Genomic DNA, 115,343 nt, shown 5'->3' with positions numbered 1-115,343 from the left:
CTAAGTTTTTTTGAAAAATATCTCACCGTTTGGGTATTTTTGTGTATCTTTGTCGGAATTGCACTAGGTAGATTGTTTCCAGGAATAGCGGTAGCTCTTGATGCAATGAGTGTGTATCAAGTGTCTATTCCCATCGCAATATGTTTGTTTTTCATGATGTATCCCATCATGGTGAAGATTGACTTCACACAAGCAGCAAATGCTATCCGCGCCCCAAAACCTGTCATTCTCACCTTGGTAGTGAACTGGTTAATTAAACCATTCACGATGGTAATATTTGCTCAATTTTTCTTAGGATGGTTATTTCGTCCTTTAATTACCGGAACTGAGATCATTGGCGGTAGCGAAGTAGCACTAGCAAATTCTTATATTGCTGGTACTATTTTACTAGGAATTGCACCTTGTACAGCAATGGTACTGTTATGGGGATATCTTTCCTACGGCAACCAGGGACACACCTTAATAATGGTGGCAGTAAATTCTCTGGCGATGCTATTCTTATACGCACCATTGGGTAGATGGTTATTAGCAGCAAATGATTTAACCGTACCCTGGCAAACTATTGTTTTATCAGTAGTGATTTATGTTGGGTTTCCCCTAGTGGCGGGGATGTACAGCCGTTACTGGATTTTTAAATATAAAGGTACAGAGTGGTTTGAAAGACGATTCTTAAAGTATCTGACTCCAGTTTCAATTACTGCTCTATTGCTAACATTGGTACTGCTATTTGCATTCAAGGGTGAACTAATTGTTAAAAATCCCTTGCATATATTGTTAATTGCCGTACCACTATTTATCCAAACTAATTTCATTTTCTTGATTAGTTATGTAGCAGCATTGAAGATGAATTTATCCTACGAAGATGCCGCACCCGCAGCATTAATTGGAGCAAGTAATCATTTTGAAGTTGCTATTGCCACTGCTGTGATGCTATTTGGTTTAAATTCAGGTGCAGCACTGGCTACAGTGGTAGGGGTTTTAATTGAAGTGCCAGTAATGTTGATGCTGGTTGAGTTTTGTAAACGCACAGCAGCTTGGTTTCCACGGGAACCGGAAAAAGCAACATTGCAAGATCCGCGCTGTTTTGGTGTTTTAAAATGATCGCAATCTTTAGCAATCTAAGGCTTGAAGCAATGGAGCAAGAAACAATTCAACCGATTTCAGAAAATCTATGGTGGGTGATTCCAAGGAAACTAGCAGGTGTTCGTAAGCCCATAGCAGAGGAGTTGACAGAATTACAGACAGCAGGTGTACAAGCAATTGTTTCTGTTATGGATGACCCCTCTAACTTAGATTTGTATCAACGAGCAAACATTCCTTATCTTTGGTTGCCAATTAAAGGTGGCACGACACCCAGCCAGGAGCAACTTCAGGATTTACAAAATTTCGTTGAGAGTCAAAATAACCTTGGCAATGGTGTTGCAATTCATTGCACCAATGGCAGACGGCGAACAGGGACAATGCTAGCTTCTTACTTGATTTGTAGTGGCTCATCTTATAACGATGCAATCAAGACAATTGAGGGTGCAAACCCCGAAATAGAACTGCGAGAAACCCAACATAACTTCCTACAAGAATTAGAGCGAGTTAAACAAATAACATAGCTCACCTGCCAATTCTTAGTGGTAACAACACAAGTAGAGAGCAAACCTGAAGAGACAAAATTATTAAGTTTTAAAAAGTAGTTTTAATGCAATTTCTAGAGTATTGAACTAAACAATCACATTTTGTTAATTAGCGGTAGGAAAATTGATGAAAATTCGGATTGGGATTAATGGATTCGGTAGGATTGGACGGCTTGCTCTACGTGCTGCATGGGGTTGGCCAGAATTAGAATTCGTTCATATTAACGAAATCAAAGGTGGGGCAGTAACAGCTGCTCATTTGCTCAAATTTGATTCTGTCCACGGGCGTTGGACACCAGAAGTAGAAGCACAGGGCGATCGCATTCTTATTGATGGCACACCCCTCAGCTTTAGCGAACATTCCCAACCTGGAGATGTGCCTTGGGAAGAGTTAGGTGTTGATATCGTGCTGGAATGCTCCGGCAAGTTTAGAACTCCCGCTACCCTTGACCCTTATTTTAAGCGAGGGGTACGGAAAGTAATTGTGGCTGCTCCAGTCAAGGAAGAAGCCCTGAATATTGTCATGGGGGTTAACGATCAACTTTATGAGCCAGAAAAGCATCATTTGCTAACTGCTGCCTCTTGTACAACTAACTGTTTGGCTCCAGTAGTGAAGGTGATCCATGAAGGTTTGGGGATTAAACATGGAATTATTACTACAATTCATGACAACACCAATACTCAGACTATCGTAGATGCTCCTCATAAGGATCTGCGTCGGGCAAGAGCTACAAGTCTATCTCTGATTCCTACCACTACTGGATCGGCAACTGCGATCGGGTTGATTTATCCCGAACTCAACGGCAAGCTCAATGGTTTGGCAGTACGAGTACCATTGCTCAACGCTTCTTTGACAGACTGTGTATTTGAAGTTGTGCGACCCACAACCGTAGAAGAAATTAACAGCTTGCTAAAAACGGCTTCTGAGCAAGCACCGCTTAAAGGAATTCTGGGATATGAAGAGCGTCCTTTAGTCTCTATCGACTACAAAGACGATCCTCGGTCTTCCATCATTGATGCCCTCTCCACAATGGTTGTAGACGAGACGCAAGTGAAAATACTTGCTTGGTATGACAACGAATGGGGCTACGCTAACCGGATGGTTGAACTAGCCCGTAAAGTGGCTTTGAATCTGAAGGCGTGAAATATTCTCATTTAGAAATACTCTGCGTGCCTTTGCGCTGACTCTGCGTTCCTCTGCGTTTAAATCTCTCTTCCCTCATGGCTTCTACTACAGCTAATAGTGCCAATTTCAAAAACTATATTCTAGTCACCCTCGCCTACTGGGGTTTCACCCTCACCGATGGTGCCTTGCGAATGCTAGTGTTGCTATATTTCAACCAAATTGGCTATACACCGATACAAATTGCCTTTCTATTCCTGTTCTACGAAGTCTTCGGAGTCGTCACAAACTTTTTAGGCGGTTGGATTGGTTCTCAGTTTGGATTGAAGGTAACGCTTTATAGTGGCATTGGATTACAGATTTTTTCTCTAGTTATGCTGTCCTTCCTCAATCCCAATTGGGTACAGTGGATTGCTGTCGTTTATGTGATGGTGGCACAGGCATTTTCTGGGATTGCGAAAGACTTGACCAAAATGAGTTCTAAAAGTGCCATTCGGTTGGTTGTACCTCAGGATGCCCAATCATCTTTGTTTAAATGGGTAGCAGTGCTGACGGGTTCTAAGAATGCGCTCAAAGGAGTTGGCTTCTTTATTGGTAGCGCTCTTTTGGCTGCGGTTGGCTTCATCAATTCCCTGTGGATTATGGCAGGAGGACTTTTCTTGATTATGTTTTCTGGATTAATGCTTCCCAAAGGGATGGGCAAAATCAAGAAGAAAGTCAAGTTTAGTCAACTGTTTTCTAAGAGTGAAGAGATTAATATTCTTTCTGCTGCTCGATTTTTTCTCTTTGGCTCTAGAGATGTGTGGTTTGTTGTGGGATTGCCAGTATTTTTGCGCGAGATTTTGGGTTGGTCGTTCTATCAGGTCGGTGGATTCTTGGCTTGTTGGGTAATTGGCTATGGCGTTATTCAGTTCTTAGCACCAACATTAATCCAGCGATTTGGTTCTGGTCGTCCGCCACAATCAAAGACCATCCAATTCTGGACATTTACTTTAACAGCAGTTCCAGCAGCGATCGCTCTTGCTCTCCAACTAAATATACCTGCAAATATTGCGATCGTTGGCGGACTCCTGATTTTTGGCGTAGTATTTGCCTTCAACTCAGCAGTTCACTCTTATTTAGTGTTGGCCTTTACTGATGATGACAAGGTAGCGCTGAACGTTGGTTTTTACTACATGGCAAACTCAGGCGGTCGATTAGCTGGAACTGTTTTATCAGGTTTGATATATCAGTTTTTCGGGTTAGTGGGCTGTTTGTGGACATCCATGTTCTTTGTACTAGCAGCAGCATTGATTACTCTGAAGCTACCCGATCCCGAACCGAGCAAAGCGATCGCTTGGAAAGCAGGCGATGGAGACTAAAACAAAGGAGAAATATCATGTCCCGTGTTCAACTTGCCCTTAATGTTAGTGATATTGATGCTGCGGTTGATTTCTATAGCAAGCTTTTTGGTACTGAGCCTGCAAAACGCCGCCCTGGTTATGCCAACTTTGCGATCGCCGAGCCTCCTCTCAAGTTAGTACTAATTGAGAATACAGAGGCAGCTGGTACTTTAAATCATTTAGGTGTGGAAGTTGAGACAACAAATGAAGTAGTCACTACAAGCGATCGCCTACAACAACTTGGACTCTTAACTCGACCAGAGGAGCAAGTGACCTGTTGCTATGCCCTTCAAGATAAAGTCTGGGTAAATGACCCAGATGGCGCACCTTGGGAGATTTATAAAGTTTTGGGTGATTCGCAGGTGCGTGATATCAAATCTGTTGAAGTCAGCAAGGAGTCATGCTGTCAATAATCTAATCTATCCGTCCCAGCTATTAATTTGTATCCTGACATCTCCATGACGACATTTGACCATCCCCCCAGAATTTTGTTTTTGTATGGTTCTCTGCGTGAGCGTTCCTATAGCCGCCTCTTGGCAGAAGAAGCCGCACTCATCATTGAAGAATTTGGCGCAGAGGTAAAGTTTTTCGATCCCCGTGAACTGCCGATTTACGGCAGCGTACCTGACACTCACCCAAAGGTGCAGGAGTTGCGTCAATTAAGCCTGTGGTCAGAAGGGCAGGTTTGGTCTAGCCCAGAACTGCACGGTCAGATTTCTGGCATTATGAAAAATCAAATCGATTGGATTCCGCTTAGTATTGGAGCCGTTCGCCCGACTCAAGGGAGAACTTTAGCTGTCATGCAAGTAAGTGGTGGATCTCAGTCTTTTAACGCCGTCAACACATTAAGAATTCTTGGGCGCTGGATGCGGATGTTCACTATCCCGAATCAATCTTCAGTGGCTAAAGCATACGAGGAGTTTAACGAAGACGGCACTATGAAGGATTCGCCCTACCGCGATCGCGTTGTCGATGTTATGGAAGAACTTTACAAATTTACCTTGCTATTGCGCGATAAAGTTGATTATCTCACAGACCGCTACAGTGAACGTAAAGAAAAAGCTACTAAGGAGACAATCAAGATAGCTTCTCAAGCTCTTGAAGTTAACTCTAATATACCCCAACACACTGGCTCTCCTTAACAGCGTTTTTTCCTAATCGGATGAGATTTATTGTGGGGTGGGCGACACGAGCGCCCATAGTCAAAGGCGGGCAAGATGCCCACCCCACAAGATTGGATAATTTATTTCTTGGAAGTCCCTTTGCTGATCAAGCGAGGCTTTGAAAAAGATTTAAAATCAGCATGTTATTTTTCTCTCTTCAAAGATATAAAAAAGAGCTATTTACATAAGCCAAATTTGTCCGGTCAATCACTATATAAATTATTTTCCAGATATAAAAGTAGATAGTTTGGTGATATTTTTCTAAAAAAGAATGGTATTATCTGGCATAGCGTACCACAACGCTAAAGGACTTCCAAATAAAAAATACTTAACTACTTCTTGTGCGGGCTGATTTTTCACGTAATCTGGAAAATCCCACAAAAAACCTAACCCCCTAACCCCCAACTCGTCGCGGGAAGGGGGAAAATTCAAAGTCTCTCTCCTTTTAGGAGAGAGATTTAGAGAGAGGTTTTCCAGATACCGTAAAAAGTCAGCTTGTGGGGTGGGCGTCTCGCCCGCCCGCCTTTTGGTGTGTGCAAAATGCCCACCCCATAAGATTGGATAATTTATTTTTTGGAAATCCTTAATAACATCTTAAGTGAAGATAAATTCACACCAAACATTTAATCAGGAGAGAAAGTTTTATGGCTGATGTCGTGCTATTTCAAGGTGGCAGGTACATTGAGGGTACTACTCCTCTTGCCCAATTCTATGGGGCGCAAACTGGTACCAATTTTGAAGTACTCTATAGCAGTGGCGTTCTTTTTTATAGTGCTATAGGTGTCAATTTCACCTATGCTTCAACCGGATTCTTTAATTCTGGAACCATCACTTCTCAATTTTTCTTCGGAACTAACGGCCAAATCACAGCGCAGGAAACAAATCTGAATATTGACGTTGCCACAAGAAATAGCCTTTTAACTGTTGGCACGTCATCATACGAATATGGTCAATATGTCTATCGAGGTAATGACAGTTTCCTCGGATCTGCTGAGGATGATAGCTTTGACGGCTCCAGAGGTAACGACACCATCAATGGTGGGGCGGGTAGTGATGTCATAACCTTCCAAAAATTTAGTGAGGGAGTAATTGTTAATCTCTCAACAGGGCTGGCAATTACTTCTTTTGGCACATCGGTTATTTCCAACGTCGAAGATATTGAGGGATCAGCATTCGGCGATATACTAACTGGGAACTCTGGAAATAACCAGATCCAGGGGTTTGGCGGCGCTGATAGAATTAATGGCGGTGCAGGATTTGATACTGCTGTCTATTTCGACGCTAGCTCAGGAGTCGGTGTTGATTTGTCCACCGGAGTTGTTGTTGGTGGTAGCGGTGGTGATACCTTAGTTTCCATTGAGCGGGTGTTGGGATCTCGTTTTAGTGACGTGCTGATTGGTTCTAATGCCAATGAATCTTTCTTAGGGGGATTTGGTGACGATTCTATCGATGGTGCAGGTGGCATTGATACCGTTGAGTACGGTTTTGTCGGTTCCGGGGTTACGGTAAGTCTTGATGCTGGATTCGCTATTGGTGGTGCAGGAACTGATTCTATTTTCAACGTTGAAAACGTGAAAGGCTCGATTTTTAATGACTTCCTCTTCGGTAACTCTGGAGCCAATGTTATTAATGGCGAGAATGGAGATGATGGTTTGAATGGTGGTGCTGGTGCTGATACTCTAACTGGCGGTCAAGGCGCAGATTTATTTGTCTTCCAGTTTGGACAATCAACAGTATCAGGAAGCGATCGCATTACTGATTTCACCATTGGCACAGATGCAATTGGTTTATTCAGTTCAGACGGATCAACCGTGATTACACCTAGCACTTTTACCCGTGCTGCCGATAGCACTGCCACCACTTTAGTAAACTTAGTCAATCAGGTATTTACCGACGCTAATGGAGCCTTAGCTGGAAATCAAGCTTTAGGGGTAAGTGGTGCAGCCTTAGTTAGAGTTGGAAGTGGTGCGATCGCTGGAACTTACCTGGCTATCAATAATAGCACTGCTGGTTTTCAGGCGAATAGTGATTTATTAGTCAATTTAACAGGATTAACGGGTACTTTACCCGCGTTGGGAAATATTACAGTGAGCAGTTTCTTTGTTTAGAGAAAACACCCTGATTTTCAAGCTAACCTGCCGAATGTGGTTGATAAGCTGAAAAACATCTAATTTGCATAACTGAATCAAACATAAGTCTTGTGGGGTGGGCATCTTGCCCGCCCTAATGGGAGCAAGTTAAATGTGATATCAGGCTTAAGTATCGAAAATCCAAAATAGAATAACCTCCTGGCAGATTTAACCAGGAGAGTTCAAAAAAATTGATTCATTTTTACAAGCGTTGTAGCAGGCTTAAACCGTGGGTATCAGTACCACAGGTATTGAGAAGAAAGTATTCATCAGCCAACTTTTGTACTTGTTCTGATTCCAATACGCTGGGTTGCCAGGGGTTAGGGTTATTGTAGGCGTAGAAAGTTTCCACGCCATCAATGCCCTTTTCGGACGCAGCTGGAATTAAGTCAAAAAGCGATCGCTTGTAACGAGCCGGATGAGCCAGAACTGCCAATCCCCCAGCTTCATGAATAGCAGCAATTACGTTACTTGCCTGATATTCTTGCCCTATAGTCGGCCTTCTTTGAAGATAAGGCTTCATGCTAAGGTGTTCTGGTGTAAAAGCGTAAGCCAAAATGTGAACTTCTATATCCAAAAGGCTGGCATTAATTTCCACACCACTCCACAGGTAAGGAGTGCTTGCACCAGGATTATTCCACTTCCAGTCTTCTAACCAAGCAAGTGCCGCTTGATAACCCATAATACCATGATGATCGGTGATGGCTAACCCTTTTAGTCCAATTGCGATCGCCTGTTCCATCAATGCATTAGGCTGCAACCTACCATCCGAGTAGACAGTGTGCATGTGAAAGTTGAATAACCTTGGACAACTTTGTGCATCAATGTTTTGGAATACTTGCTTCAAAAGTTCTGCAGAAGCAGTAGTTCGGGCAAAATTTACAACCATAACCCCCTCTGAACAAAAATATATCTTTTTAACACACTAAAACGGTACATCTAGAGATGAGAAAGACCCAACAATAAGAATTAGTGTCGGTTGTTACTTTCTCAGCTTTCTCAGCAAATTTTTCAATATGTTAAGACTACGTTAGCAAATCTTAACCTCCGTAGTCATGGGTGTTTCGGACTACTTCATGTTTAAGTAGTAATAAATATTGCATCCATAATTTTGTCAATAGGCTTATCGGATCTCTGGGAAATGACTTAGATAGTAAAGGCTTAGTAGAGCAATTATCTCTGATAAGCCGGAAAAGCAACTCTACTTTAGGTGTAAAAACCGTCATCTATCTCAGTAATTATTGCTTGAAACTAACTAGTAAAGACTTCAGCGTAGGCGTAGCCCGCCGCAGGCATCGCCAAAGTAAGAAAATTCTTTGATTGAAACGGATAATTATCTACAATAGCTTCAAGAAAACTAGCGATGTCTACGACGGGCTATGCCTACGCTCCTGAATCACTATACCCCTCGCGCAATTCCAAAAGAATCTCCCTTCAAGGTGACTGCAAGCGGTTCTACCACAACCTCGCGGCTAAGAGACGCTTCAACCCTTCCGGCAATCACAGCTGTAAGCTGATGTTCTCTTGCAAGCATAACGATCCTCTCTGCATCCTGCTCCGACTCAGTATAGAATGCAAATCCTGCACCGTAATTAAACACAGAAAGCATCGTCTGGGCCCCGCCCTCAAGATGACCCTCAACAAACGTAAATATCTCCGGCACTGGGAGCATCGTTTCAATGATATACCGGAGCGGCTTCACCGACCGCATCAGCTTTTGCCATCCATGTCCAGTGATATTCTCCATCGCGGTGGGACAAATCCCCTCGCCAAGCACCGCCTGCACAAGTGGCGTGTAAAGATACGAAGCAGCATTAATCGCTTCCCAGAATTCCTGCCCACTTGGAAGTTTTGTTCTGTAGCCATCAGGGAGCGACTCGGCAAGCTTTCGCAGTGGGGTAAAGCCGTTCTCATGGGGGCCCGAACTCTCGACTAGAACAATGGTATTTCCGGCATCCAGACGCGAGCTATCAATGGGAGCGACACCAGCCGGCATAACCCCAAAAACCGAGCCTGCGATGTCGAGCCGACCTGGAATCATCTTCGTTTTTAGTTGAGGAGTTTCCCCTGAGAGATAGACACATCCAACTCGTTTGCATCCCTCAACTACTCCATCCAGAAACCCATCAAGGAACGCAGGAGTAAAGATCGTTTCAGGAGTACTTGACGGCAGATATAAACCGAGAAGTATAGTCTGCATACCTGAAGTTGCGGCATCGTTCGTAAGACACGAGATGATCTTGATACCAATATTCCACCAAAATCGTCGAAGTTCTTCTTCGGAAAGATCGTCAGGGCGGGTATCGTCTGCGGTGCCCAGTCCTTCCGGGACAAGTGTCATCGAAAGTTCTCTAGCCCCCGCCTCTAGAAACGGAGCGAGATTGAAGCTGAAAGCGTTAGCACTTGCTCCCAGACCCGACGCAGGCACGATGCCATAGGCGCTTGCAAAGCCAAGTGTGCGTTTTGCGGCATCGATGAAGCGTCGTTTTGCGGCATCGAGAGTATCGTAATCGACTTGATCGAGAGCTTGAGCCATCAGGTTGCGTTAAAAGTTAAAAGTTAGGAGTGAGGAGTTAGGAGTTAAAAGTGAGGAAAACTCATAACTTCTAACTCATAACTCCTCACTTTAAAATACCTCATCTTCAATACCGTGCCACCATTCCCCCAAATTCATCATGTCTTGGTAAATATCTTTTAATTCTTTGTTGTAGGTATCGTCTGTCAGCGTAGCTCGACGCTCTTGGAGTTTCTTGAGACGCAATTGTACCAATAGCCAAGGTTTAGTGATGCTATCAGTTGCTTCGATATATTGGGCTAGTTCTTTGCTATCCATATATTTTGATTTTCATCTTACTATTTTTAAGATACAGGAGGCAGGAGAAATAGTGTCCTCAGCAAGAACTACTGCGACTCAAACAAGCAAGACTATAAAATCTCAGATTTGCTAGCTTGCAATTGATGAGGGTTGAAGCCTCTATCAGAATGGCGTCCTTCTCCTTCCAATAAAAACTGCCTCCTGTATCGTAAAGGAGGCAGTCTAGAAAAACCAAAGGGGATCAGGGAGAGTAATTATCAACTAAGAGGCTGTTTACGGAGTCGCAAGGAAGTTGGAAGGCGGAGTGCTGCGACCATTACGACCAACAGATGGGATCTCAAGAAGCTCATCTGTTGCTTTTCCGGTGCCATCGTTGGTAACGGAGGTTTCGTTTCCTGGATGTCCATTATGGATGAACAGCTGCGGATGGTCGAAGGGCGCTTTCTCATAACGAACTCGCTCGTCAGTGAGCGCCTTCATAAAAGCTACCAGGTCATCTTTATCCTGATCGCTCAGGTTAAGGTTCTCGATATCCGCATCTAGATTGGCAATGTTCTGCTCGTGAAAGTCACCACCACGATTGTAAAACTCAACTACTTCCTTGAGGGTCAACTTCCCACCATTGTGGAAGTAGGGGGCAGTTAGTTCCACGTTGCGGAGTGTGGGCGTCTTGAAGGCTCCATCTGCGGCTATTCTCTGGTTGGGGCTGACTGTGATATTGGGTGCTGCACCGAGAAGCTGCTGGAATTTCCCTAGTTGAGCTACTCGTGACTCCGAGAGCGGATTACCAAAGGGGTCTTTACCACCCACGCCTAAGTCGTCTGTAGTGGGTCTGACACCAATGTTGTAAAAGCCGTTGTCATAGACGGCTTGTTGTCCATCCCCCATTATCATGTATTCCAGTCGTTGATCCTGCACGTTTTTCACGGAAGCATTGGTAAATTCTGCCCCACCGTGACAGTTGATACATTTAGCAGCTCCCTCGAAAAGCTGTTTACCCCTCACTTGCTGAGGAGTTAAGGCATTTTGGTTGCCATCAAAGTACTGATCGATAGGCGCATTGTCAGATATCAGTGTGGACTCGTACAGTTGAATCGCTAGCCCGAAGAAAAGCGAAAAGTTGTACTCCATTAAGGTGTATGTCTTCTTGTTTGGATCGATAATACTTCCCAAACCCAAGAGGACAGGTTTCCGACTACCGTCACTTTTATCAACCTGAATTGACCATGTGGAATTCCACCACTCTGGCTGGAAGGCAGCTTGAATTAACTGCTTGTAGCTCTGATTCAGACCTTTTCCATCAGACGCTCTATAAATACCCAAAACACTGTCGTCAACAGCCACGTTCTGTTGTGCGAGTGGTTTCAAATTCGGGGAAAGTAATTTTTGACCAAGGTCTCTCGGAAGCTTTAAGCCTGTGGAAAGGCTTTTGAAGATATCTATGATCCCACCCAGTAGGCTTGTTGTGCCAACCGTCTTGTTACTGACATCCTCAAAGGTGCGTCCGTCAGCAGACATCTCAAATGAGCTAAGTGGTGGCCCGACTGCTTGGGAAGCGAGAGATGAATTCTTGAGCTGAACGCTGACTTGTTGTGGTGGAAATAGAGGAATTGGTACTTTGTAAAGTTTAGCGTTGGGATCTCTTTTCCCAAAGGGATTAACCCCATTGAAGTAGTTCTGAGCTCGTCCATCCCAGAAGTTGCGGAAGTTGTACACCGCATTGACCGTGGTTGGTGTATTGCGCGGCTCGACTCGACGGGTTTTGACGCCTCCCACGTTGAAGATTGGATCGTTGAGTTGAGTCACATTGTCTTGAGGATTACCAGAAGTGGTACTCAAGAACTTGGTATTGAAGACTCCTTCGGAGGAGGCGATATCGTTAATGTCAGAAATAACAGCAGAGTTACGGTTGTTTACATCTGCCAGTTTGTGGAATGGAAAATCTGTGGGCTTGAGCGTGTAGTTTGGCCCTCCGAGACTGAAAGTATTATCAGGATTGGCATTACCACTTGCATCCACACGCAAAATCCCTGGATTGAGCTGGTTTTTAATTCTGCTGTCTACTCCGGCTTTAAAGTGACAAGTAGCACACGATGTCCTACCATCGCTGCCAATCTGCATATCCCAGAAAAGAGCCTTTCCTAGAGCGATCGCTTTGCTCTTATCTTTGACATAGCCTGTATAGTCTGGCCCCGGAATCGGTACGCTTTTTAGCGAAGCTAGGGGCTGAGAGGGCGGCGTTATCTGTGCCGATACAGTGTGTCCTGCTAACACTGCGATCGCAACTAGTGCTGCGATCGTCACACCGCTTTTCATTCTCCTTGACAACCTTGATGCCAGATCAGTAAGTCTGGCTAACGCAGCAACCACAAAGGTGGTGCCAATTTGCATTTTTCTCATGTGTTCACATCAGCATTGTTATTCGTTGTCAAGGGTTAAAGCATTAATGCTCCACCTACTACTCGGAATTTTTTTTGTATTTCATGACAGATCATTAATTATCAAATTTTTAGGCTTCAATAAGTTCTCTTTTACCAACTCTTTATTCAGTACCTCACTATAACTTTATATCCTGTCTAGAAAGCCTCTGCTCTATATGCCTAGCCAATCAAAAACAGCCATGATGCTAATGATAGCTGCTGAGAATATTTTCTATTAACTAATTATTTTGAATTTATCGAAAAAGTAAGGGTTCAAAACCTCGCCCGAAGTCAAGCGAAAAAATCCTTGTATTCTCTTGGTAGGTTGAAACCCCACCCCTACGGGCTTAGTTTAATTGCGAATAGCTCTCTTCGTAGCGGGGCGAAGCAAGAGTGCGAATTGCGAATTGATTTCATATATTTAGTAAAACCTATTGTCACAACTAGTTTTAATCAACAGTTTTTTAGCTATGATTAAAAAAATAATTATCAATTATTACTAATAACTGATAATTATTTTAAAACTTTTAGTTGATTAAGCTTCAATATGCTTGGGTAACACGAATGTTCAACCCAACCTACGATTATCCTTAACCCAAGCGTATTGGATTAAGCTTGAGCCAAGTTTTCAGCAGCAAAGTCCCAGTTAACCAAGTTGTCTAGGAAATTCTTGATGAACGCCGGACGGGCGTTTCTATAGTCAATGTAGTAGGCGTGTTCCCAAACATCCAAAGTTAAGAGTGCCTTCTTACCATGAGCTAAAGGGTTTTCTGCATTTGGTGTTTTGATCACCTTCAGCGTACCACCATCATCAATGAGCCAAGACCAGCCACTACCGAATTGAGTTGCGGCCGCATTAGAGAACTCTTCCTTGAATTTGTCAAAGCTACCAAAATCTTTATCAATTTTGGCTGCGAGATCGCCAGTGGGTGTACCGCCACCTTTTGGTTTCAAGGAATTCCAGAAGAAGGTATGGTTCCAAACTTGGGCAGCGTTGTTGAAGATTCCCGCTTTCGAGGAGTCGTTGAAGGAAGTTTTGATCACCTCTTCTAGAGACTTATTAGCAAGTTCTGTACCTTCAGTGAGCTTGTTGAGGTTGTCTACATAAGCTTTGTGATGTTTGCCATAGTGATACTCGAAAGTTTCAGCTTTCATGCCATAAGGCTCTAAAGCATTAATATCGAAGGGTAGTGGGTCTTGTACAAATGCCATTGTGTCAAATCCTCTCTTTACCAGTTTCCAGTTTTAAGCTATTGCAGAAGCTTAGGAAATTAACAGCTTTTATTTTTAAGGTTTTATGTCTTTAATAATGAAACATAAAACTTAACATCGTCATTTTACTACCAAAGTGAAGATAAAAACAAAGTACTTGTCTAATAAGTAAAATAAGTCAAATCACTAGGAAATAATGACTATAAATAAAAATGGCTAATATTTCCTAACTAAAGACCACAGAACTTACGCAAAAGGCAGTGAAAGCCTTGATTTACCGTAGGGGCAATTCATGAATTGCCCCGAAATTTCGTACCTGATGGGTAAGTCCTATTAGCGTTTAGCAATTAAAGCTTTCAGGCTTCTATCTGTAGCGGGATTAATTATGATGTGAGGGATCTGTCGAAAGCGTGATGATTTAGTGATTTAAATAATATAAAATTTATAAAATAAATCTTAGATATAAGATAAACCAATAGTAAAATTATTTAATTTTTTGCTTCTGGCTGTTTCTCGGTGCAGTTTTAAGAGGATATTTGTAAAGTATCAAGTTGTATAAAGATCCCCCCTAACCCCCTTTTCAAGGGGGGAAGCGGAATCCAAGTCCCCTAATTTATCGGGGGATTTAGGGGGATCTAAAACTTTTGATATTGATAATAGGACTTTTCAAACATCCTCTAAGGATGGTAAATGAATCATCACTCACCCACCACCCTTTTGAACTAAAAAACTAGCAGCAAATAGTGGTACATTACTACTGAGATAAACGCTGCTGGTAATAGTTCACAATTTGTGCTGTGACTTCAGAAATATTCAGACCATCGGTTTGAACTTCGATCGCATCGGCTGCTTTTTGCAAAGGGGAAACTTTGCGTGTGCTATCTTTCCAATCGCGTTCAGCAATATCCCGTTCCAACTGCTTTAAACTCACTTCGGGTTGACCTTGTTTGTTAAAGTCTTCCTGGCGGCGACGGGCGCGTTCACCCACAGAAGCGGTTAGGAAGATTTTCACTTCAGCATCGGGGAATACGTGAGTACCGATGTCTCGACCTTCAGCTACTAAACCGCCTTTCTTTCCCCAGTTTTGCTGTTGTTTAACCAGTGCTTGACGGACAGCGCTTTGTGCAGCGATCGCAGATACAATAGAAGTTACCTGAACCGTCCGAATTGCCTGGGTAACATCAGTACCGTCAATCCAAACCCGCACCGACGATTGTAAATCCTGGTTAGGAGTAAGTTCAATTTTACACTGGTTAGTTAATTCAGCGATCGCACACTCATCATCAATGGCAATCCCCTTTTGCAGTACTAACCAAGTCACAGCCCGGTACATTGCTCCTGTATCTAAATACACTAGATTTAGATTTGCTGCCACTTGACGCGCCACTGTAGATTTTCCAGCCCCGGCTGGGCCATCAATGGCGATAATGGGTTGACGATCGCGCAATATAATATTGTCAATCAAACGTGTAGACCCAAGACGAGCTGCGATCGCCAACATTCCTTCCTCCTGAACTTTTTCTAAAGACATTAACGTAGTCGGTTCAACCAATTCAATATATTCCACTAAAATCGTCTTGACTATAGCCACTTCTTGCTGTACCAGTGCTATCAACTTGTTACTATTGCGATCGCCTGCAATGAAAGCAGCTTCAGCGCGTCCCAAGCCGCGATATAATGCCGCCGCTTGCTCTTTTGCCGTTGCAGTCAAATATTGATTACGAGAACTGAAGGCAAGACCCGAAGCTTCCCGCACTGTTGGACAACCAACAATTTCTACTGGCAAATTTAAGTCAGCTACTAAGCGTTTAATAATTGCCAGTTGCTGACCATCCTTTTGACCAAAGTAGGCACGGTCAGGCTGTACCAAGTTGAAAAGTTTGGTCACAATCGTAGCGACACCCTGAAAGTGACCTTGCCGAGAACGACCACACAAGCCTGTTATCATAGCAGATGGGGGGATAACTTGTGTAACCTTTGATTCTTGTATACTCTTCTGGGGAACTGCCATTTCTTCTGGAGTCGGCGCAAAAATTGCATCTACCCCAGCTTGTTCGCAAAATTCTTGGTCTTGCTCTAAAGTGCGGGGATAACGTTGATAATCCTCATTGGGAGCAAATTGCAGGGGATTGACGAAAATACTTACAATCACCGTAGAATTTTCTTGCCGCGCCCGTTGAATTAAGCTTAAATGACCTTGATGCAAATTTCCCATCGTTGGCACCAGACCGACTGCCGTCTGATACGAGCTAGTCATCTCATCTAGTTTTAGATCCTCAGTAACTGCAATTAGCTTGTTTTCTGAGCAGCGTTTAGTTAAATAGCAGCGTAAAGCTGCGACTGTTGTCAGCAGGCGCACAAAAATACCCCTAGTTCTTATCGATCCCTCCCCCGTTAGTTTATATCTGAAATCGAGGGAAGAGATGATTCAACTAGGGGAATTGTTATGAAGGGTGGGGAATGGGGGATGTGGTTCGACTTCGCTCACCAACCGGGGGATGAGGGGGATGAGGGGGATGAGGGGGATGGATAACTCATAACTCCTAACTCCTAACTCCTAACTCCTAACTCCTAACTCCTAACTCCTAACTCCTAACTCCTAACTCCCCACTCTCTAATAATTATTTCCCCAAAACCTCAACACGTACTGGTGCTACGCCACTGCCCATCATTCCCAAAACCCTAGCCGCGCCAGTAGACACGTCAATGATTCGACCCCGAATGAATGGGCCTCGGTCATTAATTCGCAGTACTACAGAACGACCATTGCGGGTGTTGGTTACACGGACTTTTGTACCAAAGGGTAAGCTACGATGAGCGGCAGTCATGCCTTCAGGGTTGAATCTCTGGCCGCTAGCAGTACGATTACCAGAAAAGTCATAACCGTAAAAAGAAGCTATGCCTCTCAAGGTGGTTTGCACTACTCCGACGGCAATCTGTTGAGGCTGCTTTGGCATTGCTATTGGCGATCGCACAGGTAAATTAGCAATTTCTTTTAAGGGGGATGCATTGCCTAGTAGCCTCCGCAGGCGATTCGTTGCTTGCAATGCATCTTGCGCCAGATTGTTGGTGCTATCTGCTAGTCGCGTACCTTCGTTGATTTCGACTAATTCTTCGCCATTAATTTTGATTACATAGCGATCGCCATTTTGTTGGAGAGGGGCGCTTTTGCGTTGCGCTTGATTATCAGCCGATTTTTCCCCTGCTTTCCAACTTACGGTAATCTTACTCCCGTCCACATTTTCCCGGTTCAACTGGTTGATCTTAGCTGCTATTACACCAGCTATCTGAACTGGGTCATTGTTGGCGGAGCTAATCTGGTTACTCACACCTGTTACGCTCCCAGTATCCAGTCCATTTGATGAATTGCTAGCAATAAGGGCGTACCTTTGTACGCCCCCAGTATTTCCAATTGCACCAACTTTTTTACTTTCAAGATTCGTATTTGATACAGAACTCAAAAAGGTGAGAACAGGTATATTTCGGATAAAAAGGGTTGCCGCCTTACGTCCTCTAATGTTGTGAGGATGAATTTCTGTAATCACAGCATCCAAGGTTTGTTTCCCTGCTCTGGATTGATACTCTCCCACCTTCACCACATCAGGGGCGGGTGATTTCTGGGAAGCTAGCGCATTTCCCTTGGTGGTTTGAGTGCAACCAACTGAGGGTATGCCCAAAGTAGCCATAGACAGGGCAACAATAATCCACAAATGTCTTTGATTCATGCGTCCGTTTTTTAAAGCGACTGTAGAATTTAAGTTTCATAATTCGCGGGATTTTTCACTTTGTAAAAATGACTTCCCTGCTGAAAAACTCGAATTCGTTCCGTTTCCACTTTGTTATTTATAACTGCAACAGACTAGCACGAACCTTTTGGCTTGGGGATCAGGGTTTTAGCGTAATTCTTGGCAGCCTTCTCAATTTAAATTCCAATTTTAAGGGCGAAACCTTTCTCAAATGCGGACTTTGGCTATGTAACGCTTTTTTTGACAAGTCCTAAATTTCTTAAAAAAACTTTACGCTTATTGCACGCTAAACTGACGATACCCTATTCACATCGGTTCTAAAGGCTCGTCGCTACCCGTGTATTCTATATTACATTTATTTGGGCTATTTAGAATTAGAACATAATATAACTTTAATTGAATAGCATCGGCATAAATACTTTAAATAACTTATTTTATGAAATCTTTAGATTTCTCTACGAATAAGTCATGATATGAGTTACATCTTAAATAATTATGTAAATTAATTTGGGTTTAATATCTGTTTTCAAAGTTTTTTCCACTTAGATTAATCATGACTTTTATTTTCCATGACTAGGCTGGAAATAGTGATATATGTAACTTAGTATCACAGTAATACTGAGTATAAAAAAAAGGGAGATACTCAACCTAATATTTTTCAGGATGAATGATAAAAAAATTAAGAAATCTTTGCGATCGCTTGGAAATCAAACTTCAAAAGTATCATAAAGCACAATAGACTTTTTCTTGCCTAAGTAGTTGCTCAAATATGATTTTTTAGAGCAAGCTATCGGTTCAAAAATCTTTGCGGCTGTAGGGATGTACAGCTGCACCCCTACTATATATAGTTAGTATTTTGGGGAATGCTATCAGTGTGATGATAAACCAAGCACATCAAGGAGATTTAGAAATAGATCCATCGCCATTAAAAGCTTTTCTTAAGGATTTGCATTCTCAGTACAAGTCAGTACGAGAGGGTGCAGTAGCGAAATACATTCCAGAACTGGCAAAGGTAAACCCGGATTTGTTTAGCATTTGCATTGTGACAGTAGATGGTCAAGTTTACAAGGTTGGGGATTACGACCAACTCTTTACCATTCAGTCAATTTCCAAGGTGTTTGCTTATGGACTTGCCTTAGAAGATCATGGACTAGATTACGTTTTGACTAGAGTTGGCGTAGAACCGACGGGGGATGCATTCAACGCGATTGTTTTGGATGAGCAATCGAAGCGACCTTATAATCCAATGGTAAATGCAGGTGCGATCGCAACCACCAGCTTAATTAAAGGTTCCGGCCCCACCGAACGCCTCAACCGAATGCTGGATATGTTTCGGCGATATATTGGCCGGGATGTGTTCGTTGACATTTCAGTTTTTACCTCAGAACGGAGTACAGGGCATCGCAACCGCGCAATGGCGCATCTGATGCTCAACTTTGGCATGATTGACCGGAATATAGAAGAGTCGCTGGATCTTTATTTCCAGCAGTGTGCTGTGATGGTGAATTGCCAAGACTTAGCAGTGATGGCGGCTACCCTTGCTAACAGAGGTATTAACCCGATTACCAAAGAACAGGCGGTAGATAAACGTTACATCAAAGATATTTTGAGTGTGATGTATACCTGCGGGATGTACAACTTTGCAGGTGAGTGGGCTTATAAAATTGGGATTCCGGCCAAAAGCGGTATTTGTGGCGGGATTATGGCCGTTGTACCCAATAAGATGGGCATTGGAGTTTTTTCACCGTTGTTAGATGTGCGTGGTAATAGTGTACGGGGGGTTAAGGTGTGTGAAGAACTTTCCCAACGCTTAGGTTTACATCTATTTGATTGTTCAGGTTAAGAGTGAATCGGGAATTGGGAATTGGGTTATTCCCCTAGTGGTCTGTCCCATTAATTTTGCGGGGTTGTAGAGACGCGAAATTTCGCGTCTCTACAGGGTTTTGGTAACAAACTAATCAATCAGAATTAATGAGACAGAGCACTAGTTTACAATTCTTCTGCTTGGGGAAGCGGGAAGATTTCACCAGCTAAGTAAGCTTGAAAATGCTTTTGGAAATATAACCAGGAAGTCATATCTTCCCCATCTATCAATGCTTTTGGGGCTTGTTTATATAAAGGAATCCGGTTATTAATTTCGTCTTGCAGCAGTGGAGGCAGTTCTGTTAAACCATTGACTTTGCTACCAACAGCACTGTAGATTAGTTGACCGGGGCGATCGCCCATTTTCATCCAGGGAAGCCATTGACCAATCCTATCCCAGGTTAGTTTGAGTTGAGAAACTGAAGAGAGGGCTGGGTTGAATAAATCTGCGGTTGGCACTGTTAATTTAAACAATTCTGCTGCCTGATAAATTGGATTTGGGCTATATTCGGCAAATTTGCGATCGTCTGCTAAGGGATTGGGGTAATAAGGAAATATATCAAAAACAAAGGTTGTACTGTCACCATCTACTTGTGCGGGGAAATTTCCCTTAAACGTGCCCTGGACTGGATTATTAGCAACGTGAATCACTGAAACTGTCTCGCCTGTCCAAGGATTCTCCCATTTGGGTAAGACTTCATCTGTTTGTGGGTTGAGGTAGTAAGTTAATTCCCTGGAAGTAAAATCCCAGCTACCCTCTGCTGTGGGAATACATCTGCTAACACTCAATCCCAGCATCTTAAACAGCAGTTGTCTTTTCTCACCGGGGATAAAAGCGTAAATTTTACCTTTCCAAGTCAGGAAAGTGGATTCGCTAGGGTCGAGGGATGAACGAGTTTTAACCCAGTGCTGCGCTTCAAGTTCTTGGATTTGGGCAACCATCTAAAACATCCTTTGTATTTGGATAACAAAAGAATAAGCTATCACCATTCAAGTTGCATCTTTAGAAGTGGGGAGGCACGGGAGGGTAAGCTGATTGATATGCGTCTAAATTATATAAACATTCTTTATAATCGTTGACGGTTGACGGTTGACGGTCAACAGTCAACAGTCATCAGGTAAATGCGTAACTTCTAGTTTCTATGCCGCCTCGGAATAAATTTCGAGTCTCATAGCTAAAGTCCACGCTTGCTGGACTAAATGATTAATTCAGTCCACTTGAGTGGACTTGGGCTATCAGCCCAGAACTTCAGTTCTGGGCGGGATGTCAGTAAGTGTGACAGTTTCACTCTGACAAAAATGTGGGTAGAGAATTTTTCGACTTATATGTACACCGTAGGGAACGGGGCAGAGGGTAGAATAACTCTCAATACTGCTCGGATAAGCAGGGGAGGCAGGGGAAGCTCTTGAGGCAGGGGAGGCAAAAACTCAACGCCAGCCTCCATTTCTCCCCCAGCTATTGAACAGCTTGCCTCAACCAAGAAATTCCTTAACCGAGCAGTATTGGAATAACTCTTAACTCCTAACTCAGCACTCAAAACTGTTTTGCCCAATGCCCCGATCAATTAAACTGGTTCAGAAAGTCGCTCATCTAGACGGCGAAACAAAAACAGCCAAAGCGGTAGAGAACTATTAATTGCAATTAGTCGCACTAAATGACCAGTTGTAACAATTTCAACATTATGATTCAATGTTAGGGAAACCAGGATCATTTCTGCTGATCCTCCTGGTGCTGTGACTAAAAGACAGGTTAACCAGTCCCAAGAGGTTAATTGCATTGCAAGTATAGCAGCGATCGCTCCCGCTATTAAGGTCATTCCCACAGACAGTAAAGCATAAACGACAGTCCGCTTTCTAAAGTTGGGTTTGTCTCCCCAATACTCACCAATAGTAATTCCTAAGAGCATTTGACCCAATAAGTTAATTATTGGCGGCGGACTAAAGCTAATATCACCTACAAAAGGTAGCCAATGTAGCAAAGGATTAAACCCGATACCAATTAATAATGCACCAAAGAAATCGCCAGCCGGAATTTTAAATAATATAGCTGGATAAACTACTAATCCAGTAATTACCAGTACTAACAAGAGTAATTCTAATTGAAATGGATCGAAATTGAGCCAAGCAGCATTGATTGGGAGTGTTTGTGCATAGTAATTACCAGTTGATGTCTTAGCGATGAAAGGAATTAGAATAACTACTGAGGTGACGCGAATCGCTTGAACTAAGGCAACCAAACTAACATTTTTGTTGTAATCGGCGGCGATCGCTGCCATAATTCCTACACCACCAGGAACTGTTGCCAGCATTGCTGTTAACAGGTTGGTTTTGCTAAGGCGCGAGTAAATATAACCAATACAGGTTCCACTCAGCAGCATAAACAAGGTAAGAAAAATAAATATGGGAATACCAGAAGCAACACTAGCTAGATTCCCGTGGGTATTGGAAGCACCGACAGTTAAGCCTACAAGTGCCATTCCGACTTTTCTAGCAGTGCGGTTAGGTTGGGGAGAATATTGATAAAAAATTCGACACCCTTGAAGAACCAGTGTACCAGCAGCAATCCCGCCAAATATCCAAGCAATCCTACCAATTTGGAATTTTGCCAGAAGTAAACCCAGAGGTAATGCCAGAAGCATTTCCAAGACAAGGACAATTAATTGCTTTGTAAATAGCTGTTGTTTAGTAACAACGGGATTTTCATTTTGGTGTTCTTCTAGGTTAGGAGCAACACTTAGGCTTTGATTCATCTATAATAGGTTTTTTTATTAATTTAACTTATCTACTTAAGCTAGGGCGATCGCACAAGATAACTAGAGTCTGTCAAGTCAAGTTTACTAAGTTCGTAGTGAGCGCTAAAGCGCTCAAATCTAAGACTTTAGCCCTAGATTTTTAAGCACTGAAGTGCTTACTACAAACTTAATGAGACACTAAATTATATAAACATTCTTTATAATCGTTGACTGTTGACGGTTGACGGTTGACGGTTGACTGTTGACGGTTGACGGTTGACTGATGACCGTCAACAGTCATCAGGTAAATGTACAATATTATTTGCGTAACAGCTTACTAGGTCTAAATTTAGCGCGTGTTGTATTCAAACAAAAATACTTATAGAGAGAGGATAGGGGCACAATGATCGTTGTGCCCCTACGAATAATTTGTATTCCTTTCAATGGTTCAGCCGTTTAATCTTCGTCAAGGGCTGGGAAAGCTTCTTCAAGTTGCCACAATCTATCTTTATTTTCAACGAACCAAATACGAGTTTCTGGACTTAATTTACTCCAAATGTCTTCAACAGGGATGTGAGGAGATGCATATTGGTACTGCTGACCAAGTGATTTGAGATTTTCTGCCACATCACGGGGAATTCCGAATTGTTCCCAGTCAACTGTTATGTGTCTTCCCGAAACTCCGGCTGTGGGGTCGAAAACTAATTGTGCTGATCTGACTAAATCAGCAAAATGTTTCGGTTTGAGTTTGGTGATCTCCTGAATTTGGAGTGATTCGTTATGCTCTTGAGACATTATCGCCGCAGTGGTAAAGATTAGTGATTCAGTTGAACTTACTGCCAGAGATTTTTATCCCAATATTTTTACTTTAACGCAGAGCCACTAATTTGAGCATAACTTAACCATACAAGGGGTTTAAGGAAATTGTTTAAGTAGACTACTAGTAGTCCACCACACTCAATACTGCATAGGTTTTGAAGATTTGTAGGTTGGGTTGAACTTTAGTGAAACCCAACAAAGCCCTGGAAATGTTGGGTTTCGTTCCTCAACCCAACCTACACATTTTTATTTTTTAGCCAAAACCTACGCAGTATTGCCACCACACTAACAATGATTGGGTGAATAATTTCGTAGTAAGGACTTTAGTCTTTGATTTGAGCGCCCAAGCGCTCACTACAAACCAAGCATTGTTGACTTGGCGGACTACTAGGGTAAAACTTTAAAAATTAACAATGAGCAAGCATTTTGAGTAAGTCAAAGCTGCTTTTGCTTACGGAAAAAACCAGAATGAGAAAGCAAACTGGGGTTTGAGTAAGTAAAAGCTACTTTTGCTTGCGGAAAACACCAAAATGAGAAAGCAAATACAGCTTTTGAGAAAGCAAACCGGGGTTTGAGTAAGTCAAAGCTGCTTTTGCTTGCGGAAAACACTGAAATGAGAAAGCAAACTGAGGTTTGAGTAAGCCAAAGCTGCTTTTGCTTGCGGAAAACACTAAAATGAGAAAGCAAACTGGGGTTTGAGTAAGTCAAACTTCATTTTGAGAAAGCAATTTAAGTATTTTGATAAGGGAACTCCAAAAAATAAATTATTTCACATTCAAGTCCGTTGACTGTTGACTGTTGACTGTTGACTGTTGACTGTTGACTGTTGACTGAAAACTCGTGAACCGTCAACGGTCAACAGTGAACAATAGCAATGGAATATTTTTTTACTTGGAAGTTCCTAAATTAAATAGGTATTTTTATAAAGCAATGAGGCTTTTTGATAAAGTAATCGGCAAATATACTTGACAATTAAAAATCGTGTCTGCAAAAATGAAGTAGGCAATCAAATCACTTAATAAGTTTTTTATAACTTTCAATTAGTGATTTTTTTATAGAAAAATTACCTCAGCTACTCACTTTCGATTAAAACTGTAACCGCAGCGATCGCAATTAACATTTCATCATTTTTATCGTTGAGTTCGGGAATCGCCCGCCCTTGAACTACCATCCCGCCAGCTTCTACGGTAAGGGTTTTTCTACCAAATGGTAGTACAGCGAGTACTTCTTCTTCCCTAACTTGTTCGGGGTATGGTACTGCTACCTGAACCTCTATAATCATTTCATTGGGGTGACTTAAACCTGCAACTTCCCAAACACCAGGTAAAGCATTGTGAGCGATCGCATTTCGTACTGCCCTAGATGCTGCTACTGTAGGTTCTTGTCCATGCTGATCTATTCCCATCCCCATCTCAATAATCAACCGTTTACGCGCCATTACTACCTCCGGTAAATCTTTCATGTTTCACCAAAAAAGGCAGAATTTGAGTACCACACAGGTTATTGCACCCTTCTGCCTCCTGCCTTCTGAGGTACTTTAGACAATATGCTGCAAGCGACTCAGACGTTCTGAGTAACTTTTCATCACCTGTAGGGCAAACATGGGTGTTTCCTGAACAGCAAAGAGAAATTTTTGTTCATTAAGGAAACCCAGTTTGCTATCCACCTTGGCGATCGCTGTGTAAGTTCTATTTTTTACTCCTACAAGTACCCCAACACCAAAAACGTCGCCTGTGTCAATGGTTTCTACAACCTTGCCATTGACTAATACATCCACCTCTCCTTCCAGAATTCCGTACATATTATCACCAGGCTGTCCTTCTTCAAAGATGACTTGCCCTGCTGAAAATGCTTGAGGGTCGGGTTGTTTTTGAAAGATACTGATTGTTACTACAGGACTTAACATTTAGAGCAACCCCAAAATTATTGGTTTTTAGACGAAACTTTTTAGATAGCTTTACGCGAACCTAGAAAAGTATACTACTATTTGCATCGTTTATTTGAAGAATTTACTTTATTTACGTTTGGTAATTAGCCAACCTAAAGCAATAAATATCAAGGTAGCAATGATGCTTAAAGTTAACGATGCGTAAAGGGGATGTTTTTGGATTAAGGGGAGATTAATTTTATCAATATGTGTTGTGAATACACCAGAGGCGATCGCACCACCGCCAAAGCCGATACCTAATATCTGGATTGTACTTTCTAAGGAGCGATCGCGCTCGGCTTGTTCTATTTCTACTATGCCGCGAATTGAGTCTACTGCTCTACCCAATAATTCTGAACCGTGACGAAAATAACCTAAATCGGCGTTTATTTGTTGTTGGAAGTAAGGGCAATTCTTTTGGCTAAATGTTTCTAAAAAGTTGATATCTTCGCCTGTTATAGCATGAATTTTCTGTAATCTTTCATCATAGTTATAGGCATTAATGGCGATTGTATTTTGGTATTCTTCTAAGTTTCGCAACAGGCGGGTATATGTTAATGCTAGCTGGGGTAAAGCTTTTAATTGATTTTTTAAGCCAGTTAAATTAGCTATATCAATAGATTTTTGCTCACCTACTTTAGGAACTTTATCAATCTCTGCTTCTATTTGCAGATAAGCTGCATCTAGTTGCTTATAAATTTCTCGGCTATCTTTATAAGCTTTGACAACTTTGGTGTGGAAGAAAAATAAATCTAATAATTCTTGATAGCATTGGTTAAATTTAATATCAGGTTGTTCATCTGCAAATAACCAAATCAGCACATGCTGATAGTTAGATATTTGGCTAAATAAACCATATTCAAAAATCGGACTACCAAATAATTCACCTTGGCGATTGAATGGCAATTGTTTCTGGCTATCTGGAAAAATTGCTGTTAAACATTCGTCGGCTATTTGCTTGATAACTTTTTTGTCCTTTGCACCTGTTAGCCAAGCTGTAATCAGCAGAGTTTGTCCGAGAAAAAGTGGATGTTCTTTAAAGGTGAGACAGTTATTTTGATTGAACCGACTTAAAAAAGTAATATCTACATCTGACGTTGGCTGATCATTTTCTTGTTCGGGACGACGCAAATTCAACCACAGACTGTAGCTGTCATAAATCCGCAATGGATGAGCAAAACCTTTAATTAGTACATCTTGAGTTTGGTTTAGCGGAACTTTACCCGCAAATGATATTGCATAATTATCATTAATAACTTCTGTATCTTTGAGCAAATCTACACGGGGATTATCAGGTTCCTTGTTTACGTCTATACGTTGGTACAGATGCAAGTCTTGATGTAAGGTTTTATCAACTATTTCATCACCAGTTTGCCAGATAAAGTTTTTATCAACCGATGGATTGTTTGAGTTTTTGTACAGTTGAAAAGCAAATAGATGGACGTTAGGTGCATATACTTTCATGGTTGGTTTGGCTGGGGTGGTATTGTCTTTTTATCTTGCAACTTTTGTAGTTCATCTTGCAAAACTCGGTAGCGATTTACTTGGGTGTTTTCTTGAGCTTCTGGCTTCGTTTTACTAACTTTATCAATTTCTCTTTCTTCAAGTAATACAGCATCTCTGACATCTTCGTGATTGATATACCAGTTGCGAATTGCTTCTGCTACTTCCTGCGGCGATTGGGTTTCAAATTCGGCAATAGTTTTTTGCAGTCCAGGTATAGTGGCTATGGCTTCAGGTGAGAACACATAATCTTGATTTCTCACAACTTCGGTAAATGCTTGGATGAGTTTATCGGCTTCCATCTGTTTATTTTTGTGTTGGTTGAATATTATTTTACCCCACCCTAACCCTCCCCTTGTAAAGGGGAGGGAACAAGAATCTCTTGTTTCCGCCCTTGTAAAGGGGAGGGAACAAGAATCTCTTGTTTCCCCCCTTTACAAGGGGGGATTAAGGGGGGTAATTCGACTTGTATATACACGGGTTAGCCCGCAACCGAGGAGCTTGCTCTGATGTAACTTGTATGTTTAGGAAACGCTATAAACAGGAGATATAGCACAAAAAGCTGCCCAGAATTCTGGTCTTTTAAATGGTTGCTCCTCTGGTTTATAGTTTGATAAATAATCTATAATTTTTTGCTTCTGTTCTCCTTCTATTTCTGTTTTATTTTGAATCCATGTAATTATTTGTGTTTGCGTTGCTTGGCGTAACCATTGCTGGGCTGTGTTGAGAGCTAGCACTACATTATTTGGGTTAGTTTTTAGTATCTCATAAAGTTTAATCATTAATAAAGATGTGTGAAAGTCGCTCACTGCCCATAAACTACTAATAATGTTGGCTGCACCCGCACGGATAAATCCACTGGCTAAACCAATATATTCATCGCTATTGTTGTTGATGTCAATTAAGCCTGTTTCGCAAGCTGAAAGACAAACTAGACGACAGTTGCGTAAGTTTAATAAAAAGATATCTTCTAGGGTGAGGCATTGATTTAAATCAATGGATGTTTCATTATCAACTCGCACATAGCGCGATGATGCAGTCTTAGCGAGAATTTTAGCGTCTGCTAACTGTAACCCAGATTTCAGAGGTGAGTTGAAAGCGAAATATCCATGACAAGAAAAGTGCAGCCATTGAGCATTTTGGAAATTATCATTGGTTGATGATTCTGCTAAAGCTGCTTTGGTGGCTTGGCTATGTTTGAGGATTTGGTGAGGTTGAAAGTCTGCTGCTATTGTTTCGACTTCGATATCTGTAAATTCTAAGTCGTTTGTGGGGTTTTGAATAGCAAATAGGTGGCCCAGTTGTAAATTTAACCCCACCCCAACCCTCCCCGCAAGCGAGGAGGGAGCAGGATTTACAGGTGTTTTAGGCGATGAGTCTAAGTTTTGCGTTTTGAGTTGAGCGAAACGCAAAAGTTGACAACTAGGTGCATAACTTATACCTTCTGGAAATTTATCAATGAGATACTCTGGTGTTGAAGAGTCGCTAGCAGATAGGGGTACGGCATGGAGAGGTAACAGGTGCAGGTAAAGATGGGGAATTAAAATCAGTTTTTGGCAATGAGATGGGACTAGCGAAACTATTTCATTGAGGTGGAGAATTTGCGCTAGTTGAGTAAGTTGATTATTAAGCTCATATCGCCATTGTTTTTTATCTTCGCGGTAAAGCTGGAGATATTCATTAGTCCAATTTCTCAAGTTGTCTAAGTCTTGTTTGTGAGAATGCCAGATTGCTGGTTGATCGTTGTGGCTGGTGATGATGAAAGCGCGAAAACAATCATTAAAAATGTACCACTGGATAATTGCAGTTTTGTTGTCTAGAAGGTTTTGAATTTGTGCAAAGTGGATGGTGCTATCAATTGAAGGGAGATTTGCTTCACCGCCTACTGGTGCTTTAGCTATTTGGGCAAGTTGTTGATTTTTGGCTAGCAGTTCTACTAAGTTGCGGGTTTTGCTCTGCTCGATATATTCTATTGCTTCCGTGTCTCTTTTTAATTGTAGGCAAACTTGCACCATCCTTTGATAAAGCTTATTCCATTCTTCTGCTTGTTTATGCTTTGCTTCATCGCCAGAAACAATTTCTCCCCACAATGATTTGACTGTAGCAATGGCAGAGGCAAAGGTAGTGTAAGCTAAGTCAAATTGTTCTGTGTCTTGGTAGAGAATACCAAGATTGAATAAAGTTTCTGCATGGTTTTGAGGAAAGGCGCTGCGGGTTCTAACTTCGAGTGCTTGATTATAAGCAGCGATCGCTAATTCAATATTCTCGGCTCGTTCTCCGAATATTCTGTCACCGTAAGCAGCCCCCAGATTATTTTGCGTGGTTGCCCAATTTACAGGAAAGGCGCTGCGGGTTCTAACTTCGAGTGCTTGATTATAAGCAGCGATCGCTAATTCAATATTCTCGGCTCGTTCTCCGAATATTCTGTTACGGTAAGCATTCCCCAGATTATTTTGCGTCATTGCCCAATCTACAGGAAAGGCGCTGCGGGTGTAAACTTCGAGTGCTTGATTAAAAGCAGCGATCGCTAATTCAATATTCTCGGCTCGTTCTCCGAATATTCTGTCACCGTAAGCAATCCCCAGATTATTTTGGGTCATTGCCCAATCTACAGGAAAGGCGCTGCGGGTTCTAACTTCGAGTGCTTGATTATAAGCAGCGATCGCTAATTCAATATTCTCGGCTCGTTCTCCGAATATTCTGTCACCGTAAGCAGCCCCCAGATTATTTTGCGTACCTGCCCAATCTACAGGAAAGGCGCTGCGGGTGTAAACTTGGAGTGCTTGATTATAAGCAGCGATCGCTAATTCAATATTCTCGGCTCGTTCTCCGAATATTCTGTCACCGTAAGCAATCCCCAGATTATTTTGGGTCATTGCCCAATCTACAGGAAAGGCGCTGCGGGTGTAAACTTCGAGTGCTTGATTAAAAGCAGCGATCGCTAATTCAATATTCTCGGCTCGTTCTCCGAATATTCTGTCACCGTAAGCAATCCCCAGATTATTTTGCGTCATTGCCCAATCTACAGGAAAGGCGCTGCGGGTTCTAACTTCGAGTGCTTGATTATAAGCAGCGATCGCTAATTCAATATTCTCGGCTCGTTCTCCGAATATTCTGTCACCGTAAGCAATCCCCAGATTATTTTGCGTCATTGCCCAATCTACAGGAAAGGCGCTGCGGGTGTAAACTTCGAGTGTTTGATTATAAGCAGCGATCGCTAATTCAATATTCTCGGCTCGTTCTCCTAATATTCTGTCACCGTAAGCATTCCCCAGATTATTTTGCGTCGTTGCCCAATTTTCAGGAAAGGCGCTGCGGGTGTAAACAGTTAGGGCGATTTCATAGCCAGCGATGCTAATTTCTATGTTGTTGGCTTTACTACCCAAGGGGAACTGCTGAATCAGATTACTAAAATTAAAAATTACTCCGGCGATGGATGTTGCTGTATCTGGTTCCGCTTCTGCTAGGGTATTTGTTGCCCAACGGCGCAATAATTCAGCAAAAATATGATTAAGTTTATCGGTATTTGCAGCCAGCAATGGGTAAATTACTTGAGCATCGCCGTTGCTTTTTGCTGTTGCTTGCAGTATTTCTAGTAAAAATTGCCCGTAAGTCTCTATATCTTCTTGGGTGATGGGGGAAGTTTCCGGGGTGAGTTGTGTTGCTAGGTTTCTCAACGAGTTTGCAGTATTTTCATCACCCTGCTGGGCAAAATGCTCTGCTGCTGCTACAACAACCTGCACAAAATCAGCGTCAAGCAATTCAGTATTAGCTGCTAATATCTCTGGTTCTTCCCCGCTAGGGCAATCTAGCAGGGTTTGAATTAGCTGATTATAAGCCTGTAAACGCTGTTCGTTCATGAGCAGGTGTGAGTTAGACGCATTTTGATGAAGCTTCAACAATATTATGCTCAATTTCGGAAAGATGAGGGGTAAAAAGTTTTAGATTCTCCTTAAAAAGGCTGCGGTGTACGCGCAAGTCGAATTACCCCACCCTAACCCTCCCCTTGTAAAGGGGAGGGAACTAGATACATTTCTTTTTCCCCCCTTTCTAAGGGGGGATTAAGGGGGGTAATTCGACTTGTGTGTACACCGTAGCTCTTTATAAGGGGAGTAATCCTGGGAATAATAAGCACAGCCCAGGAATATGAAAACGCTGATGACAAAACTGTATAACCAAAGCTCAGAAAAGCAAAAACGGCAAGCTCTCAGAAACAATATGCCCCCATCTGAAAAAATAGTTTGGGCAAAACTTAGAAATCAACAAATTGAAAGCTGTAAATTTCGCAGACAATACAGTATTGACAGATTTGTAGTAGATTTTTATTCTTCGGAATTGAGACTTGCCATAGAAATTGATGGTGATAGTCACTATCAAGATGGAGTTGCAGAATATGACCGCGATCGCCAAGCATTTTTGGAATCAAAAGGTACGAGGTTTTTGAGATTTACGAATCAAGAAGTTTATCAAGATATTGATGGTGTGGTGGAGAAGATTAGGGAAGTTATTTGTAGGTTGAGGGAAGTTACCCCACCCTAACCCTCCCCTTATAAAGGGGAGGGAACTAGATAGATTTCCTATTTCCCCCCTTTACAAGGGGGGATTAAGGGGGGTAATTCGACTTGTGTATACGATGAAATTTCTTTTTTCCCCTTTCTAATGTTGATTTGGCGTTCGCATTTGTTGATTTGGCGATCGCATTTGTTGATATAGCGATCGCATTTGTTGATATAGCGATCGCATTTGTTGATTTGGCGTTCGCATTTGTTGATTTGGCGTTCGCATTTGTTGATTTGGCGTTCGCATTTGCTGATATAGCGATCGCATTTGTTGATTTGGCGTTCGCATTTGTTGATATGGCGATCGCATTTGTTACTTCGGCGATCGCATTTGCTGATTTGGCGATCGCATTTGTTGATATGGCGTTCGCATTTGTTGATTGCACTTATTCTCAAACAACAAATCGATATAAAAATGAGTAAAAACACAGACAAACTCGTAATTATTTCATTAAAAGTTCAACCAAATAAATCCACAAAACTACCCATCTCAGGCAAAAGGATACTCCACTATGTTGAAAAAGGAATTCTTAAAAAAAAGGATATGTCATGTCTTTAAGAACTCGTGGTTCTGCTGCTGTTGACAAAGCTCAACTTCGTCTCGCCTTGCTTAAATCCATTGATGAAAATCTGGATTTAGGACATGGATTAACCATTGAAGCCTACAACCACCTTGTTAATACTACCCGTGCGACATTAGAAGCTCATAACACGCTTGTGTCCAATCTTGAAGAATCGCGTAAGACAGTAATCCAGATGGATAAAACCCTCTCCGAAATGTCTGAACGAATGCTAAGTGGAGTTGCAACTATCTATGGCAGAAACAGTGTAGAGTATTCCAAAGCTGGCGGCTCTAATGGAAAAAGAAATAAAAAATATACTTCAAAAGTTGCTCCAGTTGTAGCGGTTCTTCCCACTCAATCGGCTCAAGCTGCAATTGCGAATGCTTCAACTAACGGTAAAAGCACAACTCCTTTACTGCAATAATCCGCTTGATTGCATAAATTTAGTGCCGTGTCAAGCTTAAATTTGTGCATAAAATGTAAGTTGGGTTGACATAACGAAACCCAACCAGACGGGTTTCGACTGCGCTCAACCCTCGATGGCTGAGAGTTGAGCGCACTTGTACTGAGCAAAGTCGAAGTAGTCGAAACTCGGTTTACTAGTACTTTATTTTCACGCAAGTCCCTTAACGAAAATTCAAGGTAGAGAGAGGTTTATCAAACTCGCCCTCAAATAGCAAATTTTGGTTTTCAGGCTATCTCCTATAATTAATAAAACCTGCACACCTAATTCTAGGCATGAGACTGTGACCGAATCAGGAAGTTACAAAGATACTGTAAACCTACCCAAGACTAATTTTGATATGCGGGCAAACGCCATCAAGCGTGAGCCGGAAATCCAAAAATTTTGGGAAGATAATAAAATTTACGATCGCCTTTCCGAAAATAACCCCGGCGAATTATTTATACTGCACGATGGGCCTCCCTACGCTAATGGCTCACTTCATATTGGTCATGCCTTAAATAAAATTCTCAAAGATATTATTAACCGCTACCAACTACTACAAGGGCGTAAAGTTCGCTACGTACCTGGTTGGGATTGTCACGGATTACCAATTGAGTTAAAAGTTTTGCAGAACATGAAGTCAGCAGAACGGCAAAATTTAACGCCTTTACAACTGCGGCAGAAAGCGAAAGAATTTGGACTAGCTACGGTAAATGACCAGCGCCAAAATTTTCAACGCTACGGTATTTGGGGTGATTGGAACCACCCTTATTTAACTCTGAAGCCGGAATATGAAGCGGCTCAAATTGGCGTGTTTGGTCAGATGTTCTTAAAAGGCTACATCTATCGCGGTTTAAAGCCGGTTCACTGGAGTCCCAGTTCTCAAACCGCTTTGGCTGAAGCTGAGTTGGAATATCCTGAAGGTCACGTTTCCCGCAGTATCTATGCAGCTTTTGCAGTTATAAGTTTGTCCGAAGCTGTAAAACCACTGTTGGCGGAATATTTGTCTGATTTGGGTGTGGCTATTTGGACGACTACACCTTGGACAATTCCGGGGAATTTGGCTGTGGCGGTGAATGCAGATTTGAATTATGCAGTGGTGGAAGTTTCACCTTCAGAGGCGCAGAGTAATTTTAAATATCTCATCGTTGCTGCTGATTTAATAGAACGTTTATCTTCAAGGTTGGGAGTTGAGTTAACTGTAAAAGCCACATTCAAAGGGAATGATTTAGAACATACTACTTACCGTCATCCTCTATATGACCGGGAAAGTCCGATTGTTGTCGGCGGTGATTACATTACTACTGAGTCGGGTACTGGGTTGGTACATACTGCACCCGGTCATGGTCAAGAAGATTACATTGTTGGTCAACGCTACGGTTTACCCATCCTTGCACCAGTGGATGACAATGGCAATTTTACCGAAGAAGCGGGAGAATTTGCTGGGTTAAATGTGCTGGGTGATGGGAACCAAGCGGTGATTGATGCATTAAGTGCGGCTGGTTCTTTGTTGAAGGAAGAAGCATATCCCCACAAGTACCCCTATGATTGGCGGACGAAGAAGCCAACGATTTTCCGCGCTACTGAACAATGGTTTGCTTCCGTGGAAGGATTTAGAGAAGAAGCATTAAAGGCGATCGCCACGGTAAAATGGATTCCAGCCCAAGGTGAAAATCGCATCACGCCAATGGTGGCGGAACGTTCCGATTGGTGTATCTCTCGTCAACGTGTTTGGGGTGTACCCATTCCCGTTTTCTACGATGAAGCCACGGGGGAAGTACTGCTGAATGAAGAAATTATCAACCACGTTCAAGGAATCATTGCTGAAAAAGGTTCTGATGCTTGGTGGGAATTATCAGTTGAGGAGTTATTACCCGAATCTTATCGCCAAAATGGTAAGTCTTACCGCAGAGGTACAGACACAATGGATGTATGGTTTGATTCTGGTTCATCTTGGGCGGCTGTCGTCCAACAACGTCCAGAGTTACGCTACCCTGCTGATATATATTTGGAAGGTTCTGACCAACATCGCGGTTGGTTCCAGTCAAGTTTGCTTACCAGTGTAGCGGTAAATGACATTGCACCTTACAAAACTGTGCTAACTCACGGCTTCGCTTTGGATGAACAAGGCCGAAAGATGAGTAAGTCAGAAGGAAATGTGGTTGACCCCAATATAATCATTGAAGGTGGGAAAAATCAAAAAGTAGAACCGGCTTACGGTGCAGATATATTGCGATTGTGGGTATCATCGGTTGATTACTCCGGCGATGTCCGCATTGGGAAAAACATCATTAAGCAGATGAATGATGTTAGAGGCAAAATTCGCAATACAGCGCGGTTTTTGTTGGGTAGCTTAGATGATTTTGACCCGGAAAAAGATGCAGTTCCCTTCGAGGAATTGCCAGAACTTGACCGTTATATGCTGCACCGCATCAGCGAGGTATTTGAGGAAGTAACCGAAGCCTTTGAGAGTTTCCAATTCTTCCGCTTTTTCCAAACAGTGCAGAATTTCTGCGTGGTGGATTTATCCAACTTTTATTTAGATGTGGCCAAAGATAGGCTGTACATCAGTGCAAATAATGCTTTCCGCCGTCGCAGTTGTCAAACGGTGCTGAAGATAGCAATAGATAATTTAGCACGAGCGATCGCACCAGTATTATCCCACACCGCCGAAGATATCTGGCAATATCTCCCTTACAAAACACCTTACAAATCAGTATTTGAAGCCGGTTGGGTGCAGATTGAAGAAAAATGGCGTAATCCAGATTTAGCGGAATTTTGGTCAGCGCTGCGACAACTCCGTACTGATGTGAATAAGGTGTTGGAACAAGCCAGGATAGAAAAACTCATTGGTTCTTCCTTGGAAGCCAAAGCTTTGATTCATATCCCTCACAAACAATTAGCCGATGCTATCAAAGCCTTTAACCCGGTTAAGGGTAACGGTATCGATGAACTGCGGTATTTATTGCTGACTTCCCAGGTGGAATTATTAGATTCTGCACAAGGGTTGGAAGGATTAGAATATACAGCGCAGACGGAAGATTGGGGAATTGGGGTAGTGAAAGCAGAGGGGGAAAAGTGCGATCGCTGTTGGAACTACTCTACTCATGTGGGAGAATCAGCAGAACATCCCTTAATTTGCGAACGATGCGTTGCAGCCTTAGCTGGAGAGTTCTAGTAAATAAGTAGTCAGACAGAATTAATTACACAATGTCATTGCGAATGGAGCGAAGCGGAATGAAGCAATCGCAAGGGCTGGGATTGCTTCGCTTCTCTACGAGACGCTGCGCGAACGCTCGCAATGACTGTAAATATTTTTGTCCGACTACTTATACGTTAGTTCAACAAACCTCTCCCTGCGTTGAAATTTAGTTCAAGTTTTTCCCTCTCCGAGTCCGAGAGGGAATTTTTTGCCTAGTAAAATCTCTTAGCGGTCTTTTCATTCAGCTAATTAGATAGACACTACATCATCCGTGGAATTCACATTAAATCAGGTTCCAGTCACCGCCTGAAATAGATATTTTGCGTAATACACATTATGGTTATTTCCTATAGTGCGTAAGTTCTAAGTGTAATATCCATTTCCGCAAAAAATTCTAATATTATTACTGATATTTGCTCAGTGTTTTCACTAGATTATCTTCAATAAAATAGCCAATTCAGGCATTATTAAGAAATTATAAAGGTATGGATTAATACGTATAATTTAGATTAAAACATTCATTAAGCGAATCAAAATTTAACAGATACAAAGATATGTCAAATAAAGTTACTAAAGAGTTGGCAGATTTTTTGGTGCAAATAGAACAGCGATCGCAGTTTCATGCAGGTTATCCATATAATTTAAGTTGTGATTATAGTGCGATCGCAAAATTTTTTAATCATCTTTTAAATAATGCTGGAGATCCTTATGTGGAGCCAGATTTTGGTCTTCATTCTCGTAAGTTTGAGCAAGAAGTATTATCTTTTTTTGCTAACCTCTATAAGATTCCAGAAGATCAGTTTTGGGGTTATGTTACTGCTGGTGGAACTGAAGGTAATTTATATGGAATATTCTTAGCAAGAGAAATCTACCCGAATGGGATTCTTTACTCATCACAAGACTCTCATTACTCAATTCCCAAAGCAGCTAAATTATTCCGCATTCAGCATAATATTGTTAATTCGCAAATTAATGGAGAAATGGATTATGACCATTTTGAACAACTACTTAGGGAAAATCGTAGTTATCCAGCCATCATAAATTTAAATATTGGGACTACTGTCAAAGGTGCAATTGATAACTTAGACAAAGTTCTAGAAATTTTAGAGCGCAATCAGATTAAAGATTACTACATTCATTGTGATGCTGCACTTTCAGGATTAATATTACCGTTTTTAGATGGCGCTCCCCAAGTTAACTTTCAAAAACCCATAGATAGTATAGCTATTTCTGCTAAATTCATTGGTTCTCCGTTACCTTGCGGTGTAGTTTTAACTAAAAAGAAATGGGTAGAAAAAGTTGAAACAGAAATTGAATATATTGGTTCAACAGATACAACAATTCTAGGATCTAGAAACGGTCACACTCCCCTAATTCTCTGGTATGCATTGCAAACAAGAGGTTATGATGGATTAGCTAGAGAAGCAAATACTTGTATTGATAATGCTCAATATCTTTTCCAACAACTTCAAATAAGAGAATATCCATGCATGTTAAATAAATTTTCTAATACAGTAGTCTTTCAAAAACCTTCTCAAAGGTTAATTAAAAAGTGGCAGTTAGCAGTTCTTGAAGATTGGGCACACCTGATAGTCATGCAGAATATTAATCGCAAGAAAATCGATATTTTTATTAATGAACTTTTGCAAGAAGAAGGATTACTTGATAACGCCGAGGATTTCCAGCTACAGCGAGTTCTACACTAATGTAATACAAATTGGAAAAAAGAATGCGACAAATACACCATTTGTAGAGACGCGATTCATCGCATCTTGACTTAAATCAAGGACTAAAGTCCTTACTACGAACTTTTATCTCATTAAAAAGTTTTTGTCACACAAGTTAGCAGCAAGGAGTGTTTCTACTTCTGCACCTTCCATAGGTGGTAAGAAAAAATACCCTTGCCCATAATCACATTGTAAAGCCTTCAGTTGTGCTAATTGCTCTACAGTTTCTATCCCTTCTGCTGTTACAGACATATCTAAATTATGAGCTAATGTCACAATAGCTCGAACAATTTCTAAATTTTCTCCTCGACTACCTATATTGCTGACAAAAGAACGGTCAATCTTAAGGGTTTTGATTGGTAGGCGGTGCAGATAATTCAAAGATGAATAGCCAGTACCAAAATCATCCATGTGCAACTCGACATTCAGCGCTGTTAACTGGGCAAGTACGGTGGTAGCTAATTCAAAATTATCGATCAACAAGGTTTCAGTAATCTCCAATTTCAAACTACCTGGGTTCAGTCCAGTTTCTTGCAAAATCTCTTTAACTTGTTTAAACACATCAGGTTGACTGATTTGTTTACCAGAAAAATTAACGCTCATTGTCAGAGGTAATGAGTTAGGAAATCGTTGATGCCATTTGTGCATTTGATGACAGGCTTCATAAAGCACCCATTGCCCGATACTAACAATCATTCCAGTTTCTTCCGCCAGGGGAATAAAATCTTCAGGGCAAACAAGCCCTCGTTCTGGATGATGCCAACGTATGAGTGCCTCAAATCCAATAATTTTGCCAGTTACTAGTGAAATAATTGGCTGGTAATCAAGGCGAAATTCTTCTTGTTTGAGCAGTGCATTTCGCAGAGCAGTTTCTAACTCCAAGAGTAAAGATGCGCCCTCGTGCATTTTTCCGTCAAAGACCTCATAGCGTGCCTTACCAAGTGATTTGGCGCAGTACATTGCCACATCGGCATCGCGGAGAATCTGTGCTGCTTGCTCATAATCTGCTTTACTTAAAGCGATGCCAATACTAGCATTAGTAAACACCAGATGCTCATTTAATTGAAATGGTAAAGCTAGCACTTTTTTAATTCGCTCGGCTACCTGTATGGCGGTGCTGATATCCTCAATTTCCTCCATTAAGATTGTGAATTCATCTCCACCAAAACGGGCAACTATGTCTCCAACTCGCAGAACTGATTTTAGCCGATGAGAAATTTCAATTAAAAGTTGATTTCCCAGTAGATGTCCAAGGCTATCATTAACAACTTTAAAACGGTCTAAGTCTAAGAAGAGTACGGCAAATAAATATTTATTTTGCTGTTTAGTACGTTCTATTGCCCCCTGCACTCGCTCCAAAAATAATCGTTGATTAGGTAATCCGGTTAGCCCGTCATGAAGACTATTGTGCAGTAATTGCTCTTGTGCTTGCTGACGCTTGATAATGTCTTGCTCAAGTTGTTGATTTACTCTAATAAGTTCAATGGTGCGTTCTAGAACCATCTGCTCAAGCTGATGACGATACTGAACTAATTCTTTTTCTACTAACTTACGTTTAGTGATGTCACGGATAATAACAACATACTCTCGTAGCTGGGAATTAAATGGCTGTGAAATAGTCGATTCAACAATTAGTAGACCTTGGTTAATTTTTAACGTTTGCTCACTTCTAATAGACCATTGCTCCGGTTTACCGCGATAGCATATTAATAGTTGATTCAACTTTTTGCCAAGTAGCTGCTGAACACTTGTTTGAAATAATTCTTCAGCAGCAGCATTTGTCTGGCAAATTTTACCGTTTTCATCTAAGACTAAAACAGTATCGGGGACAGTATCGAGAGTAGTAATAAATAGGCTTTTTGCTTGTTTGCGTGCATTATCAATAGCAACGATTTGTGGTAGAGTTGTCCAGCAAGCGATCGCAACCCCTGCAAAAGAAAATGTCACTAACATAATAGCTAGCAAAGAGTTATGAATATTATGATAGTTTTTGTCTAATAAATCGCGGATAAACCAACTGCTTGTGGCAGTCATACAAATTAATGATACTAGGACAATTACCTGTAGTACGACAAAATCTTGGTTGTTTCTACTAGACTTAACGTTGTAATGCTGTGTCCACCATTTTACCTGTAATGGTGTTAAATTTAAGCGACGTAGCGCTAAATCTCCTATCATCAGAAGAATGGGTAATAATAAACCCACTAAAAAATTTTTCCAATTCCAAGCTAAACCTCCTACTATTAGAACTACTGCTTCTACACAGAAAAAACCAAGTGACCACCAAGGCCATAACACCTGCGGTTTGCCCCGACACAGCCATAATCCCAGATGTAGACCCATAATCGACACGAGATAACAGGTACCTGCTACCGTCACAAGTTGAGGTACATTTCCCAAATTCAGACAAAGCAGGCTGAGTAGAAAGGTAACAAAGATAGCGGGCCCAAGGACACCTTGGGGTGAAACGAATGTAAATATAGGAGAAAGCTGACCGTCTAAAGCAAGTTGGTATAATATCCGAGGCGAGTTGGAAACTGCCGTAGCAGCACTTAAAAGGCAGGATACAGTAATGAGAAGTGTGACTATAAAAGAGGCAGATTCACCCCAAAAAGGCTTAGAAGCTGCCACCAGATTTAAGAACACATCGTCACCTATTGCTGGATTTGGAGACGAACACATTAATACCCAAGAAGCACCTAAAAACACCGCAGGGATTAGCCAAGCAGCGACAGTTAAGAACCCCAAACTTTTATGTGGGTGGCGGCTATCAGCAACAAAAGAAGAAGTGGTTTCACAAGCATAAATTGAATAGCTAGCCAGAAAAAACCACTTTGCCCATTCTCCAAAGCTCAGGCTATTTGTGCTAGTTAGGATAAGTTTAAAACTAGTGGTTGAGAAGGCTGACCATACTACGCCTTGAATACAAAACAAAAGTAGTAATAAAATGGCTGGGAAGACAAAAAATAAATGCAGGAGCGCTAAAGCACGAGTACCACTGAAAGCCAAAATAAAAGGAATTGCTGTAAAAAGAACTTTTAAAAAAGTTTCTGGACAAGAAATATTTAATGTTTCAAAATTAACTTTAACTAGGTCTGTGAGAATAATCGCATATAGTGCTGGTGCTGCTGCCCAGCTAAAAAAGTATCCCAAGGCTACGTAACGGCCTAAGCCAGGAAAGTTCTTTAGTAGCCTTGTGGTATAGTTTGGTGTTCCCCCAGCGACATCTGGCCAGTGTCTACCTAGACTTTGTACCTGCAAGTTGAGTAAAAAGGAAATGATCGTGCCAAACAACCAAACAAAGATAGCTTTAGACCCTAACGCTGCATGAATAATGGGGGCAGTACCGATCCATCCCACATGACCCGTTAAGCCAAAGCCCCAGGTTTCGAGATAACTCAGAGTTCGTGGTAGGGGCATTACCAAGCTTTGATTTTTCTCTTTCTCTGCCTGTACAGAATTGTTAGTAAGCATTGTTTCTTAGCGAGATTTACTGGCCTTTTCACTCAATAGCCGAATAGTGCTGTACATAGCTTCAGTATAAATGCTGGACTTATCGGAAAAATTACTTAATTATTACCACTTTTTATCGAGGAATGCAGGAGGCAGAGTGCAGGTTTTGATAGGGTCATTCCCCCTGCCTCTTCATTAGACATCTCCAGAAATTAAATATGCGTTACCCATAACCCTTGTAGAGACGTAGCACTGCTACGTCAAAACAATTATTTTTCGGAGATGTCTATTGAACTCAGCAGTTCTGGAGCTATAGCTATAGCTTTTGCAACAACTCTTGAGTTAACTGACAGAACGCTTTTGAACCAGCTGATTGGGGAGCATTTAAAACAGCTGGCATAAAACTATCGACAGCCTTAGCAACATTGACATCAACTGGTATTTGTACCTTACAAATTTTTTCTACACCGAAATCTTCAACAACGCGGTGCATCACTTGTTTATAGTATCTGCCAGTGAGAAGGTTAGCGCTAGACATGCTGAATACAATTCCCAGCATTTTTATATTTATTTGGGTTTCATGTCCGTGACTGTCTTTTAATTGGGCAATGCGTCTTTCTAGCAGTTGAATACCCACTACAGATAATGGTTCTGGTTTAGCAGGAAGTATGTAAAAATCACTGGCAGCTAAAGCGCTACGAGTCAATAAATTATATCCAGGCGCACAATCTAAGAGGATAAAATCATATTCTTGACGCACAGGTTTTAAAATATTATTTATCAAGACTCTTTCAAAGCGATTCCAAATTGTTTCAAAGTCCTGTTCACCTAAAGCAGTTGCTTGCTGATGCAGCATTTCTGAAACAACAAATTCATCATATAAGTCGATATCTCCTGGTAATAAATCCAATCCTGGAAGATTACAAACCGGGGATTGAATGATGTCTTTAATTGTCAATTTTGCTTCTGGTTCGGGATTGATAACTTGGTCTATCAGATACCTAAATGTCTTACTTTGTTTACGACGCTTGGCAAAATCTAAAGGCGACATCAAACTAAGTGTGGCGCTAATTTGGCTGTCTAAATCAAGGACAAGCACCCGCTTACCATGATTTTTAGCTAAACAGGTAGCTAAGTTGACGGTGAGGGTGGTTTTACCAACGCCACCTTTCATATTTGCAGTAGCAATTACATATCCCATTGGTTGAGTCCTCTGTTGACGCATTTCCATGTAGGTAGCGTACACCTGTCTCGATCTATTAAATCTTTCATTAAATTTAATATTTTCGCAAACTCATTTCAGTGAAATTGTCTAAATTGTAGGCGTTGAGTAAAGGCGCACAGATGTCATTGGTGTCAACTTAAGCCTAGAAATAGCAAAACTTTCGGCTTGACTCGCCCGCCTGGAACTAAAGTTCCAGGCGGGACATGGCTTTTACGTTAAGTTGACACGTATGCACATCTGTGCGCTCCTACGATAGGATATTTTTTTACTGGAAGTCTCTAATCTCAGCCGTGGTAATGTTTTTTGATGAGATGAGCTAGTAAAATTGCTGTCACTTTGGTTGAAAGCTAGATACCATTAGATTCGGCGTGTTTATTGTTCGGGAGTGCCAAAATGTCTAAACAGCTGGGTCAAAAAATCGCACCTACACTTATATCAAATGATATCAGTGTGGTGGATTTGATCGATCAATACTTTACCGCTTACAACTCAGCGCGGTTGCGGGAAATCTGCCAACTACTGAGTCGTGATGTGCTAACAGAAGGTGTCACGGTGGGAGTTAGCCTTTCCGGTGCGATGACGCCAGCAGGATTCGGGGTTTCAGCGCTTGCACCCTTAATTCGCAACGGCTTTATTGACTGGATGATTAGCACTGGTGCAAATCTTTACCACGATATGCACTACGGTTTGGGTTTTGAACTTTTTGCTGGTAATCCGTTTTTGGATGATGTGAAACTGCGCCAGGAAGGCACTATTCGCATTTATGACATTATCTTTGGTTACGATGTACTGTTAGAAACTGATGCATTCATCCGCAAGATTCTGCAAGGGGAAGCGTTTCAGAAGCGGATGGGAACTGCTGAGTTTCACTATTTACTGGGTAAGTATGTTCGAGAAGTAGAAAAGCAACTGGGTGTACAACATTCTTGCTTGCTTGCTACAGCTTATGAGTATGGTGTGCCTATATATACGTCTTCTCCAGGAGATAGCTCAATTGGGATGAACGTGGCGGCTTTGGCTTTGGAAGGTTCGCAGTTGGTAATAGATCCATCAATTGACGTAAATGAAACGGCTGCGATCGCATATAATGCCCGTGAATCTGGAGGTAAAAGTGCGGCTGTAATTCTTGGTGGCGGTAGTCCCAAAAACTTTTTGCTCCAAACCCAACCGCAACTTCACGAAGTATTGGGACTAGAAGAACGAGGACACGATTACTTTGTGCAGTTTACCGATGCGCGTCCAGATACAGGCGGTTTGTCTGGAGCAACCCCATCGGAAGCTGTCAGTTGGGGTAAGATTGACCCGGAAGAGTTACCTAACGCTATTGTTTGTTATACCGATAGCACGATCGCTCTACCATTGGTGACAGCATACGTCTTGAACAAGTGCCAGCCTCGTCCCCTGAAGCGTGTGTACGACAGGCGAGAAGCTATTTTGGATAAACTGCAAAAAGACTATCTAGCAGCCAAAACCCAGTCATCGGATCAAATTCCCGCAGCAGTGGCTGAAAGTGCCCAAAAGCAAACAGCGACTTATCCCTGTGGACGGTTGATTCCGAATACGTAGGAAATGGGGAGGCAGGGGGGGAGAATAAAAAATTACCAAGCCCTTCGGGCAGGGAACTCTTAAGAGGGAACAGGGAACAGCTTTGAAAACCTGCCCGAATTTTGGGTCTAAAGCCCCTAAATTTATTTATGAAAAAAAATAAAAACATTTTTTAAGGGGACGCGCAGCGCAAGAAAAAATACGTCCTTGTACAAATCCCCTAATTTTAATTATGGGGATTTCCCTGTTCCCTCTTGCCTGTTCCCTGTTCCCTTTTAACTCTTTCCAATGCCCTAGTACTTATGCATTGACAAGAAATACCAAATATGGATAAAGGTTAAAAACCATATCTTTCGTAAGGGCACAGCATTGCTGTGCCCCTACAGCATGGTCTGTTTACGTAGTTTACCGCACTTCGACAGGCTCAGTGACCACCGTAGGCATCGCACGATAATTAACGAAAGCCTAAAACAACCTATTAATCGTTCATTCACGTCACGATGCATTTGTAAACCTATGCCCTTCATCCCTTGCGCCCAATCAACAAATAGGTGGTTATTTTCCCTTTGCCTTGAACTTCGATTTCGCCCCGCTTTTCAAATAGAAATTCATCACACAAAAACTTATAAGTATCTTCTGTAACTTGGATTTTACCAACAATACCTTGGGATTCCATGCAACTAGCGATGTTTACTGTGTTTCCCCAGAGATTATACGTAAATTTTTTGAAGTCAATTAATCTCGCAAATACTGAACCGCTATGGATGCCGATACGGATGCTAAAGTTTTGGTTATTCTCAGTATTAAATAGAGCGATCGCAGTTTGCATCTGGAGTGCCATAAGAGCGATCGCTTGAGCATGATCCCGGCGGCGTGGGGGCAAACCACCAACTACTATATAAGCATCGTCAATGGTTTTAATTCTCTGTAAACCATGTTCTTTGGTGAGGCGATCGAAAGTTGAGAAAATCGAGTTGAGTAAGTTTACCAGTTGAATTGCACTCATAGAAGCAGCAATTTCGGTAAAGCCGACAATATCTGCAAATAGAACTGTGACATCAGCAACGTCTTCGACAATGTTAGCTGGTTCTTTCAAGGGTTTGGAGATGACTGCTGGCAAACTATTTAGCAATAAACGTTCGGTTTCTTCCTGCTGATGGCGCAGCGCTTTTTCTGTTGCTAATCGCTGGGTGATATTGCGAAAAATGCCGCGAATCGCAACTGGATAACCTTCGACAAATTTACAGTTAATATTACCTTCTAGAAAGATTGTTTGACCGTCTTTAGTAACGAATGCGGCTTTTACTTGCTCGATGTTTTCTCCTGATAGCACCTGATAAAATCTTTGCAAACAGTCTTGTTTAAATTCTGGATGTATAATATCAAAAACATTCATATTCGCAAGTTCTGCTTCGCTATATCCCAAAGCTTCTCGCCATGCACGATTGACATACAAAAAATGACCAGATGCATTGACACATTGAATCAAATCATTAGCATTTTCAAATAAATCTCGATATCGTTCTTCACTTTCTACAAGTGCATCTTCTGCTTGTTTGCGTTTGATAAACTGGGCGATTTGGCTACCAATAGAAGCCACCATTTGTAATAAGTCTTTATCTTTTGGTTGTACATCCCGGCTAAAGAAAACCATCACTCCTAAGATTTCACTATCGTCTAAGATGGGGAAGCCAAAAGCTGCGTGCAATCCCGCCTCAGCAGCAGGTTGCGATCGCCGAGTATCTCCATCTTCTGTGATATCGTGAATCCACAAAGGCAAACGTCTGATCCAAATTCGACCAGGTAAGCCAACACCTGGTGTATAAGTAGTTTGCCAGGTGATTGCTTTAAACTCTCGCACAGAAATTACTCGACTTGACCAAATTTCCACGCACCTTAGTACTGCATTGAGGCTATGTTCTTGTACGGAAGTGCCAATATATTGACTTGGTGTCCAAAGTTCGCCTAAATCCCATCCCAAGTTTTGACAAATCGACTGCAAAATTTGCGGAATTACCTGTTTTACAGTTTGGGATTCTGATAATATACGAGTGATAGCATATTGGGCACTTGTCCGTTGTTCCCGTTGCTGCCGAGCAGTAATATCCCGACCAATGTAGACAATCTCTTCTAATCCTTTTATTTTTTTCGGAATTACTGAACAAGAAAAAGCAATCAACCGCTTTTCTCTAGTTTTGGTTCGGCAAACTACCTCTAAATTCTGAAGATTTTTCTGAAAAAAAGAATGCTGTTGAATGGCTTCTATTAAGACTTGCTCATCATCAATTATCAGTGATATTGGTTTATTAATTAATTCTTCTTCACTAAAACCAAATAATTGTTGAGCAGCACGATTTACTTTTTTTATTCTCCCTAAATTACTGGTTATAAACAAAGCATCTGCCATTGCAGTAATTACTTGTTCCATGTAGTTTTTGTATTAAATTAAAGAAGATAAATTTACCAGGTATAGTAATAGCAAAGTTCAAGTCTTCGCCAGATGAGGCAATCATTACACTGAAAATTAACAACTTAGTAATTAGAAATAACGTAAGAATTCAGGAGTCAGAATAGTGGAAAAAATTTCTGTCTTTTGGAGGATTGACAATTGAACTTTTTCTACTAAGGTTGGGGAGTAAGATGTATATAAGCCAAAAGCGCTATATTCTAATCTACTTTATTAAAGTATAAGATATTACAAAGCTTTGTTAGTTAAAAGTAAACTTTTATTAAATGAAAGATTGCACAGCGATCGCCTAAAATTTAATCTGGAGAAAGTCGGATCTATAAAGTTAGTCAAAACCCAATGAATCACCAGCGTGCTAATACTCTCAAAGCTGCTTTTCAAGTTTGTAATGTTGAACCGCTAGAGGGTGGAGATATAAAGCGGTACTATGTTGATTTATCAGCAGTCCGCAAAACTTAAGCTATGAGCCAAGAACTTTAGTTCTGGGCGGTTTATGTTTAGCAGGACTTACGCAATAACTCTCTGAAACTCTTATTTCTTTGTGTCCTTTGTGTCCTTTACGGTTCGTTTTTTCATTATTTTGCGTAAGTCCTGTTTAGAACGAAATAGCCCTGTGCATATCCTGCATAGTTATTTAAATAAACGCGATCGCACTTACCAACAATGCAGATTACCCAAAGTCTCCATACAGCAATTCTCGTGACTGACTTAGAACGCTCTGAACACTTTTATGGCAAAGTATTAGGATTATCCAAAATAGATCGTTCCCTGAAATACGCTGGTGCATGGTATCAAGTCGGCAACTATCAAATTCACCTAATAGTTGCACCTACTGTCCCCACCGAAAACCCAAACGAAAAATGGGGACGCAACCCCCACTTCGCCTTCTCAGTAGATAACTTAGATGCTGCCAAACAAGAGTTGCTCAATCATAATTATCCTATTCAACCCAGCGCTTCCGGTCGCCCTGCCTTATTCACTCAAGATCCTGATGGAAATATTGTCGAGCTAAGTCAGCAATGAGGAGGAGAAGGGCAATCCACAAAAACCTAACCCCCTAACCCCCTTCCCGACACTCTAAGGGGGAAAATTCAAAGTCTCTCTCCTTAAAGGATGAGAGAAATAGAAGAGAGGTTTTTCAGATACCGCTGAATTGTCAGATCCTCAATGCCCAATACTTCTCTTACGAGAGGCTGCGCCAACGACTTCGCTCAGTACAAATGCCCAATGACTAATGAAAATAATTGCCTATTCTTACACCAATCCTCTACTAGAATCTTCTCCCGATCAAGGTGATTGGGGATGGGAGGTGGATCGGGTTTATGAAGATTTGGGCAAGCCAGAGTCTTCTGCACACGCTACGCGAGAGTCCTACGCACACGCTACGCGAGAGTCCTACGGACACGCTACGCGAACGCAATTACAACAATTATTTACCGATTGCGAAACTGAACCAGCAGATTATCTGTTAATTCGTCGGTTAGAAGAATTAGGGGATACTGTAGAGGAAATTAGCGATCGCTTACATCAACTTGAAGTAATGGGAGTAGCAATAATTGCCACAGAACAGCCCTATACTTCCGAAAATTACCCTCTGGGCGCTGACTTGCTGAATTTGCTACACACAATCCAACGTCAGCAACGGAGTCGTTGCATCCGTCAAGGACACGCCCGGAATCGTCTTGAGGTTGCACCGCCACCGGGCAAAGTTCCCTACGGCTATCGCAGAGGTAAGGGAAAATATACCATTGATCGCAGTACTTCACCAGTAGTCAAAGATTTTTTTGAACACTTTTTACTCTATGGTTCCCTGCGGGGTTCAGTTCGTCACTTGGCGAAAAAATACGGCAAAAAAATCTCTGTAACTACAGGAAGACGCTGGCTAACTAATCCAGTTTATCGCGGCAATACAGCTTACCAAAATGGTGAAATTATCTCTAATACCCATATTCCGATAATTTCTAAAGAAGAAGCAGCCCAAGTTGACCGAATTTTACGCCGTAACAGCCGTTTACCATCCCGAACTGCTAGCGCACCCCGTTCTCTAGCTGGGTTGGTTGTCTGTGCTGAGTGTCAGTCACATCTAACAGTTACTCGTGTCACCCAACGCAACCAAGATAAGGAGTATCTTTATTTACGTTCTACTAGCTGTCCTCAACGCCCCAAGTGTAAGGCTATTCCCTACCAAGAGGTTTTAGAACATACAATTGAAACCGTTTGCCGTGACTTACCCTTAGCTGTAGCGGGGATGAATTTTCCCCAATTGGATGCACTCAAGAATAGTTTAGGACAAGCGATCGCTCGTCAGCAAGAAATACTTGCTCAGTTACCCGCGTTAATTGAAACTGGAATTTTAGATGTTGAAACAGCAAAGTTAAGGGCTTACAAACTTCGCACAGAAATTTCTGCACTCGAAGCAAAGTTGGCAACTCTTCCGCCAGTTAACTTGCGTTCTGTTGCTCAAGCTGTTTCCATACCACAATTTTGGTTAGATTTGTCGGAAACAGAACGAAGATTTTACTTTCGAGAATTTATCAGACAAATTGACATTTATTTTGACAATAAACAATTAAAACTCCGAGTTATTTTTATTTTTTAAAGATTCTCGTTCCCCTGCTCCGACTGGGAATGCCCCCAATACGGTTCGGTTAGGGTTTTTTGATGAAAATTCTAAATCACAAAGACGCGATAAATCGCCGTCTCTACAATAAGTAATCCTTTGTAGAGACGGCGATTTATCGCGTCTTTTGGCTTAACCGAACCGTATTGGGGAATGCCCCTCATTGGGCTGCTGCCGCCTACCTTACTCGCGGCAGCAGCCCAATTGATCTGCATTTCCAGCCTCTTGCTGTAAACGAGGTTTTAACCTGCATTCCGCACATTAAACCAAAAAGGCTAAAATTAATTCTTTGAAGTGTTTAGTACATTATTTAAATGCTGTAGCAATTAATTCCTGATCTGTTGATTTAGCTAGCTTATCAATAAGTAGATAAAAATTCAACTAAGCATCACATCCAAATAAAATGCAAGTTGATTTACGGACTATCTAACAGGTAATAAATAATTTAACACTTGTATTATTTTTATCATTTACTAGCTAAAATGTTATTTAAATAACCAATATAAATTTTTCAAAAAATAGGGCTAATTAGAGAAAGTTGAGTTAATCTTGGAAACTAGCAATTGTTAATAACATACGTTGTTACTGGGTGACAACATTGGAGATTCGCTAGATGTCTCTATGTAATCAAACCAGAAAGTAAAATGATTAACATAGAATATGCAAGAAGGAAGCTTTATTTGGAGTCATCTAGAAAAACAGCATCGCACGGTTGGCAAATGGATTGATTGGGTATGGCTAATAGTATTGCTGTTGGCAGCAGTGTTACTGTTTAGCATCAATCTGGGAGGATTGCCGTTGCGAGATTGGGATGAAGGGACTGTGGCACAGGTTGCTAGGGAAATTTGGCACGCTCCAGCAGGTTCAATGCGTTGGCTTTACCCAACGTTAGGAGGTGAACCATATCATAACAAGCCGCCTTTGATGCATTTGCTAATTGCTTGGGCTTATTCTCTTGGAGGCGAAAATGAGTTGACAACGCGCCTACCTGGAGCAATTTTAACAGCGACATCTGTACCTTTGCTGTATTGCATTGCTAGAGAGATATTTCGCCAACGTTGGGCGGCTATTTATAGCGCCTTAATTTATCTAACAATGCTACCTGTGGTGCGTCATGGGCGGTTGGCAATGTTGGATGGGGCGATGGTAAGTTTTTTGATGGTGATGATGTTGTGCGTGTTGCGATCGCGCCGGGATTTACGTTATTGCCTTGGTGTTGGTGTTAGTTTTGGGCTGATTTGCCTGACTCAAGGATTATTAGGTGTATTACTAGGTGCGATCGCGATCGTCTTTCTATTTTGGGATACGCCACGACTGCTCACTTGTTACTATTTGTGGATAGCAATCTTCATTGGTATTCTGCCTGTAGCTACTTGGTATAGTGCGCAATTAATTCACTATGGTTACACTTTCGCCCAAATTGGGCTTGTAAACCCATCACTAGGCCGAATTGGCTCATTTGTAGAAACTAATCCTGAACCACCTTGGTACTATGTTATTGAACTTCTCAAATATACATGGCCCTGGCTATTATTCTTACCGCAAACTATCCGCTTAACCTGGGAAAATCGCAACCTTAGTTGGGCAAAACTAGTAATGGCGTGGAGTGGTGTTTATCTGCTGGTAATTTCTTTGATGATTACCAAAGTTCCCTGGTATTTATTCCCGATTTACCCTAGTTTAGCTTTAGCTTTTGGTATCCAATTATCAGATACAGAAAATTCGCCTTTACTCTCATCTTATCCCCGTGCTTGGGTTGCTGGTTTGGCGATACTTGCTGTAGTCGCTTCTGCTGGTAGTATTTATTTCAGTTGGGGTACAACACCAAAAACAGACTTACAACTGATTTTTGCCGCAGTAGCTTTAACTATGACTTTAGCAGCTATTTTGGCAGAACGAGGTGATGGGCAATTTCTGAAGATTTTGTTTTGGGGAAGTTATATTTCGCTGTTACTGTTAATGAAATCTAACTACTGGGTTTGGGAATTATCTGAAGCTTATCCAGTTAAACCAGTCGCCGCCATGATCGTGCGGGCAAATCCAGCTACGAGGAAGATTTACACATCTTTTCCCTATCATCGTCCCTCATTGGATTTTTATAGCGATCGCACCATCATTCCCGCTTCTGTTGGCGAACTCGAATATTATTGGCACTACAACGGGCAACCCTACTTTCTCCTTCAGGCATCTGCTTTCAACAATCTCGAATTAGAGTCGATGCAGCTAGTTGACGAAGCTGAAGGTTGGAAGTTAGTTACAAAAGAGACTAATCGTCTTTAAGTTTTAGGCATTGGGAAGAAGTGGAAGAACCTCTCCCGCAAATCCTTTTAAAAGCTCGTTTCCAGCCTCTTGCTGGAAATGCACTTCAATTGCGGCTCTTGCCGCAAGTCTTGAGGCGGAGCCTCTAATTGGGCATTCCCAGTCGGAGACTGGGAACGAGACAACAGCATTTGCTTGTTGAGCGACAGCATTTGCTTGTTGAGCGACAGCATTTGCTTGTTGAGCGACAGCATTTGCTTGTTAAGCGACAGCATTTGCTTGTTGAGCGACAGCATTTGCTTGTTGAGCGACAGCATTTGCTTGTTGAGCGACAGCATTTGCTTGTTAAGCGACAGCATTTGCTTGTTGAGCGACAGCATTTGCTTGTTGAGCGACAGCATTTGCTTGTTGAGCGACAGCATTTGCTTGTTGAGCGACAGCATTTGCTTGTTGAGCGACAGCATTTGCTTGTTATACGGTTTCTTTGTAAAGCTGCATATATTTATCCCCCAGCTACGCCGTCCCCCCTTAGTAAGGGGGGACTACAGGGGGGTTTTATTATGCACATCTTCATACAGAATTCGTATGACACTGTAACTAACACGATCTAAGGAATCATGGCTACCTTAATTACCTGACGCGCCTTCATCTCACAAAACACCTGTTCTAAATCTTTTAATGGCCGCTGTTCACTAATAAGTAACTCAAAGGGAATTTTGCGACTAGCAATCAGTGCCAGCGCTTCCTGCACATACTTTGGTGTATTATGAAACACGCCTTTGATAGTTAGTTCGCTGTAGTGTAGCTGTTCTGTGTTGACAGTAATGCTGGTATCCCGTGGACATCCACCGAATAAGTTGACTGTAGCACCAGGACGGGCGCAGGCGATAGCAGTTTCCCAAACACTTGGTACACCTGTTGCTTCAATCACTACATCTGCACCCCATCCTTGGGTAAGTTCTTTCACTACGCTGGGAATATCCGGGATTTGATGATAATTAAAGGTTTGGGTTGCACCCAATTTCTGACCAATTTCTAGCCTGTGGTTATTACCTCCCCACAGCAACACCTCAGCTTTCCCACTCAACGCCGCCACAAACATCAGCCCGATCGCTCCATCTCCTAAGACGACTACTTGATCTTTGGCTTTGACGTTAGAACGTGCTATACCATGCAATACACAAGCTAAGGGTTCCGTCATCGCTGCCAATTCCCACGGCAATTCATCGGGAATCTGCAATAAATTATGCTCTACTATCGGTGCAGGAATTTTCAAGTATTGGGCAAAAGTTCCATTATTCCATGTCAGATTCGGACATAATGAATATTCTTGACGTTGACAAAAAAAGCATTTCATGCATGGTGCGGAATTATTAGCGACAATGCGATCGCCTATTTGCCAATTTGTCACCCCTACACCCAAGGCAACAATTCGCCCAGCCCCTTCGTGACCAAACAGCGTCGGCGGTATCAGCATTTTGGCATGACCACCACGCCGCCAGACTTTCAAATCTGTACCGCAAGTTGTTGCTGCGCCCACTTGAATTACAACTTCGCCAGCCGCCGGAGTGGGGTCAGGAACTTCTTCTAAACTTAAATCTTCTTGCCCATAAAGTAACGCTGCTAACAAAGCTTTAAACCTATCAATTAGCTCCATCCGATTTTATCAGTTGAAGCTAATGGTATGTCTCAAAAGTTTTGAGAGGTTAGTGATGTTCAGATCCCCGACTTCTTTAAGAAGTCGGGGATCTAGCAGCTTAAATTAGTCTTGATTTCTAGTAGGCTTTTATTAATTTAAAATGCCATCAAACTAAGAATTTACCGCAGGCTGAGGAACTACTCCGGTGTTCCGGGTTTCCACATTAGGCAAGCGAGTAGCAGTTAATAGCGGTACTTCTTGTCGGCACGACAGGCAAAACCAATATAGTTCACCATGTCGGGCATGGCGCAGGAGGGAACCACCGCAGCATGGGCAGGTGTTGGCTCTCGTACTCATACCAATGTCCTCTTTAAAAAAGTTATTGTTTAAGCTAGATAAAAAAGCAGTTGATTAAAAGTTGATTTTGGCAGCATGAATGCGACCATTCGATTGTATGCGGTCTTGAATAATTTGGCAGCATTGCCCAGAAGTTCAGTTTTTTGGGCGTGGTTGATTTCGCCTAGATATTCAATTTGCTGATCATCTATGAGGGGGGCAATCTCTTGTTCAAAAAACTTAGAGTCTTGGACATCAACTTTGCCTGCCATCTTCAAGCGCCAACCACTCTGTTTAGCAATAGCGATCGCATGTTGTGACCCTTTCTCTGGCGAAAAACGACCTAAAAATGCCAAATACGGCGGTTCTGAAGGTTGGGCTACGAATGGATAATCTGCTAGCTCAATTCCGTTATAAACCGTGTCAATATAATTGAGATCGATTTGACGCTGCGAGTTACTAATGCTGATGTATGGTTGCTTTTTGTGGTAGCTAAATACGTGACGGTTACCCGTTGTAAAATCATTGTGCAGGGTATGCACTGTAGAAGTTGTTGTTATCAAACTCGCTAAAGGTAATGCCGAAATCCCTACATGGGAATGGATAATATCGAATTGGGCAGCACTCTGGTAAACTTGGCTTAGTTCTAGCATTTCGTACACTGCATACTCTTTGATATTTGGATCTAAGCGCAATGCCTGTGGATAAACTGCTTGTAAATAAGCCAAAGTTTGAGAATCGCCAGAGGCAAATAAGGTTACCTCATGACCGCGACGAACAAGTTCATCAGTCAAGCGACTCACTACCAGTTCTATTCCTCCATAATTAGGAGGTAGAACCCTTTCCCATAAGGGGGCAACTTGAGCGATTTTCATAAGTTTTTTGGTTCAGTCTATGAAATTGTCGTCAATATAATGAGTTGCATCATTATTGTATGAGGAAAGAGAATTTGTACTTACTCTTTTGACATTTAAATTAACCTAATAGGCTACAAAAAGCGCAATAATGGTTAACCGTGCTGGAAATTTTTTACCGACAAATCTAACCGACTATCGGCAAAACTCAACCCTGAGCTATATTTATAACTTAGAGTAAATCACTTACTTGTTGCATCTGCCTTGGGGATCATAATGAGGTAGAATATTTTGTAGCAGAACTTACAAAAAGGAATATTTTGTAGCGAAAACTACTAAAATATCCAATGGGATCAAGCCATTAAAGCTTGGTTTAAATGTAATTGGGAAATGGAACAGAAATTATAAATATTAAGTAACTGTACAATAATTACATAATTTGTAATTATTAATTTACAAAAAATTCTGATAACTAATGAAAATCGCTACTTGGAATGTCAACTCAATTCGCACTCGTCTAGAACAGGTTATCGATTGGTTAACTGCCAATCCTGTTGATATTCTCTGCTTGCAAGAAACCAAAGTTGTGGATGCCGAGTTTCCGCGATCGCCTTTTGAGCAGTTAGGCTATAAGCTTTATGTCTCAGGACAAAAATCTTATAACGGCGTAGCCATAATTAGCCGCCAGCCACTCGTAGACGTAAGTAGCGGCTTTAGGGCGATTTTGCCAGATTTACACCACGAATGGGATGAGCAAAAGCGAGTGATTACAGGTGTAATTGATGGTGTTCGGATTGTTAACTTATATGTACCCAATGGTGCAGCAGTAGGAACTGAAAAATATGAATACAAATTGCGCTGGTTGACAGCGCTACACGAGTATTTGCGATTGTTGGTGCTGTCAGAACCTGCAATTTGTGTGTGCGGTGACTTCAACATCGCCTTAGAAGATAAGGATATTCACGAACAAGTGAGTACAGAAAATCACATTATGGCAACAGAAGCAGAGCGCCAAGCCTTACGGGATATCCTGAAATTGGGGTTTGCTGACGCTTTTCGCAAGTTCACCACAGAAGGCGGAAATTATAGCTGGTGGGATTATCGCGCCGCCGCCTTCCGTCGCAACTTAGGTTGGCGGATTGACCATCACTATCTCACACCTATTCTGTATGAGCGTGCTACAAGTTGCATTATCGATGTTGCGCCTAGAAAATTAACCCAACCCAGCGACCATACGCCGGTAATTTTGGAATTTTGAAGGTGTCAACTTAAGCTAAAAGTAGCTTAACTGTTAGCTTCCTCACCCGCCTCGAACTAAAGTTCTTTGGCTTTTAGCTAAAGTCTACTGAAGTAGACTAAAGATTTTTGGCTACATGACAATATGGTTTCAATCCCTAATAGGGATTTTGATGAATTGCAATACTTAACTAGTTTGCGATCGCTTTCTTATTTAGGTTTCAATCCCTAATAGGGATTTTGATGAATTGCAATCTACAGTCCCATCATCAGCTATTTTAAAATCAGTTTCAATCCCTAATAGGGATTTTGATGAATTGCAATTCACGAGAATTTAATAAAATACCAGCTTCATCAAGTTTCAATCCCTAATAGGGATTTTGATGAATTGCAATGCCGTTGAGAATGTTACCACCATAGAAAGCTTGTGTTTCAATCCCTAATAGGGATTTTGATGAATTGCAATTCTTTACAAGATACTCTTGCTTGCCATAAGCCAGGGTTTCAATCCCTAATAGGGATTTTGATGAATTGCAATTCTTCCAAGTCTTTTTCATTCCGTCCCATGCTTCGTTTCAATCCCTAATAGGGATTTTGATGAATTGCAATCTAACTTCTAATTTATTAGTCAATTTTATAGTTTTATGTTTCAATCCCTAATAGGGATTTTGATGAATTGCAATGAAGTGCGAAAACGAGTTTTAGGTTGAGAAAACCTTCGTTTCAATCCCTAATAGGGATTTTGATGAATTGCAATAGCGAGCAGTGAAAAGGACTTGCAGCGAAGTGCGAAGTTTCAATCCCTAATAGGGATTTTGATGAATTGCAATATTCACATTAGATGAATACAGAGGCGCAAAAGCATGTTTCAATCCCTAATAGGGATTTTGATGAATTGCAATGGCGGGAGCCTAAAACCCAAGCTATATTTAGTTTCCAAGGTGCGGTTGCGCGATTCAACGGCAATCATAGCATTAGAGAATTCGTTTGAAAAGAGCGCCAGTAAAATTTAAAGGCTGAAATCGCATTTTGGTAAGCATTTCAGAGGTTGCGCGGATGAGGATTAGGCGACTAATAGGTTGAAAGCCTTGCTGGAGTTGAGATAGAAGCATTTTTTTGGGGCTGTGGAATTTGTACACCTACCCTTCCGCGCATTTGAGATACAGGAACTTAGCTAGAAGCAGATTCAGCAAAGAAAATTGTTTCGTCTCGTGGCTGTTCTCCACCAATGCGTTCGACTTTTCGCTGACAACAGCCACAGAGAAAATAAAAGCGCACGCTATCGGTGTCGGGTTTTATCAATTTAGATAAACGCGATCGCAGTTTAGCATACTGAGTGAGAGTGATATCGCACTCAAACACACTCAGTTGCATCCATTGCCCGTAAGACTTGAGAACCGAATGGATTTTAGTCCGACGCTTATCTTCTGGAATGTCGTAGCTGACAACAATATACATGAGGGGAGTGGGGAGTGAGGAGATGAGGGAGATGGGGGAGAATGACTAATTAGGGAACTCCAAAAAATAAATTATTCCACATTCAAGTCGTTGACTATTGACTGTTGACTGAAAACTCGTGAACCGTCAACGGTCAACAGTGAACAATAGCAATGGAATATTTTTTTACTTGGAAGTCCCTTATTTGAGAACTAGGGGGGGATATTTATCGATTTCGTTCATGAGGTACTTACTTAATAACCTCGCTTGAATCCCCAGTGAACGCTACAGCTTATTAAAAGCGCTTTCTTCTTCAATCTTGCGTAGATCCTGAAATTCCCTGATTTTAAAAGTTCCCTGCGTCTGCAAAAAATTTTCAATATCCTTCATGGAAGTGTAAAGGCGGTTGGTTCGATGTTCTACCGTTTGTGTGACTTGAGCAATTAGCAGAGTTACAGTGTCCTTCCTGTTTACATAGTCTTGAATATGTAAATCAAGTTTATGTTCTAAACCTCTAATTTTTTCAGCATTATCAGCATGTTCTTTCAAATCCTCTTTTATTTGGGTAATTGAGGTTGAAATGCTATTCAAATTATTAACAAGCTTTACTGCTAAAGTTCCTAATACAGAAAGACTTACAAGGATTCCGGTAAATACGCCAACTGATTCTAGAGTTACTGTGATTACTGGACTTGATGTAGTAGCTATTGTTGATTGTGTAGTAATCATTAAATCAAGGCTTCTAACTTGAAAGCCCATTGAGCAAACATTTGGTTAGGAGTAATTGGTAAATATCTAGAAGCCCGAATAATGCCAGGGGTTCTAATTACATATCCCTGCTGCCTGAGTTCCTGCGGTACAGCAAATTGGTAAATAGTTGCAATACTGACCACTTTAATATAGTAATTGGGGGAAGCACTGCCATCTACATATTGAAAACGTAAATAAGCAGCGCTTCTAAACTTCCATTTTTCCCAATCATCTAAATTTAAAATAGTGGTAGTTACGCGAAAAGTATCTGAAATAACCTCAGCAGGGAATAACTGCCAGCTATTACTAACAGTTAGTTCCCCGACCAATTCCCAATTAGCCACGAGAGACAACACGACGGCTAAAGCCGACGCTAATAATAGTGCCAGTCCCACCACCGGTAACAGTGTAAGTATTACCTTTGAGAGCATCCAAAATGGTAGCTAGCTTTTCTTTGGTACATAAAAGCCGTAGTGTCCCCGGCTTACCAGATGCAGTTTTAGTAATAGCAGTCACTCTTCGCAAAATTCCTTTTTTTAGCAATTCCTTAACTGCGTATTCTGGTACGTCCTGATCAGCTTCTATGGCAACTGCCACACCTGTTTCTGTTGCCGTAGCGCCGGCGTACAATCCAGCAGTTGAGCGAAAAGCATATTTAGCTGTTCCACTAGTCACAAGATATTTGTCTAACTTTGCCATATTTTTCCTCTAGAAATTTGTCGCCTTCGTTGATTTAAAGATTTGATTTGTCCCCTAGAACCACCAGTAATAAAAAAGTTTTTACCGAGTGCGGTATCAAGAACACCAGGAAAAACTAATCTATTACAAAGTAAATCTAATGAACGCCGTTTGCTTTCGATTAAAACGATTGCAGATAGCCGAATTAATACGCCTTTTAGCAAAAGGCTTTTAATTGAAACTTCGGGGCTATCAAGTTCATTTTCTGCTGCTGGATAAATACCAGTCACGCCACTACCAATACTTTGATAAAGTCCGGCTGTCGATTTGAAATAAACTTTATCGAATGCAGCATTGGTAATGAAATATTTTTGAAGTTTGGGCATCGATTACCCAAGCTGTATTCTTGTGGGGTAATAGGCTGTTTTAATTTTCAAACTGTTGTAAGTAGCACCAATTAAACTGGCACGGGCTTGCATTGCTTTATCCGCAGCAACAACTAAAGTAGCTGTTTTTCGCTTGGGAACCCCTGCAACAGATCCCATATAAGAAATTTTGATTTTCCGAACCAAACCTTCAGCAACAGCTCTACCAACTGTTGAAGACGGGACGCCGGCGGGTGGATCTCCTACAAGCTTGACCACTCCTATCGCCGCTCCCACCGATGTATAGACATCTGGGAGAACCAATAAAATTTTGTTTGTTCCTGTACCAACAACATGAGGTACATTATCAACTCCTGTAACCTTTGTAGCCATAAGCCATTTGTAACCGTTGTCGCAAAATTAACTGATCCATATCTAACATGGGTCAAATAGTGTTCCGCAATCTGGAAATGTATAACATTTCCCTATGTTCTGGAATATAAAAACTCTTTTAGGTAATTTACGTAATAAGTGCTGTATTTCTAAAAGTAGTGTCTATCAGAAATATTGGTGATGCAGAACCGCCAAAAGATACATAAGCGTAACGGAATCGCAAGTTAGCAACTGGCCTATACGCAGCTTGTTTGTACTGTTTACCTAAAATAATATCTGTTTGGCTTGATGCTTGAGTAGTACTGTCTTTTTCCGGTGTGACGACATTGATTTTATTAATATCAAATGGGCGGTCAATAACATTACACAATTTTTGATAAAGGGTAATTGCCTCACTTTTAGAATTAACTAGCCATCTACCACCTCTAGGGAATCCATTGGGCGGATCAGTGTAACTTACTGCTATTTTTCCAGAAGTGTAAACGAGTCCTTTTTTACCTTCTACAAATTGAGCTTTAACTTCTCTAGCTAGCTCGATTAAATTGGCTTTTGTAATAGCTGGCAAGGCTTGCCCAGATTTGCAAGCATAGCGGGTCAATCTACATGATTTTTCGTGGTCTAATTGCTTCCCATTTGCCGGGACTGCTTGAGAGTCTTGTGAAAAATATAAATATAATTGTGGATGGCCCGAAACAGGTAGTAACACATCAGATTTGCTGCCATAAAATATAGCTAGATTTTTTTTACCATATCCTAATAAATCAAATAATAAATGATGTCGTAAATTCATGATTGATTGATTGTCGGAATCCAACATTGTGCAAGCAACTCTTAAGCTACTCCGAGCCGTTGCAATATTTGGTTTCCAGTCTGGTGGATGATCCGAAAAATATTGCTTAACAAGTGCATTATGCTGAGGAATATATACTTTTTGTAAATGCTCAAAAGGTTGGAAATTATCAGGCAGTTTGTCATCTACTGGGGTTGCTGCTGAAATGTTAGGTGTAGATGGTGTTAGCGTAGCGCCTGTAGGAATATCCGACGTAGGGGGTAGTTGCTTACCTTGCTCATCTCTTGGTGGAATATAGTTAGGCATTTTTAATCTCCTCCATCAAAAATATCTTCTAGAGTTGCCTCAATAATATTTTTGCTGTCTGCCTTAGCTTGTTCTTGTGCAAGAATTGTCTTGGTTGGGTCGGGAACAGTTACCCCCGGTTCATATTTAAGTGGATTACCAAGCGCGTCAGTTCTGGGATTTCCTTTGTCGTCTTTGGGGTCTTCTTGATTTAGTGAAGCTTGCAATGCCGTCCGTGCTGAATTTACTTCAGTTACGGCGACTGCTACTGCTAAAGGAACAGCTACCACAGCATTAATAGTATTAAGTGCATCGGTTGCACCTGTCATGTAATTAAAAAATCTGCCGTGTAAATTTGGCTGTGGATTCATCCACCCGTATGCTTTTTCTCCTAATACTCCCCAGATTTTTAAAGCATTACCTATTTTCCCAACATTACCGCCGATAACTTCCATTCCAGATGATATAGTCGCCACTGCATTTCCTACTGTATTGAAAACATTAGCAGTAGCTTGATAAATTCTATTTGCTAACGCCCACTCTTCCGATATTTTCTTGTAATTGGCTTCCCCGATGGTATCGGCAATTATTTGATGAGCAAGCTTACCTAGTGAATCACCGATAGTAATGGACTGTCCATCTATTCCTTTTGGGACAATAAAACTAACACATTGATCTATCACTGTTCCCAATGTTTGAGCAAGGTTGTTACTAAGCATAAAAGCATTGTGAATAGTTGCCGCAAATGTTAAAACAGCGAGGGTTTTTTCAACATAAGTATTTTGAGCAATGCGAGTAACAAGCCCAGATATTCCGCCGACTACTTGATTACCAAGCTTATTATTAATGATATTTAATAATGCTAATTGTGCGGCTGATGCAGCTTTAGAAACAATGTCGTATATTTGCTTTAAAAGTGCTAACACTGGAGCAAATGCTGCAAGAATTGGCGTAAGAATTCTTGTTCTTGTAGCACTATGTTGGGTTGTGCTATTAAGCCGTGTTTGATTATGTTGCGCTATTATTAATGCTCTTAAGCTTGCTGCTTCTGCTGGATTCACATCAATTCCATCCCTTCCGTTTCTACCCGGTAATCCCTGCCTTCCCGGTGTACCCGGTAAGCCCTGCCTTCCTGGCGCTCCCGGTGTACCCGGTAACGTGACAACAGATGTAATGCCGTCTCTACCAGATACGCCCGGTAGTCCCTGTATCCCTCTTTCCCCTTGTTTTCCCGGTGCGCCGGGTACACCTTGCAAGCCGCGCTCACCCTGCCTACCGGGTATACCTGGCAAGGTTACTACAGTTGTTATGCCGTTTCGTCCCGGCATTCCGGTAATTCCTTGCAATCCCCGTTCACCCTGCCTGCCGGGTATGCCGGGTATGCCTTGCAATCCGCGCAATCCTTTAAAAGTTTGATAAAGTGCAAGTGCTGTTAAACCAACTGTTAAAGCCTCACCAGCTTTAGAAAAAGCTTGCCCAGCCAGCCCCTTAGCCTGTTCCGCAAGAGTGCCAACACGAGTAGCTGTAGCTGTTGCAGTATCAGCTTTTACGTCAGCCTTGATTGCTGTTGCTGACGCTGATTTCGCTTTCTCATCTGCCTTAAGCGCTGTAGTATAGGCAGTTTTGGCGTTTTCGTTTGCTTGCCCAGCATTTCGTACTGCTCCATTTGCTGTTGTTTGAGCTTGCGATGCAGTACTTTGTGCATTGCCTGCTGACCTTTGGGCTGTTTGTGCCAATAGGGTAGCCTGAGAACTTTGTGCCCTTGCTTCCCCTGCTAATATTTTTGCTGCACTGGCGGTAGATTCTGCGCCACCAACCCTATTTGTTAGCTGGAAAATAAATCCTAGTGCTTTGCTAATATCGCGCCCTACTGCTGCTAATCCTGCCTCTAAAGCGTCGATACGGTTGCCAAGCACCTCACGGGTTGCCATGCCGTCAAGTATTGTGAAAATCGTTCCAATAACATTAAAAATCTCTAATACTTTCCCTCCTAATCTTGCAGTAGCAGAAAGTGCTTCCCCACTAATCCCTATTGCTTTTGCAGCTTTAGCAACAGCATCTCCGACGGATTTTTCAACAGCAACAATACTATCCCCCAACTTACCAAGAGTGCTTTTGACACCACTAACAACACTTTTTAAACCAGTAACCTCATTAGCGGCATTGAGTGCCTGTCCACTTGCCTTTGCAGCATCAACAACAGCATTGCCAGCTTTATTCAATGCATTTGTAGCAGTTGCTCGAACTTCTGCGATACCGTCTGATGCCCTTTCTGCAATTCCTTTGGCACTATTAGCTGTATTTCTTATTGGTGGAATCTCAGCTTCTACTTGCCCAATCTTTCCTTCTGATTTTTTTGCTATCTGTTCGGCGCGTCTAGCGTCTACCTCATTTTTTCGTGTTATCGCTCTTAGTTCTTCGTCAGTAATTTTGAGTTGTCCATTTTCCCTATTCAATCGGGCAGCTTCACCCTCTACGCGAGTTATTCGTGCGCGTTCTGCTTGTAACTGCCTAGCATACTCAGCCGCGTTTCTTTCTGCCCTTGTGGCAGTAGTGCTAGCTCCTTTCGCCTCTATTTCAGCTAGCCTTAATCTTTCGGTATTTCTCACTACTTCTAAAAAAGCATCTGTGGCTTTTTGGGCTGCGCTCTCTATTTGTGGTTTTAGCTTCTGAGCTACCAGCACTCCACCAGCTGCTACAGCAGTATTAATGTCAGGTTGCAAAGCTGATCGTGTAGCCTTAATAATACGTCCTTCATCTACTTTAGGAATCCGCGCCACCTCTGCCCTCAGTGCTGCAATTTCCGCCGCCAAACTAGCACAAGTATCAGCCATTTTTCCCCCTTAATTCATTAGTAATAGCGCGAATACTTGCGGCAGCAAAAGCGCAGTCCAAGCAGCAATAGCCGGGATAAGTTGACGATGGACATTCACAAAATCCCTCTGGACATCGTTCGTCACAGGCAACTTGATAATCACATTCGTTTTCTTCTTCGTGAATCAAAGTACCTTGAGAGTCTACTATCCGAATAACATTATTTTTATTTAAGGTAGAGCCTGTTTTTGTAATGTTATCAATTGAAAATCCTAAAACATAATCTTTGACCGCTGACCCTGTAGCAAACCTTAAAGGATACCAGCCATACTCACGCAAAGAGTAGTCACTAGTACCACGGCAAAGACACTCTATTGCGAAGCTGTAAGTATTACCATAAATAAAATTTTTGATTATTCTAAATCCTCGAATTTCCCCTTTAACAGCATCATCTGTAACCGTATAAAAAGTAGGATTCCTATAGAGAGGATTATAAAACATTGTAAAAGTCACGCTAAAATTTCCCTCACCTGTGGGTAATTGATTTCTTTGCCCACAAGTAATTGTTATAGGTAAGTTTTCAGTTACAATTATTTGCTTTTTTGATGGATTAAGCGTGACAACCGCTTTTTTTGTAGAGCTTGAACAATAAGACGACATTACAAGCCCTCAATTAAAATTGGAGAGGATGTATCTATTCTTCCAAATAAATCAATAGGCTGATCCATTACTTGAAACCAATAAGTATAAACAGCTTTGGCGCTAGTTAATCTGCTTCCACCAAATAGAAATTTAATATTAATTGCTTGTGGGCTAGCAATCGAAGTATTGATAAATAAACTAGTTAACATTGATTCTGCCGTGTTATTATTCTGTTGTGTTAGCCGTCGCAACTCTGATTTTTTAATAACTATTTGAGTAGCTGTCTCAACGTAGCTATCACCGAAAATAGTTTGCTTTAAGGTTCGGTTTGGGGCTGAGTTGAATTTGAAAATAAAGCCTAATTTTAAATGAAAGCTTAAGGGAGAATAAGAACTATTTTTAAAACTAGGCGAACGGATTTTAATGTAAACTCTAGAGTACTTATTGGCGGAAAAATTCATTGATATTTAATAGCTACCCCACCAGCCAGATTTTGAAGAATCACATAAGTTTGTGTTGTGCCTGGGGGAATTGCATCAGTAAAGCGGGTTTGCCCCAAGAAAGCCCCGACAGCGAAATCCTCAGAAGTAGCGGCTGCTATTCCTTGGTTGGATTGAGTGAGCATTAGCAATCCTCTTGCTAGGTCAGGCTGATTTGTTTGGTTGTTGACGTTGGTTAATCGGCTATTTCCCACTAAAAGCAAATCAAAGTCACTATTGGCATAAGGGTTATTAGCCGCGATTACTCCTCTTAAAATAGTCATTGCTGAGGAAGTAAAAATGAATCCATACGTCCAGCTATTCAAGTCCCAAAATTCTTGTCTAAATGCTGGCATTAATACGCCTATTGGCATTAAAGTTGATCCTTGGGCTAAAGCGACTAAACGATACTCATCTGCACCGTTTAGAGCCACAAAATTAATTGTGCTGCTAGCAGAAAGAGATCCATAACTTGCCTCTGTACTACCATTTGTGCCTGTGTTTGTTCCCGTATTCCAAGCGCTAAATATTTGTTGGGCTATCAACAATCCAGTTGTTATCCGAATGCGAATGTAAACCTTCCCGAAATTTTTAGTGCTGTCTACAATCCATTCGTAAATAAGGCAGATATCAGTTCCAGCAGTAAATTCAGAGTAAAGGCTGGGAAATCCCGCATTCGCCATCGCTGCTTTAATGGCATTTATTAAAGTCGCTTGGGTAATCGTTGGAGTTAAAGTAGTATTTGTTCTAATAGCGATTGCCATATTAAAAATCGTCTGGGTCTAAGGTTGAAGTGTTATCTACTTTTTGAAAATTAACGTTGTAAGTTGTCTGTCTGTATTGCTGATTATTGCGTGTTACGATTTGCGGGAATCCAGAATCAACAATGGTAACTTGAATATCTGCATTTGTTGTCTGGTTCGTATCGTTTAAGTAATTAGCAGCAAGTAAAGTAATTGCTGCAATCAAACTTTCGGCTGTGTTTGTGGTAGATGCTGTTAATCCTGTGGTCGCTAAATCAGTCTTGCTAATCGTCAGTGTCGTAGCATTTTGAGTCGCACCCGCCCCGAAAACTTGAATTAAGGTTGGTTCTGCCATACAACGAATTTTTGATGAGTAATAAATCCGTTGTATGGCTTATTAAAAAAATCGTAAATATTCCAGTTTTATGTAAATGCAGAACAATCACTGATGCAGTGTAACTGTTGCTGCGAATAGGATTGACCCAGTTTTTACTAATAGTCCAAATTAAAAATGTTCTGGTTTAACCATTGCAACTGGTTAAACCAGAACATCAATACATTGAAAGAGAATGAAAAATAACCGCAATGGTCAAGCGGCTATTTTATCTAACACGGAATATTCTAAGATCCGTAACCAGATAAAAAGCCAAAAATATAAACTACTTTTAGACCTGGCGTGGTACACCGGGGAAAGATGGGGCGCTTTGGTCAAGCTGCAAGTTGAAGATGTTTACAATCCAGACGGTAGCCCCCGCGAATATATCAATTTTCGGGCCAGAACTCGCAAAGCTACACCTGATGGTAAGCGCAAAACTCGCCAAGTACCTGTGCATCCAATATTGGCTGAATCACTGTTGAGTTACATTGCTCTTACTAATTCTCTGTGGCTGTTCCCTAACCGTGAAGGGGATGAACCAATTACTAGCCGTTGGGCTGATGCGATTTTACGTAAAGCTGTTGATAGAGCCGGGTTAGTGGTTAAGGGTATCAGCACCCACAGCACCCGGAGGACTTTCATAACTAAGCTGCACCGCAACGGAACGGATTTGTACACAATTAAGCAGATTACCGGACATCAAGATTTTAAATCCTTGGAGCGGTATGTGGAAATTGACAGCGATCGCGTCAAGGGAGCTATCAACGCTCTATGAACGCCAAAATCCTATTCCTGCAAATTGAAATCTTCTTCGAGCGCTTGCAACGGGGGGAATATGACCATCCCCTATATTTAGCTATGGCATTGGAGAATCTAGCTAGTCAGGCATGGGATGAGGTTGACCAAATTTACCCCGATCTGTGACAAATCGCACTATGCAAGGATAGGCTGATCTTTCGCCTGATAATACTCAATTGGATTTGATTGTGCGATCGCAGTTTTTGGCGCGATCGCATTTTTCATTGGTCATTGGTCATTGGGGCCAGAACTGTTGCAGGAGTGAAACCTTTACGGCATTGCTGACAAAACCATCTTTGGACTAGCCTGTTATCTGACAATTTATAACTACCGTTTTTAAAAATTCGTATTTCCTGGTGGCATCTTGGGCATGGTGGACGGCTCATATTTCCAGCCTTGAATCAAGTCCTTTATCTCAAATGGTAATTTACCATCCCAGATCCAAACCTCGATATCTGCCTTTTTCCGCTTGGCGATGATGCTGCTGACACTACCCAGGTAAAGGCGGTTTTTTTTCCTGCCTACCATCCAGCAATAGCGGTAATACCAATATTTATTACCAGACCGTTCAACCCAGTATTTCTCTATCCAGTGGGTATCGTGTTGGGGCGCAGATTTTTCAGTATCTAATGTAACCTTCCCACCAACACGCGGTTTTACTGTGATTGAAGTAACTTGCGCCCCAACAAGTATCTCTTTCCCAATGTCAGGCATCCCAGGAATATCTTCTAATTGTTGGGGCGCAATTATTTCATCCCAGTAAGGATCATGAACGATAGTTCTTGTTTCAAATGTTGGAGCAATTGCAAATAATGCTAACTGTCCAGTCAGATCGGAATTATGTTTCATAATGTTTGTGGATTAATAGAATTTGCGGACGTTACAGCGTCCGTTTTTTTTATACATAGAAACTAACCAGAGGGGAATAATTCATCCCATTCTGTAGAGTTCCCAAACATGGAAAGTAAACGATTATAGTTACGCGGGAACTCCCACCATCGTCCACGCAAACAATTACGTATAAAACCTTCAGGATTCTCTATTTTTTCAAAACCACCACGGAGATTAAACATTAAAAGTGCCAATTTAATCTCATTAGTTGGACGTTCTAGAACTTCTTTTTCTGAAGAGTCATAATGTATACCCGCTTCCTTGAGAGTCTCTAGATTAAGATCAGAATTAGAATGCTGCTGCTGTATATCACCCGGAACGCCAGACTTATCATTTGAGGGGTCTGATTTGTAACTTAAATTATGGTTTTGTAAGTTTTTTTCTCGCTTCTTTCTCGGTGGCTTCAACCATTCGAGGGGTCTTACAAGTAACTTAAATATCTTCCAACTGTACTGCTTGACAACTTGGACAACTCTGTGTTCTACTAGCTGCTCAAAAATCTTTTTGAGGTAATTATGTGAGTATCCTTTACCTCTTGCTTTTGCTACTGTGGCATTAAATTCTGATAAATCTGGCTCGACTTCTTCGGCGATTACACCCTGCCTCATTAGCCATTGCCAAAGTGATTTAGCGGCGGGGCAAATATGATGTTTGTAGCAGAATGCTTCGTGTTCTTCAGTCCAGGGAAGTGCATTTTTAAGTGAATTTTCTGGCATAATATTGTTAGTTTGTTTTCGGAAAGCCACCCATGATCGCTAAATCTCTGGTGGCTTTTTGATTTTTTTAGACAATCCACGATCGCACTCCAGAGGTGGTGAACGCGATCGCAATGAATAAAGCCGTCTTGCCTCATAACAGGCAGGACGGCTTTATTCTTGTTCCTCAGTTGGTTTTTCGAGATTTCCTACTAATTCTTCAAATTGCTCAATTCTCGACTGAAGATAATTTATTTCATTTTGGGTTTGCTCAATAAGAGATTGTTTAGAAGCCACCTGACTGCGGTAGTCCTGGATCAGCTGGCTAACTGTTCCCCCAAGATTCGTTTCTCCGATGGGGACATTAAGTGAGTCCGCGCTATACGCTCTATTAACTCGCTGCGACTGATTCCTAGTGCTTTCGCTCTGCTGTCCAGGATTTCTGCCCCTTCCGGCGTTAGCGAAACTGTGAAGTCTTTCTTGTTCTGACCATACAAGCCGTGTGTTGTTTTCCGACCCATCGATATTACCCATGTAAACTATTCCTATTTTACCCATGTAATATGTTGCAGTCTTTACCCATGCAATGTTAGCATGATTCAAGATTACATGGGTAATTTAATCTTATGCAATTTGCCCCCCAACGCCTAACCCTTTGCGTTGCACCTGGAGCAAGCACCCGCGCCATTGCATGAAGCCCCGGCGCGGAAACACCCTTTATCACCAGAGAAGCGATCGCGGTAACGAGTTTACCGAGCGGTGATATTTTGATGTCTGCACACTTATCAACCCAAAAAACCAGATGACAACCACAGTTTTAACCAATGGAGGAACTAACACCAAAACAATTACTTGATGCGAGAAATTGGATTAAAGATTGCTGTCCGTGGGGTGATCTAGAGGAAGAACAAGTTGATGAACTGACCGACGATGAAGTGACAGCAGGGATTGCCAGACATTTTGAAGGAGGAATCAGCGAATTTCAAAAGACTGTGCCGACTGAAGAGTAAAAAGGCGATCGGTATCTTACCAGGGATTGCGATCGCCAGAAAATGCGTCGTATTTAATATGTAGGAGATTTTACCAATGTCCAAGCCGATTGAGCAAATCAACTGGGGGCAGAATGCAGCAGCTGTACACCACTCCTGAGGCAGCCAAGTTAACCAACATCCCAGAAAGCACGATCCGCAGTTGGTTACGCCGATATCCTGAAGTATTCCAGTTTGATATTCACGTTGTCAGCGATGAACATGGGGTCAAACTTTGGACTGAGGCCGGGATTGAACTGCTCAACAGCCGACGTGCAACGAAAACTGCAACGGATGACGATGCAGAAAATGATTCAGAATCCGATGCAACTGATTTACTTGAAACGCTGTTAGAGGAGGATGCACAGCGCCTTGCTAACGAATATTGGCGATTGTTGCCGGGTCGAACATTGCAACGCATTAAACAGATGCGGCTTAATCCCACACCTGAACAACGCCAAATAGTGCAATTATCAGTTCGCGCTGCACTCAACGCCGGAACCGAGCATCTACTCTTACCCACATATCAGCCGAGATTCCTGGAGGGAGCAGATGAAGCAGACTAAACAACAGCTTACTAGTAAGGTTGTACCATTCACCGGCGAATTTTACCCAGTTCCCGATCCTGAACCAATAACCACATCTGGTAATAACCTCGCTGCATTTTTAGTCATCATTGCAGCTGCACTAGTTGCCGGATTAAGCCTGGGTGCAATGTCAACTTACCAAAGCGCGGATCAAGTGCAACTGCGCGAGATGAAAGCGCAAAGTCAACAACTCGAAAAAGTTAAAAGTCAAGTTTGCAAATAGGAGTAAATTAATGGGAATTCTTGCCAGAATTACCAGCGCTGCAAAGTCAAAATCTAGTGGCAGCAATGAATCATCCCTCTCTAGTGGGGGACACGGGATTGATAAAAATCAGGTGTTAGCCCCCACAGATCCGACTGTCATCAACCCGATGAACGCGGGAACCTGGGAGACTGTGAGGACAGCACCAGTAAGCCATACACCACGCTATTTTAACAAAGCTGAAGCTGATGCACTCAAGCAGTTGTCAAGGAAAAAAAGAGAAGAAGCGCGTCAAGCCAAACGTGCTTACAAATCTCTGAAAACCCTTGAACAATCCGATGCACAGGTACACACTGCTCATCGTAGCTATATTAAGGGCGTTGCAGATAGCGAACTCACTAAAAAACGTTCTGATGCATCCACAGCAAGGCATTTACACACACTCAGACCGGAATACGCAAGGCTCGGCTTTGGTTTAGACCGCGCTGAAAACAAAGCACAGCAACGCATTGACGAACTGAAAGCCAAAATCAAGGAAAAATACTAATGGCAAAGGCGGTACACCTGGGGGCTTGGTTCCTTCTGGGGTGTATCGCCTCTAGTTCTGTGGCGTGGCTAGGGGCGTTACATCCAGCTTTATTCCGGGTGATGTGGGTTATCTACATTATGTCTGGTGTGGCGCTAGTCCTTGCACTGCTTACCGATGATGCGGTGAGACAGTTTCTCAAGTTGTCTGAACCAGATTATTATGCCTTGCTGATTGCGATCGCAGTTTCGATTATTTTGGGGGGAATGCTTTCGTGGCTTCTCGGTGGTTAAAAACTAATTGCTTGTTAGCTAGTGCAACGGCTCTTTGGCTGGCTGCACTTTCTCCAGTTCCCCCAATTGCCAAAGGCATTAGTTACAGCTTGGCACTGGTGGCATCAGTCCAACTCGTTGACGAATCACGCCGACTGATAGCGCAAGATGCCCGACGTGCGGCCTTGTCAGCCATGAACCAAGAACTAGAACAGGTAGAAATTGCACTGCACAGCCAACAGCAAGAGCAGGCACTTTATGAAATCTATGGCGCTGCACCGACTTACCCCAAGGAAGTCAGGGAGGAGTTAACCACTAGCCTAGAACACTTATATAAGGAGCCAAGTGCAGATCATAGCGGTGAAACTTCCGCTTCCACTTCCAACGATAAAGCCTTTTATTTGGCTGTCATTGGACTTCTGGAAGCCAAAGGGGAAACTTATGTGATTGAGCAAATTTTGAAAATGGGGGGGCGACGCTGGGAGGAGGGCAAGCGGCGATTGCAGCAGATATTGCAACAAGGTAAACAAAACGAATGGGACTGAAATTGCGATCGCAGTGCCGGGAGGAGTGCGATCGCAATTTCAATTCAAACACTTCAAACCTGTACAAGTTGAAAATATCACACAACTGTTATAGGAGCATAAATGACTGACTTAAAAACACCCAATTGCATTAATTGTGGCTCTCACCAAGTTAAATATGACCCTGCTTTTGGCTTTTACAAATGTGAGAGTTGCTCAACAGTTTGGAGTAAGGATAAAGATGATCCAGACTACGACGAAGAAGTAGAAAAAGAATGGTTTGAATTGCACGAGGCGTATTTCCATCGTTATCCAAATTAGCCTGATGAGCCGGACTGACTCGCCGGCGAAACGCGATCAAGTAGTGATCGCGTCGCGGACTGGAGTCCAATCCAGACGTACAGCACATACACACAGCAGCTTAGGGCTTTTCGCTTGAATCAAGCTTTTATGGCTTTCTGAAATTCTTAAGCTCGGCTGCTGTGATTGTGCTGTTCCCACCCTATGTCACCAGAAGTTACCGCTTCTGGTTTTGCCTTGAGAGTGAACTAGGCTTTTGTGGCCTTCGGGTGATTCGCAGGCATGGCATCAGGGCAAGACGAAACCACCCAGGAGGAACTGAATGATTAAAATTTTGGGACTTGATGTCAGCAAGTCCTCGGTTTCGGTTTGTCTGCTCACGGATAAGCCCAAAGACCCACGTCAATTTTATTACGAATGTCCATTTTTGAAATTGAGCGCCGATGCAAAGGGTATTCAAGATTTACTCGCGCTGAATGCGGATATTGCATTACTAGAGCCAACTGGTAACAACTACAGCAAGCTTTGGGGCACTCACCTAGCACGAAGCGGGGTTGAAGTGCGCTTAGTAGGTCATAAAGAACTAAGGAATTATCGAGCCAATCACTTGGCACTCCCAGATAAAGATGATGATGCCGATGCGCTAGCACTGGCTTGTTATTATTTCGATTACCAACAAGACCCGCGCCGATTTGTCCAAATTCGCGATCGCGCTATTGTTAGAATCCGCGAACTAGTTTTGAGACTTGCTCACCTTAATCGCGTTCAGTCCCCGATTATAAATCGAGCGCGTCAAGATTTGGCGTGGCAGTTTCCAGAAGTTGCACTAGTAAAATCCCGGCGGGGTGAATCTGGTGAAGCGCCTTTGCTCTGGGGCTGGCTTGCGGGAATTCGCAAAAGTACACGCTATGACCGGCTTTACTCGCAAACTGTCGGCTTAGGAATCACGCAAACAGTTAAAGAACACGCAATGCGCATTTGTGACCTCCAGCGTGAGGAACACGTCATCGAGGGAGAATTGAAAGAATTACTTGCTGATTCACGGTTTGACCATTACCGCACAGTCTTTAAACTGTTTGGATTTGGCGATCGCCTTTCGTCTGTCATCATTTCCCAGATTTACCCAATTGAGGGGTTCCTGGATGCGGACGGTAAACCAGAAGTGAGAATACGCCAGGGGCGAAACTCGAAAAAGCCTACTAAACGCCACCTTTCATTGAGAAGATTTCAAAAAGCCCTCGGCGCTGCTCCATCTCTGGAAGCTTCCGGCGATAGCCGTAAAGCTAAAGTAGTAGGCGGTTCAGATTTATGCCGTAAGTCTCTGTGGCAGTGGATTTTTACGCGCATTGAACCGAAGCGATCGCGTCTCAAAAATGATATTGGTAAAACTTTAGGTGAGCAGTTAGACGCTGAAAAAGCGGCAGGTCGTCCCGTAAAACTTGTCAGGAATCGGATTGCCGCCAAAGGAGCAAGGTTACTGTTTAGAGAACTGATTCAAGTCCACGATAAATTGTTAGAGTGAATTTCAAAGGATTCTTGGTAGGTACATTTGTTTCCCATCACTGGATGTTTGAAATTTGATAGTTTCTTTTGTTGGTAGGCGCGAAGAAATGTATGCAGTCCTTCTTTGGTTAAAGTCACGGCACCACTGAGCGGTTCGGTGGTAAAGTCAGTTAGGGTTAGCGATCGCTTGTTAATCAGCGACAACACTACAGCATCCACTATTAAAGGGCGAAACTCTTCCATCAAGTCTAAGGCTAGGGAAGGTCTACCATAACGCTCGACGTGTAAGTATCCTAGATAAGGATCGAAGCCGACAATATTTAAAGCACTTTGTACATCATGACGTAGCAATGAATACCCAAGACTCAGTAGAGCATTAACTGGATCGGTTGGTGGGCGGCGGCGTCTGGCTTCAAATCGAAATTCTGAGGTTTTGATTAGCTGTTGAAAGCAACCGAAATAGGCTGCGCTACCAGCACCTTCTAAGCCTCTGAGGGAATCAATACTGCTAGTTTTTTCGATTGGTGCGATCGCGTTTTCCAATCGAGTGATGTTATTATTCAGGTCAGTATCAGGATGTTCTCGCTGAGTGCGAAGTAAGCTATTAAAGTTGTACCTTCAATTGTGTATTGATTATCGGTAAAGTCCCCTGTACAAAACATTCGCCAACAGCGATGCGGACAATAGGCATATTGATTCAATGCCGCAATAGAAATATATTCAGTTTGATTCATAACTTAGGTGGTTTTTAAATGATTATTGAAATTATGGAGAATACAGCCGCCTTGCCATACCCATCCCCATAGTTGTTTTTCTCCCAACACCGCAATACAAAGCAAAGTCAGCTAAAGCATTAATCTGCTTAATTTGTATTGGTTCAACTGTTCCTAAAATCTTATAGGTAACTTCGCCAATAATGCCAATAAATTTGCTGCGAGAATCAGCTAATATTTCTGTATGAATATTGACAAATGAAGGAAATATTGACTCGATCGCAAGCTGATAAAATTCTATGCCACTATATTTATTCCACCGCGAAAGTAGGGAATTAAACACAGATTCTCTGGTAGGAAGAGTAGTATCATACTGTCCTTGACGAAAGGCGGTAGGCGTAGAAAAGCTAAGGTTGATGGAAGAATTGCGATCGCTAGCTTCTTCGTATAATTGAGCGTAAGTACTCGCATTCGCCCAAGGTTGAATAGATTGGGGTGTGCCTTGAATGCTGGTAATATACAAGTCAGCCGGGCCAAGATGCCAAGGGCGATTGGGATTAAGATTTAGCCAAAGTTGGGTAAGTTTACCAAATAAAGTGTCATCTAATAAAGAGATGCGCCACCAACAAGGAGTTCCGGCGGGAATGGGTTGTTGATGTGAGTATTGCAATTTAGATCCCCCCTTACCACCCTTCAAAAGAGGGGAATTAATTTGTAAGGGAGAGAGGGTGAAAGCTTTATCTGCGCTGGAATTGTGCAAGCGATCGCCTAATGTGCTATCTACAGAACTAACGAGGGTTAAAAATAAGGCGTGGAGATGTCTACCTGTAAGATATTGTGGTGGAATAGGCGATTGAGGTAGCAAATTCAACACTAAACTATGAGGCATACTTTCTCTTTTTGGTTGTAGACTGAGTGATTCTTGACTCTACAGTAAACTCAGGGATTTCCTGGAGTTCAGTTTCACTCAAACTATACTGTTCACAAACAAGACTCAGGCGATTTCCTGGGGTTTTGACAGCGTTAACCGAATGGGTTAAATCACCTTGAAAATAAACTAAAGTATTGATTTGGGGCTTAATTTGCCCAAGTTGGCGCTTGTGCGATCGCAATACCAGTTCTCCCCCTTCCATATCTGCCGGTACGCGCACATAAAGAACGCTGACAACCGCAGGTGGTTCAATGGTTTTGGAGTAGGAACGTAAGGAGCGATCGATATGCGGATCGACGCGGGAGCCTTCTTTGAGTTGTAAAGGATTGAGGTAAAAAGCATTACAATTCGGCTGGAGAGCCAAATCGAGGTAAGGTTTGAAGTAGGGAAACTGCTGTTCTACTTTTGCTAATCCAGAACGCTGAAATACTACAGAAAATCCTTTAGTGGCGACAAAATCGCGGTTGAGGTTGTTGATAGCAAAGTAAGGACAAGCTTGGATTTCTCCCCACAAGTTGTTTAGATAATCGCTGGGGAAGGCGTTGGTTTGTTGTTGATAGTGTTTCACTGGGGATAGAGGAGCGATCGCTGAATGTGGTATCTAAAAGACTGTTGAGTGATGATAGTAGTATTCTTTTAAGTTAGAAAAACTACATAAGGAGAAAGACCAATGAGAATTGATGATTACAATGCAGCAAAGGCACTAACTGAAAAACTTAAAGAGAACTTACCCATTAAAGCACGAGCCGGGAAGGAGTTTTTGAAGACATTAAAGCAAAAAGGAGTCAACGCCGATCCAGACAGAGAATTTGAAATTGATTTCGTTGGCTATTCAGGAGATGAAGGCGGGATTATGTGCGGACTAAAAGAGCCAAATAATCCCGAAAGTGAAGAAAAATATGTTTCTTCTATTACTCATCTAAAGATTGATCCTAATCATCCTCTATCTGCTGAAGTGCAGACTTACCAACGCGAGCGAATACGTAAGTTAATGTTGCAAGATTCCAGAGGTTTTAAAGCCGAGTTAATGACGATAGAGCCTCGAAAAAATAAAAGCCGTGGTAAAGGTTTTGGGAAGTAATTAGCTCCGAAACCGATATTCTATCCGAACTGGAATTTTTAAGTTTTGAATGCCATCAAATTGATAGTATTGACCTTGCATTTTGACATTCTGAATTAAGCTAACTGGAGGCATATTCACAACATCATAGCTAATCACTTGATTGGTGAACATGACATCTAAAGGATTTAATGGATGTGTACAAGTGAATATACCTTCAGCAATTTTAGGTTTTGGTAATGGTTCAACCGTCACTTCAGCTTTACTCATCCATTTACCCAAGCGAATCCACTTTGGTAATTTGAGTTCTTTTTGAGAAATGACAAAAAACTCAAATCGACTTTCTGCGGCTATTTCTTTCGCTCTGCCAAAACTGGGGATATTTTTTTGGGTTTTTTCCATTTCAACGTGGTAGTTGTTGTTAGCATACTTCCAGGTGTTGAGGATAGAACAATGATTGAGCGATCGCGCCGGAGTTACATAAATTTCCTGTTGATTGAGTGGCGTTAAATGCTCCTCATATTTTGGCACTTGTTCGGGGCAAAAATAGCGATAAGAATGTTCTTCAGCAACGGTAGTAGAGTAGATTTGGCTATCAACTAAACCCAGTGCATAACAAAGAGCGTAATTGTGGATTATTGGCTCTGTTTCATACAATCGCCCGATTTCACGAGTTGCGTAATAGAGACTGTCATGAAGTTCTATTTGACAATGGTAAATAAACACCATTACTCTTTCCCCGCTTTAGCAGTAGTTTTCTTCTTGCTGATATGTTTTTTGGCATAATCTTTAGCTTCTGCATCAGCTTTTTGCAAAATTGCCTGAATTCCTTTCTCACTTCCTGTTAAAGTTTTGACTTCATTAATTAGGGATACAAAAGCATCACCAATGAAATCTGTATGAACAATGAATTCATCAGCCATTAACGCCTCAATAGCATTTTTCGCAGCAGTAATCACATCATCTTCATCTAGTGGGTCGGGAGGATTTATAGTATTATTAGATTTCATTTGGTCATATATTGTCTGAGTCCAACGCAGGTTACTGGTGATTTCTCCATCCGCAAATACAACACCAATTAACTCATTTCTGACGCGACCTGTACGGGTTGTTTGCGCTCCATAATGACGAGTTCGCAAAATATTATTAAAAACGTAAAGGAAGCTAGCTTCAGTGGGGTCTTTCAAGGTGACAATACTAGGAAAGAAAACTTGCGGTCTAATATGGTCTTGTTGATTAATTCGACTGGTAACTTCACCAGGTTTAGAACCATTTTCACCCTTGGAAGCCATCGTGCCATTTTCATAAGGAGCGTTGAGGGTAAATGTTTCGTGTGATTCATCAAAAGCTGTAATTGAAAATGCCGTGTCTACTACAACTTTCGATTTTTCAGAGCCAGAGTCACCAATAGCAAATCCGTAAATGATGCAATCAGGATTATCCATTGCAAAATTCACATTGTATTCGCATTCTTCAGCCGTCATCAAGCCATAGTTACGCAGCAATTCCCGACCGACTAAACGCTCTGGAGTAGACTGTTTGCGCTTGAACATTGACAAACGGCTAATTGTGGTTTTGTCTTTAACTCCTGCTCTTACCCGTGCTTTATTCAGTTCTGCATCTGTCTGAAATAGAGGATAAGATTCAGTAATACGAATAGTCAAGAAATGAACATATTTACCCATTGGTTTGTAAGGAATCTCAGTTTGAAAGAATTTTGATTCAACAGTTTTTAAAATTGCCATGATTTATCTCCAAAAAATTATTTACTTATTGTTTACGTTTCCAACAAAAATGCTAAGGAAAAATCCTAATCATTCTCGTTATCTATTTCCGCAGATTTTTCATTTTTACTTGCATTTTCTTTATCATCTTCAAGACGATAAAGAAATTCGCAAGTATCTCGAATTAAATTGAGTTGACGGCCTGCCAAACGAGCGCGATCGCCTGCAAATGCGTTATCAAATACCTCCACTACAAAATACTTGGCAAAATCTAGAACAGCTTGCCGTTCTTCTTCTCGTTTGCTCATAATCCAACGTCCTTCAGCAGTAGAAGAATGAACGCGATCCATGAGTTTAAAAACTTCTGCTGCAACAGCCGCAACTAATGTTTCTCCCTGAAACACACTTGACTCAGCTTTGAGTATAGTTTCAGCCGCAATATCAACTGGTTTCAACACAGCATTAGACTTAGGATTATAACGCTTATTAGCTCGGTAAAATCTGCGATATAAATCTGTTAATTTCTTAGGATGATTCAGGCTTGATGCTGCTCCCACAATTAATTGCTCCATATTAGTGTCATATTTCACATAAGGGTCAAAACAAGGATAAAAATGATAAGCATAAAGCCTAATTTTCTCGATTCGTGCTGTTTCCGATCCCTGGTTACGTACCCAGCGATTGAGATAAGAAAAGACGTACAACGGACTGGTTTCAAAATCTTTAGCCAGTTCTGTAAATCTCCCCCAGTTGGCATCGTAACCAGACTTACTCTGTCGCGCATTCACATCTAAATGAATGGCATAAGCGGCAGTAAGTACATTTAAAGGTGCTGGGTATTGGATGCCGTTTTCGTTCCAGCCTTCGAGGATGTAGTCAAGACGAAAGCGATCGCGCCTTACTAAAGCACGGAAAGCATGAGGCGCACTATCAAGGAAAACGCTTTCCTCAAATTCAGCCCCATCATTAAAAGGTGGAATTGGTGACTCAGAAACTACAGTTTTAACATCTAAAATCATCGGGAAAGCAAACGCTAACCAAGTTGGCATCACCCAAGATTCTGTATCAGTGCTGTCTCTTCCTGGGGGGAGTGCCATGAAGTAAAATGTTAAAGGCTGGTCTTCAGGATAGGAAAGCTTAAAGGTGCGATCTTTGTCACGCTGGAGGTTTTCATCTATTAAGAAACTATCTACACTTTGGTAGCGATCGCGCCCCAAGTCTGCCTGTAAATCTTTACTGATAAAATGATTGCGAACACTCGTATCAAAGCGAGTTTGAGCAATACCATTGTATGCTTTCTGCAAAAACTTGTTAGTTTCTGGAGTAAAGTAATAAGTAGGATAAAAGTAGAGATAGCGATATTTTCCATCTTCAAATCGCTTACCTACAGCTTGAGTTTGATTCATCAAGATTTGCCTCAGCATCATCTCCACACCTGCAATACTGGAGATATTGCGTTTAGCGTTAGAACCTCCTAACATTTGCTTGTTTGTATAAACTTGTGGCGTAAATAAAACTGCTGATTCCATTTGCTCAGTAACAGTGTAAGCAGAATGAGAAATTGAGCAGATTAATTGTTTCCCTCGTCCTGATTTTTTTGCAGCATTGTAATTATCTAACTCATTTAGAAATGTTTCAACTTGCGTTTTAACAGATGACTCTTGATTAGTGCCTGGTAACATCACAACTCGTTTTACCCAGAGCCTTAAATCATCCCAACCATCAGGCAATTCATACTGAGAAATTATAGGATAAATTAAGGTTGTCAAATAGTTAATCACTTGCTGACAAGCTTCGCGGACATCTTCAATTCCTGGATGATGTTCTAAATATTTAGCCGCCAGATAATACCATTCATAAGGTACTCCTCCGGTATTTCCCTTTAACTTATTTTCTTTGAGACTTTCGTTAATGCGTTGAATTTCTCTAATTTGGGGTAAGCATTCTGCTAAATTCCAAAATTCTGCAACTTTGTGAGTCAAATCAAAATCGGGAATTGCTGGCAGCTTTTTATCTTTCTTACGAGCAGAATCAACGCGATTAACTGTCTCTTCCCAAATCTTCCTGCTAATTAAATCACCAAATTCTGCTATTTGGTCAATACGGATATCGTCTTCAAATTTGAAATCATAACCAGCAGATAAAACATTTTGTTGCTGAAACTTATTCAGATTTTCGCTGCGACTTTTAGCGACAGAGCCTTTGTTAGGGTTTAAGATGCGTAATGTAGCATCTAAAGCTACTTTCATTAAGCCTATATCATCAAAAAATAAATTATAATATTCTGCATATTTCATACCTTTGCCATCTCTACCAAATCCTGTTTGTCTGAGGCGTAATTGACCTGCACAAAGCGATTTAATACTGTTAACTACACGATCTGGTAAATCTTCAGGCGAGATAGCTGGAGCATTGCGCGAAGCCAAGTAAATTACGCCTGTTGGCAGATATAATAAAGGTTCATAGTAGGTATGCTCATCAGTATTGAGACTAGTATGAGCCTGAATTAAAGCATTATTCACCACATTAGTTAAAACACCACGATTCTCAGCAATACTGTGATAGGTAAATTTCAACTGTCCATCACTGAGGCTGTGGATGATTTCTTTGAGTCGAGGATGTTCTGCATCCTGGGGATGTTTAACAATTGAGGCGAGAGAATCAGCCAAACAAGTTAAATCAGATAGACTGCGAAGCGTGCGGTCTTTGAGAAGAGGATTCAACCCAAATTCAGAAAAATTCCAGTTAGTATCCCAGCGACGTTGAGCATTATAAGCCATGCACAATAAATCATCTAGATATTCTCGATAAGCATCAGTATTTTCTGGATTTATAAAGTTATCTAGTCCTAACTGGTGAACTTTTTTATCAATAATTTCACGATGTTCTGCTAACGGCAACTTGCGGCAGTTTTCAGGAACATCAGGGAACTTTTCAAAATCATGTAAAATAAATCCAGCAATTACTAATCTACGTTCTCGCTCTTTTACCACTCGCTGCACTGTGGTATTAAGTTTTTCTAAACGTTTCTCAATTAAATTGGCTGGGAATAATCCATTGAGTAAGTGAGTATTCAGCGATTGATCAGCAGCGTTATCTCGTCTAACTCTAGTTTTACCTTCTGCTTCTCGCTGTTGGTCAATTTCATCAAAAAACTTACCACCTTTCGCCGTTACACCAATTGCTATCCGCAACAGATTTGGTAAAACATACTCACCAAAGTCTGCCATTACCTTATCATCTGGATTTTGAGCCTGAATTGCTTCTCGTAATAGCTTTAGTGTTAGTAACTCGCCTTCAGTTTCAATAGTGCGGTCTGAAGAATCACCATCAAAACCAAAATCACCTGATAACCAATCATCATTAGACATTTTCAAACTCCATTTTATTACTCCACGCCTTCTAGCAACTTGGCAACTTGCTCTGGAGCCGGAAGCTGATTTTTTAATTCTTGAGGCAATGTGGAAAATAGTTTATAAGTTGCTATACCAATTGGTTTATTCGATTCTCTCAGTGCATACTCAACAATAGTTTTATCCTTGGATTTGCAAAGAATAATTCCGATTGAAAGATTTTCGTCTGGGAATCGAGATAAATCATCTAAAGCCGCCAGATAAAATTGCATTTTTCCCACATACTCAGGTAGAAACTCTCCAGTTTTTAACTCAATCGCAACTAGACATTTTAATTGGCGATGATACAGCAATAGGTCAATAAAAAATTCTTTATCGCCAACTTCTAAGCGATACTGACTGCCAACAAAAGTAAACCGCCCACCCATTTCTTGCAAGAATGGTTCAACTCTTGCCAAAATCGCCTGTTCTAGCTGTCGTTCGCTGTGTTCATCTGCTAGTTCTAAGAAATCAAAAGTATATTCATCTTTGACAGCTAGTTTTAATTGGTTACGAATCTCTGCTGGAACAGTTTTATCAAAATTAGTCTGATTCAACAGAGTCTTTTCATAGGTTTGATTTTCAATTTGGTGAATCAAAACATTCTTTGTCCAGCCAAATTTACGAGTCATTCTGATATAGAATTCCCGTTCTAGGTCATCTTTGCACTTCTCTAAAATGACTATATTGTGAGTCCATCCAATTTCTGCCACCAATGGTGGCAGAATTTCTTTAGAGTGGTAAGTCAGATAAAAATCTCGCATTCTCCAAATGTTACGGGCAGAAAATCCGCTAATTCCTGGAAACTCTGCTTGTAAGTCTTTTGCTAACTGTTCTACTACGGATTTTCCCCAACTAGCGCCCTGCTGTTGAGTAACAATTATCTGTCCAATGTCCCAATAGAGGTTAATCATTTCCCGATTAACTGCTTTTAGTGCTTCGTACTGGGCTGAACGAATACGCTGTTTTATTTCCATTAGTAGATGTCTGTAATCGTCTGAAATGGGGTTACTCATAACGGAGAAGGTTCAACTTGTTAAAGCGTTACGCTATCACTGGCTCACCCTACAAATCTGTTTCTATTTTTTGACAAAAAAGCTCTACAGGCTCAAGTGTAGTGAAACTACCCCTGTAGAGCCTTATTTGAAAAACTTCAGAGTTTATAGATAATTTCTATCTATTTCTTATTTCCCTGAACGAGTATTAAGAAATCACGAGTTGCTTCTTTGACTTCAAATGACTCGAACTCATCTTTTTCAAGCGCTACTTGTAGTTGGCTAACAACTGCCTGTAACTGCTCAAAGATTTTCCTATTTTTACCACGGACTTTTTTCTTGTTGTCTAGGTATGGCTTCCAGGAATACGGAATGAACAATTGTAACGGCTCTTGAGATTTAGAACCGCGTGGCTTTGGCATATTTAATTCTCCTTTTGTCTATTTAGAGGGTGGAAAGCCCCACAGCTAGCTCTTACCTAAAGACGATAGGTGGGGTTTAACCCCCCCAGATAGACTTACACCAAGCCGTTCATTTCATAAATGAAGAAGGGCGAGGATTACATATCTGTGTTCCTACTCGCGCTCGTTTCTCAGATAGCTGTAAAGCTTTCCTCTTTTAAAGTATAAGGGATGAAAAAACATAGTTCTTGTAATCCTTGCTATTACGATTTATTATGATATGGGTAGGTAAAGTTAGAGGAAATCTCACAATACATTATGAAATTATGAGATTAAATCCCTATCAGGGATTGAAACAATTCACTGTGAGCCTAATGGTGTTCGTTTCTCTAAACTTCCTACTAAATTAACTAAAATCCCTATCAGGGATTGAAACTTCAAGCAATCCATATCTCATCTCCTTTGCTTTTAAACGTGTAAGCAAGCGTATCCAGCAGCAGTGCAGAGTGACCAAAAGCGATCGCATAGGGTGCAGTAGCATCATGAAAGCTATACTGATCGCTGATGCCATAAATCTGAAAATTCATCGGTAGTCTTAGCCGCATCCGCACTTCAGCAAGAGGACGGCGAATCACGTAACAAACCAAACCTTCCTTTTTTAGGCGTTTGTTAATTTCCCCAACCCAATAGTTGTCAGGTTGCCAAATTTCCACACCTGTCAAAACCTGAACTTTCCAAGCGTCAGCAATTGATTGCAAGTTTTCAGAATAGGTAAACTTCCAGTTCAGCCGTTCCTCTCGGTAAGAACGCAACTTCATAAATGCTAGACAATGAGCAAATCTACCTTTGGCAATGGGTTGTCCGGTGCGTTCTGCGGTTTCTTTGAGTGTCCGTATAAATGCCGCTTCCGTCCACATTTCAATTTCTAAATTGCCCAAAATACCCGGTAAATCGTAGGTTTTAAACCTATCTGCCTCGTTTTCTTCCGTTAAGTCGTATAAACCACATTGCAAAGGACTTGAACCTCGAAAACTAGCAGCATCCTCAGCAATCGGATTTCCTGATTTACCAGAAAGTGCTTGCCAATCTTTCGCCCATCCTTGAATACGTACAGCTTGTGACTTCAGACTAGTTTCAAATAATTGTTCACAGGCTTCTTGAAACTTGTCTCGGCTTTGGGCATACTGTTGTTTAATTGTGCGATCGCTCAACTGATAAAACAGCCGAAATGATTGCACAGCCCCCCAACGACGATAATAACCACGAAAATCGTTGATTTGTCGATAATTCTCAGTAATTGTATTGTGAAAAAAGGGGCGATCGCAAATACTATTCACTTCTAATGGTGGAGTATCACCCTTAAACAATCGCTCTACCAAAAAGTTAGGAACTAGAGAAAAAGCTGTAAAATTCTTAAACTTAACTATCTGACCATCTTTTTCATATTCGTCATGCCTTCCTAAGCGTCCTAAACGTTGGATAAAGTTACCTGCATCGGATGATTCAAAAATTATAAAATTTATTTTAAAATCAACTCCAACATCAATTGTGCTAGTACCAATAACCAAGTCAGCAGCAAGACTTCGCTCCTTTTCTCCTTTTCCCGATAGCCCTGTATTCTCTCCAACTTTCAATCCATAAGGCTGTAATATTTCCCGAAAAAATTGAGTGAGGCGTTTGACTGCTGCAATTGAGTTGAGGATGATTGCGCTTTTACTTCCTGGATTCTGCTGAAACTGAGCCAAAATCAAATCACTATTTTCTTTTAGCCAGGTTTCCGAAGCTTTAAACGATGGTTCCAAAGGAATAAAATTCAGCGTCATTGTCCGTGCTACCTCCCGCCAGCCCTGTGTTTGCAGTTGCTGCCCTTCTTCCGGTGTATCGGGAAACTGATATTTATTTTGTTTTAGAGGATCAATTTCTTTACAACGAAATCCTGCTTTTTCTAATCGCCCAATTAAGTTTGTATCTGGTGTGGCTGAGAGAAACAGAAATTTCTTGCGGCGATTTGTACAGCGAATTAACAACATTGTGTTAATCACACTAGCAATTTGGGGAGCAGCAAAAACATGAAATTCATCAAAAATGAATAAGTCAAAATCTTTATCAATTCTGCCCCATAGCTTATCTGGACTATCGCCGCGAATTATATAAGCACCTCTATGCAGGTAGTGAAAAATATCAGGGTTAGTTAATAATGCTTCTCTCTGGTTAGTCAGAGTTGCGATCGCAGCCCCTTTTTTCAATCCTTCATTTTCAGCATAAATCTCTAAATCAGCCCCACTGAGTCGCACTACACGCGGCTGATTTTCCGGCTGGAATTTATCAACATATCCTCTAATCTGCGTTTCTTGATCGCGGGCGAGTTCATTGGTTGGGTAAAGCCCGATCGCAGAAAATTCACCCTGAAGAACTTCTAGGTAAGCCGCTAGACTTTTACCATCGCCAGTCATCGCAGTGTTGAACACGACATCAATATTTCGATCGCGCAACGCTTCTAAAGTTGCGGCTTGATGCCAAGAAAGCAACCAATCTTTAGGTAATTTAACCCCGTCAGGTGTTGGGACGGTTTGCGAGTAAACAGGCTTGAGAGTAATTCTGTAATTTTCGGACATACACTTAAATAGTGTCCGTAACTGGTTGTTAAAAACTATATTGACACGCAAAATAGAAGTTGACAAGAGAAAATATGTACAAAGTATACGGACATTTTTAATGAGTCGAAAAGGTCAATCTATTACACTGTCGATATCAGAATATGATAAAGCCGAGCTAGAAGCGATCGCTTTAGAATTCGGTATGATGTGGGGCGATCGCCCAAATATCTCTAAACTGATAGAAGCGATCGCTCAACGTAAGTTACTCATCGGTAACAATAACGATTGGAAAGAACCACGCATCAGGGCATTACATAGATGTATCAATGCGTTGACAGACATCGGGCAAATTGAACAAGCCCAAATCATTGCAAACTTACTTCTCGAACGCAGCGAATTATCATTACCGTTGCGAGGCGAAATCGAACGTTTCTTAGAGAATTTGCCCCCACCTTGGCGCTTAGAAATAGACCGTTACATCTTGCGCGAACAACCTTTTCAGCTTTCCTATCAAGATGCAGCAGAGCGTGTGTTTAATTTTACCGTTCGCTATGCCAAAATTACACCCCACGAAAAGCGGGTATATCTTGATTGCTGGTGCGAAGAGACAGAAGGAAATTTTGATGTCCCAGAACTGGTTCACAACTGGAGTTTACGATTAGACAGGATTACAGAAGCTGCTATTATGCCAATTTCTGGTGAGTGGCATACCAATTTGGCTGAGATAGAAGTGGAAATGCATCTATTTGCTGGTTTGGCTTTTGCCTATCAAGGTAAACAAGAAGACAATATTAATGAATGGCTACCAGATAAACCACGAGTTCGGCGAGTTGTTAGGCGAGTATCTAGTACATTTTGGTTTAGCCGCGAAGTGATGCAATATGCGCCAGATTGTGTAGTGATATTACCAGAGAATGTGCGCGATCGCCTCAAACAAAAACTCCTCACCCTCTGCAATTTATACGACATCGAAACCAGGGAATGAAAGAATGCCAGAAATTAGCCGCTTTTTTGGAATTATCATCACGATGTACTATAACGACCATCCACCGCCACACTTTCACGTTCGCTACAATAAACAAAAAGCCATAGTCAGCATCCAAACCTTAGAAATTTTAGAAGGAGAACTGACTGCCAGACTCTTTAAACTGGTAACAGAATGGGCAACTTTGCATCAAGGTGAACTGATGGAAAACTGGGAACTCGCTAGAGACAATCAAACCTTACAGAAAATCTCCCCATTAGAGTAAATCATGCTCAAAGATATCATTGCAGTTGAACCAAGAGAAAACTATCAGCTTCACATCCGTTTTGAAGATGACGTTGAAGGAGTAATTGATATTAGTAAAATCGTTAAATTTACAGGTGTATTTGCGCCTCTGCAAGATAAAGAATACTTTGCTACAGTGTGCGTCAACCCTGAATACGGAACAATTCAATGGGAATCGGGAGCCGACTTAGACCCAGATGTTATTTATGCTTTGATTACAAAACAACCGATTTCACAATATCAACTAAGTGCTGTTTTAGCTAATTCTGCTGATTGAAATTACAAAACCCTTAGTTGGATTTACTTTGGTAGACAATATGCCTACCAAACTTCATTATCAGCCTGATTCAAATCATAGATATTGCTTTCTTTCCCTCTCCGACTCGGAGAGGGACGGTTTTACATAGTAAAACCTTTCTTAGAGGTCTTATCACCCTTGACAAAAGTACACTTCCATAAGATGCACTCATGTAGCCGTTATCTGCGATCGCCTATAGCCATTTACAATACGTAAGTAAGACAAATGACGTAATAACAAGGTTTCCAGACATCAGTTCTGAAAATTAAAGAAAAAAATAATTACTAATTGCTTAAAAATTCCGGTTTATTTTGCTTTGGGGTGATAAATAAAAATAATAGCGTTGAATGCCATGCTCCCTACCACGAAGGATTACTGAAATTCTTCGCTGCTTTCAGGATGACTACTGAACATCAAACAACATCTGCCCCCTGCCTCTTATCAAAAGGCCATACCACAAAACTTGCTCTAGATGTATCTAAGTAACTATGCTGATCAAGTGTAAAGATGCCACGGTATCTAGGAGAGGATTCTAAAGCAATTGTAAAAGACTTGGTGCCATTTTGGCAGGTTTTTCTCCCAAATATGGGATATTAGTAGATTGTACAAATCTCTATTGTTATTCACTATCTACCGACAACTGCTAAGTACAAGTTTAAGTAATTTAATGAAGTAGGAAATAATACATGGTATTATCACTGTCTTCTCATAACGTTATCCAGTATCTGCAAGAAGCGGGGCTGTGTAGCTCAGAAGATGACGCATCAGATAAATCTGAGTTGCCAGGAAGTAGTAAGAACAATTTCGAGTTACTAGTGACTCTAGCAGATAATCGTCAACTGCTCATTAAACAAGAACGTAACGTTAACAACAAAGACGCCGCGCCTCATGAATTGTTTCAGGAGTGGCTATTTCATCAGTTGCTCCAGCAGTTTCCAGTTCTCGGCAATATTTCCGCGATCGCACCATTGGTAGTCCATTTTGACGAAGAAAATTCTATCCTCGTCCGCAACTACTTAGGTGATTATCTGGATCTGGCGACATTCTACCACAACAATGATATTTTTCCACAAGAAATTGCCACTGCGATCGGCACTACTTTAGCGGGACTCCATCGCGCAACTTATAACCGCCGAGAATATAAGGATTTTATGGCAACTGCTCCCCAAGGAGAGTTTCGCTATGGCTTTTACAATCCGGCGCAAGGGGTAGAGTCGATTGGGCCGGAGATTTTTGGGACGGTTCCCACGGATGCGCTGAAATTTTATCTACTATACCAGCAGTCTGAGAGTTTAGAATCTGCGATCGCAGATTTGGCATACGACTGGAATCCTTGCTGCTTGACTCACAACGACCTGAAATTGAACAACATTTTGGTTCATTCCAGATGGGAGAAACTAGACAATTGCCTAGTAAGACTAATTAATTGGGATGCTTGTTCTTGGGGAGATCCAGCTTTTGATTTAGGTACTTTACTAGCAAGCTATTTAGGAATTTGGCTCAAGAGTCTCGTAGTAGATCCCACCATTGAGTTAGAAGAATCTCTACATCTGGCATTGACACCGTTGGAGAGTTTACAACCTTCAATTATTGCCCTAATTAGGGCTTATCTAAATGCTTTCCCGATGATTTTAGAATACCGCAGTGACTTTATTATGCGAGTGATGCAGTTTGCGGGGCTAGCACTGATTCATCAAATTCAGGATATGATTACCTGCCGAAAATCCTTTAATAATTCTGACATCTGTATGCTCCAAGTGGCTAAAAGTTTACTCACTATGCCGCAGCAAGCTGTATTGACAATTTTTGGGATTTCAGAGTCAGAAATTCTTAATCCTGTGGGAAAAGTTCATAAACTTCCTCAACCTGTAAAAGAGCCACAGTTACTTCGTCTTTATTACGAAAAAACTCGGCTTCGCGGTTGTTAATGGCAGGGAGCAGAACAATTTAAAGAAGAATTCAGTAGTCAGAATAGTTAAAACATCATGGATTAATGCTAAATTACTCTATCAATCAACCGCTAAATTCTCTATTCGACATTGCTAAGAATATTCAGATTGAGTCAAAGTTTTGTATTTATCATCCCAATTATCAACCCTTTGCTCTGCCGACTAAAATAGCCGACAGATTTCAGCACAATTCTGTAGATTTACAACATAAATATCTCACTCTATTGCTGCGAAACTTTCTTTATGGGATCTATTACAATGGCTCTCTACAAAGTACTTTAGCAGTCAATACTGATCCGCCAAAGCAGAATTTAGTAGATAATTCCATTTTGGAAATTGATTGGGACTTTTACGAGCAATTACACGCTAGTAATCACGGCATAGGTTACTTTGACCCCCGATGGCAGGTGTTGCGTAAAGAACCTGATGGTACTATGGCGGTGACTAAAGGCGGTTTAACACTTTATGTTGAGCCAGACTGCCATCTAAAATCCAGCAATAAATCTACCAAAGTGGGTGACATGGTAGCAATCTGGATGCCCAAAAATCGACTACAAAATGGCTGTTACTTGGCAGTTAGTAATGTGGGACAGGAACGGCAAAGTAACCCCGATGCTGATTTGGGAGCAGGGCGAATTTACTTTAACTTTACGCCATCTGGTGCGATCGCTCTCATGGAAAGTCTGACACTGCAATTGAATGCAGCCTCGATTCCCTTTAGCTTTCAGGTTCTTCACAATCCCTGTGGATATGGACGCTATGATTCGGGGCTACTTTACTTTGAACTCCCCGACTATCCAGCAATTCGCACAATCCTTCAGGCTGTTTATTTAGAAAATCAATCCTATTTCCAGCCGGAAATTCCCTTGTTTACAAAATTTTTAGCACCAGGGTTAGGTTTAGCCGAAGAACCAACCCAAAAATTTGCAGCACAAGAAACTTTTGGAATGAACCGTTGCCAAATTGTCGCTAATGCTTTATTTGAAGCTTGGCAAAAAGGTAAAAATGCGGTGGAAGAACGGATGAGGACAATTGACGAACACTTTGCACGCCATACAATCGACTTGGAGCGTCCTTATCTTAATCCTAATTCTCAAGATATTTATGTCCCTTTAAATTGAGTAGCATTTTTTAATCTGTCTGTAGATAGATGCAATGTTGCGGGCATCATCAATACCACGATGGTGTGTACCTTTTAATTCTATCCCCAACTGATTGAGAGCCTGTGCCATGCCAAATTTTTTAGACACACCAAGATATTCTGAAAATTCCTCTTTGATATTGATGTGTTCGGAACTAAAAGGATAAGGGAAATTATGAAACGCGCAATCTTGAATAAATTGCTTTTTATCGTAATTGCCCCAAGAACAAAAAATATGATTGGGAAATGAATAAATCCATTCTTGGAAGCGAGAAATTGCCTCTAGAAATTTTGGCGCTTCGTCAACATCTTGCTGCTGAATACTAGTCAATTCGGTGCAAAAACCTGTCAGTTGCGGATGTCTCACAGGTTGAATGAATTGCTGAAACTCGGAATCAATTTCCCAGGTTGTTCGATTGAGCATCACTGCACCAATTTCAATAATTTCCATTTCATGGCGGGGAATAATCCCACTGTCAGAGCATGTAGCCTCCAGATCGACTATCAGATAATAGTGGGATATTTTAATTTCCATATTAAATACTAGTAATAAATTATACTTTTTTTAGCGATATAGGGAATTTAGATTGATGAAAAAGGTTTAACCCAACGAAGTTGAATAGCGACATTAAGAGCGATCGCACCTAACCCAAACCAGAACACACTTTCTCCCGCCAACACCAAAAAAGGCCAAATTGTGCTACGAGAATTCCAGCCAAGTTCTATCTGAGTTAATCCCCGCACTAAGCCAAAGGCCAGCACACCACCGGCTTTGAGTTGGGGATTTTGATCTGAGCGGATGATATAGCGGTAGGTGACACCAAATAGGAAACCAGTAAAAGTTGCGATCGCACCACTCTCCCACAAGTGCCAGTCAAGATCATTTTGCAGACATGCGAGTATCTGAAAATACTTTGCCAGTACGAAAGTATTCAACAGAATAGAAAGAGCAAAAGCAAAACACACAGATAAACCCCCAATTATTCCAGCCTTCAGGGATTCTATGCGTTCTGCCATCAGTTGGGGATCTATTGCGTTCACTCTATATTATTGGGATTTTCCTTACTCTTCAGTATGATAAATGCTAGAGCAGCTTTGTAATTAATTAAATCCTGCTCTCATGTAGGAATTTTGATGATAAACTCGGTTCCCACACCTGGTTGAGAGGTCACATCTAATACACCTTTGTGTTTCTCTACAACTATTTGATATGCGATCGACAAGCCAAGTCCAGTGCCTTTACCAACTGTTTTTGTGGTAAACAACGGCTCAAACAATTGTTTTTTAAGCCGTTCAGGAATACCAATTCCATTGTCAGCAATCCGAATTACAACCAATTTTTCAGAATCTATTTGTGTAGCAATTTTAATCTGAGGAATTAAATTACTTATTTTGCCATGCATTATAGCTTCATCAAGGGCATCAATTGCATTTGCCAGAATGTTCATAAATACTTGATTCATCTGCCCTAGATAGCAGTTTACCTCTGGTAATATTCCATAACTTTTAATAATTTCAATGGCTGGACGTTCGCCATTAGCCTTGAGGCGGTGTTGCAAAATCATTAGTGTACTATCTAAACCTTGGTGCAAATCAGCAGATATTTTGGTATCACTATCCGAGCGAGAGAAGTTGCGGAGTGAATTAGAAAGGTTTTGAATTCGTTCACTTCCTACTTCGAGTGAGTTCACAATTTTTACCATATCTTCGAGAACGAAATTCAGATCCAAGTCCTTAATAGCAGTGGTGATTTTGGCTGTTGGGTTTGGATACTCTTGTTCATACAGTATAAGCAACTTGGACACTCCTGCAATGTATTCTTCTAAGGGTGGAATATTGCTAGAAATAAAGTTGATGGGGTTATTGATTTCATGGCCAATACCAGCAATTAATTCTCCGAGTGTTGATAGTTTTTCTTGCTGCACTAGTTGGACTTGAGCTTGTTGCAAAGCCTTGGTGCGATCGCTAACTTGTTGTTCCAAAGATTCAGTCAATTGTTTGAGTTGTAAATGTACCCGCACTCTAGCAATGACTTCCTCTTGTGCAAACGGTTTAGGGATATAATCTACTGCACCAAGGGAAAATCCCTTCGTTTTGCTTTCCGTATCTGCTAAGGCAGTGGTGAAAATAATCGGAATGTTTTGGGTAACAGGATTGGCTTTGAGACGGCGACAAGTTTCAAAACCGTCAATACCGGGCATTTGGACATCCAGTAAAATCAACTCTGGTTGATTGCGTTCAGCTAGAGCGATCGCACTTTCTCCATCGACTGCAACACGGAAACGAAAACCCTCACTATTGAGCGCTTCACACAGGACAGATAAATTTGTCGGATTATCATCCACAATCAAAATAAATCCGTTATTTGTAGTTTTACCCATGATGAATTTTAAATTAAAATTGAACTCAAATTAATTGATATATTCTTGAATAAAATAATTCAGGAATAATAGTCAGAATGGGCTAAACGCCCCACTATCGCTAACAGAATAGAATTAGATAGTTATTCACTTACTAACTTACTCAAGCTTAAGCTTGCAGGTTGTCTTATTCCTTCTGACTCTTGAATACTTACAATAAAACTTTCCAAACGTTTGAGTTGGAAATTACTAGCAAGCTGGACGAGTTGCTGGGCAAAAACGCTTAACTGCTCATCAGATGCAGCAAGTTCCTCTGCCAGTTCCAAGATTTTTTGAATATCGCCGTCTTGTGTCAGATCGAGTAACTCTTGTAAAACCTCTTTGGCAGGAGGAATCATATCATTTGGTTGAGCCAAACTACCTGTATGTTTTTTTTTGATTGCGTCTACCTTAACGTCAAAAATCCATTCCAGTTGCAAAAATTGTCGTAGTATTTCCAGCAGCGTTTCAGCTTCTACAGGCTTTGGTAAAAATGCATCTGCACCTACATCAATACTCTTGTGCTGGTCGATTGCAAATACGCTGGCTGAGGAAGCGATAACAGCAATCTTTTTAAATGGCCCAGACTGGCGCAAACGTTCGATAAACTCAAATCCATTCAATACAGGCATCACTAGGTCAGTGATAATCATGTCTGGTTTGTAGACTAGAGCCTGTTCCCATGCTTCCTCACCCTGACTAGCTTCTACAACAGTAAACCCAACAGGCTCTAGTAAATTTACAATTACTGATCGGTTTTCCCATTTGTCATCTGCAATCAAAATGGTGCGCTTTTCTCCTTGATAACCAATAATGGTTCCCTGCTCAACCACTCTAGAAACCTTTGCCCAGTCTTTAGATTCTGGCAATTTTGCCTCAAACCAAAAAGTGCTACCTTTGCCTAAGGTACTTTGCACCTGAATTTGACTACCCATCAACAAAACAATTTTTTGACTAATTGCTAATCCCAAACCTGTACCTTCAGATTGTCGTTTCTGATTTCCCACTTGCTCAAAGGGCTGAAAGATTTTCTCGGCTTGTTCAGGGATTATACCCGTGCCGGTATCTATTACCTGAAAGCGAATTTTGTAGTCAGTTTTTCCATTGGCGTTTGATTCTTTACCAATGACCTGAACTTTGAAGGTGACACTACCTTGATTAGTAAATTTGATCGCATTACTAAGCAAGTTAATTAGTACTTGCCGCAAGCGTTTTTCATCAGCATGAATGCCCGTTGGCAAATCAGGATCGAGTTCGACGTGAAATGCGATGACCTTTTGTTCTGCCCGGATGCGGCAAATTTCAGTCACGCTATCTATAAATGCAGGCAAGTAGAAATCTACAGGATACAATTCTAGTTTTCTGGCTTCTATTTTCGAGAGATCCAGGACATCATTAATTAGGGTTAAAAGATGAGAACCACATTGATAAATAATGCTAATTCCTTTGCGTCCTTTCTCACTTAAAGATTCTGTGCGTTGGAGAATTTGTGTATACCCCAGAATACCGTTAAGAGGTGTGCGTAGCTCATGACTCATGTTGGCGAGAAATTCACTCTTGGCTTGGCTGGAGTTTTGAGCCACTTCTTCTGCAAAGCGTAGTTCTTTCTCGATGCGCTTACGCTCTACAATTTCAGTTGAAAGCGCTCGATTGATAACTTCTAACTGGGCTGGGCTAGGTAGTGTGAGAGCTTGAGGGATGAGATAAAATAACGCAAATGCCGTATATATCGAAATAATGGCAGTTAAAGCTTTTAAAGCACCTGCAATCCAATAGTCTGGATACCAAAGCGTCCAAATATCCATCAAGTGTCCAGTACCGCAGGCAATGATAAAAGCACCAAATAACAAAAAGACTCCATTGAAAGGAACGTCTTTGCGCTTGGAAATAAAGTAAATCAGTAGGAAGGGAATGGAATAATAGGCCAGAGCGATCGTGGCATCAGAAATAACGTGGAGCCAAACTAATCCAGTTTTCCAGAGATAACAATGTCCGTGGGGAACAAAACCGTTAGACTGGAAAGGATAATTTAAAAATGTCGGCATGATACTAGGGTTTGCTGGATTGGAAATATATACGCATAAACCTAGTATTCCCAAACTATCAAGTAGGAAAGCGCGATCGCTAATTTTTTACATTTGTCTTTATTAATGCCTAAAGTACCAGCGTACCAAGAAAAAATGGTGTATCGTTTGAGTAAGCATAGCCCGTCGTAGACATCGCCCGCAAAACTTGCAACTGGAGTTTATAAAAAAAATCTCAGCCTGCCCAATCCCTGTATGATAAATATTAGAAACCTTTTGTAATTATTTGAAAAGCGGGACTATGGAGATTTTGACACTAGGTTGGGTATCACTGTTAGTTGTGTTCACTTGGTCAATTGCAATGGTAGTTTGGGGACGTAACGGACTGTAGAGGCATTGTGGAAAGTCCATTTTTGAGTATTTTAACTTTAGTAGCCGTAGTGCTACTCGTAGTAGTCACAGGTGGTATTGGTTATTTGACCGTGGCAGATTGGCGCGATCGCCGTCGCCGAGATGATGACAAACGCACCAGCCGCAGCGCCACTCCCAAGCGGCGATAATTTTCTCGTGGTTGAAGAATCTTTTTGTAGGGACACGATATTATCGTGTCCCTACACTATTTTTGATGGCATTCCCAGAAAAGAACTGTTACCTTTGCGATCGCAACGGGAATCATGAGATAGAAGACTTTCAATATTTAAAGTCCCACTGGGAATGGAAAACTCCTCTACTGCTCAACCCATAGAACCAAATTCACAACAGCAAGAAGCTCATTCAGATGTGACATCCACCTTACGTCAGAATGAGCAACAAAAAGCCTTGTCTGGAGTTATTGCCCGCATCCGCGAGTCTCTAGATATAGAAACCATCTTCAAAATTACAGTCACTGAAGTCCGCCAGCTTCTGAAAAGCGATCGGGTTGCCGTGTTTCGTTTCTATCCTGATTTGGCATGGGAAGGGGAATTTATCTATGAAGATGTGGCAACAGAATGGGAATCGGCACTAGCAGCCAAACTGCGCGACCACTGCTTTGCTGAAGATTTTGCAGGATTATATCAGCAAGGTCGGATTAAAGCAATAGCTGATATTTATCAAGTTAATGCTAGTGATTGCTATATTCAGATTTTAGAAAGATTTCAGGTACGTGCCAATATAACTGCCCCCTTAATCAAAGGTAAAGATTTATGGGGATTGCTGTGTATCCATCAATGTAGTAGCCCTCGGCAATGGGAAGCATCAGAAATTGAGTTTGTGCAATTAATCGCCGAACATCTGGGAGTTGCTTTACAGCAGGCAGATTATCTAGAACAAGTCAAACTACAATCAGCAGAACTAGCACAAGCAAAAGCCAGAGAAAAAGCAGCCCAATGGCAAAGAACCATAGCCATAACCATTGAGAAAATTCGTCAGTCTCTAGACTTGGAAAACATTTTCCAGACAACCACCGGCGAACTTAGGCAACTGCTAAATGCTGATCGCGTGGCTATTTATCGCTTCAATGCCGATTGGAGTGGTGAATTCGTGTTTGAATCAGTGGCAGAGGGTTGGATTTCCCTCATCCATGAACAGTTGCAACGGCCGGAATTGAAAGATAACGTCAGCGAATGTAGCGCCAAAGATTTAGCTAAACCTCCAGTTGCTGACACCTACTTACAAGATACCGAAGGTGGTAGCTTTAGCAGATGTGAAGTGTATCGTGTTTGTAATGATATTTACAATTCAGGCTTTAGCAACTGCTACATTAAAATCTTAGAGATATATCAAGCCAGAGCTTATGCGATCGTTGCTATTTACCACGGTCAGAGGCTCTGGGGCTTGCTAGCAGTGTACCAAAATGCCAAAAGCCGTGATTGGCAAAAAGATGAGGTTTACTTGCTTACCCAAGTTGGCACACAACTAGGTGTAGCTTTGCAGCAAGCGGAATTTATCCAACAAATGCAAACCCAAGCAGCAGAGATCAGCAAAGCTGCTCAAAGACAAAGGGCCTTAGCGAACACCGTAGAAAAAATTCGTCAGTCTCTTGATATTGAAGCCATCTTTAAAACCACAACTCAAGAAGTCTGTCGGTTATTACAAGTAGAACGAGTAGCAATTTATCGCTTCTATCCTGATTGGAGTGGCGAATTTGTCGCTGATTCTATTGTTGATGGCTGGACACCAATGGTTAAGTCGCAGCCCGTGACAGAAGGCGTTTTTGTACAAGGAAAGCAACCGGGTAAGTATCCACGGAATGAAGCTTTTGTCCCAATTTCGCAGGGCGATAAGTTGTGGGGATTGCTAGTAGCTTATCAAAATTCCCAGCCTCGTTATTGGCAAGATGAGGAAATCAACTTATTGGCACAAGTTGGCGCTCAATTGGGGGTAGGACTTCAACAAGCGGAATTACTTAAACAGACTCAACGTCAAAAAGAAGAACTTACCCAGACTCTTAAAGAATTACAGTACACTCAGAGCCAGTTAATTCAAAGTGAGAAAATGGCAGGTTTAGGCCAGTTAGTTGCTGGTGTAGCACATGAAATTAACAACCCGATTAATTTCATTTACGGCAACATCACCTATGTTACCGAACATACCGAAAATTTATTTAAATTACTGCGTCTTTATCAGAAACAGTCTCCTAAAGCAACAGGAGAAATTCAAAACCAAGTAGCAGCATTGGATTTAGATTTCATTAGTGATGACTTGCCTAAAATTCTGAATTCAATAAAGATGGGGGCAGAGCGAATCTCTCAACTCGTCTTGTCATTACGAATTTTTTCTCGACTTGACGAAGCAGGAATAAAGTCCGTTGATCTTCATGAAGGCATTGACAGTACTTTGTTGATTTTACAACATCGACTGCAACCAGAGGCTAATTCTTTGGCTATTGAGGTAGTTAAACAATATGGTGAATTGCCTCCAGTCGTCTGCTATGCAGCCCAGATGAATCAGGTGTTTATGAATATTCTCAACAATGCGATTGATGCATTAGAAAACTCACAAAAAGCTGCAAAAATAATTGACAATCCTAAAATTTGGATTCGTACAGAAGTGATATCCGGGGATACTATTCTGATTTGCATTGCTGACAATGGTTGTGGAATTCCAGAGATTAAGCGATCGCGCATTTTTGAACCTTTTTTTACTACCAAACAACCTGGACAAGGTACTGGCTTAGGGTTATCTATTAGTTACCAAATTATTGTGGAAAAACACGGCGGTAATATCAAGTGTGTTTCTGAACCTGGCAAAGGCTGTGAGTTCTGGATAGAAATCCCGATAAAACGGACAATTTAGGGGTTAGCGATGCCTGCGCTAGCTTTTTCTAAATAAAACTACGCATATCTTTACGCTTTTGCTATTATCCAGATGAAGACTTCTACAACTCAGGGAATTAGGAGGCAACAAATGACTATACAGCTACAATTGAAACCAGAAATAGAGGCTCGTCTCATTGCTGAAGCTGCTGCACAAGGTTTATCGGTAGAAGTTTATCTTGCATCTCTGATTGAAAATAGTTTAACGAGCCATAAAGAAAGTTTTTTTTATCAAGTATCAACTCAGGAAGAATGGGAAGCTATATTAACAGATTTAATAAATAGTCCTGCTTTTTCTTTAGCGCCAGCACTTTCAGATGCAGCGATTAGTCGAGAGAGTATTTACACCAGAGAAGATGAAATGTTATGAGCTATTTGGTGGATACTAATATTTTGCTGCGTTTGGTGCAGAAAAATAGCTCAATGCACTTTGATACTCAAAGAGCCATCTTGATGCTCAAGAGACAAGGAGAATTATTATATATAATTCCACAGAATCTCATTGAGTTTTGGGCTGTTGCTACAAGACCAATTAATAGTAATGGTTTAGGTTTATCCACGGCTCAAGCAGTAGAAGAAACTGATAAACTTAAGAAGATATTTATATTACACCTTGATATACCTGCTATTTTTAGTGAATGGGAATCTCTAATTGTTAAATACCAAGTCATGGGAAAAAAGGTGCATGATGCACGTTTAGTTGCGGCGATGATAACACACCAGATTACACATCTACTTACATTTAATATTGATGACTTTAAACGTTTTTCTGAAATTGTAGTTGTTGATCCGCGCAGTGTTACACCGCAGTCTTAATTATATTGCCAGAGCGATCGCTCTTTTTAAAGAACCACAGAGGCACAGAGGAAGGGAGTGATCGCACGCTGAAGATTTTGCAAGCAATCGCTCTTTTTAACGAACCACAGAGGCGCAGAGAACATGGAGTAAGGAGAGAACAGGCGATCTTTGGGAGTTTTAGATATCGCTTTTTTCTTTCGCCCAAAATCGCAGGGAAGCGATCGCCTACTCCAAATCTTCTATACTTGTACTATGTAAAGGTAATCAAATTCTCTATGATTACAAACACTAATACCCAAATGAAAACCAATCAATACCCATTTGCTCAAGAATTAATTACAGATACTCAAGGTAACATTCGTAAAGTAATTATCGATTTTCAAGACTATTTACGCTTATTAGAAGCGATTGAAGATGAAGGATTGATATTAGCAATCAAGGAAGTACAACAAGAAACCCCATTAAATATTAATGAAGCATTAGCCGAATTAGAAAGAGAGTGAATACCCAGTATCTATCCAGTTTTATTAAATATTTAAAAGCGCTCAAAAGTACACCTTACTATGAGACGATTAAAGTATTTGCTTTTGAAGAAATACCACAAATAGCTAACTTTGAAGAAATTACTAATATCAAAAAGCTTCAAGGATATGATGATATTTATCGGATTCGTATAGGTGATTATCGGATCGGGATTATATTTGACGGTGAAACAGTAATATTTCAGCGCGTGTTACATCGCAAAGATATTTATCGCTATTTTCCAAAGTAAGTCAAATTAGTTATTTTGTAGAATTGTGCGATCGCACACTGGAGATTTTGCAGGCGATCGCTCTTTTTAACGAACCACAGAGATGCAGAGGACACAGAGGGAAGAAGAGGGGCGATCGCGTTTGTTATGAAAGTACAATTAGGCTATGGCTATATCACTCTAATTCTAAAAATAGTGACTCCAAATCTCTATATCCACTCATGACACGGGTAATATCAATTCCATCTTCTCTGGGATAGTATAAGATGATATATTCTTCAATGTTAAATCCCCGTAGATTGGGAGATAATTGCTCATAACTCTTCCCCATGTTGGGAAATCCAGCAACTAATTTGCATTTCTGGCGAATTGCATCAAAAAGTTTACTAGCAGCACTGGGACTATTCTGAGCAATATACTCACAAATAGTATTTAAATCTTTGACTGCTTCATCAGAAAAAGAGTAGTTACTCATTTTTGAGACTCAGCAATTTTATTGATTTTTTCTTGTAATTGAGCAAATACTATCTCACCATCTGTAACCTCTCCTCTTGCAATTTGTTCCTTTCCAATCACTATTTTTCCCCGAAGTTCTTCCAAACGTTGTTCTCGTGCTTGTAGCAATTTCAATGCTTCGTTCATCAATTCTTCTGCATTAGCATATCTCCCAGTTTGAATTTGGGATTGAATAAACTGCTCATGCTCAGGTTTAAGGGAAATATTCATGAGAAATAACTCTACTAAATTTACTATATTCAAATTTTATCGCTAATTGACTTGATGAACGAATACGGCTCAGTTTTCAACTGAAAGATTAATGCGATCGCGTTTCAAGAAAAAGCAAGCGATCGCACACTGGAGATTTTGCAGGCGATCGCTCTTTTTAACGAACCTTATTAGGCGAAGAGAACACAGAGTCAGAAGAGAGCGATGCTCTAAATATAAACCAAGCCAGTCAGCACTTGAGTCTAGATGGAAGCAATTTTTAAACCGTCTTAACGAAGATGATTAAAATTGAAAGTTTAATTAAAAAGTTTACCTTAAAATTTTTAAATTCCAAAAGTAAGTCAACTCTCTTAAATTTTTTCTCTTCTTTGCGCCTTCGCGTGAAATAATCTTAAAAAAACTTGCCTCAGAAGCATTACACCCCCAAGGCAAGCTAAGTCTCTAAATTCTTTACTTTGCGCCCTTTGCGCCCTTTGCGGTTCGTTTCTCTTAAAGCTGCTTCACTTCCGAAACCAACTTCGCCACCATATCCTTAGCACTACCAAAAAGCATCGTAGTTTTATCCTTGTAGAACAACTCATTATCTACACCGGCAAAACCCGTACTCATCCCGCGCTTAATTACAATCGTCTGCTTCGCCCGATCTACTTCCAAAATCGGCATACCATAAATCGGACTATTTGTATCACTCCGCGCCGCCGGATTTACCACGTCATTTGCCCCAATTACTAAAGCCACATCCGCTTGATCAAACTGGGGATTAATATCATCCATGTCATACAACTGCGTATAAGGCACATTTGCCTCCGCCAGCAACACATTCATGTGCCCCGGCATTCTCCCAGCAACGGGGTGAATAGCATACTTGACATCAACGCCCATTTTTTCTAACTGATCTGACAATTCCCGGACGCTATGTTGCGCTTGGGCAACTGCCATACCATAACCAGGTACAATTACCACAGAACGGGCATAACCCAACATCATCGCCCCTTCTTCAGGATCAATGCTGCGAACAGTTTGATCAGTTGCACCACCACTAGCAGCAGCACCACCAGAACTAGAACCTGTACCAAAAGCGCTGAACAGCACACTAAATAAGGAGCGGTTCATCGCCTTACACATAATCTCAGTAAGGATTAAGCCAGATGCTCCCACTAAAGCACCAGCGATGATTAACATATTGTTCATCACCACGAACCCAGCAGCCGCCGCCGCCACACCTGACAAGGAGTTCAACAGCGAGATTACTACTGGCATATCGCCGCCACCAATGGGGATGACGAACATCACGCCCAATACTAATGAAACGCCAACCACTCCCAAGAATATGGGTAAGCTATCTGGTGTGATGATTAAATAGGCACTACCTACGATATAAGCACCCAGAAGCAAGAGGTTAAATGGTTGCTGGAATGGAAACGTAATCGGAGAACCGCTAATTAAACCTTGCAATTTCGCAAAGGCTAAAAAACTACCCGTGAAGGTAACACCACCGATTAACACGTCCAATAGCATGGAAATGTTTACATCAAGGGGTATCGGCTGAGAACTATCTAATAACCGCCAGAATTCGGCAACGGCTACTAGCGCCGAAGCTGCACCACCCAAACCGTTGAGTAAACCCACCATTTGGGGCATTTCGGTCATTTGGACTTTGTAGGCTACGATCGCACCAATTCCCGATCCAATCGCCAAGCCCAACAATATCATCTCGTAATTCAACACATGCTGATCGAGCATTGTCGCCACAATTGCCAGTAGCATCCCCACAGCCGCAACGAGATTACCGTTTCTCGCTGTAGCAGGCGATCCCAGCTTTTTCAAGCCCAGAATGAATAACGATGCAGCGACTAAGTACGTCAGCTGAATGCCAGTTGGTAAAAAGTCGCTCACGCTTTAATCTCCTTCTTCTTGAACATTTGCAACATTCTGTCAGTCACTAAAAAACCGCCTACAACGTTGATTGTCGCCAGTACCACAGCAATCAAACCGAGAATTACTGACACACTCGTATCTCTCGCACCAGCAGCAACTATTGCTCCAAGTACCGCAATCCCAGAAATCGCGTTTGAGCCTGACATTAACGGTGTGTGTAGAGTCGGTGGGATTTTGTTGATGACTTCAAAGCCGATAAAAGATGCCAAAACAAATACAAACAAAGCAGCAAGTAATGCCTCTGTCATGAAATCAAAACTCCTTTAATTAATTGGGCATTAGGCATTGGGCATTGGGCATTGGGCATTGGGGAAAGAATTCTTATAACTCCTAACTCCTAACTCCTAACTCTTAACTCCCCATTCCCCGTTCCCTAATTAACCGCCGGTTGTTGAGTATTCAAAGCTTGTAGCGCATCCCGCACTCGTTGATTGCGAATTTCACCTGCGTGGGTAACGCAAGCTGCATCAACGATGTCGTCGCCAAAGTCCACCTGCAAAGCTTTGTCTTTAATTAGCAATTGCATCAACGATGTTACGTTCTTGGCATACAATTGGCTGGCGTGAATTGGCATCGACGATGGGAGATTGATGGGGCCGATAATTGTTACACCGTTCCAGACAATATCTTTGCCGGGTTCGGTGCAAGCGCAGTTACCACCTTGTTCAGCAGCCAAATCCACAATCACGGAACCTGGTTTCATTTGTGCCACCATTTCTTCTGTAACTAGCCGTGGTGCTTGTCTCCCAGGAACTTGGGCTGTAGTAATAACTACATCAGAATTTTTGACGTGTTCGGCGACAACTTCTTGGGTGCGTTGTTTGCTAGCCTCAGAAATTTCCTTAGCGTAACCACCAGCAGCAACGGTTTCTTCTTCTAATTTGACTTCAACGAATTTTGCCCCTAAGCTTTGCACTTCTTCTTTGACGGCGGGACGGATATCAAAGGCTTCTACCACTGCTCCCAAACGTCTGGCGGTGGCGATCGCTTGCAATCCCGCTACACCAGCACCCATAATAAATACTTTCGCTGGAGCGATCGTCCCTGCGGCTGTGGTTAACATTGGGAAATATTTCGGTAATGCAGCTGCGGCAATTAATACAGCCTTGTAACCTGCTAATGAAGCTTGCGAGGACAAAGCATCCATACTTTGCGCCCTGGTAGTACGGGGGATCATTTCCATACTCAAGGCTGTGATTTTCCGATTTGCTAGTTGCTGTGCTACAACAGGATTTCCCAAGGGATTGAGGAAACTGAGTAAAACAGCCCCTTCCTTTAGCAAATCAATTTCTGAGCGTCCATCTTCTCGTTCTTGCGGTGGGCTAACTTTCAACAGAATATCTGTTTCGCCCCATAATTTGGCAGTATCGCTGATTATTGTGGCTCCTGCGGCTTCATAGTCAGAATCGCCAAAAAATGATCGTTCTCCTGCACCTGTTTCTACCCAAACTTCCAAACCTTGTTTTACCAATCGGGTAACGGTGTCAGGAATTAATGCCACACGACGTTCACAAACTTCAATTTCTTTAGCAACTGCTATTCTCATGAAATCTCCTGAAGATAAATACCTAATTTCTGCCAAGTAAGCGATTGTCTAGATGAGGCGTGTCCCGCACTCATAGTACTTAGGCAGCAACATCAGCCATGAATTTTACTTGTAGATTGAACAAAAGAAACTTTCCTCTCCCACTCTTAGCTATCCAGGCAAAGCCTGACTTTGCCGCTCGCAGATGTCATATTTTTAGATAGTTGCAAACAGGGTTACGTATTGCACATCCTAAATTGATTCCCAAATTTTGCATCTTTATCTTCAGCTTATTTTCGGGATTGAGAAATTTTGGTATTCCTTTCTTATAGAGTAATATTGACCAAATTTTGAAAGCTTTATAATTTCCCAATCAAATTTTAATGATTACGACTTCGATTCCAACTTATTTTAATCAATTTAGCCCAATTTAACTGGCGATCGCTGATGGCACACCTCAATTTTTATAACAAAATTCTCAAATTTAGATACACTTATACATATTTAGAAACACAATCCAATCCCCACTGTGTTTATATTGAGTTACAAATTTGACCAACCTAGTCATCAAATCAGCACTCTGTAAGGGTAATGAAGTAAATCGAGTATATGGTAAATTTATAACTAAGTAATTTTGCTGCCACTCAAAGCTCAGTGAGGATGGCACTTATTTTTGTGATGGAACGTCAATTGTCAGGAAGTCAGTAGTAAAGTTTAGTAACGAATACTAACACACAGTTATTTTAGATAACAGATTTATATTTTGGTAGAGGAAGCCTGATTATGCGACGTTTACTTTCTGCTTTAGCCGTGACTAGCTTTTTGGTTACTGGATTACCAGCCTTGACTTGGGCACAAAGTTTACCTGGATTTACCCTATTTAGCGGCGTCAAACAAGAAAATCAGCTGCCCTTTAGGTTAGATTTTGGTGGACAAGCCAATGGGTGGGATCGATATATATTAAGGATTCCAGCCCAAAAAATGAAATTGGCTGTTGGTCAATTTGCCATTACCTACCCTGATTATTACAAAGGAACTTTCGACCCGAAAAAAATTGAAGTCCGAGTCAAAGGCAAAGCAGTTCCGCTTTCTGAGGTGAAGTGGGACAAAGAAGGTAAGCTGATTAATATTTTTCCCCAAGAGCCAGTACCAGCAGGTAGTGGAGTTGAGGTAGTTTTATCTAACGTGAAAAACCCAGCCTTCGGCGGAGTTTACTATTTTCGCTGTCAAGTCCTCTCCCCTGGTGATGTGCCACTATTGCGCTACATGGGAACATGGATTTTGAGCATCAATTAACTTTGGGGAGTGGGGAGTGGGGAGTGGGGAGTGGGGAGTTAGGAGTTATGAGTTATGAGTTATGAGTTATGAGTTAGGAGTTTTATCTCCCTCCTGCCTCAATGCCCCATTCCCTATTCCCTAATAAAGTAATACAATTAGAGATTGTGAGTTTTTATAAAAATCACCTAAGAGGAGAAGAGTATGAAAAGAACACTGGGCGGTACTAGCCGTAAGAGAAAAAGAACCTCTGGTTTCCGTGCCAGAATGCGGACACCAGATGGCAGAAACGTGATTAGCGCTAGGAGAAAAAAAGGGCGCCACCGTTTGAGCGTTTAGGGAATATTAAGCTAAAAGAACATCTGTGGCTTTGCCTAAAGCAAATCGGCTAAAATCCCGCAAGGATTTCCAGGCAGTTTTCCGGGAAGGAATTCGGCGTAATGGCTCTTATTTAACATTGAGAGCCTTAAAGCCGTTATGTTCAACAAAACCTTCTTTGTCCACTACCACCCAGACAACACAAGCAACTGATTCAGTACATCTTGCCAGCACGCGGATTGGCATTTCCATCAGCACAAAAGTCAGCAAAAGGGCAGTGGTTCGCAACCGAATTAAACGGCAAATTGCTTCTGCTTTATATAGCTTGCTGCCCAAATTATCACCAGGATGGCGGCTAGTGTTCATTGTCAAACCCACAACAGCAGAATCTAAGTGCGTAAGCCCACAATTTCTGCAAGAATTAGAGCAGTTGTTGGCACAAGCTGAGGTGTTCGATGGGAATTCGTGAAGATGTTTATTATGAAGGCGGCCCCCATATTGGGGATTTAATTGTCAACCTGTTGATTGGGCTAACCATTGTCGGGATACCATTAACAGTTGGGGCAATTGTCAGAGCATTGTGGCTGCGTTTCCGCATCACCGATCGCCGGATTACCGTGACGGGAGGTTGGCAGGGACGCGATCGCACTGACATAATCTACTCAGAAATTGTCAAAGTCGTCACAGTCCCCCGTGGCATTGGCTTGTGGGGAGATATGGTACTAACCCTAAAAAACGGCAGTCGTCTCGAATTACGGGCAATTCCTAAGTTTCGGGAAGTTTATGACTACATCAACGAAAGAATTGCTGCGAAAAATCCTGAATATAGCGCCGCTGCTAACAAGTGATGGGAGTAGGGAGTAGGCTTGCCGTGAGCGTAGCCGAACGGGAGTAGGGAATACAAAATTTACTCAGAATAAAATCCAAAGTTAAGAACTTCCCACTTACCAAAAACTACATACTACTCCCAATTCCCCATTCCCCACTCCCTTTTTTGGGATGTGCGGCTATCCGTAGCGAAGGGAAGTCGCACATAATTTATGATTTAGATAAATTAGATTCAGTTTACAGTACCTCAGGTTGAATTCAGAATAATGGATTTTGGTATCGGCTTTCTCTCGAACAACGTGATGCTGCCAATCATAGATTTCTTCTATGGTATTGTGCCTAGCTACGGATTGGCGATCGTTGCTTTGACCCTGATAGTCCGCTTCGCGCTCTATCCCCTGAGTGCTGGCTCAATTCGTAACATGCGGAAAATGCGAATTGTACAACCTCTGATGCAGAAGCGGATGGCAGCAATCAAAGAGCGCTATAAGGATGAACCGCAAAAGCAGCAGGAGGAAATGGTCAATGTTCAAAAAGAATTTGGCAACCCCTTGGCAGGGTGTTTTCCATTACTAGTGCAAATGCCGGTTTTATTAGCGCTGTTTGCCACTTTGCGGGGTTCGCCTTTTGCAAGTGCTAACTACAGCGTTAACCTGCAAATCCTTCCCGCAGAACAAATCGAACAAATTCAACCCCAAGCCTTTGCCACTGCTCCTCAAAATATTTACGTTGCTGATGGAGAACACGTTAAAGTAGCTGCCATCCTTCCTAGTGGTAACAAACTAGCGGTGGGAGAACAAACTAAGATCCAATATCAGACCATTGAGGGCAAACCATTTCAAGTACTCTTAGCAGAACACCCAGAAAATAAGCTCATTCCTGATTGGAAAATTACCAAAGGTGAAGATAGGATAAAAATTGATGCCCAAGGCAATGTAGAAGCATTGCAGCCCGGAGAAGTCACTATTCAAGGGACAATTCCTGGACTAGCAGCAGACAAAGGCTTTCTATTTATTGATGCCTTAGGCAGGGTTGGTGCAACTGATCCAGATGGCACAATCCACTGGGATATCGTCGCCATGATCGTCTCCTTTGGAATCAGCCTTTATGTTAGCCAAATGCTTTCTGGGCAAAATTCCAGTGGTGGCAATCCGCAGCAAGATACAGTTAACAAAATCACTCCAGTTATTTTTTCTGGGATGTTTTTGTTCTTCCCCTTACCAGCCGGGGTGCTGATGTATATGGTGATTGGTAACATTTTCCAAACTGCACAAACTTATCTTCTCTCCCGCGAACCTCTACCAGAAGAACTGCAAAAAATCGTAGAAACCCAGGAGAAAGAAGCAGTAGTCGCAGAACAAAAGGCATTGCCATTTGAACCAAAAAGTGCTAAGAAAAAGGCGACAGGGGGATCATGAGCAATATTCCCATGCAGCGAGGTCAGCAGTGGTTAAAATCCCTGCTGGAACTCACTGGGATACCTGCTGAGATTCAGGGTCATTTAGAAGCTGCCCAATCTCAAGAGGGCGATTCCCCAGAACCAGATAACTACTGGTTAACAATTGACCAAACTAATTTGACGACAGAACAAATACAGGTCTTAATTGGTGCTGATGGTTCTGTGTTAGATGCAATTCAGTATCTAGCAAATTCGGTTTTAAACCTAAGCCAACCCCCGGAAGACCAAGCCTCTTACACCATTGAGTTAAATGGCTACCGGGTTAAAAGAGAAGCCGAAATTCGCGCACTAGCAGAAGCAGCAGCCGATGAAGTGCGCTTTTCTGGTAGAGAAGTGGAAATCAAATCCCTCAGTTCTGCTGAACGGCGGCAAATCCATACCTTCTTGAAGGAATTTGGAGATTTAGAAACCTTCAGTCGCGGTAAAGAGCCGCATCGTCATCTGGTTGTCCGTCCAGCTTCGTTGGAAGAAGAGAGACGCGATTAATCGCGTCTGTACAAGGGTTAATTGAAAGCTCAATATAATTTCAAAATTTCTCTTGTTCCTAAAAGCTAAAATAAAGATGTAGTATCAGTATTATTGCTGATAATGACCATTCATTTTCGTGAGGATGTCTCACAAATCCTATGGACGCAATTTATATTCCGCAGCTAACTAGAGCATCGGAGCGGACAGAGGAAGTTCAGGTTCAGGAATTTTTGCCTGGTCTGGAAACGTTGACGCCAGTTCGCGGTCGTGTGCGTGTGCAGCATCATGGCAATTACCTGGAAGTCTCCGCTCAGGCAGAAACAATTATTACTTGTACCTGCAACCGATGTTTGCAGCAATACAATCGACGTTTAGGGCTTGATACGAAGGAAATCATCTGGTTAGACGAAACTGCAAATCAGGTAAATGACTTGCCCTTAGAACGGGAAGTGATTATGGAAGAGTTGCTGGAAACCCTGCCGCCCGATGGTTATTTTTATCCCAATGAATGGCTGTATGAGCAAATGTGCTTGGCAGTACCTCTGCGCCAACTGTGCAGTAGGAATTGTCCAGGTATTCCTGTAAGTACTACTGTTGATAGTTCTGATACTTCTGATAGTTCTGAAACTCCAGTTGATAATCGGTGGGCTTCTCTGGAAGCACTGAAAAAGCAACTTCCAGGATAGATAGGTTATACCAATTCAATTAATGATTGCAACACATACTAGGGTAAGGACGCGATGAATCGCGTCTCTACAAATGGTCTATTTGTCGCATTCTTTTTTCAAATTGGTATTACTTTCTATTTGGTTAACGCCCGACTAATAAATAGTGCGTTGATTCCAACAACCCCCCTTAAGAAGGGCAGCAAAACCCCTCAAAGTCCCCCTTTTTAAGGGGGTTTAGGGGAATATAGAACGTTTTGCTACCGAGAAGAGGACTTTTCAAACATCCTCTTGAGCAGATTTTAACTTTTCTTTTTGCTGGTCGTTTAAAGAATCTTCATTCTTAATGAAGCTATATTTGCTTTTATTTAATCCCTCTAATATTCTCTCTTTCTCTGATTTATCTTCTAGCGTTTGATCCTTGTTCATGTTGGGTTTTACTGCCGTTAAACCCAACCTACATTGATAGATTTTATTATAAATTATAAGTTATCACCCGAACTTTATATCACGATCAGGGACGCGGGTTAAAAATTATGTCGGCAATTGCCGTTAATTAAAAAATCTTGAATGCGATTGATAAATTCTTCTAACTCCGCGATTAAATCGACCATACCAGCAATCTCATGTTTGAGACTGAGTAGTTCTAGGTTCTCTGCCAATTGCCGCATAATTTTAGCTCCTATATTACCGCTAGAACCCTTAAGATGATGAGCTTCCCGTGCAATTGGCTCGAAGTCTTGGGTAGCGATCGCAGCTTTAATAGACTCTAAATGACCTTGGCTATCTTCTAAAAACACTTGCAATAGTTCTAACTCAAACTCTGTATTATTTTCTGAAAGTTCATGTAAGTGTTCCCAATCAATTGCTAGTTCGAGGAAATTTTTATCTTGACTATCTTCAGATGTTGGATCGGGAATAATTGCTGCCTGAGAAGTAATAATTATTTGACTCCAATGCTCTAGTATTGCTGCTAAATCTTTTTTATTTACTGGTTTACTTAAATAGTCATTCATCCCTGCATCTATACAGTTTTGTTGGTCTTCTTTCATCGCGTTAGCAGTGAGAGCAATTACCACAGGTTGCCGATGGCTAGCAAATGAACTTGCTGACCGACGACGAATTTCTCTTGTCGTTTCCAAACCATCCAAAATTGGCATTTGATAATCCATGAAAATCAATTCGTAAGGAATTTGCTCTAATACCTGCAAAACTTCTTGACCATTGGCGACAACATCAGCCTTATAGCCTAAGTTCTGGAGCTGCTTGACGATGACTTTTTGATTAACCAGATTATCTTCTGCTAGCAACAATTTTAATTTTGGCTTAGTCGAATCATCTATTGGTTCTGCCTGGATTGGCACAGACGGCTGCTCAATTTTATCAAACTGAGAGTTATCTAATTTTCCTTGGCTTTCTAAGATATTCATGATCGTGTCGAGTAACCGCGATGGCTTTACAGGCTTGACCAAAAAACTAGTAAATCCTATGTTTAGCGCCCTTTGTATTTCATCTCTTTGATTAGTGGAGGTCAACATAATTAAAGGGGTATCAGCAATAGCAGAGTTTGCCTTAATTTGTATCCCCAGCGTCATCCCATCTATTTCGGGCATTTGCATATCAATCACAGCAATATTGTATGGTACTCCCTGCTTGACACCTTGCTGTAAAGCTTGTAGGGCCGTAGTTGCACAACTAGCCTCATCTACGTGCATCCCCCAACGGGTAGCTTGGTGATAAATAATTTTGCGATTAGTCACATTGTCATCTACGACTAACAAACGCCGTTGATTGAGAAGCTGATGTTCCTGGTTGTGAGAAACAGATTGAGGCTGTTTGCTGAAAGGTAACTCAAACCAAAATTCCGATCCCTTACCTATTTGACTTCTAACCCCGATTTCTCCTCCCATCAAATTCACCAACTGTTTACAGATAGATAATCCCAAACCTGTACCACCATACTTACGTGTAATAGAAGCATCTACTTGGGTAAATGGTTGAAAAAGTTGATTTTGGTCTTGTGATGCCATACCAATTCCCGTATCTGTAATAGAGAATTTGATCATAGCTCTAGTGTCGTTTTCTGATTGCAATTCTGCTCGTACTATCACCTCACCAGTGTTGGTAAACTTAATGGCGTTACCTATCAAATTCATCAGAACTTGCCGTAGGCGATTAGCATCTCCTTGGAGATGAGTCGGGACATTGCGATGAATCAAGGCGGCAATTTCTAATCCCTTATGATGAGCTTGAGGAGCTAATAATTCTAAAACTTCTTCAACACAAATGGATAAGTCAAAATCCAGAGTTTCCAGCATCATTTCCCCAGCCTCCAGCTTGGATAAATCCAAAATCTCATTGATTAGATACAAAAGCGCGTCTCCACTCACACGAATTGTTTCTGCAAAATCTTGTTGTTCTGGAGTTAAGGGAGTGTCTAACAGTAAACCAGTCATTCCCAAAACAGCGTTCATGGGCGTGCGAATTTCATGGCTCATGTTTGCTAAAAAACTACTTTTGGCAACAGAAGCCAATTCAGCTTGTTGATGAGCAACTTCAAGTTCTTGCCGTTGTAGCGTTTCGGCTTCTAGTAACTTTGCTTGAGCTAAAGCAATGCCTATTTGATTGGATAATTCTCGTAAAAGTTCAATTTCCCAAGTTACCCATTGTCGGGGATGACTACATTGATGAGCAATGAGTAATCCCCAAAGTTCATCTTTGAGGATAATGGGGACAACAATATTAGCTTTCACAGCAAATCTTTGCAGTAATTCGATGTGGCAAGGTTGGATATTAGCTTGTTCGACGTCGGTAAAAGCTTGTATCCGTCCTTCACGGTATTTCTGGATGTAATTTTCCATGAAACAAGGGTCGATAATGTTCTCTCCCAAAACTGCGGGAAAGTTGGGAAGTACTGCCTCTTGAAGCGCAGTTAAAGAAGAATCAGATTCTAGCTGAAAGATTAATACACGGTCTGCTTTTATAAGCTTTTGCACCTCTGTAACGCTAGTTTTGAGGATTTCATCAATTTGTAAAGACTCACGAATTTTTAGGGTAATATTGGCTAACAATTTCGCTCGCAAGCTTTGCTGTTGCAATTCGTTTTCTGTTTGCTTTCGTTTGATAAACTGACCGATTTGATTACCAATAGATGTCATAATCTCCAGCAAATCTGCATCCTGTGGTTCCTGACTCTTATTCAAGAAAGTCATGACACCAATTATTGTTTTGCCACTACGGATGAGAAAACCACAAGCTGTATTAAATCCTACTTTGGTAGCAAGTTGCCCTCGCCGGAAGTTCTGCTCATTACCAATATCAGTGAGCCACACAGGTTCAGAGTTAGCCCAAATCTGCCCAGGTAATCCAATACCTTGAGCTAAAGTCGTTTGTCGAGTCAGGGCTTCAAACTCTTGTAATTCAGGAGATTTTTCACCATACCAAATATCAAAACAACGTAACACATTCGCTTGTTTATCCACTAGCCAAATCTCAGCCCAATCCCATGCTAAAGTCTCACAAATACCTTGCAAAATTTTGGGAGTAGCCTTACTAATTGTCATTGACTCACCTAAGGCACGGCTGATGGCATATTGTATATTTAAATACTGTTCAGAGCGTTTGCGATCGCTGATATCACGGCAAAGACAAATCAGTCCCCCATTCTCTAGCGCTGTTAGCGAAAGTTCTTGGGCGAATGTACTACCGTCGTTTTTTTTGGCAATCATCTCTCCATACCAGTAACCCTGTTCCATCACTACGGGAAAAACATTCTTCTCAAACCATTTAATCTCCTCTTGGTCGTAAAGCTCTTGCCAGGATTTACCTAGAAGTTCAGTAGTATTACTGTATCCAAAAATCTTGGCGTGAGCGTTATTAAGGTAAAGGTAGAGACCATTTTCATCACAAATAGCAATACCATCAGTTGCAGCTTCTATAGCCGTTAGTTGCTGTAGCAGATAAGACTCCGACTGTTGGCACTCAGTGATTTTACGAGATTTGAGCAAGTAGTAGGCCACTACAAAAATTATCAGACACAAGCAGATAGCGATCGCAAGTACAATCGGCATATTTTTGCCATCGTCAAAAGCAGCTGCCGATGAAGTTTGAATAATTTTATCCTGTAAAAATGCCTTGATTATTTCTGATTCGCTATTAAGTAATGATGTTTTCATAATTTGACTATTTAGATAAGTAGGTGGGCATTATTTGAGAAATAATGTCTCAATTTAATTAGCAGTCAGAGGTTGATGAAACAAATAGCCTTGACCAAATTCAAATCCTAGTGCCGCAGGGCATAATTAAAAATTAAAAATGAATACGGCATAAGCCTTTCATGGTTACTGAGCGGAGCCGAAGTATTGATTTGGAATGGATGGTTTATTGACGCTGTGCTGTAGGATAAAAAGTTGCTTTAATATAAGTTATATGCAATTTATTTTTTAATGTATAGTAAAAATACCCAAATTAAATAAATTAATTAATTAAGAAATATGATAGTTGCAAAATATTTTATTAGTTAAAAAGTGAAAAAAATTATCTAAAAGTTAACACAGACCTAACAGCGTCACCTCAAGTATTGTCTTGGTTCGAGCAGATGAATCAAGCACCTATTCCTGACAAGCAAATTTGGTGGCAATGTCAAACAACTTTCCCGAATATTCCAAAAAAATCCGTATATAAGGAGCTAATTATTACATTTTAGATGTTAGTGGAAATTCACTTGTTCCCAGCTTGCAGTAAATGCAAGGTTTGCGACTATGCTTATACTTAGATGTTTTATTCTCTGGTAAGAGCAAGTAACGAGAGATATATTCGTTTTTAGTTGTGAGACACAATACAAAGAAAGAACAATATAGATAATAACTAATAACCACAGCTATATATGAACTTCCGTGAAGAGTTTAAACTGCTGCTACGCGCCCGCTACCCCTTGATTTATATTCCCACTTATGAGGAAGAACGGGTAGAAGCAGCTATCCGGGAAGAAGCAACCAACCAGGGTAATCGCCCAGTGTATACTTGGGATTTTGTCGATGGCTACCAGGGAAACCCCAATGATGTTGGGTTTGGGCGACGTAACCCGTTGCAAGCTTTAGAATTTATCGAAAAATTACCAGCTTCCGCGCCTGCGGTATTGATTCTCCGAGATTATCATCGCTTTTTAGATGATGTAGCGATCGCACGCAAACTCCGCAATCTTTCCCGACTCCTGAAGTCGCAACCAAAAAATATTGTCCTATTGTCGCCGCGCATCGCCATTCCTGACGATTTAACGGAAGTGCTGACAGTCGTCGAGTTTCCCTTACCCGCCGCCCCAGAAATTAAAACTGAGGTGGAACGCTTACTACAAAGTACTGGTAACTCCCTTTCTGGCAAAGTTTTAGATGATTTGGTGCGTTCTTGTCAAGGGCTTTCGATGGAACGGATTCGCCGGGTTTTGGCAAAAGCGATCGCTACCCACGGTGAATTGCAACCAGAAGACGTGGATCTTGTTTTGGAAGAAAAGCGCCAAACTATCCGCCAAACCCAAATCTTGGACTTCTACCCCGCCACTGAGCAAATTTCTGATATTGGTGGACTGGATAACTTGAAAGACTGGTTGATTCGGCGGGGAGGCTCATTTACTGATAAGGCGCGACAGTACGGATTACCGCACCCCCGTGGTTTAATGTTGGTGGGTATTCAGGGAACTGGTAAATCGTTAACGGCAAAAGCGATCGCTCATCACTGGCATTTACCTTTGCTACGTCTGGATGTGGGAAGGTTATTTGGTGGTTTGGTGGGTGAATCAGAATCTCGGACTCGCCAAATGATCCAAGTAGCTGAAGCCCTTGCTCCCTGTATTTTGTGGATTGATGAAATAGATAAAGCCTTTGCTGGACTTGGTAGCAAAGGTGATGCAGGAACAGCCAGCCGTGTGTTTGGTACTTTTATTAACTGGCTAGCCGAAAAAAGCTCACCCGTTTTTGTTGTCGCCACCGCCAACGACATCCAAGCTTTACCGCCGGAAATGCTCCGTAAGGGGCGATTTGATGAAATTTTCTTTGTGGGATTGCCCACCCAAGAAGAGAGAAAAGCAATTTATGATGTTCATTTATCCCGATTGCGCCCCCATAACTTAAAAAGTTATGACATCGAAAGGTTAGCTTATGAAACGCCCGATTTTTCTGGGGCAGAAATTGAGCAAACTTTAATTGAAGCGATGCACATTGGATTTAGCCAAAACCGCGACTTTGCTACTGATGACATTTTAGAAGCAGCCAGTCAGATCATCCCCTTGGCGCGAACTGCTGTAGAGCAAATTCAGCAACTCCAAGAATGGGCTGCTGCTGGGAGAGCGCGTTTAGCATCGAAACACAACCCTTTAAGCGATCGCCTCCGGCGCACTACGTGAATGCATTCAGCAGTCGTTACAATAATTGATTAGTTAATAATTATTAGTCAATAGTCAACAGTTAATCATGAATTACTATTGACTATTGACCACTGGTGATCAGGTTTTAAATATGTTGTCTGGCTTAATAAAGTTTATCCTTGGATTTTTCTTAGCGATCGCTGTGCTAATCGGTGGCGGCGTTGCAATTGGACTCTATTTCATGAATCGTACCGGCATACCCCCTGCCAAACCCGTTTTTTCCAACGATAGTCCCTCAGTGAAAGCCCAAGCTCCCAAAGCAACTGAGCCTGGAGGAGCTAAACCCACTCTTACACCTGGGACAAAGGCTGAATCGTCTCCAAGCCCAACCTCCACTTCTACAGAATCACCAAAGGCTACCCCATCATCAAAACCATTGCCATCGGGAGCTTACCGAGGGCGTGTTACTTGGGCTGAAGGCTTGAGTTTGCGATCGCAACCAAATCCAGAAGCTGAAAAGATTGGTGGGGTTACTTTTAATCAAAAAATTATTATCTTGGAAGAAAACCAAGATAAATCCTGGCAAAAGATTCGTTTGGAAGGTAGCGAACAAGAAGGTTGGGTAAAAGCAGGTAATACTCAAAAAGTTGATGAAAAACCAGAAGATACAGAACAACCAGAGCGATAACAATAATTTACAACTTTTCCATAAATAAATTTATAGGACTAGCCCTTTCAAGGTGACTCGTAAAATAAGATTGTTTTTTCTCAGCGCTCTCTGTGCCTAGTAAGGTTTAGAAGTAGTTTATTGAACCACAGAGACACAGAGAACACAGAGTTAAGAGCAGGACTTACGCATTAAGAAAAGCCTGAAAACTTCCTATTTTAGATAATTCACATCACGACGCATTTGTACAGTAGACACGTCCTAATTTAGTTGCTCTGAAACCCTTGCAAGAGCCTGACTTTTCACGTTGTGTGGAAAAGTCCACGAAAAACCTAACCCCCTAACCCTCTTCCCGACACTCTAAGGGGGAAAATTCAAAGTCTCTGACGCCACATGCTTCAAGTCGGCAGAGCCGCCCAACGCAGTGGCTCCTCCTTAAAGGATGAGAGAAATAGAAGTGAGGTTTTCCAGATGACCTGAATTGTCAGTTGCAAGAGCAGCTGCCCTCCCCCCTGCCTCTTCTGGTTAATTACTTATCAACGAACCATACGCAAAACCAACACAACACAGAGCAAGCCGTATAATTTAGGTGTAGTCATAACTTGAAAAAAACAAGTGGAAACAGGGGTAAATAGCTATTCAACCAAGCTTGCCTCAGTCTACGAGGCATCCGAAAACGTCAAGGTTATTCCTAGTGTAGGTAATTTAAAATTAAAGAATTTGAAAAAGTTATCTAGTGGTGCGGCGATGCGTCTTTTATCCGTGGCACTGATTACGTGGCTCCTGAGTATTGCTGGACAAGCTTTAGCACTTCAGAAAATCGGAAGTAATGGCGCTGAAGTCAGCAGTACCCAGAGGTGTTTGAAAAAGTTAGGCTACTTTAACGGCCCAGTAAGTGGCAAGTTTGCTAGCTTGACTCAGAATGCTGTGATCAAATTCCAGCAAGCCAATAGAATAACTGCTGATGGTGTTGTGGGTGCTAGTACTCAAACAGCCTTGCAACGAGCATGTCAAGGTAGAACTTTTAGCAGGAATACCAGTGGTGATCAATATCCTGTTCTCTCTCAAGGCAAAACTGGTGCAGCCGTAACAAGGTTACAACAACGTTTGCGGCAGTTAGGCTACTTGAATGCTAATCCCACTGGGAATTTTGGCCCAATGACTAAAGATGCTGTAATTGCATTCCAGCGAAATTATCGCATATCTGCTAACGGGATTGTGAATCAACAAACTTGGAACGCACTACTGGGTTCCTCTTCGACTCCAGGCAGATCAAAGCTTTCTACTCAACAAGTGAAAGAATTACAAGTGCGTTTGCGGCAGCTAGGTTATTTTAATACTGCTGCTACTGGGAATATTGGCCCAATGACCAGAGATGCTGTAATTGCATTCCAGCGAAATAATCGCTTACCTGTTGATGGCATCGCTAATGCCCAAGTTTTAGAGTCAGTGCGTAGAGCCTCGACTGGTGGATATGTTGCTCAACAACAAACCAGAAATTATCTGACTGTAGGCGATCGCGGAGATAATGTCGCATTAGTTCAACAGCGTTTATCGCAGTTGGGTTTCCCTAATAGCAATCCTGATGGCGTTTTCAGCAATTACACCAGAGAATCTGTGATTGCATTCCAGCAATCATCTCGCCTGAATCCTACTGGAAATGTAGATTGGCAAACTTGGGGAGCATTAGGGTTGAATAGCTCGAATGTG

At 41.6% G+C, this 115,343-nt stretch carries 108 protein-coding genes, 4 pseudogenes and 1 CRISPR repeat array (2 of these 113 only partly in view); of the genes and pseudogenes, 51 read left to right on the top strand and 61 right to left on the bottom strand.

The window, feature by feature from the left end; genetic code table 11:
• From arsB to D1367_RS12520, 7 genes are all read left to right on the top strand, one after another.
• Positions 1 to 1,101 carry the 3' portion of an ACR3 family arsenite efflux transporter gene (gene arsB, locus D1367_RS12550; protein ID WP_118166755.1) on the top strand. It extends 51 nt beyond the left edge of the window, so only the last 1,101 of its 1,152 coding nucleotides appear in the window; its start codon lies off the left edge, out of view; its stop codon occupies positions 1,099 to 1,101.
• Positions 1,098 to 1,604 (top strand): phosphatase domain-containing putative toxin, encoded by a 507-nt coding sequence (locus D1367_RS12545; protein ID WP_118166754.1) that lies wholly within the window; start codon positions 1,098 to 1,100, stop codon positions 1,602 to 1,604. The genes arsB and D1367_RS12545 overlap by 4 nt, the downstream gene beginning before the upstream one ends.
• Before the next feature lie 148 nt (positions 1,605 to 1,752).
• Positions 1,753 to 2,769 carry an ArsJ-associated glyceraldehyde-3-phosphate dehydrogenase gene (locus D1367_RS12540; protein WP_118166753.1) on the top strand — a complete coding sequence of 339 codons (1,017 nt, stop codon included), beginning with the start codon at positions 1,753 to 1,755 and terminating at the stop codon, positions 2,767 to 2,769.
• A 77-nt stretch (positions 2,770 to 2,846) separates the two neighbouring features.
• Positions 2,847 to 4,109, top strand: coding sequence for an organoarsenical effux MFS transporter ArsJ (gene arsJ / locus D1367_RS12535; protein ID WP_118166752.1), 1,263 nt, complete (start codon positions 2,847 to 2,849; stop codon positions 4,107 to 4,109).
• A 17-nt stretch (positions 4,110 to 4,126) separates the two neighbouring features.
• Positions 4,127 to 4,543, top strand: coding sequence for an ArsI/CadI family heavy metal resistance metalloenzyme (locus tag D1367_RS12530; RefSeq protein ID WP_118166751.1), 417 nt, complete (start codon positions 4,127 to 4,129; stop codon positions 4,541 to 4,543).
• Between the two features lie 45 nt (positions 4,544 to 4,588).
• Positions 4,589 to 5,272: an arsenical resistance protein ArsH gene (arsH, locus tag D1367_RS12525; RefSeq protein ID WP_118166750.1), complete on the top strand. Its 684-nt coding sequence runs from the start codon at positions 4,589 to 4,591 to the stop codon at positions 5,270 to 5,272.
• Between the two features lie 665 nt (positions 5,273 to 5,937).
• Complete coding sequence (locus D1367_RS12520) at positions 5,938 to 7,401, top strand: calcium-binding protein (RefSeq protein WP_118166749.1); 1,464 nt, start codon at positions 5,938 to 5,940, stop codon at positions 7,399 to 7,401.
• Positions 7,402 to 7,624: 223 nt separating this feature from the next.
• Here the strand turns inward: D1367_RS12520 and D1367_RS12515 are convergent, their stop codons facing one another.
• From D1367_RS12515 to D1367_RS12485, 7 genes are all read right to left on the bottom strand, one after another.
• Positions 7,625 to 8,311 (bottom strand): PHP domain-containing protein, encoded by a 687-nt coding sequence (locus D1367_RS12515; RefSeq protein ID WP_118166748.1) that lies wholly within the window; start codon positions 8,309 to 8,311, stop codon positions 7,625 to 7,627.
• A 510-nt stretch (positions 8,312 to 8,821) separates the two neighbouring features.
• Positions 8,822 to 9,958: an AIR synthase related protein gene (locus tag D1367_RS12510; protein ID WP_118166747.1), complete on the bottom strand. Its 1,137-nt coding sequence runs from the start codon at positions 9,956 to 9,958 to the stop codon at positions 8,822 to 8,824.
• A 90-nt stretch (positions 9,959 to 10,048) separates the two neighbouring features.
• Complete coding sequence (locus D1367_RS12505) at positions 10,049 to 10,255, bottom strand: hypothetical protein (RefSeq protein ID WP_118166746.1); 207 nt, start codon at positions 10,253 to 10,255, stop codon at positions 10,049 to 10,051.
• A 255-nt stretch (positions 10,256 to 10,510) separates the two neighbouring features.
• Positions 10,511 to 12,628 carry a cytochrome-c peroxidase gene (locus D1367_RS12500; RefSeq protein WP_228674529.1) on the bottom strand — a complete coding sequence of 706 codons (2,118 nt, stop codon included), beginning with the start codon at positions 12,626 to 12,628 and terminating at the stop codon, positions 10,511 to 10,513.
• A gap of 638 nt (positions 12,629 to 13,266) precedes the next feature.
• Positions 13,267 to 13,869, bottom strand: coding sequence for a superoxide dismutase [Fe] (gene sodB, locus D1367_RS12495; protein WP_118166744.1), 603 nt, complete (start codon positions 13,867 to 13,869; stop codon positions 13,267 to 13,269).
• Positions 13,870 to 14,623: 754 nt separating this feature from the next.
• A complete protein-coding gene (locus D1367_RS12490; RefSeq protein ID WP_118166743.1) occupies positions 14,624 to 16,228 on the bottom strand; it encodes a bifunctional pantoate--beta-alanine ligase/(d)CMP kinase in 1,605 nt (534 codons plus the stop codon).
• Positions 16,229 to 16,490: 262 nt separating this feature from the next.
• Positions 16,491 to 17,594, bottom strand: a complete 1,104-nt coding sequence (locus D1367_RS12485; RefSeq protein ID WP_118166742.1) for a septal ring lytic transglycosylase RlpA family protein — start codon at positions 17,592 to 17,594, stop codon at positions 16,491 to 16,493.
• Between the two features lie 898 nt (positions 17,595 to 18,492).
• On the opposite strand from D1367_RS12485, the gene glsA reads away from it, so the two are divergent.
• Positions 18,493 to 19,458: a glutaminase A gene (gene glsA, locus D1367_RS12480; RefSeq protein ID WP_118166741.1), complete on the top strand. Its 966-nt coding sequence runs from the start codon at positions 18,493 to 18,495 to the stop codon at positions 19,456 to 19,458.
• Between the two features lie 146 nt (positions 19,459 to 19,604).
• Here glsA and D1367_RS12475 read toward each other — a convergent pair whose 3' ends face one another.
• The 9 genes from D1367_RS12475 to D1367_RS12435 all read right to left on the bottom strand — a co-directional run bounded on the left by D1367_RS12475 (position 19,605) and on the right by D1367_RS12435 (position 30,319).
• Entirely contained in the window at positions 19,605 to 20,420 is an 816-nt protein-coding gene (locus D1367_RS12475) for a DUF1838 domain-containing protein (protein WP_118166740.1), read from the bottom strand.
• Between the two features lie 623 nt (positions 20,421 to 21,043).
• Complete coding sequence (locus D1367_RS12470; RefSeq protein ID WP_118166739.1) at positions 21,044 to 22,228, bottom strand: AbrB family transcriptional regulator; 1,185 nt, start codon at positions 22,226 to 22,228, stop codon at positions 21,044 to 21,046.
• A 438-nt stretch (positions 22,229 to 22,666) separates the two neighbouring features.
• Positions 22,667 to 23,005 carry a hypothetical protein gene (locus D1367_RS12465; RefSeq protein WP_118166738.1) on the bottom strand — a complete coding sequence of 113 codons (339 nt, stop codon included), beginning with the start codon at positions 23,003 to 23,005 and terminating at the stop codon, positions 22,667 to 22,669.
• 753 nt (positions 23,006 to 23,758) lie between these two features.
• Positions 23,759 to 23,881, bottom strand: coding sequence for a hypothetical protein (locus D1367_RS32785; protein WP_267255511.1), 123 nt, complete (start codon positions 23,879 to 23,881; stop codon positions 23,759 to 23,761).
• A gap of 220 nt (positions 23,882 to 24,101) precedes the next feature.
• Positions 24,102 to 24,467 carry a Lin0512 family protein gene (locus tag D1367_RS12455; protein ID WP_181985199.1) on the bottom strand — a complete coding sequence of 122 codons (366 nt, stop codon included), beginning with the start codon at positions 24,465 to 24,467 and terminating at the stop codon, positions 24,102 to 24,104.
• Positions 24,468 to 24,566: 99 nt separating this feature from the next.
• A complete protein-coding gene (locus D1367_RS12450; protein ID WP_118166735.1) occupies positions 24,567 to 24,935 on the bottom strand; it encodes a Crp/Fnr family transcriptional regulator in 369 nt (122 codons plus the stop codon).
• Positions 24,936 to 25,043: 108 nt separating this feature from the next.
• Positions 25,044 to 26,420, bottom strand: a complete 1,377-nt coding sequence (locus D1367_RS12445) for a hypothetical protein (protein WP_118166734.1) — start codon at positions 26,418 to 26,420, stop codon at positions 25,044 to 25,046.
• A complete protein-coding gene (locus tag D1367_RS12440; protein ID WP_118166733.1) occupies positions 26,417 to 26,761 on the bottom strand; it encodes a hypothetical protein in 345 nt (114 codons plus the stop codon). Before D1367_RS12440 ends, D1367_RS12445 begins: the two co-directional genes overlap by 4 nt.
• A gap of 222 nt (positions 26,762 to 26,983) precedes the next feature.
• Complete coding sequence (locus D1367_RS12435) at positions 26,984 to 30,319, bottom strand: CHAT domain-containing protein (protein ID WP_118166732.1); 3,336 nt, start codon at positions 30,317 to 30,319, stop codon at positions 26,984 to 26,986.
• A gap of 298 nt (positions 30,320 to 30,617) precedes the next feature.
• On the opposite strand from D1367_RS12435, the gene D1367_RS12430 reads away from it, so the two are divergent.
• The 5 genes from D1367_RS12430 (at position 30,618) to D1367_RS12410 (ending at position 36,934) form a co-directional block, all read left to right on the top strand.
• Positions 30,618 to 30,998, top strand: coding sequence for an endonuclease domain-containing protein (locus tag D1367_RS12430; RefSeq protein ID WP_118171377.1), 381 nt, complete (start codon positions 30,618 to 30,620; stop codon positions 30,996 to 30,998).
• Positions 30,999 to 31,126: 128 nt separating this feature from the next.
• Positions 31,127 to 31,441, top strand: coding sequence for a DNA-directed RNA polymerase II (locus D1367_RS12425; protein WP_118166731.1), 315 nt, complete (start codon positions 31,127 to 31,129; stop codon positions 31,439 to 31,441).
• 126 nt (positions 31,442 to 31,567) lie between these two features.
• Positions 31,568 to 32,005 carry a hypothetical protein gene (locus D1367_RS12420; protein WP_118166730.1) on the top strand — a complete coding sequence of 146 codons (438 nt, stop codon included), beginning with the start codon at positions 31,568 to 31,570 and terminating at the stop codon, positions 32,003 to 32,005.
• Between the two features lie 322 nt (positions 32,006 to 32,327).
• Positions 32,328 to 35,204, top strand: a complete 2,877-nt coding sequence (gene ileS / locus D1367_RS12415) for an isoleucine--tRNA ligase (RefSeq protein WP_118166729.1) — start codon at positions 32,328 to 32,330, stop codon at positions 35,202 to 35,204.
• Between the two features lie 578 nt (positions 35,205 to 35,782).
• The gene (locus D1367_RS12410) at positions 35,783 to 36,934 is read left to right on the top strand and encodes a histidine decarboxylase (protein WP_118166728.1); all 1,152 of its coding nucleotides are present in this window, start codon (positions 35,783 to 35,785) and stop codon (positions 36,932 to 36,934) included.
• A gap of 105 nt (positions 36,935 to 37,039) precedes the next feature.
• Here D1367_RS12410 and D1367_RS12405 read toward each other — a convergent pair whose 3' ends face one another.
• Positions 37,040 to 40,429, bottom strand: a complete 3,390-nt coding sequence (locus D1367_RS12405; protein ID WP_118166727.1) for an amino acid permease — start codon at positions 40,427 to 40,429, stop codon at positions 37,040 to 37,042.
• Positions 40,430 to 40,724: 295 nt separating this feature from the next.
• A complete protein-coding gene (locus tag D1367_RS12400) occupies positions 40,725 to 41,609 on the bottom strand; it encodes a ParA family protein (RefSeq protein WP_118171374.1) in 885 nt (294 codons plus the stop codon).
• Between the two features lie 417 nt (positions 41,610 to 42,026).
• Here D1367_RS12400 and D1367_RS12395 point away from each other — a divergent pair, with 417 nt between their 5' ends.
• On the top strand, positions 42,027 to 43,199 hold the full coding sequence (locus D1367_RS12395; RefSeq protein WP_118166726.1) for a homospermidine biosynthesis protein: 1,173 nt from the start codon (positions 42,027 to 42,029) through the stop codon (positions 43,197 to 43,199).
• A 502-nt stretch (positions 43,200 to 43,701) separates the two neighbouring features.
• On the opposite strand, the gene D1367_RS12390 is transcribed toward D1367_RS12395, so the two are convergent.
• Positions 43,702 to 45,606 carry an adenylate/guanylate cyclase domain-containing protein gene (locus D1367_RS12390; protein WP_118166725.1) on the bottom strand — a complete coding sequence of 635 codons (1,905 nt, stop codon included), beginning with the start codon at positions 45,604 to 45,606 and terminating at the stop codon, positions 43,702 to 43,704.
• A 702-nt stretch (positions 45,607 to 46,308) separates the two neighbouring features.
• On the opposite strand from D1367_RS12390, the gene D1367_RS12380 reads away from it, so the two are divergent.
• Both D1367_RS12380 and D1367_RS12375 read left to right on the top strand, forming a co-directional pair.
• On the top strand, positions 46,309 to 46,668 hold the full coding sequence (locus D1367_RS12380) for a VOC family protein (RefSeq protein ID WP_118166724.1): 360 nt from the start codon (positions 46,309 to 46,311) through the stop codon (positions 46,666 to 46,668).
• Between the two features lie 211 nt (positions 46,669 to 46,879).
• Positions 46,880 to 48,244: a recombinase family protein gene (locus D1367_RS12375; protein WP_118166723.1), complete on the top strand. Its 1,365-nt coding sequence runs from the start codon at positions 46,880 to 46,882 to the stop codon at positions 48,242 to 48,244.
• A 71-nt stretch (positions 48,245 to 48,315) separates the two neighbouring features.
• On the opposite strand, the gene D1367_RS30765 is transcribed toward D1367_RS12375, so the two are convergent.
• Positions 48,316 to 48,480, bottom strand: a complete 165-nt coding sequence (locus tag D1367_RS30765; RefSeq protein WP_181985156.1) for a hypothetical protein — start codon at positions 48,478 to 48,480, stop codon at positions 48,316 to 48,318.
• Between the two features lie 445 nt (positions 48,481 to 48,925).
• On the opposite strand from D1367_RS30765, the gene D1367_RS12370 reads away from it, so the two are divergent.
• Positions 48,926 to 50,545, top strand: coding sequence for an ArnT family glycosyltransferase (locus tag D1367_RS12370; protein ID WP_118166722.1), 1,620 nt, complete (start codon positions 48,926 to 48,928; stop codon positions 50,543 to 50,545).
• A 47-nt stretch (positions 50,546 to 50,592) separates the two neighbouring features.
• Here the strand turns inward: D1367_RS12370 and D1367_RS12365 are convergent, their stop codons facing one another.
• The 4 genes and pseudogenes from D1367_RS12365 to D1367_RS12350 all read right to left on the bottom strand — a co-directional run.
• Positions 50,593 to 50,988 carry a coiled-coil domain-containing protein gene (locus D1367_RS12365; protein WP_147337357.1) on the bottom strand — a complete coding sequence of 132 codons (396 nt, stop codon included), beginning with the start codon at positions 50,986 to 50,988 and terminating at the stop codon, positions 50,593 to 50,595.
• Between the two features lie 143 nt (positions 50,989 to 51,131).
• Entirely contained in the window at positions 51,132 to 52,154 is a 1,023-nt protein-coding gene (locus D1367_RS12360) for a zinc-dependent alcohol dehydrogenase (RefSeq protein WP_118171371.1), read from the bottom strand.
• A 180-nt stretch (positions 52,155 to 52,334) separates the two neighbouring features.
• Complete coding sequence (locus D1367_RS12355; protein WP_118166720.1) at positions 52,335 to 52,520, bottom strand: hypothetical protein; 186 nt, start codon at positions 52,518 to 52,520, stop codon at positions 52,335 to 52,337.
• A gap of 116 nt (positions 52,521 to 52,636) precedes the next feature.
• A pseudogene (locus D1367_RS12350) lies at positions 52,637 to 53,374 on the bottom strand (glycosyltransferase family 4 protein); the annotation flags it as partial.
• Positions 53,375 to 53,828: 454 nt separating this feature from the next.
• Here D1367_RS12350 and xth point away from each other — a divergent pair.
• A complete protein-coding gene (gene xth / locus D1367_RS12345; RefSeq protein WP_118166719.1) occupies positions 53,829 to 54,611 on the top strand; it encodes an exodeoxyribonuclease III in 783 nt (260 codons plus the stop codon).
• Between the two features lie 126 nt (positions 54,612 to 54,737).
• A CRISPR array of direct repeats spans positions 54,738 to 55,491; the repeat unit is 37 nt; unit sequence GTTTCAATCCCTAATAGGGATTTTGATGAATTGCAAT.
• A 268-nt stretch (positions 55,492 to 55,759) separates the two neighbouring features.
• Here the strand turns inward: xth and cas2 are convergent.
• From cas2 to D1367_RS12285, 12 genes are all read right to left on the bottom strand, one after another.
• Positions 55,760 to 56,047, bottom strand: a complete 288-nt coding sequence (gene cas2, locus D1367_RS12340; RefSeq protein WP_118166718.1) for a CRISPR-associated endonuclease Cas2 — start codon at positions 56,045 to 56,047, stop codon at positions 55,760 to 55,762.
• A gap of 264 nt (positions 56,048 to 56,311) precedes the next feature.
• A complete protein-coding gene (locus D1367_RS12335; protein WP_181985155.1) occupies positions 56,312 to 56,785 on the bottom strand; it encodes a hypothetical protein in 474 nt (157 codons plus the stop codon).
• Entirely contained in the window at positions 56,755 to 57,120 is a 366-nt protein-coding gene (locus D1367_RS12330) for a hypothetical protein (protein ID WP_118166716.1), read from the bottom strand. Before D1367_RS12330 ends, D1367_RS12335 begins: the two co-directional genes overlap by 31 nt.
• Positions 57,113 to 57,475, bottom strand: a complete 363-nt coding sequence (locus D1367_RS12325) for a hypothetical protein (protein ID WP_118166715.1) — start codon at positions 57,473 to 57,475, stop codon at positions 57,113 to 57,115. Before D1367_RS12325 ends, D1367_RS12330 begins: the two co-directional genes overlap by 8 nt.
• Positions 57,463 to 57,840 (bottom strand): hypothetical protein, encoded by a 378-nt coding sequence (locus D1367_RS12320; RefSeq protein WP_118166714.1) that lies wholly within the window; start codon positions 57,838 to 57,840, stop codon positions 57,463 to 57,465. The genes D1367_RS12325 and D1367_RS12320 overlap by 13 nt, the downstream gene beginning before the upstream one ends.
• 3 nt (positions 57,841 to 57,843) lie before the next feature.
• Positions 57,844 to 58,212 (bottom strand): hypothetical protein, encoded by a 369-nt coding sequence (locus tag D1367_RS12315; RefSeq protein ID WP_118166713.1) that lies wholly within the window; start codon positions 58,210 to 58,212, stop codon positions 57,844 to 57,846.
• 127 nt (positions 58,213 to 58,339) lie between these two features.
• Positions 58,340 to 59,308, bottom strand: coding sequence for a hypothetical protein (locus D1367_RS12310; protein WP_228674531.1), 969 nt, complete (start codon positions 59,306 to 59,308; stop codon positions 58,340 to 58,342).
• 2 nt (positions 59,309 to 59,310) lie between these two features.
• Positions 59,311 to 62,121, bottom strand: coding sequence for a hypothetical protein (locus tag D1367_RS12305; protein WP_118166712.1), 2,811 nt, complete (start codon positions 62,119 to 62,121; stop codon positions 59,311 to 59,313).
• The gene (locus D1367_RS12300) at positions 62,114 to 62,761 is read right to left on the bottom strand and encodes a hypothetical protein (protein ID WP_118166711.1); all 648 of its coding nucleotides are present in this window, start codon (positions 62,759 to 62,761) and stop codon (positions 62,114 to 62,116) included. Before D1367_RS12300 ends, D1367_RS12305 begins: the two co-directional genes overlap by 8 nt.
• Positions 62,761 to 63,204 (bottom strand): hypothetical protein, encoded by a 444-nt coding sequence (locus D1367_RS12295; protein WP_118166710.1) that lies wholly within the window; start codon positions 63,202 to 63,204, stop codon positions 62,761 to 62,763. Before D1367_RS12295 ends, D1367_RS12300 begins: the two co-directional genes overlap by 1 nt.
• A complete protein-coding gene (locus D1367_RS12290; RefSeq protein WP_118166709.1) occupies positions 63,201 to 63,986 on the bottom strand; it encodes a hypothetical protein in 786 nt (261 codons plus the stop codon). Before D1367_RS12290 ends, D1367_RS12295 begins: the two co-directional genes overlap by 4 nt.
• 1 nt (position 63,987) lies before the next feature.
• On the bottom strand, positions 63,988 to 64,320 hold the full coding sequence (locus D1367_RS12285; RefSeq protein ID WP_118166708.1) for a hypothetical protein: 333 nt from the start codon (positions 64,318 to 64,320) through the stop codon (positions 63,988 to 63,990).
• Positions 64,321 to 64,534: 214 nt separating this feature from the next.
• Here D1367_RS12285 and D1367_RS12280 point away from each other — a divergent pair, with 214 nt between their 5' ends.
• Entirely contained in the window at positions 64,535 to 65,116 is a 582-nt protein-coding gene (locus D1367_RS12280; RefSeq protein ID WP_118166707.1) for a tyrosine-type recombinase/integrase, read from the top strand.
• Positions 65,113 to 65,265 carry a hypothetical protein gene (locus D1367_RS30760; protein ID WP_181985001.1) on the top strand — a complete coding sequence of 51 codons (153 nt, stop codon included), beginning with the start codon at positions 65,113 to 65,115 and terminating at the stop codon, positions 65,263 to 65,265. Before D1367_RS12280 ends, D1367_RS30760 begins: the two co-directional genes overlap by 4 nt.
• A gap of 210 nt (positions 65,266 to 65,475) precedes the next feature.
• Here D1367_RS30760 and D1367_RS12275 read toward each other — a convergent pair whose 3' ends face one another.
• The 4 genes from D1367_RS12275 to D1367_RS33300 all read right to left on the bottom strand — a co-directional run bounded on the left by D1367_RS12275 (position 65,476) and on the right by D1367_RS33300 (position 67,246).
• Positions 65,476 to 65,988: an Arm DNA-binding domain-containing protein gene (locus D1367_RS12275; RefSeq protein ID WP_118166706.1), complete on the bottom strand. Its 513-nt coding sequence runs from the start codon at positions 65,986 to 65,988 to the stop codon at positions 65,476 to 65,478.
• Positions 65,989 to 66,050: 62 nt separating this feature from the next.
• Positions 66,051 to 66,746: a hypothetical protein gene (locus D1367_RS12270; protein ID WP_118166705.1), complete on the bottom strand. Its 696-nt coding sequence runs from the start codon at positions 66,744 to 66,746 to the stop codon at positions 66,051 to 66,053.
• Positions 66,747 to 66,899: 153 nt separating this feature from the next.
• Positions 66,900 to 67,022: a hypothetical protein gene (locus D1367_RS33305; RefSeq protein ID WP_410477528.1), complete on the bottom strand. Its 123-nt coding sequence runs from the start codon at positions 67,020 to 67,022 to the stop codon at positions 66,900 to 66,902.
• A 20-nt stretch (positions 67,023 to 67,042) separates the two neighbouring features.
• Positions 67,043 to 67,246, bottom strand: coding sequence for a ribbon-helix-helix domain-containing protein (locus D1367_RS33300; RefSeq protein WP_118166704.1), 204 nt, complete (start codon positions 67,244 to 67,246; stop codon positions 67,043 to 67,045).
• 303 nt (positions 67,247 to 67,549) lie between these two features.
• On the opposite strand from D1367_RS33300, the gene D1367_RS12260 reads away from it, so the two are divergent.
• The 8 genes from D1367_RS12260 to D1367_RS12225 all read left to right on the top strand — a co-directional run bounded on the left by D1367_RS12260 (position 67,550) and on the right by D1367_RS12225 (position 71,686).
• Positions 67,550 to 67,735: a peptide ABC transporter substrate-binding protein gene (locus D1367_RS12260; protein ID WP_118166703.1), complete on the top strand. Its 186-nt coding sequence runs from the start codon at positions 67,550 to 67,552 to the stop codon at positions 67,733 to 67,735.
• 113 nt (positions 67,736 to 67,848) lie between these two features.
• Complete coding sequence (locus D1367_RS12255; RefSeq protein WP_118166702.1) at positions 67,849 to 68,319, top strand: MerR family transcriptional regulator; 471 nt, start codon at positions 67,849 to 67,851, stop codon at positions 68,317 to 68,319.
• Entirely contained in the window at positions 68,306 to 68,563 is a 258-nt protein-coding gene (locus D1367_RS12250) for a hypothetical protein (protein ID WP_118166701.1), read from the top strand. The genes D1367_RS12255 and D1367_RS12250 overlap by 14 nt, the downstream gene beginning before the upstream one ends.
• Before the next feature lie 10 nt (positions 68,564 to 68,573).
• On the top strand, positions 68,574 to 69,089 hold the full coding sequence (locus tag D1367_RS12245) for a hypothetical protein (RefSeq protein WP_118166700.1): 516 nt from the start codon (positions 68,574 to 68,576) through the stop codon (positions 69,087 to 69,089).
• Positions 69,089 to 69,361: a hypothetical protein gene (locus D1367_RS12240; protein WP_118166699.1), complete on the top strand. Its 273-nt coding sequence runs from the start codon at positions 69,089 to 69,091 to the stop codon at positions 69,359 to 69,361. Before D1367_RS12245 ends, D1367_RS12240 begins: the two co-directional genes overlap by 1 nt.
• The gene (locus D1367_RS12235; protein ID WP_118166698.1) at positions 69,343 to 69,885 is read left to right on the top strand and encodes a hypothetical protein; all 543 of its coding nucleotides are present in this window, start codon (positions 69,343 to 69,345) and stop codon (positions 69,883 to 69,885) included. Before D1367_RS12240 ends, D1367_RS12235 begins: the two co-directional genes overlap by 19 nt.
• 102 nt (positions 69,886 to 69,987) lie before the next feature.
• On the top strand, positions 69,988 to 70,185 hold the full coding sequence (locus D1367_RS12230; protein WP_118166697.1) for a TFIIB-type zinc ribbon-containing protein: 198 nt from the start codon (positions 69,988 to 69,990) through the stop codon (positions 70,183 to 70,185).
• 301 nt (positions 70,186 to 70,486) lie between these two features.
• On the top strand, positions 70,487 to 71,686 hold the full coding sequence (locus D1367_RS12225; protein ID WP_118166696.1) for an IS110 family transposase: 1,200 nt from the start codon (positions 70,487 to 70,489) through the stop codon (positions 71,684 to 71,686).
• On the opposite strand, the pseudogene cas1 reads toward D1367_RS12225, so the two are convergent.
• The 4 genes and pseudogenes from cas1 to D1367_RS12205 all read right to left on the bottom strand — a co-directional run.
• Positions 71,659 to 72,273, bottom strand: a pseudogene (gene cas1 / locus D1367_RS12220) (CRISPR-associated endonuclease Cas1); the annotation flags it as partial. The gene D1367_RS12225 and the pseudogene cas1 overlap by 28 nt on opposite strands.
• Positions 72,273 to 72,401 (bottom strand): annotated as a pseudogene (locus D1367_RS12215) (CRISPR-associated protein Cas4); the annotation flags it as partial. The pseudogenes D1367_RS12215 and cas1, both read right to left, overlap by 1 nt.
• 31 nt (positions 72,402 to 72,432) lie before the next feature.
• Positions 72,433 to 73,269, bottom strand: coding sequence for a CRISPR-associated endoribonuclease Cas6 (cas6, locus tag D1367_RS12210; RefSeq protein WP_118166695.1), 837 nt, complete (start codon positions 73,267 to 73,269; stop codon positions 72,433 to 72,435).
• Complete coding sequence (locus tag D1367_RS12205) at positions 73,259 to 73,879, bottom strand: 2OG-Fe(II) oxygenase (RefSeq protein ID WP_118166694.1); 621 nt, start codon at positions 73,877 to 73,879, stop codon at positions 73,259 to 73,261. Before D1367_RS12205 ends, cas6 begins: the two co-directional genes overlap by 11 nt.
• A gap of 102 nt (positions 73,880 to 73,981) precedes the next feature.
• Between D1367_RS12205 and D1367_RS12200 the strand changes: the two genes are divergently transcribed.
• Complete coding sequence (locus D1367_RS12200; protein ID WP_118166693.1) at positions 73,982 to 74,392, top strand: hypothetical protein; 411 nt, start codon at positions 73,982 to 73,984, stop codon at positions 74,390 to 74,392.
• On the opposite strand, the gene cas5d is transcribed toward D1367_RS12200, so the two are convergent.
• From cas5d to cas3, 6 genes are all read right to left on the bottom strand, one after another.
• Positions 74,393 to 75,100: a type I-D CRISPR-associated protein Cas5/Csc1 gene (cas5d, locus tag D1367_RS12195; protein ID WP_118166692.1), complete on the bottom strand. Its 708-nt coding sequence runs from the start codon at positions 75,098 to 75,100 to the stop codon at positions 74,393 to 74,395.
• Complete coding sequence (cas7d, locus tag D1367_RS12190) at positions 75,100 to 76,116, bottom strand: type I-D CRISPR-associated protein Cas7/Csc2 (protein ID WP_118166691.1); 1,017 nt, start codon at positions 76,114 to 76,116, stop codon at positions 75,100 to 75,102. The genes cas5d and cas7d overlap by 1 nt, the downstream gene beginning before the upstream one ends.
• A gap of 65 nt (positions 76,117 to 76,181) precedes the next feature.
• Positions 76,182 to 79,466, bottom strand: coding sequence for a type I-D CRISPR-associated protein Cas10d/Csc3 (gene cas10d, locus D1367_RS12185; protein WP_118166690.1), 3,285 nt, complete (start codon positions 79,464 to 79,466; stop codon positions 76,182 to 76,184).
• A 17-nt stretch (positions 79,467 to 79,483) separates the two neighbouring features.
• On the bottom strand, positions 79,484 to 80,503 hold the full coding sequence (locus D1367_RS12180; protein ID WP_118166689.1) for a PDDEXK nuclease domain-containing protein: 1,020 nt from the start codon (positions 80,501 to 80,503) through the stop codon (positions 79,484 to 79,486).
• Between the two features lie 161 nt (positions 80,504 to 80,664).
• On the bottom strand, positions 80,665 to 80,904 hold the full coding sequence (locus D1367_RS12175; RefSeq protein WP_118166688.1) for a hypothetical protein: 240 nt from the start codon (positions 80,902 to 80,904) through the stop codon (positions 80,665 to 80,667).
• A 416-nt stretch (positions 80,905 to 81,320) separates the two neighbouring features.
• A complete protein-coding gene (gene cas3, locus D1367_RS12170; protein WP_118166687.1) occupies positions 81,321 to 83,498 on the bottom strand; it encodes a type I-D CRISPR-associated helicase Cas3' in 2,178 nt (725 codons plus the stop codon).
• Positions 83,499 to 83,598: 100 nt separating this feature from the next.
• Here cas3 and D1367_RS12165 point away from each other — a divergent pair, with 100 nt between their 5' ends.
• From D1367_RS12165 to D1367_RS12145, 5 genes are all read left to right on the top strand, one after another.
• On the top strand, positions 83,599 to 84,465 hold the full coding sequence (locus D1367_RS12165; RefSeq protein WP_118166686.1) for a WCX domain-containing protein: 867 nt from the start codon (positions 83,599 to 83,601) through the stop codon (positions 84,463 to 84,465).
• Positions 84,466 to 84,469: 4 nt separating this feature from the next.
• Positions 84,470 to 84,730 carry a DUF4160 domain-containing protein gene (locus D1367_RS12160; RefSeq protein ID WP_118166685.1) on the top strand — a complete coding sequence of 87 codons (261 nt, stop codon included), beginning with the start codon at positions 84,470 to 84,472 and terminating at the stop codon, positions 84,728 to 84,730.
• Positions 84,731 to 84,733: 3 nt separating this feature from the next.
• Positions 84,734 to 85,027: a DUF2442 domain-containing protein gene (locus D1367_RS12155; RefSeq protein ID WP_118166684.1), complete on the top strand. Its 294-nt coding sequence runs from the start codon at positions 84,734 to 84,736 to the stop codon at positions 85,025 to 85,027.
• 707 nt (positions 85,028 to 85,734) lie between these two features.
• Positions 85,735 to 86,976: an aminoglycoside phosphotransferase family protein gene (locus D1367_RS12150; RefSeq protein ID WP_118166683.1), complete on the top strand. Its 1,242-nt coding sequence runs from the start codon at positions 85,735 to 85,737 to the stop codon at positions 86,974 to 86,976.
• A gap of 65 nt (positions 86,977 to 87,041) precedes the next feature.
• Entirely contained in the window at positions 87,042 to 88,118 is a 1,077-nt protein-coding gene (locus D1367_RS12145; protein WP_118166682.1) for a T3SS effector HopA1 family protein, read from the top strand.
• Here the strand turns inward: D1367_RS12145 and D1367_RS12140 are convergent.
• From D1367_RS12140 to D1367_RS12125, 4 genes are all read right to left on the bottom strand, one after another.
• Positions 88,110 to 88,673: a 3'-5' exonuclease gene (locus D1367_RS12140; RefSeq protein WP_118166681.1), complete on the bottom strand. Its 564-nt coding sequence runs from the start codon at positions 88,671 to 88,673 to the stop codon at positions 88,110 to 88,112. The genes D1367_RS12145 and D1367_RS12140 overlap by 9 nt on opposite strands.
• Before the next feature lie 47 nt (positions 88,674 to 88,720).
• Positions 88,721 to 89,155, bottom strand: coding sequence for a hypothetical protein (locus D1367_RS12135; protein WP_118171366.1), 435 nt, complete (start codon positions 89,153 to 89,155; stop codon positions 88,721 to 88,723).
• Positions 89,156 to 89,256: 101 nt separating this feature from the next.
• Complete coding sequence (locus D1367_RS12130) at positions 89,257 to 90,519, bottom strand: sensor histidine kinase (RefSeq protein ID WP_118166680.1); 1,263 nt, start codon at positions 90,517 to 90,519, stop codon at positions 89,257 to 89,259.
• A 122-nt stretch (positions 90,520 to 90,641) separates the two neighbouring features.
• The gene (locus D1367_RS12125; RefSeq protein ID WP_118166679.1) at positions 90,642 to 92,582 is read right to left on the bottom strand and encodes an ATP-binding protein; all 1,941 of its coding nucleotides are present in this window, start codon (positions 92,580 to 92,582) and stop codon (positions 90,642 to 90,644) included.
• A 280-nt stretch (positions 92,583 to 92,862) separates the two neighbouring features.
• Here D1367_RS12125 and petN point away from each other — a divergent pair, with 280 nt between their 5' ends.
• The 7 genes from petN to D1367_RS32780 all read left to right on the top strand — a co-directional run bounded on the left by petN (position 92,863) and on the right by D1367_RS32780 (position 97,427).
• Positions 92,863 to 92,952, top strand: a complete 90-nt coding sequence (gene petN, locus D1367_RS12120; RefSeq protein ID WP_012408302.1) for a cytochrome b6-f complex subunit PetN — start codon at positions 92,863 to 92,865, stop codon at positions 92,950 to 92,952.
• A 7-nt stretch (positions 92,953 to 92,959) separates the two neighbouring features.
• A complete protein-coding gene (locus D1367_RS30755; protein ID WP_181985154.1) occupies positions 92,960 to 93,121 on the top strand; it encodes a hypothetical protein in 162 nt (53 codons plus the stop codon).
• A gap of 154 nt (positions 93,122 to 93,275) precedes the next feature.
• Positions 93,276 to 95,837 carry a GAF domain-containing sensor histidine kinase gene (locus D1367_RS12115; protein WP_118166678.1) on the top strand — a complete coding sequence of 854 codons (2,562 nt, stop codon included), beginning with the start codon at positions 93,276 to 93,278 and terminating at the stop codon, positions 95,835 to 95,837.
• 111 nt (positions 95,838 to 95,948) lie between these two features.
• Positions 95,949 to 96,227 (top strand): hypothetical protein, encoded by a 279-nt coding sequence (locus D1367_RS12110; protein WP_118166677.1) that lies wholly within the window; start codon positions 95,949 to 95,951, stop codon positions 96,225 to 96,227.
• Positions 96,224 to 96,673 (top strand): type II toxin-antitoxin system VapC family toxin, encoded by a 450-nt coding sequence (locus tag D1367_RS12105; protein ID WP_118166676.1) that lies wholly within the window; start codon positions 96,224 to 96,226, stop codon positions 96,671 to 96,673. Before D1367_RS12110 ends, D1367_RS12105 begins: the two co-directional genes overlap by 4 nt.
• A gap of 257 nt (positions 96,674 to 96,930) precedes the next feature.
• Positions 96,931 to 97,158, top strand: coding sequence for a hypothetical protein (locus D1367_RS12100; RefSeq protein ID WP_225892267.1), 228 nt, complete (start codon positions 96,931 to 96,933; stop codon positions 97,156 to 97,158).
• Positions 97,155 to 97,427, top strand: a complete 273-nt coding sequence (locus tag D1367_RS32780; protein ID WP_118166675.1) for a type II toxin-antitoxin system RelE family toxin — start codon at positions 97,155 to 97,157, stop codon at positions 97,425 to 97,427. The genes D1367_RS12100 and D1367_RS32780 overlap by 4 nt, the downstream gene beginning before the upstream one ends.
• A gap of 154 nt (positions 97,428 to 97,581) precedes the next feature.
• Here the strand turns inward: D1367_RS32780 and D1367_RS12090 are convergent, their stop codons facing one another.
• The 5 genes from D1367_RS12090 to D1367_RS12070 all read right to left on the bottom strand — a co-directional run bounded on the left by D1367_RS12090 (position 97,582) and on the right by D1367_RS12070 (position 101,616).
• Positions 97,582 to 97,881: a type II toxin-antitoxin system RelE/ParE family toxin gene (locus D1367_RS12090; RefSeq protein WP_118166674.1), complete on the bottom strand. Its 300-nt coding sequence runs from the start codon at positions 97,879 to 97,881 to the stop codon at positions 97,582 to 97,584.
• A complete protein-coding gene (locus D1367_RS12085) occupies positions 97,878 to 98,132 on the bottom strand; it encodes a type II toxin-antitoxin system ParD family antitoxin (RefSeq protein WP_118166673.1) in 255 nt (84 codons plus the stop codon). Before D1367_RS12085 ends, D1367_RS12090 begins: the two co-directional genes overlap by 4 nt.
• Before the next feature lie 489 nt (positions 98,133 to 98,621).
• Positions 98,622 to 100,028 carry an NAD(P)(+) transhydrogenase (Re/Si-specific) subunit beta gene (locus D1367_RS12080; protein ID WP_118166672.1) on the bottom strand — a complete coding sequence of 469 codons (1,407 nt, stop codon included), beginning with the start codon at positions 100,026 to 100,028 and terminating at the stop codon, positions 98,622 to 98,624.
• Positions 100,025 to 100,318: an NAD(P) transhydrogenase subunit alpha part 2 gene (locus D1367_RS12075; protein ID WP_012408294.1), complete on the bottom strand. Its 294-nt coding sequence runs from the start codon at positions 100,316 to 100,318 to the stop codon at positions 100,025 to 100,027. The genes D1367_RS12080 and D1367_RS12075 overlap by 4 nt, the downstream gene beginning before the upstream one ends.
• A gap of 125 nt (positions 100,319 to 100,443) precedes the next feature.
• The gene (locus D1367_RS12070; RefSeq protein WP_118166671.1) at positions 100,444 to 101,616 is read right to left on the bottom strand and encodes a Re/Si-specific NAD(P)(+) transhydrogenase subunit alpha; all 1,173 of its coding nucleotides are present in this window, start codon (positions 101,614 to 101,616) and stop codon (positions 100,444 to 100,446) included.
• Positions 101,617 to 102,378: 762 nt separating this feature from the next.
• On the opposite strand from D1367_RS12070, the gene D1367_RS12065 reads away from it, so the two are divergent.
• The 7 genes from D1367_RS12065 (at position 102,379) to D1367_RS12035 (ending at position 106,629) form a co-directional block, all read left to right on the top strand.
• Positions 102,379 to 102,891: a DUF2808 domain-containing protein gene (locus D1367_RS12065; protein ID WP_118166670.1), complete on the top strand. Its 513-nt coding sequence runs from the start codon at positions 102,379 to 102,381 to the stop codon at positions 102,889 to 102,891.
• A 183-nt stretch (positions 102,892 to 103,074) separates the two neighbouring features.
• On the top strand, positions 103,075 to 103,209 hold the full coding sequence (gene rpmH, locus D1367_RS12060) for a 50S ribosomal protein L34 (RefSeq protein ID WP_099102484.1): 135 nt from the start codon (positions 103,075 to 103,077) through the stop codon (positions 103,207 to 103,209).
• Positions 103,210 to 103,234: 25 nt separating this feature from the next.
• Positions 103,235 to 103,657, top strand: coding sequence for a ribonuclease P protein component (gene rnpA / locus D1367_RS12055; protein ID WP_118166669.1), 423 nt, complete (start codon positions 103,235 to 103,237; stop codon positions 103,655 to 103,657).
• Positions 103,644 to 104,036, top strand: a complete 393-nt coding sequence (locus D1367_RS12050) for a PH domain-containing protein (protein WP_118166668.1) — start codon at positions 103,644 to 103,646, stop codon at positions 104,034 to 104,036. The genes rnpA and D1367_RS12050 overlap by 14 nt, the downstream gene beginning before the upstream one ends.
• A 246-nt stretch (positions 104,037 to 104,282) precedes the next feature.
• The gene (gene yidC / locus D1367_RS12045) at positions 104,283 to 105,434 is read left to right on the top strand and encodes a membrane protein insertase YidC (protein ID WP_118166667.1); all 1,152 of its coding nucleotides are present in this window, start codon (positions 104,283 to 104,285) and stop codon (positions 105,432 to 105,434) included.
• Positions 105,431 to 105,961: a Jag family protein gene (locus D1367_RS12040; protein WP_118166666.1), complete on the top strand. Its 531-nt coding sequence runs from the start codon at positions 105,431 to 105,433 to the stop codon at positions 105,959 to 105,961. The genes yidC and D1367_RS12040 overlap by 4 nt, the downstream gene beginning before the upstream one ends.
• A 140-nt stretch (positions 105,962 to 106,101) precedes the next feature.
• Positions 106,102 to 106,629 carry a YceD family protein gene (locus D1367_RS12035; protein WP_118166665.1) on the top strand — a complete coding sequence of 176 codons (528 nt, stop codon included), beginning with the start codon at positions 106,102 to 106,104 and terminating at the stop codon, positions 106,627 to 106,629.
• Positions 106,630 to 106,896: 267 nt separating this feature from the next.
• Here D1367_RS12035 and D1367_RS12030 read toward each other — a convergent pair.
• Both D1367_RS12030 and D1367_RS12025 read right to left on the bottom strand, forming a co-directional pair.
• Positions 106,897 to 107,022 (bottom strand): annotated as a pseudogene (locus D1367_RS12030) (ISL3 family transposase); the annotation flags it as partial.
• A 113-nt stretch (positions 107,023 to 107,135) separates the two neighbouring features.
• Positions 107,136 to 110,783 (bottom strand): response regulator, encoded by a 3,648-nt coding sequence (locus tag D1367_RS12025; protein WP_118166664.1) that lies wholly within the window; start codon positions 110,781 to 110,783, stop codon positions 107,136 to 107,138.
• Positions 110,784 to 111,493: 710 nt separating this feature from the next.
• Here D1367_RS12025 and D1367_RS12015 point away from each other — a divergent pair.
• From D1367_RS12015 to D1367_RS12005, 3 genes are all read left to right on the top strand, one after another.
• Positions 111,494 to 113,005 carry an AAA family ATPase gene (locus D1367_RS12015; RefSeq protein ID WP_118166663.1) on the top strand — a complete coding sequence of 504 codons (1,512 nt, stop codon included), beginning with the start codon at positions 111,494 to 111,496 and terminating at the stop codon, positions 113,003 to 113,005.
• Positions 113,006 to 113,117: 112 nt separating this feature from the next.
• On the top strand, positions 113,118 to 113,654 hold the full coding sequence (locus D1367_RS12010) for an SH3 domain-containing protein (RefSeq protein ID WP_118166662.1): 537 nt from the start codon (positions 113,118 to 113,120) through the stop codon (positions 113,652 to 113,654).
• Positions 113,655 to 114,248: 594 nt separating this feature from the next.
• Positions 114,249 to 115,343, top strand: partial view of a peptidoglycan-binding domain-containing protein gene (locus D1367_RS12005; RefSeq protein WP_118166661.1) — the 5' portion only. 333 nt of this gene lie beyond the right edge of the window; 1,095 of the gene's 1,428 nt are visible here — the first part of the coding sequence; the start codon lies at positions 114,249 to 114,251; its stop codon lies beyond the right edge, outside the window.

This window comes from Nostoc sphaeroides (assembly GCF_003443655.1).
Taxonomy (GTDB): Bacteria; Cyanobacteriota; Cyanobacteriia; order Cyanobacteriales; family Nostocaceae; genus Nostoc; species Nostoc sphaeroides.
Note: the sequence above shows the minus strand (reverse complement) of the source record. Positions and strands in the feature narration are given on the sequence as shown.

Excerpts from the sequence above, each read along its gene's own strand:
- D1367_RS12155 (WP_118166684.1), top strand. The coding sequence starts at position 84,734 with ATGCTCAAAGATATCATTGCAGTTGAACCAAGAGAAAACTATCAGCTT.
- D1367_RS12135 (WP_118171366.1), bottom strand. The coding sequence starts at position 89,155 with ATGGCAGAACGCATAGAATCCCTGAAGGCTGGAATAATTGGGGGTTTA.
- D1367_RS12355 (WP_118166720.1), bottom strand. The coding sequence starts at position 52,520 with ATGAGTACGAGAGCCAACACCTGCCCATGCTGCGGTGGTTCCCTCCTG.
- D1367_RS12175 (WP_118166688.1), bottom strand. The coding sequence starts at position 80,904 with ATGCCAAAGCCACGCGGTTCTAAATCTCAAGAGCCGTTACAATTGTTC.
- D1367_RS12050 (WP_118166668.1), top strand. The coding sequence starts at position 103,644 with ATGGGAATTCGTGAAGATGTTTATTATGAAGGCGGCCCCCATATTGGG.
- xth (WP_118166719.1), top strand. The coding sequence starts at position 53,829 with ATGAAAATCGCTACTTGGAATGTCAACTCAATTCGCACTCGTCTAGAA.
- D1367_RS12450 (WP_118166735.1), bottom strand. The coding sequence starts at position 24,935 with ATGTTAAGTCCTGTAGTAACAATCAGTATCTTTCAAAAACAACCCGAC.
- D1367_RS12040 (WP_118166666.1), top strand. The coding sequence starts at position 105,431 with ATGAGCAATATTCCCATGCAGCGAGGTCAGCAGTGGTTAAAATCCCTG.
- D1367_RS12225 (WP_118166696.1), top strand. The coding sequence starts at position 70,487 with ATGATTAAAATTTTGGGACTTGATGTCAGCAAGTCCTCGGTTTCGGTT.
- D1367_RS12105 (WP_118166676.1), top strand. The coding sequence starts at position 96,224 with ATGAGCTATTTGGTGGATACTAATATTTTGCTGCGTTTGGTGCAGAAA.
- D1367_RS12410 (WP_118166728.1), top strand. The coding sequence starts at position 35,783 with ATGTCAAATAAAGTTACTAAAGAGTTGGCAGATTTTTTGGTGCAAATA.
- D1367_RS30765 (WP_181985156.1), bottom strand. The coding sequence starts at position 48,480 with ATGCAGATCAATTGGGCTGCTGCCGCGAGTAAGGTAGGCGGCAGCAGC.
- D1367_RS12240 (WP_118166699.1), top strand. The coding sequence starts at position 69,089 with ATGGCAAAGGCGGTACACCTGGGGGCTTGGTTCCTTCTGGGGTGTATC.
- D1367_RS12310 (WP_228674531.1), bottom strand. The coding sequence starts at position 59,308 with ATGCCTAACTATATTCCACCAAGAGATGAGCAAGGTAAGCAACTACCC.
- D1367_RS12015 (WP_118166663.1), top strand. The coding sequence starts at position 111,494 with ATGAACTTCCGTGAAGAGTTTAAACTGCTGCTACGCGCCCGCTACCCC.
- D1367_RS12035 (WP_118166665.1), top strand. The coding sequence starts at position 106,102 with ATGGACGCAATTTATATTCCGCAGCTAACTAGAGCATCGGAGCGGACA.
- D1367_RS12255 (WP_118166702.1), top strand. The coding sequence starts at position 67,849 with ATGCAGCAGCTGTACACCACTCCTGAGGCAGCCAAGTTAACCAACATC.
- D1367_RS12395 (WP_118166726.1), top strand. The coding sequence starts at position 42,027 with ATGTCTAAACAGCTGGGTCAAAAAATCGCACCTACACTTATATCAAAT.
- D1367_RS12100 (WP_225892267.1), top strand. The coding sequence starts at position 96,931 with ATGATTACAAACACTAATACCCAAATGAAAACCAATCAATACCCATTT.
- cas10d (WP_118166690.1), bottom strand. The coding sequence starts at position 79,466 with ATGTCTAATGATGATTGGTTATCAGGTGATTTTGGTTTTGATGGTGAT.
- D1367_RS12370 (WP_118166722.1), top strand. The coding sequence starts at position 48,926 with ATGCAAGAAGGAAGCTTTATTTGGAGTCATCTAGAAAAACAGCATCGC.
- D1367_RS30760 (WP_181985001.1), top strand. The coding sequence starts at position 65,113 with ATGAACGCCAAAATCCTATTCCTGCAAATTGAAATCTTCTTCGAGCGC.
- cas6 (WP_118166695.1), bottom strand. The coding sequence starts at position 73,269 with ATGCCTCATAGTTTAGTGTTGAATTTGCTACCTCAATCGCCTATTCCA.
- D1367_RS12300 (WP_118166711.1), bottom strand. The coding sequence starts at position 62,761 with ATGTCGTCTTATTGTTCAAGCTCTACAAAAAAAGCGGTTGTCACGCTT.
- D1367_RS12335 (WP_181985155.1), bottom strand. The coding sequence starts at position 56,785 with ATGGGCTTTCAAGTTAGAAGCCTTGATTTAATGATTACTACACAATCA.
- D1367_RS12530 (WP_118166751.1), top strand. The coding sequence starts at position 4,127 with ATGTCCCGTGTTCAACTTGCCCTTAATGTTAGTGATATTGATGCTGCG.
- rpmH (WP_099102484.1), top strand. The coding sequence starts at position 103,075 with ATGAAAAGAACACTGGGCGGTACTAGCCGTAAGAGAAAAAGAACCTCT.
- cas5d (WP_118166692.1), bottom strand. The coding sequence starts at position 75,100 with ATGGTGTTTATTTACCATTGTCAAATAGAACTTCATGACAGTCTCTAT.
- D1367_RS12280 (WP_118166707.1), top strand. The coding sequence starts at position 64,535 with ATGAAAAATAACCGCAATGGTCAAGCGGCTATTTTATCTAACACGGAA.
- D1367_RS12125 (WP_118166679.1), bottom strand. The coding sequence starts at position 92,582 with ATGCCGACATTTTTAAATTATCCTTTCCAGTCTAACGGTTTTGTTCCC.
- D1367_RS12115 (WP_118166678.1), top strand. The coding sequence starts at position 93,276 with ATGGAAAACTCCTCTACTGCTCAACCCATAGAACCAAATTCACAACAG.
- D1367_RS33300 (WP_118166704.1), bottom strand. The coding sequence starts at position 67,246 with ATGGGTCGGAAAACAACACACGGCTTGTATGGTCAGAACAAGAAAGAC.
- cas3 (WP_118166687.1), bottom strand. The coding sequence starts at position 83,498 with ATGTCCGAAAATTACAGAATTACTCTCAAGCCTGTTTACTCGCAAACC.
- D1367_RS12245 (WP_118166700.1), top strand. The coding sequence starts at position 68,574 with ATGGGAATTCTTGCCAGAATTACCAGCGCTGCAAAGTCAAAATCTAGT.
- D1367_RS12400 (WP_118171374.1), bottom strand. The coding sequence starts at position 41,609 with ATGGGATATGTAATTGCTACTGCAAATATGAAAGGTGGCGTTGGTAAA.
- D1367_RS12375 (WP_118166723.1), top strand. The coding sequence starts at position 46,880 with ATGAAAATAATTGCCTATTCTTACACCAATCCTCTACTAGAATCTTCT.
- yidC (WP_118166667.1), top strand. The coding sequence starts at position 104,283 with ATGGATTTTGGTATCGGCTTTCTCTCGAACAACGTGATGCTGCCAATC.
- D1367_RS12130 (WP_118166680.1), bottom strand. The coding sequence starts at position 90,519 with ATGGGTAAAACTACAAATAACGGATTTATTTTGATTGTGGATGATAAT.
- D1367_RS12465 (WP_118166738.1), bottom strand. The coding sequence starts at position 23,005 with ATGTCTCAAGAGCATAACGAATCACTCCAAATTCAGGAGATCACCAAA.
- D1367_RS12010 (WP_118166662.1), top strand. The coding sequence starts at position 113,118 with ATGTTGTCTGGCTTAATAAAGTTTATCCTTGGATTTTTCTTAGCGATC.
- D1367_RS12440 (WP_118166733.1), bottom strand. The coding sequence starts at position 26,761 with ATGGAAGCCGATAAACTCATCCAAGCATTTACCGAAGTTGTGAGAAAT.
- D1367_RS12510 (WP_118166747.1), bottom strand. The coding sequence starts at position 9,958 with ATGGCTCAAGCTCTCGATCAAGTCGATTACGATACTCTCGATGCCGCA.
- D1367_RS12140 (WP_118166681.1), bottom strand. The coding sequence starts at position 88,673 with ATGGAAATTAAAATATCCCACTATTATCTGATAGTCGATCTGGAGGCT.
- D1367_RS12545 (WP_118166754.1), top strand. The coding sequence starts at position 1,098 with ATGATCGCAATCTTTAGCAATCTAAGGCTTGAAGCAATGGAGCAAGAA.
- D1367_RS12025 (WP_118166664.1), bottom strand. The coding sequence starts at position 110,783 with ATGAAAACATCATTACTTAATAGCGAATCAGAAATAATCAAGGCATTT.
- cas2 (WP_118166718.1), bottom strand. The coding sequence starts at position 56,047 with ATGTATATTGTTGTCAGCTACGACATTCCAGAAGATAAGCGTCGGACT.
- D1367_RS12470 (WP_118166739.1), bottom strand. The coding sequence starts at position 22,228 with ATGAATCAAAGCCTAAGTGTTGCTCCTAACCTAGAAGAACACCAAAAT.
- D1367_RS12270 (WP_118166705.1), bottom strand. The coding sequence starts at position 66,746 with ATGCCAGAAAATTCACTTAAAAATGCACTTCCCTGGACTGAAGAACAC.
- arsJ (WP_118166752.1), top strand. The coding sequence starts at position 2,847 with ATGGCTTCTACTACAGCTAATAGTGCCAATTTCAAAAACTATATTCTA.
- D1367_RS12110 (WP_118166677.1), top strand. The coding sequence starts at position 95,949 with ATGACTATACAGCTACAATTGAAACCAGAAATAGAGGCTCGTCTCATT.
- D1367_RS12485 (WP_118166742.1), bottom strand. The coding sequence starts at position 17,594 with ATGAATCAAAGACATTTGTGGATTATTGTTGCCCTGTCTATGGCTACT.
- D1367_RS12070 (WP_118166671.1), bottom strand. The coding sequence starts at position 101,616 with ATGAGAATAGCAGTTGCTAAAGAAATTGAAGTTTGTGAACGTCGTGTG.
- D1367_RS12145 (WP_118166682.1), top strand. The coding sequence starts at position 87,042 with ATGCTAAATTACTCTATCAATCAACCGCTAAATTCTCTATTCGACATT.
- arsH (WP_118166750.1), top strand. The coding sequence starts at position 4,589 with ATGACGACATTTGACCATCCCCCCAGAATTTTGTTTTTGTATGGTTCT.
- D1367_RS12515 (WP_118166748.1), bottom strand. The coding sequence starts at position 8,311 with ATGGTTGTAAATTTTGCCCGAACTACTGCTTCTGCAGAACTTTTGAAG.
- D1367_RS12150 (WP_118166683.1), top strand. The coding sequence starts at position 85,735 with ATGGTATTATCACTGTCTTCTCATAACGTTATCCAGTATCTGCAAGAA.
- D1367_RS12065 (WP_118166670.1), top strand. The coding sequence starts at position 102,379 with ATGCGACGTTTACTTTCTGCTTTAGCCGTGACTAGCTTTTTGGTTACT.
- D1367_RS12230 (WP_118166697.1), top strand. The coding sequence starts at position 69,988 with ATGACTGACTTAAAAACACCCAATTGCATTAATTGTGGCTCTCACCAA.
- cas7d (WP_118166691.1), bottom strand. The coding sequence starts at position 76,116 with ATGGCAATTTTAAAAACTGTTGAATCAAAATTCTTTCAAACTGAGATT.
- D1367_RS12365 (WP_147337357.1), bottom strand. The coding sequence starts at position 50,988 with ATGCTGTCGCTCAACAAGCAAATGCTGTCGCTCAACAAGCAAATGCTG.
- D1367_RS12435 (WP_118166732.1), bottom strand. The coding sequence starts at position 30,319 with ATGAACGAACAGCGTTTACAGGCTTATAATCAGCTAATTCAAACCCTG.
- D1367_RS12250 (WP_118166701.1), top strand. The coding sequence starts at position 68,306 with ATGAAGCAGACTAAACAACAGCTTACTAGTAAGGTTGTACCATTCACC.
- D1367_RS12420 (WP_118166730.1), top strand. The coding sequence starts at position 31,568 with ATGTCTTTAAGAACTCGTGGTTCTGCTGCTGTTGACAAAGCTCAACTT.
- D1367_RS12320 (WP_118166714.1), bottom strand. The coding sequence starts at position 57,840 with ATGCCCAAACTTCAAAAATATTTCATTACCAATGCTGCATTCGATAAA.
- D1367_RS12325 (WP_118166715.1), bottom strand. The coding sequence starts at position 57,475 with ATGGCAAAGTTAGACAAATATCTTGTGACTAGTGGAACAGCTAAATAT.
- D1367_RS12540 (WP_118166753.1), top strand. The coding sequence starts at position 1,753 with ATGAAAATTCGGATTGGGATTAATGGATTCGGTAGGATTGGACGGCTT.
- D1367_RS12380 (WP_118166724.1), top strand. The coding sequence starts at position 46,309 with ATGCAGATTACCCAAAGTCTCCATACAGCAATTCTCGTGACTGACTTA.
- D1367_RS12500 (WP_228674529.1), bottom strand. The coding sequence starts at position 12,628 with ATGCAAATTGGCACCACCTTTGTGGTTGCTGCGTTAGCCAGACTTACT.
- D1367_RS12160 (WP_118166685.1), top strand. The coding sequence starts at position 84,470 with ATGCCAGAAATTAGCCGCTTTTTTGGAATTATCATCACGATGTACTAT.
- D1367_RS12455 (WP_181985199.1), bottom strand. The coding sequence starts at position 24,467 with ATGGCGCGTAAACGGTTGATTATTGAGATGGGGATGGGAATAGATCAG.
- D1367_RS12305 (WP_118166712.1), bottom strand. The coding sequence starts at position 62,121 with ATGGCTGATACTTGTGCTAGTTTGGCGGCGGAAATTGCAGCACTGAGG.
- D1367_RS12505 (WP_118166746.1), bottom strand. The coding sequence starts at position 10,255 with ATGGATAGCAAAGAACTAGCCCAATATATCGAAGCAACTGATAGCATC.
- D1367_RS12180 (WP_118166689.1), bottom strand. The coding sequence starts at position 80,503 with ATGAGTAACCCCATTTCAGACGATTACAGACATCTACTAATGGAAATA.
- D1367_RS12295 (WP_118166710.1), bottom strand. The coding sequence starts at position 63,204 with ATGAATTTTTCCGCCAATAAGTACTCTAGAGTTTACATTAAAATCCGT.
- sodB (WP_118166744.1), bottom strand. The coding sequence starts at position 13,869 with ATGGCATTTGTACAAGACCCACTACCCTTCGATATTAATGCTTTAGAG.
- D1367_RS12390 (WP_118166725.1), bottom strand. The coding sequence starts at position 45,606 with ATGGAACAAGTAATTACTGCAATGGCAGATGCTTTGTTTATAACCAGT.
- D1367_RS12290 (WP_118166709.1), bottom strand. The coding sequence starts at position 63,986 with ATGGCAATCGCTATTAGAACAAATACTACTTTAACTCCAACGATTACC.
- petN (WP_012408302.1), top strand. The coding sequence starts at position 92,863 with ATGGAGATTTTGACACTAGGTTGGGTATCACTGTTAGTTGTGTTCACT.
- D1367_RS12430 (WP_118171377.1), top strand. The coding sequence starts at position 30,618 with ATGACAAAACTGTATAACCAAAGCTCAGAAAAGCAAAAACGGCAAGCT.
- D1367_RS12275 (WP_118166706.1), bottom strand. The coding sequence starts at position 65,988 with ATGAAACATAATTCCGATCTGACTGGACAGTTAGCATTATTTGCAATT.
- D1367_RS12285 (WP_118166708.1), bottom strand. The coding sequence starts at position 64,320 with ATGGCAGAACCAACCTTAATTCAAGTTTTCGGGGCGGGTGCGACTCAA.
- D1367_RS12085 (WP_118166673.1), bottom strand. The coding sequence starts at position 98,132 with ATGAATATTTCCCTTAAACCTGAGCATGAGCAGTTTATTCAATCCCAA.
- D1367_RS12200 (WP_118166693.1), top strand. The coding sequence starts at position 73,982 with ATGAGAATTGATGATTACAATGCAGCAAAGGCACTAACTGAAAAACTT.
- D1367_RS12315 (WP_118166713.1), bottom strand. The coding sequence starts at position 58,212 with ATGGCTACAAAGGTTACAGGAGTTGATAATGTACCTCATGTTGTTGGT.
- D1367_RS12260 (WP_118166703.1), top strand. The coding sequence starts at position 67,550 with ATGGAGGAACTAACACCAAAACAATTACTTGATGCGAGAAATTGGATT.
- D1367_RS12445 (WP_118166734.1), bottom strand. The coding sequence starts at position 26,420 with ATGAAAGTATATGCACCTAACGTCCATCTATTTGCTTTTCAACTGTAC.
- D1367_RS12405 (WP_118166727.1), bottom strand. The coding sequence starts at position 40,429 with ATGCTTACTAACAATTCTGTACAGGCAGAGAAAGAGAAAAATCAAAGC.
- glsA (WP_118166741.1), top strand. The coding sequence starts at position 18,493 with ATGATAAACCAAGCACATCAAGGAGATTTAGAAATAGATCCATCGCCA.
- D1367_RS12165 (WP_118166686.1), top strand. The coding sequence starts at position 83,599 with ATGAGTCGAAAAGGTCAATCTATTACACTGTCGATATCAGAATATGAT.
- D1367_RS12075 (WP_012408294.1), bottom strand. The coding sequence starts at position 100,318 with ATGACAGAGGCATTACTTGCTGCTTTGTTTGTATTTGTTTTGGCATCT.
- D1367_RS12090 (WP_118166674.1), bottom strand. The coding sequence starts at position 97,881 with ATGAGTAACTACTCTTTTTCTGATGAAGCAGTCAAAGATTTAAATACT.
- D1367_RS12475 (WP_118166740.1), bottom strand. The coding sequence starts at position 20,420 with ATGGTTGCCCAAATCCAAGAACTTGAAGCGCAGCACTGGGTTAAAACT.
- D1367_RS12520 (WP_118166749.1), top strand. The coding sequence starts at position 5,938 with ATGGCTGATGTCGTGCTATTTCAAGGTGGCAGGTACATTGAGGGTACT.